Raw genomic sequence first — 115343 nt, 5'->3', positions numbered from 1 at the left:
GAAGCTGGTGTTCGGCACAGTCGAGGCGGTCTCCGGCTTCTCCGTACGGGTGCGCAGGGCCTGGCAGGCCGAGAAGCTCCCGAAGCTGCTGCTGCCCCAGCCGGCGGGCATGTACCCGCTGCGGATCGGCCGCGACCCCGCCAACGGTCTGCGGCTCAACCACGAGACGGTGTCCCGGATACACGCCGAGCTGAGCCGGCAGGGCGGTCTGTGGGTGCTGCGCGACCTCGGCTCGACCAACGGCACGACCGTCAACGGACGGCGCGTCATCGGCGCCGCCGTCGTCAAGGACGGCGACCAGATCGGCTTCGGGCGGATGACGTTCCGGCTGGCCTCGGACTGACCGCCCGGGTGACGTTCCGGCTCGCGTGGAACTGCCCCGCGCGGCCCCCCGCCGACTGAGCTCTGGCCTGGGATTTGCGCTCAGTTTTCGCCGACTCTCCTTACGCTCCACGGTGTTGACGTACCCCAAGAGGCGTGACTGACTGTGCGTACACCATGCACATCAGGTGAACCGACGGCACCACTCAGAGTGGAGGTGTGCCCTGCCGCCGCTCCTCCGCTACCCGACTGTGGACGAGCTGGGAGCCCGTGCGGCCACGCTCGTCGCCCGCCGTCCTCGCGACGCCCGACTGCGCCGCGTGGGCACGTCACGGGCGGGCACGCCGCTGTGGCTCCTGTCCGTCGGGCACGGCAGCCGTCAGGCCCTCGTCGTCGCCGGACCGCACGCCAACGAACCCGTGGGCGGTGCCACGGCCCTGCGTCTTGCCGAACGGGCGCTCGCCGACCCCCGGTTGTGCGAGGGCGCCGACGCCACCTGGAACCTGCTGCTCTGCCTGGACCCCGACGGCGCGCGCCGCAACGAGGCCTGGCTTTCGGGCCCGTACACCCTCGGCAACTACTTCAGGCACTTCTTCCGGCCCGGCTTCCTGGAGCAGCCCGAATGGCTGCCCGAGGGCGCGGAAGGGGCGACCCTGCCCGAGACCCGCACCCTCCTCGACCTCCAGGACGAACTGCGGCCCTTCCTGCAGTGCTCCCTGCACGGCGTCGACGTGGGCGGCGCCTTCGTCGAGCTCACCCGCGAGCTGCCCGGAATCGCCCAGCGCGTCGCGCACACCGCGACCCGCCTCGGCATCCCGCGCGAACTCGGCCCGTACGACACCCTGTACTGGCCGACGCTCGGCCCCGCCGTCTACCGCATCCCGCCGCCGCGCAGGGGAGACCTCGCGGCCGCCATCACGGAGGCCGCGGTCGAGTCCACCTGGTTCCACCCGCACCCGTACGGCACCGTGACAGCGGTCGTCGAGGCCCCCATGTGGGGTGTCGCCGCCGTGGAGGACCCCTCACCGCCCGCCGACGCCGACGCGGCGCTGCGCGCCGTCAGCCACGCCCTGCGCGACGACACCCGGCTCCTGGAGGGGATCCTCGCGCGCGTGCGCCCCGTTCTCGACAACTCCCCGGACGTGGCCTGCCTCCTCGCGCCCGTGGACGACTATTTACTGGTCGGCCCCGGTCTCGCCGATTCGTGGGACCCCGACCTGCACGACGGTGGAGCGCGCCCACTGCCGCCGCTCAACACCGCGCGGCTGACCGCCCTGCGCCTCGCGGGCCGCCGGGTCGCCCTGCGCACCGCGGGACTGCTGCACCAGCTCGTGACCGGCTCCGGACACGACCCGCGCGGAGCGCTGCCGGAGCTCGACCGGCTGATCGACGAGTGGTGCGCCGACTACCGCGACGGCTGCGGGGCGCGCTGGATCCCGGTCGCGCGTCAGGTCGAGTACCAGGCGCGCGTGGTGCTCGCCGCGTTCGAACTCGCCGGACGGCACGCGCGCGTGCACTCCCGTTCGGGTGAGACGGGGTGGGGTTCGCAGGCCGCGGTGCCGATGCATCGGGAATGACGAAAACCACTCAAGCGGTACGGGGCGGTCTGCTCGCGGCGGTCGCCCTCCTCACCGTGGGCGCGGCCCCGGCGATGCCTCAGCAGGCCGTCCAAGGCAACTGGCTGTACCTCACGGTCACCACCGGCGACGCCCGGTCCAGCGACACCCGCGGCACACTGCTGCTCTGCGACCCGCCCCAGGGCCACGCCCACGCGGCACAGGCCTGCGAGGAACTCCGGGCCGCCGAAGGGGACATCACCCGCATCCCGGTCAGGGCCGACGTCCTCTGCCCGATGATCTACGCGCCGGTCACCGCCTCGGCGCGCGGCGAGTGGAACGGCCGACGGACCGAGTACACGCACACCTTCTCGAACACCTGCATGATGGGAGTCGAGACGGGGTCGGTGTTCGCGCTCGGAGGCTGACTCCGTAGAGGCCGATTCAGGACTGCGCGTCACGTGCGTGGCGGGCGGCCGCGATCACCGTACGTGCCTGGTGCTCGACCTGGTGCTCCAAGGGAACCCAGCGGGCACGGAAGCGTTCGGCGAAGGCATCGCTCCAGGTGGCGACGAGCCGTTCGAGACGCGGTACCTCGCGGTCGCCGGCCTCCCGCAGGACCCGCAGCAGCATCGCGGCTGCCCGCAGCGGGATCCGGCGCCCGAACGCGTCGACACTGCCGACGTACGCCATCGTCGTGTTCGTCGGCGGCGTCCGGACCCAGTCGTCGGCCAGGCCCGGCACCAGGTCCAGCGCCCACTTCGAGGCGCGCAGGAGCGGGCCGTCGAGGCCATGGAGCCGCGGCAGCGCAGCCTTGAGCACCCCCTCCACCTGCAGCGCGTCCCACAGCAGCCGGTGCGCCAGCCGTCGCATCGCCGCCGCGGGAGCCGGGTGCGGCGCCGGATCGTCCACCAGGTCACTGGCCCACATCGGCACTTCGACCACCGCGGTGAGACCGCCGTACCGGTGGGCGTGGTACCAGGTGCTGTGCCGTGCGTCGTCGGGCATGCTCGGGTACGCCGCGTCCGAGCCGGGCGCCGGCATCACATGCACCCCGGGCCCGGAGGCGGGCCAGCCGGCGGCGTCCGACGCGGCCGTCTCCACCGGGATGTGCAGCTCCGCCGCGGACTTGGCGAACGGCTCGGCGAGTCCGGGGACGTCCTTGGTCAACTGCACCCAGCTGCCGCCCAGATCGGTCCCGTGCAGGCTGACCTGGAGGTAGGGCCGCACCTCGTCGATGACCCGGGTGAGGGCGCGGGTCTCCGGCGGCAACTGGTCGGGCGGCAGCACGGAGGGGGACCACTCCGGCTGCTCGGGCCCGGCCGGACGGAAGAAGCCGCGGTGGTAGTCGAACAGGGTGCGCGGCGCCGGCGTCACATGGAGGCTCGCCCCGTCCGGGTCCGCGCAGAGCAGGAAGTGCCAGGAGGTGCCGGCCCGCAACTCCCGCTCGTGCAGTACGCGTTCGGCCACCGCCAGCACGGTCGAGCCGCCGGTCGGCTCGTTCGCGTGCGCGCCCGCCACGACAAGGACCGCGCGCGGTGCGTGGCCCATGGACAGCAGGAGGAGAGGTCTGCCCCCGCGCGAGACACCGACTTGTCTGAGCGCGCACAGGCCGGGACGGTGAGCTGCCAACGCCCGGGCGGTCGAGACGATTTCGGTCACAGTGAGGTAGCGCAACTCCGGCAGGAGACTCACCCCCGACTTGTCCGCCCTGCGTCGCTTTCCGCAGTACTCCACGGACTGAGTGAAGTGTCAAGGAAGTGATGGGGCGGCTCCAGGGGGCGCCAAATAGCATTTACCGCTGGCAGGGGGGTGTGCACCGACAGACGGCGGATTCACCGCTGATGCACGCCCCGCCCTCGGAGCGTCCGGAACGTCTCGCCGACCGCCTCGGATGCATGCCTCGGCCTCGCGCGGAGCGGTGCCGCGACCGCCGGTGCCGCGAGGAGGCGTCTGCGTCACCCGTACGGGTGTACGAGGCCTGCGGTCCGGGCGTCGCGGTGGTCGGCTGGGACCAACCGCGCGCGGGTCCAGCGCGCAGACCCGAGGCGGGAGGCCGGCGGTGCTGTGTCCTCACGGTCTTCCCGGCGAAGGCGCACCGGCGTCCATACCGACGGGACCGCCGCGGTTTTCGACTCCGGGTGCCCTCCTGGATGACGGACCCGCATCTGGGAGCCTTCGGCCGGCGGAGGCGTCTCCACTGTTGAGCCCGTGGCCGGGGGATCCCTCCGAGCCGCTGAGTCAGTGGCCGGAGAGCATGGCCGCGCTGCCGAGTCCGCTGCCCCGGACCGGCCCCGGCTCGGCGACACGGACGGGACCGCCGGCGGAGAACCGCCCGTCGCCCCCGAGCCTCCTCGCCCCCGGCACCGAGCGCGACCCCTACCCGCTGTACCGCGTCCTGCGCGAGCGCCATCCCCTCGTGTACGACGAGCCGTTCGGCGCCTGGCTGGTCAGCAGGTACGCCGATGTGCGCGCCGCGCTCGCGGACCCGCGGCTCGTCGCCGTGCCGCCCGGACGCACCCTGGCCCACCTGGAGGGCCCTACGCACAGCGCGCACCGGGCCGTGGTCTCCCCGGCGTTCCGGGGAGCCGCGCTGACCGCCCTGACCGCCGGTGTCGCCCGCACGGCGTACGTCCTCGCCCGCCGTCTCGCCGGCCGCCAGGAGGCCGATCTCGTCGCCGAGTTCTGCGAATGGCTGCCCACCGCGGCGGCCGTCGCCGCGCTCGGGCTGCCGTACGAGGAGACCGCGCGCGTGCACGCCTGGTGCCGCACGGGACTCGACCATCTCGGCGGCCACCACCCCGACCTCGACACCTTCCTGCGGCCGTACATCGCCCGCCGCCGCGCCCACCCGGGCACCGATCTGCTGTCGGCGCTGTGCACGGCGCGGGCCGACGGGCGACCGCTGTCCGACGAGGCCGTCATCGGCCTTTCGGGGTCCCTCCTCGGTGCGGGCGGCGAGGCGACCGCCCGGGGCCTGGCGTCGTTCCTCGCCAACCTCCTCGATCACCCGGGCCAGTTGGGGATCGTCCGCCTCCGTCCCGCGCTGACGGCCGACGCCTGGGCCGAGTCGCTGCGCCGCGATCCGCCGCTGCACATCGTGCTGCGGCGGGCCGTCGAGCCGGTCGGCGCGATACCCGTGGGCGCCACCGTGGCGTGTCTGGTGGGTTCCGCGGGCCGTGACCCCGCACGGTTCGCCGACCCGGACCGCTACGACGCCTTCCGCACCGACCCCGGGCAGCTCGCGTACGGCTCCGGACGGCACTTGTGCCCCGGTGCCCTGCTCGCCCGGCTCACCGCCGAACACGGCCTGCGCGCCCTCCTGACGGTCCTGCCGGACCTCCGGTGGGTCCCGGGCTTCCGGCCCACCCCGGAGGGCCTGATCAGCCGCTCACCGCGGAGCCTTGCGGTGCGCCTTCGCTGACCCGCTCGAGCAGCACCACGGGCAACCGCTCGAAAAGCTCCGCCACGCGCGCGTGCCCCGTGAACTCCCGCCCCGGGGTGAGCACATCGCCCCACCGTCCCTCGGGAAGCGGGAGCAGGGTGTCGCGCCAGCCGCCCGCCTCCGCAAGCCGCAGCGACAGCCGGGTGACTGCCGTGACCACCTCACCGGAGCGTACGAACGCCACACAGTGCGCGGCGCCGGGGCCCTGTGCCGTCAGCGGCCCGTACGTCGCCGGGTCGCCGAAGACGGCGGGGCGCCGCCCGCGCAGCCGCAGGGCCCCCGTGGTCAGCGCGGACTTCGCCGACTCCTGCTCCAGAGGTGCGAACGGCCGCCGGTTGTCCGGGTCCACCAGCGCCAGGTACTCGCCCTCGGTGCCCTGGTAGACGTCCGGTACCCCAGGCATCGTCAGGTGGACCAGAGCGGCCCCCAGGACGTTCGCCCGCACATGCGGCGCCAGGGCGGCCCGGAAGTCGGCCACGCGCCGCCCTGGCGCCCCGCAGGGCCCCGCCGCGACGAACGCCGCCACCGCGTCCTCGTAGGCGGGATCCTGCTCGGTCCAGGCGGTGTGCAGTCCGGCCTCCCGGATGTGCTTCAGCAGGGCCCCCTGGACCCGCTCCGGGTCGGCCGGGCCGAGCCCGAACACCGTCTGCCACGCGGCCCACGCCACCTGCGGGTCGGGCACGCCCGCGCCCTCGCGGGTCACCTCGGCCAGGACGTCGGCCCACTGCCCGGGGCACTCGGTGAGCACGGAGAGGGCGGCACGTACGTCGGCGCTGCGTTTCGTGTCGTGGGTGGACAGGGCGGTTCCGGTGGCGGGCCAGTCGCGCTGCACGCGCGCGCAGTAGGCGTGGAAGTCCTCCGGGGACACGGCCGGGCTCCCGGGGTTCCCGCCCACCTCGTTCGCCGACAGCTGGGGCACATAGCGGTAGAACGCCGTGTCCTCCACGGACTTGGCCCGCAGCGCGGACGAGGTCTGTGCGAACCGGGCTCGGAACTCCGCGTGCCCGGGCCCGTCACCGGCCCGCCCGAGCACCAGGTCCCGTACGACGTCCACGGCGTGCGCCTCCTCGGGCACCGTGAAGACCGCCCGGGCCTCGGCGGCGGCCTCCTCGGTGACCACCAGGGCGGCGTCGGAGGAGGGGTAGGGCCGGTACACCTCAAGGCGTACGAGGAGTTCGCGCAGCGCGGTGCCCAGCGCCCAGGGGGCGTGGTCGCGCAGCGCGGGGTCCGGGGAGGCCGTGCACAGGCGGCTCGCCACGCGCGTGAGGCGGTCGACCTCCGTGGCCAGTTCGTGCGTGACCACCTTGTACGCCGCCCGGCGCACCGTCGCCTCCCAGTGGCCGCCCCGGTCGCTCTGAGGGGCTGCGAAACGCCGGTACTGGCCGAGGAGTTCGCCCGCGCCCGCGGGGTCCGCGAAGAGGCCGTCCACCTGCCGCAGCGCGTCGTAGCCGGTGGTGCCCGCGACGGGCCACGCGGCGGGCAGCGGCTCGCCGTCCGCGAGGATCTTCTCGACCACCGTCCAACGCCCGCCGGTCGCCTCGTGCAGGTGGCGCAGATATGTGTCCGGGTCCGCGAGCCCGTCCGGGTGGTCGATGCGCAGCCCCTCGACCACGCCGTCGTCGAGCAGTTCCAGGATCTTCGCGTGGGTCGCCGCGAACACCTCCGGGTCCTCGACGCGCAGCCCGATCAGCTCCGAAATGCTGAAGAACCGGCGGTAGTTGAGCTCGGTCCTGGCCAGCCGCCACCACGCCGGGCGGTACCACTGCGCGTCGAGCAGCTGCGGCAGCGGCAGCTTCTCGGTGCCCTCGCGCAGCGGGAACACCTGGTCGTAGTAGCGCAGTACGTCGCCGTCCACCTTCAGATGGCCGAGCTCCGCGCCGAGCCTGCCCCCGAGCACCGGCAGCAGCAGTTGTCCTCCCTGGGCGTCCCAGTCGATGTCGAACCACCGCGCGTAGGGCGACTCGGGGCCCTCGCGCAGCACCTCCCACAGGGGGCGGTTGTGCCGCGGGGTCATGGCCATGTGGTTCGGCACGATGTCCACGACCAGCCCAAGACCGTGTTCCCGCGCGGTGCGCGCCAGGGAGCGCAGCCCGTCCTCCCCGCCCAGTTCGCCCCGTACGCGCGCGTGGTCCACCACGTCGTAGCCGTGCGTCGAGCCCGGGACCGCCTCCAGGACGGGGGACAGGTGCAGATGAGAGACGCCGAGCGAGGCCAGATACGGCACGGCCGCCTCGGCCGCCCCGAAGGGGAACTCCGGCTGGAGCTGCAACCGGTACGTGGCGGTCGGCACGGCGGGAACCACGGGCTCGGGAGTCACCGGTTCTGGACGCTCAGGTGTCATGGGAACCTACGTACCCGCCCTGCCGCCTTTCGTGTCATCGACGCCTGCAAACGGGCACGCGCGCGTGGAGCGAGGGACCCTCTACGCGCGCGTGCACCACGGGAAACGGCTGACGCATCGCCTAGGCGGGCCGCTGCAACACCGTCATGCTCCGGTCGACCAGGGACAGCCGGTCCCCGGCCTCGACCTTCGCGCCCGTTCCCGGCGCCACTCCCTCCGGGCGTGCCGTGTCGACGATCACCTGCCACTGGCGTCCGTGATTGACCGGCACCACGAACTCCAGGGGCCCCGGCGAGGCGTTGAACATCAGCAGGAAGGAGTCGTCGGAGATGCGCTCCCCGCGCGGGCCCGGCTCGGAGATCGCGTTGCCGTTGAGGAAGACGGACAGGGCGCGTGCCGTCGCCGAGCCCCAGTCGCGCTGGGTCATCTCCTGGCCCTCCGGGGTGAACCACGCGATGTCGGACAACTCGTCGTGGGTGCCCTGGACGGGACGCCCGTGGAAGAACCTGCGACGCCGGAAGACCGGGTGGTCTCGGCGGAGCCACACCATCGCGCGGGTGAACTCGAGGAGCTCGCCGTCCTCCTCCGGCCACGGCACCCAGGACACCTCGCTGTCCTGGCAGTACCCGTTGTTGTTGCCACCCTGGGTACGCGCGAACTCGTCGCCGTGGCTGAGCATCGGCACGCCCTGGGAGAGCATCAGCGTCGCGATGTAGTTGCGCCTCTGACGCCCGCGCAGGGCCAGGACCGACTCGTCGTCCGTCTCGCCCTCGACACCGCAGTTCCAGGACCGGTTGTGGCTCTCGCCGTCGCGGTTGTCCTCGCCGTTGGCGTCGTTGTGCTTGTTGTTGTACGAGACGAGGTCGTTCAGCGTGAAGCCGTCGTGACACGTCACGAAGTTGATCGAGGCGAGGGGGCGGCGGCCGTCGTCCTGGTAGAGGTCGGAGGAGCCCGTCAGACGGGACGCGAACTCCGCCAGCGTGCGCGGCTCGCCCCGCCACATGTCCCGTACGGTGTCGCGGTACTTGCCGTTCCACTCGGTCCACAGGGGCGGGAAGTTGCCCACCTGGTAGCCGCCCTCGCCGACGTCCCAGGGCTCGGCGATCAGCTTCACCTGGGAGACCACCGGGTCCTGCTGCACCAGGTCGAAGAACGACGACAGCCGGTCCACCTCGTGGAACTGCCTCGCCAGGGTGGCCGCGAGGTCGAAGCGGAATCCGTCGACGTGCATCTCGGTGACCCAGTAGCGCAGCGAGTCCATGATCAGCTGGAGCACGTGCGGGGAGCGCATCAGCAGGGAGTTGCCGGTCCCCGTGGTGTCCGTGTAGTAGCGCTGGTCCTCCGAGAGGCGGTAGTACGAGGCGTTGTCGAGGCCTCTGAAGGACAGCGTCGGACCCAGGTGGTTGCCCTCGGCCGTGTGGTTGTAGACGACGTCCAGGATGACCTCGATCCCGGCCTCGTGCAGGGCCCGGACCGCCGACTTGAACTCCAGGACCTGCTGTCCGCGGTCGCCCCAGGAGGCGTACGCGTTGTGCGGGGCGAAGAAGCCGATCGTGTTGTAGCCCCAGTAGTTGTTCAGGCCCATCTCCACCAGACGGTGGTCGTTCACGAACTGGTGCACGGGCATCAGTTCCAGCGCGGTGACGCCCAGTTTGGTCAGGTGTTCGATGATCGCCGGGTGGGCGAGCGCCGCGTAGGTGCCGCGCAGTTCCTCGGGCAGCTCCGGGTGCTGCATCGTGAGGCCCTTCACATGGGCCTCGTAGAGCACCGTGTGGTGGTACTCGGTGCGTGGCGGCCGGTCGTCGCCCCAGTCGAAGTACGGGTTGACCACGACCGACGTCATGGTGTGCGGCGCCGAGTCCAGGTCGTTGCGCTTGTCGGGCTCACCGAAGTGGTAGCCGTACACCTCCTCGCCCCACTCCACCGCACCGCTGATCGCGCGCGCGTACGGATCGAGCAGCAGCTTCGCGGAGTTGGTGCGCTGGCCGCGGCCGGGCGCGTACGGCCCGTGCGCGCGGAAGCCGTAGCGCTGCCCGGGCATGATTCCGGGCAGATAGGCGTGGCGTACGAACGCGTCGCTCTCCCGCAGTTCCACCGCGGTCTCCGAGCCGTCGTCGTGCAGCAGACACAGCTCTATACGGGCGGCGGCCTCCGAGAAGACCGCGAAATTGGTACCGGCACCGTCGTACGTGGCACCGAGTGGATATGCCTCTCCAGGCCAGACCTGCATGGATACGACTCTTCCAGTTGTGCCGTGCCCCTGGGGGCTGCTCCGGGCCGAGTCTCCCCGAAAGTGAGGGAACCTCCTATGACTTACGTCCCTCTTACCCAATGACCAGGCATACGTCGTATGCCGAACCAGTGGGGCTCGAACACTCCTAGACGGATCCGGGGGAGTAGGGGGAAATGTGCGCAACATAGTGCACCGCCATCTGGGCAAGGTGGTGGCGGGTGCCGCCATCGCGGTTGCCGGGACGGCCGTGATGATCGGTATCACTCTGCCGGGCTCCGCGGGGGCCGACGACTCGGGCGGAGCCAAGGGAAGCGGCGGGACCTCTCAGGAGGCGGGCCAGCAGGGGCAGGCGGCGGCCGAACCCGGCGTGGTCGAGGAGGCGCCGGCCGAAGGCGACAAGGGCAAGGGCCGCGACCCGCTGACCGACGACGAGACCGAGCGGGTCGAACAGATCGCGCTCAACCGGCAGCTGCGCAATTCCGCCGAGGACGTCGAAGGGGACCGCGGCCCGCAGCGGATCGGCGTCGACCTCGCCGAGCCGGACGCGGACGAACTGGACGACCCGAACGCGCCACGCCGCGCCGAGGTCCGGTTCTACGACTACAAGGACGACGCGCTCGTCACCAAGACCGTCAACCTGGACACCGGGAAGGTCGAGCGGACCGACACCCAGCACGGTGTCCAGCCGCCCATCAGCCGCGACGAGATGACCGAAGCCGCGCAGCTGCTCATCGCCGACCCGCTCGGCGCGGGCCTCAGGGCCGACTACAAGGACGCCACGGGGAAGGAACTCACCTCGCCGGATCAGCTGATCCTCAACAGCATGGTCTACCGCGCGGCCTCGGGCGCCCAGCCCGCCACGCTCGCGGACTGCGGCACGCACCGCTGCGTACGGCTCTTCCCCAAGGTGAAGAACGGGCCGTGGATCGACAGCCGTGACGTGGTGATCGACCTGAGCACCCGCAAGGTCGGCAAGCTCGGTTAGCCGGCGCCGCCCGCTCTCGGTTCACTTCTCCAACTCACTCACTTCTCTGCTTTCGCAAGGAGTCTCTTCGTCATGCGCGTGAACAAAAACAGCCGTGCCCGCAGCCGGGCGGCGGTGGGCCTCTCGGTGGCCGCACTGACCGTGGGCGCGGCGACGTCCGCGGGGCCGGCGGTCGCCCAGCCCAAGGCCGCTCCCGCGGCGGCCCCCGCCTGCAGCGCGGACTTCCGGATCGAGCAGAAGCTCTCCACCGGCACCACCTGGCGGATGTGCTGGCACTACGAGAGCGAGGCCGGGCTCGTCCTGGAGGACATCTCGTACCAGCCCAAGGGTGAGGCCACCCCCATCAAGGTCCTCACCAGCGCCAAGCTCGCCCAGATCCACGTCCCCTACGACGACGGCCAGGCCGAGTACGACGACCTCACCGGCGCCGGTTTCGGGCAGGGGCTGATGGATCTGGCCCCGGGCGAGTGTCCCGGCGGCACCATCAAGAAGGTCAAGATCCCCAACGCCTGGAACCCGGACCGCCCCACCGCCAACGGCCTGTGCACCACGACCCGCACGCGCGGCCACGCCTACCGCATGCAGGGCGACACGGCGAACAAGGTCTATCAGACCCAGGGCAAGGACCTGCTGATCTACACCGTCAACCAGGTCGGCTGGTACGAGTACATCACCGAGTGGCGCTTCCAGGACGACGGCACCGTCAACATGAACGTCGGCGCCACCGGCAGCCTCTCGCCCGGTGACTACGACGCGGGCGACGGTCGCGGCTGGCCGATCGGCAAGGGCGCCAAGTCCTACGCCACCAGCCACAGCCACAACGTCTTCTGGAAGCTCAACTTCGGCCTGGACGGCTCCTCCAGGAGCACCGTCGAGCAGTACGACTCCAAGGTCAGCCCGCCCGCCAACGGCAACGAGGGGCCGACCAACAAGACCACCCGCACCAAGATCACCAAGGAGCTCGCGGGCGACGCCAAGAACATGCGCTGGTGGCGCGTCGTCAGCAGGGTCGGAAAGAACAAGGACGAGCACGCGCGTAGTTACGAGATCGTCCCGGGCGCCACCACCAAGTACCCGGGCCGCAGCTTCACCAAGCACGACATCTACTTCACCGAGTACAAGAGGTGCGAACAGTTCGCCAGCAACAACCCGATCAACTGCGGTACCGGAGCCGGTAATTCCGTCGACAAGTGGGTCAACGGGCAGTCGCTCGCCCACCCCGTCGTCTGGGTCAACGTCGGCTTCCACCACATCGCGCGCGACGAGGACCAGCAGCCCATGCCGGTCCACTGGCAGGGCTTCTCCATCGCCCCGCGCGACGTCACGGCTATGAATCCGCTCACTCCGCCCGCGCTCGCCGATCAGAACGGGCAAGCGCAAAACGGTAGTTGAGAAACGACCTGTCCATCGGGCTGCACCGCCGACCGCTCCCGGAGTACCCTTCCTTGATCGTTGAGTGGGGGCTTGCTCCACGCAAGAGCTCGGGGGAGCGGAAGGCGGTGCACGGGTGGGCTCGGGAGGGCTGGAGTTGCCTCCTGGTGACGAGGGTCACGAGGGGAACTCCACAGATGTCCCACCCGGCGCGGTGTCCCTGGCGCGGCCGATGGAAATGGGATCTATTGGACCGGAGTTGGACTGGGGCGCCGACGCCTGGCGCGAGGTGCGTACGCGCGCCCAGCGAGCCGGGCGCGCCTACATCTGGCTGAACCTGGTCGAGCAGCGGCTGCGCGCGGTCGTGGCCGCTGTTCTCCGTCCCATCTACGAACCCGTCCACGGCGACGAATGGGTGGTCGCCGCCGCCGGACCCGCCGGACAGGAGTGGGTGCAGCGCGCGGTCGCCGTACGCGAAGTCAGCCGCCGCAAGGGGTACTTGCTCGACCCCGCCGATGACAACGTGCTCAGTTTCCTGACCCTGCCGCAGCTGCGCGAGCTGATGGTGCAGCACTGGCCGTGCTTCGAGCCCTACTTCGACGAGCGCCGCGACGTCGAACTCGCCCTGGACGAACTGGAAGTCACCCGGAACGTCGTCTCGCGCAACCGGGCGCTGTCCGAGGCGGTCCTCGCGCAGGCCGAGCGTGCCGCGTCGAAACTCCTGGAGATACTCGGCGCCGGCAGCGACGTGCCCTCCGCGCGCAGACTGCCCGTCGACGCCGTCGAGAACCTGGTCGGCGACCGGTACGCGGACGTGGTCGGCGTGCACTCCGACCGGGTGCGGCTGCTGCGGCAGTTCCCCGCCGAGGACCTGTTCGGCGGCGCCCGCCGTCTCGACGCCATCGGCATCGGCCTGAACCTGCTGGTGCAGAACTTCTCCGGGCGGCGGCTCGTGCGGCTCGCCGAGTCGGGCTGCCGGGTGCGGCTGCTGTTCCTGAACCCCGCCTCCAGTGCGGTGAAGCGGCGCGAGCGGGAACTCGGCATAAAGCGCGGCGAGTTGAGCCGCGCCGTGGAGATGAACATCCTGCATATGCGGCGGGTGCGGTCCAAGCTGCGCGACCCGGGCGCCTTCGAGATCCAGGTCTACGACGAGACACCCCGCTTCACCGCGTACCTCGTGGACGGGGACGGCTCGGACGGCATCGCGGTCGTGCAGTCCTATCTGCGCCGGACGCGCGGCATGGAGGCGCCGGTGCTGGTGCTGCGCGGCGGTGGCCGGGTGGTCAAACCGGACGAGGTCGACGAAGAGGGGCTTTTCTCCACATACCGCGAGGAGTTCGAGGTGGCCTGGGCGGATTCACGGCCGGTGTCCTGATGCTCCCGGCACGCTGAGGACCGGGGGAAGCGGAATGCGGCCCTCGGATTGTCAGTGGTGCATGGGATCGTGGAGACCACTGGGGGAAAGCACCACGAGAAAGGGGGGCCGCCCATGGGCTGGCACCGGGAGCTGCTGATCGGCTTCGACCTGGAGACGACCGGGACGGATCCGCGCGAGGCGCGCATCGTCACGGGTGCCGTGATCGAGGTCAAGGATTCAGAGCCCATAGGGCGCCGTGAGTGGCTGGCCGATCCGGGCGTGGAGATTCCGGCGGACGCGGTGGCGGTGCACGGGATCTCGAACGAACGGGCGGCCGCCGAGGGCAAGCCCGCCGATCAGGTGGCCGACGCGATCGCGGGGGTCCTCGTCGCGTACTGGAAGACGGGCGTGCCCGTCGTCGCCTACAACGCGGCCTTCGACCTGACCCTGCTCTCCGCGGAGCTGCGGCGGTACGGTCTGCCGTCGCTGCGCGACCGGCTGGGCGGCGTGGATCCGGCGCCCGTCATCGACCCGTACACGATCGACCGCTCCGTGGACCGCTACCGCCGCGGCAAGCGCAACCTGGAAGCGGTCTGCACGGAGTACGGGGTGTCTCTGGACACCGCCCACGACGCCTCGGCCGACGCGCTCGCCGCGGCCAAGCTGGCCTGTGCGATAGCCGACCGCCACCCGAAGGTCGCGGCCCTCGGCCCGGCGGAGCTGCACCGCCGGCAGATCGAGTGGTACGCCGAGTGGGCCGCCGACTTCCAGAGCTTCCTGCGTCGCAAGGGCGAGACGGACGCGGTGGTGGACGGCACGTGGCCCTTGCGGGAGTTGGCGGACGAGCCGGTTCCGACGGACTGAGCGGCGTCACGCCGGCGCCGGGCTCGCAATGTGCGCGACCCGCGGCCGGGCGAGTTCGGCGTAGGCGGGGCCCGAGATGACCAGGGAGCGGTCCAGGCGGGCGGCGTTGAAGTACAGCCGCGGCTGTGCGACTACGTCCGGGTCGGCAACGAGTTCGAGGTCGGGGTCGAAGCTGAACGGGAGGACGCTGCCGGGGACGGCCCGGGCCAGGCGCTGCGCGGTCTCCGCGTCGCTGAAACCGACATAGCGGGCCGCGAAGAGTGTCCGTACGGCGTCCAGGTCCACCCGCCGGTCTCCGGGGACGACCGCGAGCACATGACGTGTGGTGCGGCGGTCGACCTTGACCCGCAGGACGATGCACTTGGCGGCCTGGGAGACGGGGTGTCCGCGCAGCGCGCTGACGGTGTCGGTGGCGCCCTCGGGTTCGTGGTCGATGAGGCGGTAGTCGACGGAGGAGGTGTCGAGGAGGGAGATCAGCTGCCGGTAAGTGTCGTCGTCGGGCATGGGGTGTCCTTTTCGAGGCGATGAGCTGTGGCGCTTTCAAGGCGTTGAGCTGTAGCGCTGCGAGCCTCGGTGCCCTGCGCCGTCGCGGCGGTGACGGCGGTTTCGCCGGTCCGCATGGGCTCGGCGGCGCTGCGATGGGCCCGTTCCACGGACTGGCCCCAGTAGGTGCCGCCGACCATCAGGGCCGCGCCGAGGCCGGTGAGCCAGGTGAGGTGTTCGCCGCCGAGGGTGATGCCCACCGCGGCGGCCCAGATCGGTTCGGTGCCAAGGAGCAGGCTGGCCCGGCTGGCCGAAGTGCGCTGCACGGCCCACGTCTGGGCGAGGAACGCGAACACGCTGCAGAACAGGGCGAGATAGACGAGCTGCGCCCAGGTCGCGGTGTCGGCGTGGGCCAGCGTCGGCAGGTCGTGCGCGGCCGGTGCCAGGAACAGGGCCGAGCCGACGAGGGTCTGCACCGCCGTCAGGTGCAGCGGGCGTATCGACCGGCGTGCGGTGAGCCGTCCGACGAGCACGACATGCACCGCCCGCACCAGCGCGGCGACGAGCATCAGCAGGTCGCCGAGACGGAGACCGTGGAAGCCGTTGCCGGACATCAGGAGTCCGACCGCCAGGACACACACCCCGGCGGCGGCGAAGAACACGGGAGGCAGCCCGCCGCGCCGGCCGGCGCGGTCGAGGAGCGGGGTGAGCACGATGGTCAGGCTGATGATCAGCCCGGCATTGGCGGCGCTGGTGTGCGCGACACCGTACGTCTCCACGACGAGGACGGCGGCCTGGGTGACCCCCAGCGGCACCCCGGCCCGGATCTCGTCACGGGTCCACCGGCGCGCGCCCCGGGGTCCGCCCCGGCGGGCGGCGACGAGGCCGAGGCAGGCGAGCGCGGAGAACGCGTACCGCACGAACAGGACGACCAGAACGGGCAGGGCGGAAGTGGCCGTCTGGGCGGACAGATAGCTGGAACCCCAGACGAGCGCGACAAGGAGGAGTACCAGATCGGTACGGCGGGTGTCGGACACCTGCCTACGGTGCACCGCGGGCGTCACTGAAGCCCAGAGCCACCTTCTAAAACGATCTTTTAGTTTCCCTACATCGGGCGCCTACACTGGGACGCGTGGACGAAAGGCAGCTGAAGATCCTGCGGGAGCTCGGCGAACTGGGCAGCGTCACCGCGGTCGCCGAGGCGCTGCTGGTGACGCCCTCGGCGATCTCGCAGCAACTGCGGCTGCTGCAGCGGGCGATCCCGGTCCCGCTCACCGAGCGCCAGGGCCGACGGCTGGTGCTCACCGACGCCGGACAGGCGCTGGCGGGCGCGGCGGTCGAGGTGGAGACGGCTCTGGCACGGGCCCGGCACACGGTCGACGAGTTCCTCGACCGGCCCGACGGCGAGGTGTCGGTGGCGGCGTTCCACAGTGCGGGTTCGACGTTCTTCCCGCCGCTGCTGCGCGGCCTCGCCGGACCCGGCAGGCCGGTTCTGGCGCTGGCGGACGAGGACGTGGCGCAGGACGACTTCCCCCGGCTGACCCGGGAGTACGACCTCGTCCTCGCCCATCGCCTCGACCACGCCCCGCCGTGGCCGCGCACGGTGACCGTGACCACACTGCTGCGCGAGCCGCTCGACGTGGCGATGCCCGCCGACCACCCGCTCGCCGCCAAGCGGCGGGTCTCCCCACGGGATGTGGCCGACCAGCCGTGGATCACGGTGCACGACGGCTTCCCGGTCATGGCCACCATCGAGGCCATCGCCGCCGCGGCCGGCCGCCCGCTCCATCTCGCGCACCGCATCAACGAGTTCGCGGTGGTCGCCGAGGCCGTCGCCGCCGGGGGCGGCCTCGCGCTGATGCCCCGCTGGACCACGCGGCCGCACCCCGCGCTGGTCCTGAAGCCGCTCAGCGGCGTACAGGCCAGACGGCACATCGACGCGCTGCACCGCCCCGAGCGCACGGCCCGCAAGGCGGTACGCACGGTCCTGGCGGAGCTGCGCCGGGCCGCCCGCACGATCCAGGCCCGGGACACGGGCGAACCGTGGCCGGCTCTCGAGGCCCGCGGCACATCCGTACCCCCGGACCCGGACCGGTAGCGAGCCCGGCGCTCCTCAGAACGAGTACCAGCGCACGCTCTCGTCGCCGTCCCGCAGCGACGCCACCCTCCGCTCGAACTCCGCCAGCGCCTTCGGGTTGGCCGGCGCGTGCTGGGCGACCCAGGCGCAGCTGGCGGTCTCGCGCGCTCCCCGGAGCACGGAACAGCCCTCCCACGCACGGACGTCCCAGCCGTACGTCTCGGTGAAGGAGTCGTACGCCTCGGCAGGCAGCCCGTAGCGGTCGCGGGACAGGGCCATGACCACCAGGTCGTGCTCGCGGAGGTCGGCGGAGAAGGTCTCCAGGTCGACCAGGACCGGGCCGTCGGGGCCGACATGGACGTTGCGGGGCAGCGCGTCGCCATGGATCGGGCCGGGCGGAAGGTGCGGGGTCAGGGCTGACGCGGCCGTCGCGAAGCCGTCGCGCCGGGCCCGCAGATACGCCGCGTCCGAAGGATTGATTGCGTCGCCTGCCAGACGCAGCCACCGCTCCACACCGCCCAGCAGTTCGCGGGGCGGCAACTCGAAGGCGGGAGAAGGGAGGGCGTGCACCACCCGTAGCAGTTCGGCCAGATCTCGGGGCTCCGTGGGGCGTACGGGATCGGGCAGCCGGTGCCACACCGTCACCGGGTGACCGTCGACCAGCCGCGCTTTGGGTTCCGCCGCCCGCACCGCCGGGACGCCCGCGTCGGCGAGCCAGGCCGCGATGTCTAGCTCCCGCCTTGCGCGGTCGAGGAGTTCGGCGTCGCGCCCCACCTTGACGACCAGGTCACCGGCGGCGAACACCGCGTTCTCGCCCAGGGCGAGGAGCGTCGCCTCCCGCACCGGCTCCGGCAGCACACCCGCCGCGGCCAGTACGTTCCGCGCCTGTGCCTCGTCCATCCGTCGCCTCCCATGGTTCCCGCCGGCTCTCCGCGTGCGGGGTCACGATCACGCCATTTACGACGGCCAGTGTCGCATTCGCACTGGTCGGAGGCCCACGAAGGGCTTGCACGCTGTCTTGACGTCGCGTCAGACAATTAGCACGATGACGGGGCCGCCGGGACGTTGGGCCCGGCCCCCCACGAGCCCGCCCCCCCACGAGCCCGGACCTCCACGAGCCGCGACCCCCACGAGCCGCCGAAGGAGCCGAATCCGTGACATTGGCGACCGCGACGAGGCGGTCAACGAAGCGTGCGCGCGGCGGGGGCGGGGAGCGTCGTCCCGCCGACCACGGCGCCTGGTTCCTGGTGCTGCCCGCGCTGATCCCGATCCTGGTGCTCAGCGTCGGACCGCTGCTGTACGGGATCGCGCTGGCGTTCACCGACTCGCAGTCGGGGCGGACCCGGTCCACGCAGTGGATCGGCGTGCTCAACTTCCAGGACCTGCTGCACGACACACTGTTCTGGGACTCGTTCCGGATCGGGCTGCTGTGGGCGGTCGGGGTGACCGTGCCGCAGTTCCTCCTCGCGCTGGGACTTGCCCTCCTGCTCAACCAGGAGCTCCGCCTGCGCTGGCTCGCGCGCGCCCTCGCGATCGTCCCCTGGGCGATGCCCGAGGTCGTCGTCGGCGTCATGTGGCGGCTGGTCTACAACCCGGACGCCGGCATCCTCAACGAGACCCTGCGCGACCTCGGCCTCGGTGACGGCCGCGACTGGCTCAGCGGTCTGGCGACCGCCCTGCCCGCCGTCATCGTCGTCGGCGTCTGGGCGGGCATGCCCCAGACGACGGTGGCCCTGCTCGCCGGCCTGCAGAACACGCCGCGCGAACTGCACGAGGCCGCCGCGATGGACGGCGCCGGAGCCTGGCGCCGCTTCCGGACGGTCACCTGGCCCGCCCTGAGGCCGGTGGCGCTCGCCATCACCGCGCTCAACCTGATCTGGAACTTCAACTCCTTCGCGCTGGTCTACGTACTCACCAACGGCGGACCCGGCGGCCGGACCCGGCTGCCCATGCTCTTCGCCTACGAAGAGGCCTTCCGCTACGGCCAGTTCGGCTACGCCGCGGCGATGGGCTGCGTGATGGTCGCGCTGATCTCGGTCCTCCTCGCCGTCTTCCTCGTCGGCCGCCTGAGGGGAGGTGAGGACGCATGAGGACCAGCAAGGGCGCCCGCGTCGGCCAGTACCTCGCACTCCTCGGCTATCTCGTCTTCCTCGCCTTCCCCTTCGTCTGGCTGATCTCTACCGCCTTCAAGCCCCCGCGCGAGCTGGCGAGCCTGCACCCCACCTGGATCCCCAGGAATCCCACCCTCGCCAACTTCCGGCAGGCCTTCGACGAACAGCCTTTGCTGCAGGCCGCGTTCAACTCCCTCGTCGCGGCGCTCGGCGCGGCGGTCATCGCCGTACTGGTCGCGACCCCGATGGCGTACGTCATGGCCCGGCACCGAACCCGGCTCGCGAAGGCCGCCACCGGGTGGGTGGTGGTCAGCCAGGCGTTCCCGTTCGTGCTCGTGATCATCCCGCTGTTCCTGGTCCTCAAGAACCTCCGGCTGATCAACTCACTGCCGGGGCTGGTCATGGTGTACGTGGTGTGGGCGCTGCCGTTCGCGCTGTGGATGCTGGTGGGCTATGTACGGGCCGTGCCCACCGAGTTGGAGGAGGCCGCGGCGGTCGACGGGGCGGGGAAACTGCGCACCCTCGTCTCCATCACCGCGCCGCTGCTCGCGCCCGGCATCGTGGCGACGGCGCTGTTCGCGTTCATCAGTGCGTGGAACGAGTTCTTCTTCGCGCTCGTGCTCCTCAAGACCCCGGAGAAACAGACGCTGCCGGTCGTCCTCACCCACTTCATCGGAGCCGAGGGTGTCGCGGACCTCGGCCCGCTCGCGGCAGCGGCGTTCCTCGCGACCCTCCCGTCGCTGGTCGTCTTCGCGATCATCCAGAAGCGGATCACGGGCGGCATGCTCGCCGGGGCGGTGAAGAGCTGATGCGTACGCGATGGATCCTCGCGCTGGTCATGGGGCTGCTGCTCACGGCCTGCTCCTCGGACGACGGCGGCTCCGACGGACGGATCACCCTCCGATTCCAGTCACTCGCCTGGCAGGAGGAGTCCGTCGACGCCAACAAGGAGCTGGTGGAGGAGTGGAACGCCGTACATCCGGACGTCAAGGTCGAGTATGTGCAGGGGAGTTGGGACAGCGTCCACGACCAGCTGCTCACCTCCTTCGAGGGCGGTGAGGCGCCGGACATCATCCATGACGCCTCGGACGACCTCGCGGACTTCGCGTACGGCGGATACCTCGCGGAACTCGGTGAGTTGCTGCCCGAGCGGCTGAAGTCCGACATCCCGCAGCGCAGTTGGGAGACGGCGACCTTCGGGGACGGGATCTACGGAGTGCCGTTCCTCCAGGAGCCGCGTGTCCTCATCGCCAACGCCGAGTGGCTCAAGGAGTCGGGCGTCCGCATTCCGACGCCCGAGAACCCCTGGACGTGGGAGGAGTTCCGCTCGATCGCCAAGGAGCTGAGCGGCGAGGGAAAGTACGGGGTCGCCTGGCCGCTCAAGGAGCCGGTCTCCGCGACGCTCAACCTCTCCCTCTCCACCAGCGGGCAGATGTTCCACCGGGGCGAGGACGGCAAGGTGACGGTCCGTTTCGACTCGGCCGACGAGGTGGTGCCGAGGACGGTTCACGACGAGGTGAACACGGACGGGAGCGCGTCGAGTACGACGCTCGGCATGGGCGGCTCCGACACGCTGCCCGGGTTCTTCGGCGGCAAGTACGCGATGGTCCCGCTCGGCTTCTCCTACCGGCAGCAGATCGTCCAGCAGGCACCCAAGGGCTTCGACTGGCAAGTGCTGCCCGCTCCGGCGGGCGCGGACGGCCTCACCCAGGGCGTCAGCCCGCAGACCCTCTCCATCGCAGAGGACAGCCCGCACAAGAAGGAGGCCGCCGAGTTCATCGACTTCCTGCTCCAGCCGAAGAACATGGTCCGGCTCGCCCTCGGCGACTGGATGCTGCCCACCGGCACCGAGGCACTCAAGGACCCCGCCCTGCACACCACCAAGGACGACTGGGCGACCGGCACCGCGCTCGCCGCCCAGCTGCGCTCGGCGCCCGCCCAGTCCGTGCGCGGCTACCCCGAGTGGAAGGACAAGGTCGCGACGCCCGCGTTCCAGGAGTACTACAGCGGGGCGATCGACCTCGATGAGCTGCGAAAACGGCTGGTGGAGGACGGGAATCTGGTGCTGGCCCGCTATCAGAGGTAGCAATTCAATTGCACGAGACGTCTCGTCTCGCTTAGTGTCCCGCTATGACTTCACGACGAGCCCATATCGCCATGTTCTCGATTGCCGCCCACGGGCACGTGAACCCGAGCATCGAGGTGATCCGGGAGCTCGTCGCGCGCGGGCACCGGGTCACGTACGCGATTCCGCCGGTCTTCGCCGACAAGGTCGCGGCGACCGGCGCCGAACCCGTCCTCTACACCTCGACGCTGCCGTCTCCCGACGACGACCCCGCTGCCTGGGGGAGCACCCTCCTCGACAACGTCGAACCCTTCCTGGCGGACGCGATCCAGGCGCTGCCGCAGCTCGTGAAGGCGTACGAGGGTGACGAGCCGGACCTCGTGCTGCACGACATCACGTCCTACCCGGCCCGTGTCCTCGCGCACCGCTGGGGCGTCCCGGCCGTCTCCCTGTCGCCGAACCTCGTCGCCTGGACCGGCTACGAGGAGGAGGTCGCCGAGCCGATGTGGGCGGAGCCGCTCAAGACCGAGCGCGGACAGGCGTACTACGCACGCTTCGAGGCCTGGCTGGCGGAGAACGGGATCACGCAGCACCCTGACCCGTTCACCGGCCGTCCCGCCCGCTCCCTCGTACTGATCCCGAAGGCGCTCCAGCCGCACGCGGACCGGGTGGACGAGACGGTCCACACCTTCGTCGGCGCCTGCCAGGGCGACCGGGCGGCGCAGGGCGAGTGGCAGCGGCCCGCGGGAGTCGAAAAGGTGCTGCTCGTGTCGCTGGGCTCCAGTTTCACCAAGCAGCCCGACTTCTACCGGGAGTGCGTCAAGGCGTTCGGCGAGCTGCCCGGCTGGCATGTCGTGCTGGGGATCGGGAAGTTCGTCGACCCCGCCGAGCTGGGCGAGGTGCCCGGCAATGTGGAGGTGCACCAGTGGGTGCCGCAGCTCTCGGTCCTCCGTCAGGCCGACGTGTTCATCACCCACGCGGGGGCGGGCGGCAGCCAGGAGGGGCTGGCCACCGGGACGCCGATGGTCGCCGTACCTCAGGCCGTCGACCAGTTCGGGAACGCCGACATGCTCCAGGCGCTCGGCGTCGCCCGTCACCTATCGATGGAGGAGGCGACGGCCGAGAACCTGCGTGAGACCGTCCTCGCACTGGCCGCGGATTCCGGGGTGGCGAGCCGCCTGCACGAGATCCAGGAGCAGATGGCGGGGGAGGGCGGCACAAGGCGGGCAGCCGACCTCATCGAGGCCGAACTGCCCGCCGACGTACAGGTGTAGCCGGTCGTGGGTGGAGCTACACCCCGACCTTCTCGCCCTCCACGGCGGGCGGCTGAGGCGGTGACAAAGCCTCGGCCGACTCGTCGTGCGTGAGGTCGGGCAGGCGGTTCATCCACTTCGGCAGGTACCAGTTGCGCTCGCCGAGCAGGGCCATCACGGCCGGGAGCAGCACCCCGCGGATGACGGTCGCGTCGATGAGTACCGCGGCCGCCAGGCCCACGCCCATCTGCTTCATGGACTGCATGGACAGCGTTCCGAAGATCGCGAAGACGGCGACCATGATGATCGCGGCGCTGGTGACGACGCCCGCCGTGGTGACCACGCCGTGCCGGATCGCGTCCTTGGTCTCGAGCCCCCGCAGCCGTGCCTCACGGATCCGCGAGACCACGAACACGTGGTAGTCCATCGAGAGCCCGAAGAGGATCACGAAGAGGAACAGCGGCAGCCAGGTCACGATGGCGCCCACCCCCTCCGCGCCCACCAGCGACGCGCCCCAGCCGTGCTGGAAGACGGCGACCAGGATGCCGTAAGCGGCAGCGACCGAAAGGAGGTTGAGGGCGATCGAGGTGATCGCGATCGTCAGCGAGCGGAACGAGAGCAGCATCAGCAGGAAGGCGAAGACGACCACGAACGCGAAGACCGGGGTCACCGAGCCGACCAGCTGTTCGTTGAAGTCGTGCGATCCCGCGACCTGCCCGGTGATCGGCGCCTCGACTCCGTCGACCTTGCCGAGCGTGTCCGGCCGTACCGTGTCGCGCAGAAGACCCAGGCTCTCCTCCGCCTTGCCCTGATCGGAACCGCCGACCAGCGGTACGGAGACGAAGGCGACGTTCTGCGCGTCGTGCACCTTGATGTCGACCGGGCCCAGCGAGGCGCCCGAACTGATCGCCTCCGTACGGAACTCGGCGAGCGCGGACCTCACGTCGGCGGCGTTGATGTCGTCCGCCTTGACGACCACCACGGCGGGATCCGAACCGCCGGGGAAGGCGTCGTTGACCCGGTTGTACGTGCCCACGATCGGCACCGAGTCGCCGAACTCCTGGTCCAGGGTGAGGTTCTGCGTCTTCATGCCCAGCGCGGGCGCGGAGATGGCAAGCAGTGCGCCCGCCGCCACGACCAGCGCGAGGCCGGGCTTGGCGAGTACGACGTTCAGCACGGCGCCCCAGAAGCGGCTCTCGCCGTTGCCCTTGCGTCCGTTGCCGTTCTTGCGCCGCTTGGCGCGGTGCAGGAACGGAATCCGACCCTTCTCGACCCGCTCACCGAGCAGCGACAGCAGGGCGGGCAGCACCGTCACCGAACCGACCATGGCGACCGCCACGACCATCAGCGAGGCCAGACCCATCGCCTCGAAGTCGGCGAGCCCGGTGAAGAGCATGCCGGCCATCGCCACGCACACCGTCACACCCGAGACGATGATCGCGCGGCCACTGGTCGCGGCGGCGATCCGCAGAGCGGTCTCGGGGTCGCGACCCGCCGCGCGCTCCTCGCGCTCACGCCGAAGGTAGAACAGGCAGTAGTCGACGCCGACTGCCAGACCGACAAGGAGCATCACGGAGCTGGCCGTGTCGCTCATCGGCATCACATGGCTGACCACGGCCATCAGGCCCATCGTCGCCATGATCGCGGTGATCGCCAGCGCCACCGGTACCAGCGCCGCGACCAGCGCGCCGAACGCGATCAGCAGAATGCCGAACGCCACGGGCACGGCGGAGAATTCGGCCCGCTTGAAGTCCTTGCCGGTCGCGTCGGCGAAGGTCTCGTTCATGCTGGCGCCGCCGATCTCCTCGATCCGCAGCTCGGAGTGGCCCTTCTGCACCCCCTCGACGGCCTTGAGCACCGGCTCGACGCGGTCGCCCGCGGTCTCCGCCTCGCCGCGCATGTCGAACTGCACCAGCGCGCTGCGGCCGTCCTTCGAGATCGTGCCGGCGTCGTACGGCGACGTCACGTCCGTGACCTCCCCGGTGCCCTCGACCGCTGTGACGACCTCCGCGACGGCGCTCCGGAACCCGGCGTCCGTGGCCTTGGTGTTCGCGTCCTTGGCCTGGATCAGGACGCTCTCACTGGCCGGCTCCTCGATCCCCGCGTCCTCGATTATCTTCGCGGCGGTGTGCGTCTCGCCCTTGAGTGCCTCGCTCTCCTTGACCTCGACGCTGCCCACGGCCGAGCCGAGCCCCATCGACAGGACGACGAACAGCACCCAGATTCCTACGGCCGCCCATCGGTGGCGGGCGCTCCAGCCGCCCGCTCGGGCGGCGATCCCCCGCACCCTTGTGTCTCGGTTCCCCATGACGGGCAAGCCCCCTCGTCTGCGGTGACAACCCCCTGTCGCCACCTCGCACTTCGAAGGTATGGGCCGGATAAGAGCGTCTCGTCGTGCTGCCCGGTGAGCCGCCGGGCGCCCGGCTCCTCCGTGCGGACCCCGCCCCCTCCGCACTGCGGAGGATGAGAGCCCCCTACACGTAATGACCCTTCTCGGGGGTCATGATCAGGGTGAAGGCTCGCCTTATGGTGTGCGGATGACGACGAAGACGTACGCGGCGCTGCTCCGCGGGATCAATGTGGGCGGAGCCAAGAAGGTGCCGATGGCCGAGCTGCGCACACTCCTTGAGGGGCTCGGGTACGGCGGCGTCCGCACATATCTGCAGAGCGGCAACGCCGTCTTCACCGTCGGCCACGGCGACGAGGAGTCCCTCGCCGCCGAGCTGGCACAGGCCATCGAGAAGCACTTCGGCTTCACGGTGGGCGTGCTGGTGCGCGACCACGCCTACCTCAGGGCCGTACGGGAGGCGTGCCCGTTCCCGGCCGCCGAACTGGAGGCCAAGCAGCTGCACGCCACATACTTCTCGGCCCCCGTCGACGCCGAGCGCTTCGCCTCCGTCGACCAACTGGCCTTCCTCCCAGAGGAGTTCCGGATCGGCGACCGCGTCCTGTACCTCTACGCCCCCGACGGCCTCGGCCGCTCCAAGCTGGGGGAGGCGCTGTCCAAGCCCAGACTCCTCAAGGGCGTCACCGCCACCACCCGCAACTGGAACACCGTCGTCAAGCTGGAGGAGCTGACCGCTGCCGCAGAGTGACCTTGCGGTCGCCGCGGTAGGTCGTGTACGAGGTGATCTCGTCCGGGACGGTGAGGCGCGGGTCCTGGTAGAGACGCCGTAGCTCCTCGTCGGAGCGGGCGTCGGCGACGGCGTCGATCAGGGCGAGGTCGTCCTCGGTGAGGGACGCGTCGTCGAGGATCTCGGGGCCCCAGCCGTCCCAGGGGAGCGGCTCCACGCCGTGGAGGGCGGCCAGGTCCTGCACGACACGGGCGCGCAGGAACCACATCCCGCCCAGCTCCGGGGCGCCGGAGAAACCGAACGTCCTGAGGTCGCGTTCCCCCGTGCGACACGCCCGCCAGGCCTCGCCCGCCATCAGGAACCGGTCGCGCGGCACGTCCAGCGGATCGAAGGGAACGCCGTACGACCCGTGCAGGACCTGGGCGTCGACCAGCCGCCAACTCCCGTCCGCCACACGGTATTCGGTGACCCAGTGGTCCTCGTGAAAACCGTCGATGAAGTACGTGGCGAAGCCGCCGCGGATCCGTGCGGGTGTCCCCGTGGCCCGCAGCAACGAGCACAGCAGCAGCGAGAAGTCCCGGCAGGTGCCGACGAACCGCTCCTCGGGTGCGCGGGACCTGGTGAGCGGCGCGTCCAGGCGCTCCCGCAGGATCCGCAGCAGCTCGGTCACGTAGCGTGCCTCGGCGTCCGTGTGCAGCCGTTCCTCCGGGATGACGTGGCCGAAGCGCCATCCCTCCAGCCGATGAATGATCAGTTCCCTTACGAGGTGGGCCAGTTGGCCGGGATCGCGCGGCAGGTCACCGGTGTCGAGGTCGCCCGGGTCGCTGTACGCGCTCTGCTTCAGGTAGAGGTCCATGACGGGCACCCTCGGGTCTGCCCCGAGGGCAAGGTCAACCCGGCGCGTCGCGTTTGTTCAAGAGGGGCGCGGGCTGGATGCCTAGCGTGAGGTGCATGAACCGAGACAGCGTGTACCCGTACATGGCCGAATGCGCTGCCGAAGCCGCCCGCGTCGCACGCGGCGTCACGGCCGCCGGCAGCCCACTGACCGGACCCACCCCCTGCGCGGACTGGGACCTGCACACCCTGGTCAACCACTGGGTGCTCTACACCTCGCACGGGATGGAGCACCGGGCGCTGCGCGAGCAGCTCTCCGAGGAGCTGACGGGGCGCGACTTCACGGCCGACCCGGACTGGGCCGAGGCGTACGCGGCCCAGCTGGACCGTGCCGTCGCGGCCTGGAAGGACCCTTCCGTGTGGGAGGGCGAGGTCGACCTCGGAATGGCGAAGATGCCGGCCGCCGAGCTCGCCTCGATGATCGTCAAGGAGACGGCCGTCCACGGCTGGGACGTCGCGACCGCCACCGGGCAGGAGTTCCGCGTCTCGGACGGCGCCGGCCGGCTCGTCCTGGACGTCGTGGAGACGCACGGCGACCTCTACCGTCAGTACGACGGCTTCGCCGACCCGGTGGCCGTTCCCGAGGACGCGCCCGCCTTCGAACGCGCGCTGGCGGCGAGCGGACGGGATCCGCGGCGGGCCACCGTGGGCGACGCGCACCGGTGACGTCGGGCTGTTCAGCCCACCGCCGCCAGGGCCGGCAGCGAAGCCTCGTCGTACCGGTCGAGGAGCACCCGCGCCACCTCCGGCGCCGGACCGAGCACATCGGCGAGTACGTCCGCCTCGGCGGCGCCCCGTGCGATGCGGTCCGGCAGGAAGCCGGGCGCGAGGACGTAGCGCGCGACCGCGACCCGGGCGCAGCCGAGGGCCCGCAGTTCGCGTACGGCTTCCTCTGTGCGGGGCCCCGACGCGGAGGCGAACGCAGGTCGCACGGCGCACCAGCCGGTGTGCCGCCACTCCCGCGCGATTTCAGCGATCACTGCGATCGCCTCCGGGTCCGTGGACCCCGCCGAGGCCAGTACGACCCCGGTCGAGGACTTGTCGGCCGGCGTCAACCCGGCCTCGTACAAACGCCGTTCGAGGGCAGAGAGCAGCAGCGGCGACGGGCCGAGCACCTCCGCCTGGCGGATGCGGAGCTGCCGCGGCGCGCTGTGCAGGACCGCCGGGATGTCCGACTTCGCGTGGAAGGCGCGGGTCAGGAGCAGGGGTAGGGCGACCACGTCCCGTACGCCCTCGGCCGCGAGGGACTCCAACACCCCGTTCACCGACGGGATGTTGAAGTCCAGGAAGCCGGTCTCGACGCGGATGCCGGGGCGCTGTGCCCGTACCCGCCGCACCAGGGCGTGCACCGTCGCGGCGTGCCGCGGATCGCGGCTGCCGTGGGCGATGACCAGAAGGACCGGCTGTTGGCGCATGGTCGGCTCAGCTCTTCACCAGCAGACCGCGGCTGCGCAGGACCCACCGCTCCAGCGGACTGAAGATCAGCAGGTCGATGGCGATGCCGACGAACAGGATGAGCAGGATGGCGAGGAAGACGGTCGCCATGTCGCTGTTGTTGCGGCCGTTCTCCAGGAGCTGGCCGAGGCCCACACCCAGGTCCGGGAAGGAAGCGATGATCTCCGCCGCCATCAGCGAACGCCACGAGAACGCCCAGCCCTGCTTCAGGCCTGCGAGGTAGCCGGGCAGGGCGGCCGGCATGACGACGTGCCAGGTGCCGCGCAGCCCCGTCGCGCCCATCGTGCGTCCCGCGCGCAGGTACAGCGGCGGCACCTGGTCGATGCCGGACACCAGCCCGTTGGCGATCGAGGGGACCGCGCCGAGCAGGATCACCGCGTACATCATCGAGTTGTTCAGGCCCAGCCAGATCACGGCCGGCGGCACCCAGGCCACCGACGGCAGGGACTGCAGGCCCGACAGGATCGGGCCGATCGCCGCACGGATGAACTTCACGCGCGCCACCAGGAGACCCAGCGGGGTACCGATGGCGAGCGCCAATACGAAGCCGGCCAGGCCGCGGGAGACGCTCGTCCAGATGTAGCCGAGCAGCTTGCCCTCCAGCCAGGCCTGCTCGATCTGGTCCCAGACGGCGCCCGGCGAGGGCAGCTTGCTCGGGTCGGTGACGACCTTGAACGAGATCAGCGCCTGCCACACCACAAGCACCAGCGCGATGGCGATGATCGGGGGCAGGATCTTCTGCACGAAGGTCTGCCGGAAGGGAGTGCGGCCCGTCTGGGTCGTCTCCAGGGCGTCGAGGCCCGCCTCCAGACCGGAGAGGTCGTGCGTGTCCCGGGGGACCGCGTCGGTCCTGGTCTCAGTGCTGGCCATGACGGCGGATCTCCCCACGCAGTTCTTCGGTGATCTCGACGGACAGCTCCGCCACGGCGGCGTCCTCGATGCGGCGCGGCTGCGGGATCTCCACCGTCCACTCGCGCGCGATCCGCCCGGGACGGGAGGAGAGGAGTACGACGCGCTCCGCGAGCCGTACCGCCTCGCGCACGTTGTGCGTGACGAACAGCACCGACAGGTTCGTCTCGCGCCAGATGCGGGTCAGCTCGTCGTGCAGTACGTCGCGCGTGATGGCGTCGAGGGCCGCGAACGGCTCGTCCATCAGCAGCAGTTGGCTGTCCTGCGCGAGTGCGCGGGCCAGCGCGACACGCTGCCGCATTCCGCCGGACAGTTCGTGTACGCGCTTGCCGTACGCGCCCTTCAGGCGGACGAGTCCGAGCAGTTCTTCCGCCTTGTCGCGCCGCTCGTCCTTCGCGACACCCCGCAGCCGCAGGGCGAGTTCGATGTTCTTGCCCGCGGTCAGCCACGGGAAGAGCGCGTGCTCCTGGAACATCAGGGCCGGGCGGCCGTTCGTCGAGATGCTGCCGGCGGACGGGGCGTCGAGCCCCGCCACCAGGTTCAGCAGCGTCGACTTGCCACATCCCGAGGCCCCCAGGAGGGTGACGAACTCACCCGGCGCGACATCGAGGGTGATGTCGTCGAGGACCAGCTGCTGCCCGGCGGGCCCGGCGAAGGACTTCGAGACATGCTCGATACGGGCGGCATGCTTCACTGCTTCGGCGCCGTCGGCAGCCTTGGCGAGTGTGGTGGCCATGGTCGTCACCTCCTGGGAACTCATCGGGATCCGGGCTTACTTGGCGCCGAGACCGGCGTCGTCGACCGTGCTCTCGCCCTCGGCCTTGAGGACCTTGTTGAGGAGCGTGAGGTCGTAGATGCCGTCAAGGTCGGGCTTCTCCAGCAGACCCGCCTTCACCGCGTGCTCCGCCTCCGTGTTGAGGGTGGAGGCCAGCGGGTCGTTGATGAACTGGATGGACTTCCACGCCGGGTCGATCACATCCGCCGGAAGCTCCTTGCCGGAGTCGATCTTGAGCTGCGCGTTCGCCGAGGCCTTCGCCTCGTCCGGGTTGGCGTTGATCCACTTGTTGGTCTCGACCGAGCCCTTCAGCACGGCCTCGACGACGTCCGGGTGCTCCTTGAGGAACTTCTGCGACACGATGATGTTCGTGATCACGAACTTCTTGTCCGGCCACAGGTCGGCCTCGTCGAGCAGCACCTTGCCGCCCTCGGCGACCAGCTTGGACGCGGTCGGCTCCGGCACCCAGGCGCCGTCGATGGAGCCGTTCTTGTAGGCGTCCGGGGTGACCTTGTTGTCCGTGCGGACGACGGACACGTCGCCCTTGCCGCTCTCCGCGTCGACCTTCCAGCCCTGGTCCGAGATCCAGTTGAGCAGCGCCACGTCCTGCGTGTTGCCGAGCTGCGGGGTGGCGATCTTCTTGCCCTTGACGTCCTTCAGGGACTTGATCTTGTCCGGGTTGACCACGAGCTTCACGCCGCCGGAGGCTGAGCCGCCGATGATGCGCAGGTTCGTGCCCTTGGACTTGGTGTAGCCGTTGATGGACGGCGAGGGGCCGATCCAGCCGATGTCGATGGAGCCGGAGTTCAGCGCCTCGATCTCGGAGGGTCCGGCGTTGAAGACCGCGTACTCGGCCTTGGTGGCACCGAGCTCCTTCTGGAGGAAGCCCTTCTGGTTGCCCACCAGCGCGGTCGCGTGGGTGAGGTTGCCGAAGTAGCCGATCTTCACGGAGTCGAGACCGTCGATCTTCTCGGCGCCGGCGGCGACCTTCGTGGTGCCCTCGTCCTCGGAGTCGGAACCGTAGCCGCAGGCGGCGAGGGTGAGGAGGGGCAGTGCGGCTATCAGCGCGAGGCCGCGCTTCAGGGCAAGAGAGCGGTTGGCAGGCACGGGAGGTGTTCCTCTCGTTGGCCCGGCGGTCACGGTTTCAGTACGTGGCCGGGAAGGTCGACGGGTCTTCGTCGCGTCCGCGACGGCGGGTGGGGGGACGGGGCGCGCAAGCGGTGCGCGTACGTCATCGCGCACATCGCGCGACTCCGCCCTGCCCGCTGCCGAGGGCGCCGCTGCCTACGCGGCCGCCCTCCTTCGCGAACGTGGAGTAGATGTCGATGAGGTTCACGTCAGAAGTCCCAACCGTCGTCGTCGGTCTCGGACTTGACGGGCTCCGGCGAGGCGAACGACTCGCCGACCATGCCCGCGGTCAGCGTGGTGCCGTCGGCCGGGTCGATCAGGATGAACGCGCCGGTGCGCCGTGAGTCGGCGTACGAGTCGAGCGGCAGCGGCTCGGCGGTACGGATCTTCACGCGGCCGATGTCGTTGGCGACGAGCTGCCCGGGGTGCGGGTGCAGGGACAGGTCGTCGAGGGTCAGCCGGGACGGGATGTCCTTGACGATCGCTTTGACCGTGCGGGTGCCGTGCTTGAGCAGCACCCGGTGGCCGACGGTGAGGGGCTGGTCGGCGACGTGGCAGACGGTCGCCTCGACGTCCTGCGTGATCGGGGGCGCGTCCGTGGTCGGCACGATCAGGTCGCCGCGCGAGATGTCGACGTCGTCGTCAAGCAGGAGGGTCACCGACTGCGGGGTCCAGGCGACGTCGACCGACGTGCCCAGCAGATCGATCCCGGCGATCGTGGACGTACGCCCGGACGGCAGAACCGTGACCGGGGAGCCGACGCGGAAGGTTCCGGCCGCGATCTGACCCGCGTAGCCCCGGTAGTCCGGGTGCTCGGCGGTCTGCGGGCGGATCACGTACTGCACGGGCAGGCGGGCGTGGCAGCTCGTCAGGTCGTGGCTGACCGGGACCGTCTCCAGGTGCTCCAGGACTGTCGGACCGCCGTACCAGTCCATGTTCGCGGAGGGTTCCACCACGTTGTCGCCGGTGAGCGCCGAGATCGGGATCGCGGTGATCTCGGGGACGCCCAGTTCGGAGGCGTACGCCGTGAACTCCTCGGCGATCGCCGCGAAGACGGACTCCTTGTACTCGACGAGGTCCATCTTGTTGACGGCGAGGACGACGTGCGGGACGCGCAGGAGGGCGGCGACGGCGGCGTGCCGGCGGGTCTGCTCGATGACGCCGTTGCGGGCGTCCACCAGGACGACGGCCAGGTCGGCGGTGGAGGCGCCGGTGACCATGTTCCGCGTGTACTGCACATGCCCGGGGGTGTCGGCGAGGATGAACCGGCGGCGCGCGGTTGCGAAGTAGCGGTAGGCGACGTCGATGGTGATGCCCTGCTCGCGTTCGGCGCGCAGGCCGTCGGTGAGGAGGGCGAGGTCGGGGGTGTCCTGGCCGCGGCTCTGGGAGACGCGTTCCACGGCCTCGAGCTGGTCGGTGAGGACCGACTTGGAGTCGTGGAGCAGGCGTCCGACGAGGGTGGACTTGCCGTCGTCGACGGACCCCGCGGTGGCGAAGCGCAGCAGGGTGGTCGCCGACAACTGCTCGACCGACAAGGGCTCGGTGGGTTCGGTGGTGCTGGTCATGGTTAGAAGTACCCCTCGCGCTTGCGGTCTTCCATCGCGGCCTCGGACATCTTGTCGTCGGCGCGGGTGGCGCCGCGTTCGGTGAGGCGGGAGGCGGCGATCTCGGTGATGACGGCTTCCAGCGTGATGGCGTCGGAGTCGACGGCGCCGGTGCAGGACATGTCGCCGACGGTCCGGTAGCGGACCAGACGCTTCTCGACGGTCTCGCCGTCCTTGGGGCCGCCCCACTCACCGGCGGTGAGCCACATGTTGGACCGCTTGAAGACCTCACGCTCGTGCGCGAAGTAGATCTCGGGCAGCTCGATCCCTTCGCGGGCGATGTACTGCCAGACGTCGAGTTCGGTCCAGTTGGAGAGGGGGAAGACGCGGACGTGTTCGCCGGGTGCGTGGCGGCCGTTGTAGAGCTGCCAGAGTTCGGGGCGCTGGCGGCGGGGGTCCCACTGGGAGAACTCGTCGCGGAGGGAGAAGACGCGTTCCTTGGCGCGGGCCTTCTCCTCGTCGCGGCGTCCGCCGCCGAAGACGGCGTCGAACCGCTCGGACTGGATCTTCTCCGTCAGGGGGACGGTCTGCAGCGGATTCCGTGTCCCGTCGGGGCGTTCGCGCAGCTGGCCGCGGTCGATGTAGTCCTGGACGGAGGCCACATGGAGACGCAGTCCGTGTTCGGCGACCACACGGTCGCGGTACTCGAGGACTTCGGGAAAGTTGTGCCCGGTGTCCACATGCAGCAGCGTGAAGGGGATCGCGGCGGGTGCGAAGGCTTTGAGGGCGAGGTGGAGCATGACGATGGAGTCCTTGCCGCCGGAGAAGAGGATCACCGGCCGCTCGAACTCGCCCGCCACCTCGCGGAAGATGTGCACCGCCTCGGACTCCAGAGCGTCCAGGTGGGACAGCGCGTACGGGCTGCCGGTCTCCTGGGAGACAGTCACGACGGTCGTCATGCGAGACCCCTCTCGGTGAGCAGCGCATGCAGCGCGGCCGCGGACTCCTGCACGGACTGGGTGTGCGACTCGATCCGCAGATCGGGCGACTCGGGCGCCTCGTAGGGGTCGTCGACCCCGGTGAGCCCCGAGATCTCGCCCGCCGCCTGCTTGGCGTACAGGCCCTTCACGTCCCGCTCGCTGCACACCTCGACCGGCGTCGCGACATGCACTTCGATGTACGCCGCCCCGCTGACCTGGTGACGCTTGCGGACGGCCTCGCGGCTGTCGGCGTACGGCGCGATCACGGGAACCAGGGCCTTCACGCCGTTGCGGGCGAGCAGGTCGGCGACGTAGCCGATGCGCTGCACGTTCGTGTGCCGGTCCTCGCGGGAGAAGCCGAGGCCCGCCGTCAGGAACGTACGGATCTCGTCGCCGTCGAGCACCTCTACGCGGTGGCCCTCCTCGCGCAGCCGTCCGGCCAGTTCGTACGCGATGGTGGTCTTGCCGGCACTCGGCAGACCTGTGAGCCAGATGGTGGCTCCGGTCGTCACTTGCTTCTCCTGGGAAATCCGGGGGTGCTGACTGGTCTGGGGACTCTTCGTGGGCGCGGTCATCAGTGCAGCCCGCACTCGGTCTTCGAGCGTCCGGCCCAGCGGCCGGCGCGCGCGTCCTCGCCCTCGAGGACCTGGCGGGTGCAGGGCGCGCAGCCCACGGAGGCGTAACCGTCCATCAGCAGCGGGTTGGTGAGCACGCCGTGCTCGGCGACGTACGCCTCCACGTCCTCCTGCGTCCAGCGGGCGATCGGCGAGATCTTGACCTTGCGGCGCTTCTCGTCCCAGCCGACGACCGGGGTGTTCGCCCGGGTCGGGGACTCGTCGCGGCGCAGGCCCGTCGCCCAGGCGCTGTACCTGGTGAGCCCCTCCTCGAGGGGCTTCACCTTGCGCAGCGCGCAGCACAGGTCGGGGTCGCGGTCGTGCAGCTTGGGGCCGTACTCGGCGTCCTGCTCGGCGACCGTCTGACGCGGGGTGAGCGTGATGACGTTGACGTCCATCACCGCCTCGACGGCGTCCCGGGTGCCGATGGTCTCCGGGAAGTGGTAGCCGGTGTCGAGGAAGACGACATCCACGCCGGGGAGGGCGCGGGAGGCGAGGTGGGCGACCACCGCGTCCTCCATGGAGGAGGTCACACAGAACTTCGCACCGAAGGTGCCGACCGCCCACTGGAGGATCTCCAGGGCGGACGCGTCCTCGAGATCGCGCCCCGCCTGCTCGGCGAGACTCTTCAAGTCCTCGTCCGTACGCTCTTCCTGAATCGTCGTCATATCTCTGCCCCTCCACCGTCTTCTCGCTGAAGCCCCCGGGACAGCAACCCGAGGAACTTCAGCTGAAAGGCTCGATTGCACGCCGCGCATTCCCACGCGCCGTGTCCCTCCTCACTCGGACGAAGGTCTTCGTCACCGCAGTAGGGGCAGTAGAAAGGGGCAGCTCGCTCGCTCATGAGAGGGACTCCTCGGAGGCGCGGGTCGCCCAGGTGGCGAATCGCTCGCCGTCCTCGCGCTCCTCCTGGAACCGCTTGAGGACGCGCTCGACATAGTCGGGCAGCTCCTCCGAAGTGACCTTCAGGCCACGGACCTTGCGGCCGAAACCGGCCTCCAGGCCGAGCGCGCCGCCCAGGTGCACCTGGAAGCCCTCGACCTGATTGCCCTCGTCGTCCAGGACCAGCTGGCCCTTGAGACCGATGTCCGCGACCTGGATCCGGGCGCAGGCGTTCGGGCAGCCGTTGATGTTGATGGTGATCGGCTCTTCGAACTCGGGGATGCGGCGCTCGAGTTCGTCGATCAGGGAAGCACCGCGCGCCTTGGTCTCGACGATCGCGAGCTTGCAGTACTCGATGCCGGTGCAGGCCATCGTGCCGCGCCGGAAGGGGGACGGCTTGACGGTGAGGTCGAGCGCCTCAAGTCCCTCCACCAGCGAGTCGACCTGCTCCTGCTCCACGTCGAGGACGATCATCTTCTGCTCGACGGTGGTACGCAGACGGCCCGAGCCGTGCGCGGCGGCCAGCTCGGCGATCTTCGTGAGCGTGGTGCCGTCCACCCGGCCCACACGCGGCGCGAAGCCGACGTAGAAGCGGCCGTCCTTCTGCCGGTGCACACCGACGTGGTCGCGCCAGCGGGCGACCGGCTGGTCGGGCGCCGGTCCGTCGACCAGCTTGCGCTTGAGGTAGTCGTCCTCCAGGATCTGGCGGAACTTCTCGATACCCCAGTCGGCGACCAGGAACTTCAGGCGGGCGCGGGTGCGCAGCCGCCGGTAGCCGTAGTCGCGGAAGATCGAGATGACGCCCTCGTAGACGTCCGGGACCTCGTCCAGCGGGACCCAGGCGCCGAGGCGCTGGCCGAGCTTCGGGTTGGTGGAGAGGCCGCCGCCGACCCAGACGTCGAAGCCGGGGCCGTGCTCCGGGTGGTTCACGCCGACGAAGGAGATGTCGTTGATCTCGTGCGCCACGTCGAGCAGCGGCGAGCCGGAGATCGCGGACTTGAACTTGCGGGGCAGGTTCGAGAAGTCCTTGTTGCCGATGATCCGGCGGTGGATCACGTCGATCGCGGGCGTGCCGTCGATGATCTCGTCCTCGGCGATGCCGGCGACGGGCGAGCCGAGGATGACGCGGGGGGTGTCACCGCAGGCCTCGGTCGTCGAAAGCCCGACGGCTTCGAGCCGGTTCCAGATCTCCGGGACGTCCTCGATGCGGATCCAGTGGTACTGCACGTTCTGCCGGTCGGTGAGGTCGGCGGTGCCGCGCGCGAACTCCTGCGAGATCTCGCCGATGACACGCAGCTGCTCGGTGGTCAGCCGCCCGCCGTCGATGCGCACGCGCAGCATGAAGTACTTGTCGTCCAGCTCCTCGGGCTCCAGGATGGCGGTCTTGCCGCCGTCGATCCCGGGCTTGCGCTGGGTGTACAGGCCCCACCAGCGCATCCGGCCGCGCAGGTCGTTGGGGTCGATCGAGTCGAAGCCGCGCTTGGAGTAGATCGTCTCAATGCGTGTCCGCACGTTGAGACCGTCGTCGTCCTTCTTGAACTGTTCGTTGCCGTTGAGCGGGGTGAAGTGACCCACGGCCCACTGACCCTCACCGCGGTGACGGCTCACCTTGCGGCGGGGCGCTGCGGCGGGATTCTGCGGGGTGGCGGCCATGGTTGATACGTCCTTCGGGACTGCGGGACAGGAAGGAGAGCGGCTCATACCTGCGGAAACGGGCGCACGCGTAAGTGCGTGCGCCTCATCGCGCAGGGGGAGGGAAACAGGGAAATGCCGGCCGTGCCGGGGCTGTCAGCCCGTCGGACAGATGGCGCTGGACATGCGGCCGAGGTCGACGTGCCGCCGACTCACCAAGGCAATCCCAGTTCCAGACATGACGGAAGCGTGTCATGGGGGTCTCGGGACAGTCCACCGTCATCCACCATGTGGACACCCTTGTCCCGGATCGTGAGACAAGGGTGTTGTCGGTCACATGACCGGGCACTTCAGCGGGCCGTGGCGCGACAAGGGCTCACGACGCCGCAGGTCAGCGGCTGGTCCGCCGCTGGTGGGCGTTGGTCGACCGCTGGTCAGACGGCCCGCGCTCCCGGCCAGGGTCCGGGTGCGGCGATCTCGGGCTCCTCCTCCACCTTGGTGTCGAAGAGCTTGAAGCCGCGCCGCAGGTAATTGTCCATCGCATGCTCCCCGTCCTTGCTGCAGGTATGCAGCCAGACCCGCTTCGTCTCCGTCCGCCCGGATCCGCGCTCGGCCAGGTCCCAGGCGCGCGCGACACCGTACGAGAGGAGGTGCCCGCCGATCCGGCGCCCCCGGAAGGCGGGTATCAGGCCGAAGTAGGTGATCTCCACGACACCGTCGTCCTGGGGGTCGAGCTCGATGTACCCGGCGGGCGTCCCCCGGTCGTATGCGACCCAGGTCTCCGCGCCTGGCCGGTCCAGGTACTCCTGCCACCGCTCGTACGACCAGGCGAGCCGGTCGGTCCAGCGGATGTCGCCGCCGACCGAGGCGTACAGGAAGCGGCTGAACTCGGCGGAGGGGATCTCGGCGCGGACGATCCGGACGTCCCCGTCGGGGGCGATCGCGGGGAGCAGGTCGGTCGGCGCCGTCTGCTCCAGGGACCAGGTGGTCACAGTGACGTTGCTCATGCCGGTCAGGGAATCACGGGGGTACCTATTCGAGCGAACCGTCGACCGAGGACAGCGGAACCGCGTAGAGCACGCGCCCGGAGGCGGTGTCGGCGGCCACTGTCCCGGTCAGCGTCCAGAGCTCACCCGTCTCGTACCAGTACGACAGGGACGCGGTGTGCCGGCCCCAGCAGGCGTAGGACTGGTCCGTGGTGCAGGTGGCCGCCTTGGCGCCGCTGTCCGTCTGCCGCCAGAGGGTGCCGTTCCTGCCGTTGTCGGCCGGTGTCTGGGCGACGTACCACTCGGGCTCGTCACCGCCGTCCGGCGTGTGCGAGAGCACCCCCGACACTCCGGCGGCCTTGGTCTCGTAAGCCTCGTCGGCGTCGACACGGCCCTTGGAGTCGGCGGCGAGCAGTCCTGTGCGGAGGATCGAGGTGCTGTAGGGATACCGCCAGACGCGGGCCCGGTCATCGCCGCCGGGGACGGACGACTCGGTCGCCACCAGGCTGTCGGGGCTCGAGGTGCGGTCCAGAGAGAGGGAGCCGAAGCAGGGGACCGCGTGGTCGTCGACGGGGCTGCACGCGCCGCCGGTCAGGTCGTACGAGCCGATGGCCGGCATCACGTACTGGTAGCCGTCCGCCGAGTAGCCGCCGCTCACCTTGCCGATCGCAGCGCTGTTCACATCGGCCTCGAGGATGCGGCGCAGGTCGAAGGCGAGCAGGGCGGTGCCGTTGCGGGCGGTGACGATCAGCTTGTCCTGGTACCAGACCATGCCGCCCAGGCGGGAGCGGACCGCCTCGAAGTCCTTGCCGCCGTCCTGGGGCACGACGAGCAGCGCATAGCGGTACCTGAGGGCGTGCGGGTCGGTCGCGTCGATGAAGGCGATCCGGGCGAGGCCCTCGTCGCTCGTCGGCTCGCCCGCCCGGGAGTCGTCGGCGGCCTGCTGGTCCTCATGGGTCCAGCCGGCCAGGATCACCCGGCGGTCGCCCCACGTGGCGTCCTCGTAGGCGTCCCCGGAGGTCGTGACCGACTGCGGCAGCCACTGCCGGACCTTCGCGTCGGCGCTGTCCCAGCAGTACGCGCGCGTGGCCGTCGGCTCGACGGGCAGCGCGGCGCGCTCCGAGTCGTCGCAGTCGCCCTCGTTGCGCATCGAGTGGTCGGCGCTGTCGAGGATGCCGGCGACACCGACGTTCCCGCCCATCCGCCGGGTGAGCGTGTCGATGGTGCCCTGAGCGACCAGCTTCTCCTGGAGGCCGAGCTTTCCGGCCGTCGACGAGGAGGTGAGCGGGGCCAGCGCGCCCGGGTTTCCGCTGCCCGTGGCCTGGGAGGTGCTGATCAGGGTGGCTGCCGCGGTGAGCGCGAGGGCGGTTCCGGCCAGCGTGGCGCGCAGCGCCTGACCCCTCCTATGACGACGGTGCCTGCCGCGCTGCTTCATGCGTCCTCCCGACGAAGGCCAACTGCCTCTCACACTCCGTGCGTTGACGGAGAGGCGGGTGGGGTGGCCTGTCAAGCGATGCTACGGCAGAGACCCACGGGCCAGGTCAAATACCCCGGAAGACACCTGGGAAAACTGACGAAAACTGACGAAATGCGTAGGTGGTGAGAGTCCGGGGATGCGGGCGGCAGCGCCGAATGGGCGGCTCGGGACACGGGACGTACTGCCTCCGTGCCTCCCGCTCACTGGCCTCCCTCGCGCCGGCCGTCCACGCGCGCCCCCACCACCGCGGGTGCCCTCGACTGCGGCAGCAGGTCGATCGGATCGTCCGGGAGGACGACCTCGACCTCCACCTCCTCGCGGAAGCGGTAGGGGCGGTGGTCGAGGAGGCCGGTGAACCGGCGGCGGAGCCGGGAGAGTTCGGCGCGGACCGTGACCGTACGGGTCGGGTCGCCGAAGAGGTCGAGGGCGAGTTCGGCCGCGCTGCGTCCCTGGCGGTGGAGGGCGAGCACGTACAGCAGCTCGGCGTGGCGCGGGCTCAGGTCCTGCGCCCAACTGCCCGCCGCGCCCGCGACGGTGGCGCACGGCCGCCGGGGTTCGCTCAGGTCGAGGACCACCCGGCTCGCGCACCCCGGGGTGTCGGCCTCGGTGACCCGGAGCAGCCAGCCGCCGGGCAACGGTTCGGCGACGCACGTTCCGAGGGGCGGCAGCCAGTACCGGCCGGCGCCGAAGGAGTTGGGCAGCGGGACCCGGTCGACCGGCGGCATCCCGGTGACGGCCGCGAGCCAGCCGTGCGTGTCCACGACCAGCGCCTTGCCGTCCAGTCGGCACAGGATGGGCGCGGCCACCGAGCGCAGTCGTTCGATCGATGCCAGATGCCGGGTACGCAGCTCACTTTCGGCCAGCCGGGACACCGAGTCGACCAGCGCGAGTGTGGCCGGATGGAAGGTGCAGTCGGGCCCGCTCACGTCGATGATGCCGAGGAGCCGCCCGTCGCGCGGGTCGTGCACCGGCGCCGCGGCGCAGGTCCAGTTGTGCAGGGTGCGTACGAAGTGCTCGGCCGAGTGCACCTGGACGGCGGCCCCGGCGGTGAGCGCGGTGCCGATCGCGTTGGTGCCCGTGGTGTCCTCGCTCCAGGCGGCACCCTCCTCCAGGCAGATGGCGTCGGCCCGGCGCAGCACGCCCGCGTTGCCCTCGCGCCACAGCACCCGGCCCTCCGCGTCCGTGACCACCATGATCTGCAGGGAGGCGTCGGCGACCGAGCCGAGGCCGCCGCTGAGGACCGGCATCACGTCGGCGAGCGCGGTCGAGGTACGGCGGTGCTCGATTTCCTCCGCCTGCAACAGGACGCTGCCCGTGCCCTGTTCGGGCTGCACGCCGAAACGTTTCACTCTTTGCCAGGACTGTCCGATCACGGGACGGGGCGCGATCGGGGAGCGGTCGCCTCTGAGCGTCGCGGCCCAGGTTTCCTGGAGACGCCGGGCCGATTCGGACGCGTCCAGCGGAGCGAAACGGGCAGGGTTGAACGATGTGGTCTTCACTGGGCACTCCTGAAACCAGTACCGCGTACACGCTGTGACGCCGCCGTCATTCCACATCGTGCCTGCTCCCGGCCGCGGACGCCGGTGGTTCGCGCAAGGTGCACCAAGGAATGCAACGGTCTGCAACTCTCGCCAACGGTCATAAGGTTCCTAGAAAATGACAATGACGTCGCCCGTGCGGCGTCGTGCTCCTTGAACGGGGCCTGAGAGCGGGGGTGGTGCCGTGTCGGCGCAGCACCACCCCCGTGTCAGCGCGGCAAACCTCGTATCCGAGGACCGTCCCCGCGAGAGCGCCTCAGGAAACCGGCCGCCGGGCCGTTCAGGAAACCGGCCGGGCCCGCTCCACCACCGTGGCCAGATCCAGACTGTGCGGCAGTGTGCCGAAGGCCGAACCCCAGTCGCCGCCCAGGCGTGAGGCGCAGAACGCGTCGGCGACCTCCGGCGGCGCGTACCGGACGAGCAGCGAACCCTGGAGCACCAGTGCGATCCGCTCGACGAGACGGCGGGCGCGGGCCTCGATGCCCTCCAGGTCGGCGAGTTCGGTCAGCAGGTTCTTGATCGCCCCGTCCAGCCGGTGGTCGGCGCCCCGCGCCTGCCCCACCTCCCGCAGATACGCATCGAGCGCACCCGGCTCCCGCTGGAGCGCCCGCAGTACGTCCAGCGCCTGGACGTTGCCAGCGCCCTCCCACACCGAGTTGAGCGGCGACTCGCGCAGCAGTCTCGGCATGCCGGACTCCTCGACGTACCCGTTGCCGCCCAGGCACTCGAGCGCTTCGACCGCCACCGGCGTACACCGCTTGGTCACCCAGTACTTGGCGGCCGGCACCGCGAGACGCAGGAACGCGAGCTCCTGCTCGCTCCCGTCGTCGTACGCGGCGGCAAGGCGCAGCCCGAGCGTCGTCGCGGCCTCCGACTCCAGGGCCAGGTCCGCCAGTACGTTCCTCATCAGCGGCTTGTCGATGAGCTTGCCGCCGAACGCCTCGCGGTAGGTGCAGTGGTGCACGGCCTGCGCGACGGCCTGCCGCATCAGCGAGGCCGAGCCGAGCACACAGTCGAGCCGGGTCGCCGCGACCATCTCGATGATGGTGCGCACCCCGCGCCCCTCGTCCCCGACCCGGCGCGCCCAGGTCCCGTCGAACTCGACCTCGCTCGACGCGTTGGACCTGTTGCCGAGCTTGTCCTTGAGCCGCTGGATGCGGAACACGTTGCGCGTGCCGTCCGCCAGGACACGCGGCACCAGGAAGCAGGTCAGCCCGTCAGGGGCCTGCGCCAGCACCAGGAATCCGTCCGACATGGGCGCCGAGCAGAACCACTTGTGGCCCGTCAGTTCGTACGTCCCGTCCTCGGCGAGCGGCCGCGCCTCCGTGGTGTTGGCGCGTACGTCGCTGCCGCCCTGCTTCTCCGTCATGCCCATCCCGAAGAGCGCACCGGCCTTCTGGGCGGCGGGACGGAACTCCTGGTCGTAGACGGTGGAGGTCAGCCGCGGCTCCCACTCGGCGGCGAGCGCCGGGTCGGTGCGCAGCGCGGGCACCGCCGCGTGGGTCATCGACAGGGGGCAGCCGTTGCCGGCCTCGACCTGCGTCCAGACCACGAAACCGGCGGCGCGCCGCACATGCCCGCCGGGCCGCGACCAGGCCGCCGTCAGCCCGGCCGACACGCCCTTGCCGAGGAGCCGGTGCCAGGAGGGATGGAACTCGACCTCGTCGATCCGGTTGCCGTAGCGGTCATGGGTGCGGAGCTTGGGCGGGTTCTCGTTGGCCAGCACGCCCCACTCCTGTACCTGGGCGGAACCGGAGGTGTGGCCGAGCGCCGAAAGCTCCTCGCGCGCCTCGTCGAGAAGTGCTGGTTCGAGATGCCGTTCGACCGCCTCCGCAAGGGCCCGGTCGGCGGCAAAGACGTCATATCCGACCAGGGGCGGAGGCTGGTTGGTCACGGTGTGGGTGGTGGCTGCCATACGGATACGGTAAGGACGTGCACCAGGCAAAAGAAACACCTGAACGGCCTCCCTCGGGTCGTCTTCACCGCGCTCGCGCGCTGTACCGGAACGTGTCGAAGCGCAGGACCGCCTGGCTGCTGGTCAAGGACACGGTCAACTCGTGCATGGAGTACCGGATCCTGGGTCTCGCAGCGGAGGCGGCGTTCTTCACGCTGCTCTCCGTGCCGCCGTTGCTGCTGAGCATGATCGGCCTGCTCGGCTATGTGGACGCCTGGACCGGCGCCGACACGATCGCAAGCCTGGAGACCAACATCCTGGAGGCGGCCCGCACGGTCCTCTCCGACAAGGGCGTGCACGACATCGCCGAGCCGATCCTCCACGACGTGACGAAGGGCGGCCGCCCCGACATCATCTCCCTCGGCTTTCTGTTCGCCCTGTGGTCGGGCTCGCGCGCGGTGAACGTCTTCATCGACACCATCACCGTGATGTACGGCCTCGACGGCACCCGCGGCATCGTGAAGACCCGCATCGTGTCGTTCCTGCTCTTCATCGTGGCGCTGCTGATCGGCTCGATCGCGCTGCCGCTGATGGTGGCGGGCCCGGACGCGGTGGTGAACATCGTGCCGTGGTCGGAGACGGTCGTGCAGATCCTGTACTGGCCGGTCGTCATCGTCCTGGGGGTCGTGTTCCTGACGACCCTGTACCACGTGTCAGTGCCGGTGCGGTCCCCGTGGGTGGAGGACGTGCCGGGTGCCCTGGTGGCCCTCGGCATGTGGGTCCTCGGCAGCCTCCTGCTCCGCATCTACCTGACCAACACGGTCGAGGGCCCCACGATCTACGGCTCGCTCGCCGCGCCCGTCGCCGTCCTCCTGTGGATCGGCGTGTCCGCGTTCGCGGTCCTGGTCGGCGCCGCCGTGAACGCCGCCATCGACCGCGTCTGGCCGGCCGCCGCCACGGCAGCGGCGCGTGCCAACAACGAACGCCTGCGCGAGGCCCAGGTCGCCGAGTACGTCGCCCGGGTCGCCGCGTCCCGCTCGTACGACGCCGAGTTCGACGACTCCGACGACCCGGACATGCCCTCCGAGTTCCCGGAGCGCTGGTCCCGCTTCCTCCCGCCGGAGGACGTGACCTCCCGGCTGCGGGCGCATGTGAAGAGCACGCACCACCCGCAGCACAAGAACGGGGATGTGCCGCCTCCCGGGGAGTGACACCGCCGGGTGGGCTCAGGCCTTCCAGACTCCGGCCGCCGCGTTCTCCCGTACGAATTCGGTGAAGTCCCGCGGCTCGCGCCCCAGGACCTGCTGGACGCCGTCCGAGAGGTGCGCGTTGCGGCCGTCGAGGAGGCCCTCGAAGACCTCGACGAGGAGGTCGACCTCGTGCTGCGGCACCCCGAACCCGGCCAGGGTGTCGCCGTACTGGCGCGCGGTCACCGGGATGTACGCCAGCTCGCTGCCGGTCGCCTCCGAGATCTCGGCGACCGCCTCGCGGAAGGACAGCAGCCGGGCCCCGGAGACGGTGACGTCCTTGCCGACGTACCGGTCGCCCGAGGTCAGCGTGGCCACCACGACGTCCGCGATGTCCCGTACGTCGATGAAGGGCTCCTGCACCTCACCGGCCGGGAACACCAGCTCCCCGTGGAGCATCCCCTCCACCAGCGGACCCTCGCTGAAGTTCTGCGCGAACCAGGCCGCTCGTACGATCGTCCAGTCCGCGCCCGAGGTCCTGAGCGCCTCCTCGGTCGCGAGCGCCCGCTCCTCGCCCCGCGCCGACAGCAGCACCAGCCGCCGTACGCCGAGCCCGACCGCCTCCCGGGCGATGGCGCCGACCGCCTCGGTGGCCTCCGGGGAACCGACGTCCGTGGGGTAGGCGAGATACGCCGCGTCGGCGCCCCGCAGGGCGTCCGCCCAGGTCGAGCGGTCCGCCCAGTCGAAGCGCGTGCCCTGGGAGCGGGACCCGGCCCGCACCGTGAGCCCGGCCGCCCGCGCGGCCTCCGCGACCCGGCTGCCCGTGCGTCCCGTGGCTCCGGTGACCAGTACCGTCATGTCATTCGTACGTGCCGTGTTTTCCGTCATGCAGCCAGTCAACTTCCGTGCGCGGCAAGGAACCATCGCTGAACCGCTCATTCCCATATGTGCGCGTCTACGCTGGCCTCATGGACGCTCTCGCAGGCCTGCTGGAGGGCCCACGCGCCCGTGGCGCCTTCATGATCCGTGCGTGCTTCGACCCGCCCTGGGGCATCCGCGTCGAGGACCGCGCCCCTCTCACGATCATGCTTCTTGTCCGCGGTGACGCGTGGGTCACGGCGGACGGGGGACAGCGGCTACGGCTTGCGGCGGGCGACGTCGCCATCGCGCGCGGCCCGGACCCGTACACCGTCGCCGACGCCCCGGGGACGGTCCCGCAGGCGGTGATCCTGCCGGGCGGCGAGTGCAGCTACCCCGACGGGCGCTCCATGAAAGGCCACTGGGACCTCGGCGTACGCAGCTGGGGCGACCGGCTCGACGGCTCGTCGGTGATGCTGATCGGGACGTACATGATGCAGGGCGAGATCAGCGGCAGGCTGCTCGACGCCCTGCCGCCGCTCCTCACGCTCACCGCCGACATGTGGGACTGCGCGCTCACCGACATCCTCGCCGAGGAGATCGTCCGCGACGAACCCGGCCAGGAGGTCGTCCTCGACCGGCTGCTCGACCTGCTGGTCATCGCCGCGCTACGGTCCTGGTTCTCCCGCCCCGAGGCCGAGGCACCCGCCTGGTACCAGGCCCTCGCCGACCCCGTCGTGGGCCGGGTGCTGCGGCTCGTCCAGGACGACCCGGCCCACCCCTGGACGGTCGCGACCCTCGCCGCCAAGGCCGGCGTCTCGCGCGCGGCCCTCGCCCGCCGCTTCAGCGACCTCGTCGGCGAGCCCCCGATGACGTACCTGACCGGCTGGCGCCTCGCCCTCGCCGCCGACCGGCTGCGCGACACCGAGGACACCATCGGCGCGATCGCCCGCCAGGTCGGCTACGGCAGCTCGTTCGCGCTGTCCAGCGCCTTCAAGCGGGTGTACGGGGTCAGTCCGCAGGAGCATCGGACGCGGGCGGCGTAGCGTGTCGTCTGTGACTGCCGAGCGTCTCGCACCGGCTTCGGGTTACGCGGAGAGGGCGTCCCGGCTGGCCGGTGCCGTGGTGTGGACGAACACCCCGGCCGCCTCCGGTGCGCGGCCCGTGCTGCCCGACGGGTGCATGGACCTGCTGTGGAACCAGGGGCGGCTGCTGGTCGCCGGGCCGGACACGCGGGCGTACGTCCCGGAGGGGGCGTCCGGTGGCTGGGCGGGCGTCCGCTTCTTTCCCGGTACGGCTCCCGCGTTCCTCGGCGTGCCGGCCCACGAACTCCGTGATCAGCGCGTGGAGTTGGCGGACCTCTGGCCCGCTTCGGAGGTACGGCGCCTCACCGCGCGGGTCGACTCGGCAGCGGACCCCGTGAGCGTGCTCGAAGAGGTGGCGCTGGAGCGGGCGGCAGGCGCGGAGCCCTCCGACCCGCTGCTGCGGGAGGTCGTGTCGGCCTTGGAAGCGGGCCGCCCCGTCGCCGCCGTCGCGGACGAACTGGGTCTGGGCGCACGTCAGTTGCACCGACGCTCACTGGCCGCGTTCGGATACGGGCCCAAGACGCTCGCCCGTGTACTGCGGCTCCAGCGGGCGCTCGCCCTCGCGCGCGACGGGGTGCCCTTCGCGGAGACGGCGGCCCGGGCCGGGTTCGCGGATCAGGCCCATCTGGCACGGGACGTACGGGAGTTGGCGGGGATGACGCTGGGGGAGCTGCTCGGACGCGGCTAGTGCCGGCGGCCTACTTGGCTTCCGGCAGTCGCGCGAACAGGTCCACGCCGTTGCCGTCCGGGTCCTTCACGACCGCGTACCGCATGCCCCAGAAGGCGTCCCACGGCTTGAGTTCGCCCTCATGACCGGCGCCGACCAGGGTGTCGTACACGGAGTCGACCTCCGCCGGACTGTCGCAGAGGAAGGCGAGCGAGACCCGGCCGCCGCCGGCCGGGGGCCGCCAACCGGTGTGGAATGAACGGATCGTCTCCTCGGTGTCGAGCGCGAGGCGCAGCCCGCCGGGCAGTTCGGCCTCGACGTGCGGCTGATCCTCGGACCCCTCGGGGAAGACGAGCCCGAGGCGACGGTAGAAGGCCAGGGAGGCAGCCATGTCGGAGACGACGAGGCCGATCACATCGAATCGTGGAGTCATACGGCCACGGTAGGCAGGCCGTCGGCGGCTGGTCTTGAAGGAATCGGACACGGTCCGGGCCAGGCACCTTGCGGGGCTCGCCACTCGGCTGTACACGGAAGAAAGGCCCGTATACGGTGAAAGCGGACGGATCTGCTCCGCGTCTGCGGGGGAGAGAGGGAATGGCATGTCCCACGTGACCACCGCGTTGAGCGACTACCCCAAGAGTCCGGTCACCTTGGAGTCGGAGTACGACCCGGCCCTGTCCCGCTGGCTCTGGCTGGTCAAATGGCTGCTCGCGATTCCGCACTACATCGCCCTCGTCCTCCTCTGGATCGCCTTCCTGGTCGTCACCGTGATCGCCTTCTTCGCGATCCTGATCACCGGCGGCTATCCGCGCGCCCTGTTCGACTTCAACGTCGGTGTGCTGCGCTGGACCTGGCGGGTGGCGTACTACGCGTACGGCTCGCTCGGCACGGACCGCTATCCGCCCTTCACGCTCGCGGACGTGCCCGACTATCCCGCCCACCTGGACGTGGTCCGCGCCGAACAGCTCTCCCGCGGCCTCGTGCTCGTCAAGTGGTGGCTCCTGGTGCTGCCGCAGCTCTTCGTGGCCGCCATTCTCGCGGGCGGCTTCCGCTTCGCGGGCGGACTGGCGGGCCTGCTGGCCCTCTACGCGGGCGTCTCACTCCTGTTCACCGGCCGCTATCCGCGCGGCATGTACGACCTCAACATCGGGCTGCACCGCTGGGTGGTCCGCGTCATGGCGTACGCGGCACTGCTGACGGACGTCTATCCGCCGTACCGGCTGGATCAGGGGCCGAGCGAACCGTGACTCGTCCAGGGCCTGTCTGACAATTCCCGAGGCAGACGGGAATTGTCAGACAGGCCCTAAGGTCCGTGTGACTCGCCGTCACTCATGGGTCAGGGCGCCGGTCTCGTCCATCGTCGGGTGGATCTTCGTGGGGCCGTACTCGTCGACGTCCGAGGGGCGCGGGGACTCCGGGCCGTCGGGGCCCGTACGGAGCATGCGTTCGACGCGGCAGATCCGGAAGACGCGGTCGTCGACGCGGAACTCGTCGGCGCGGCCGAGCGCACGGTACTCCTCGGCCGCCTTCGCGTACCTGGCCTGCTTGGCGTCGTCGAACTGGTGGAGCCGTGCCCACATCTCGGCCATGGCGTCGTAGAACATGCGCCGGGCGTCGTGCGGGGTGGCCATCAGGGCCCCGCTCGGGCGCCAGCCGTGTTCGCCGCGTTCGGCCAGGCTGAAGCCGGTGGGCAACAGGATGATGTTCGGATGGGTGGCCGCCGCCCGCCGGGAGTCCGCGCGTACGTCGGCGGGGAAGCGGGAGCCCGTGTACGCGAAGTCCCGCAGCCCCAGTTTCAGCGCACCGGCGGCCGGGCCGTCCGCGTGGTCCGGATCGAGGGCGAAACCGACGTCCGGGGACGGTGTGTCGCGCGCCTGCCGGTCCCACGGCCGCTCCACCGGCTCCGGGTCGGTGGGCCGGGGCGGCTCCAGACCGTCGTCCCCGACGCGCGCGAACTCGTCCCCGCGCACCACCCGGTAGCGCACCCCGCAGGCCTCCACCTCGTCGACCGGATCCCGCTCCAACGCAGCCACCGCCGCCAGCAGTTCCCGCCGTACCGCCGGGTCGTCGGTGTCGTCCTTCGCGGTGAACCACAGATGCGAGTTCAGCCCGTCCCGGGCCACTTGCGGCATCCCGTCCACCACCGGCTTCAGCAGGCGCCACCCCGGCCCCGCCGCCGGGTCACGCACCGCGACCCCGAACACCGGCCCGCGCAGCGCGAGATGGGGATAGCGCCGGGAGGCCTCCATCGCGTCGGCCTCCCGCACCCAGGCGGCGGGGTCGTCGCGGTGGATCAACTCCTCATGGAGGGCCTGGATCTGTCGCTGCCAGTCGTCGGACATGCACGCATTGTTGCGGGGTCGGTGTGCGTGCCGGGGCCGAACCGACCCAACAAACGGTGTTGTTGGCCGCGTTCACACGCGAAGCGCTTGGACTGCCTCTCTCTATGCGAGGCATGTGGAACACCTGTGCGGCAGGATGGGCGCATGATCCGTTCCGTGCCCGCCCGTGCCGTACGCGCGCTGCCGTTGCTGCTCCTGCCCATGCTGCTCGCCGCGTGCGGTGACGAGAAGGCCGGGGCAGCCGCCGACCCGGCCGAACTCAGCGCCCGTGCCCGGGCGTTGGGCGTCGCCCCGGAGCTCGTCTACGTCATCGAGGCGCCCGGCTTCACCGTCGCCCAGCAGTCGGTCGGCGTGTACGGGAACGACGGCTTCTCCAGCGCGTACTGGTCGCAGAAGACCGGTGCCCAGATCCACCTGTACGTGGACCGGGGCACGGTGACCGCCGACAGCTGCCCGAAGCAGCCGGTCGGTGAGGCGTCCGGCGAGACCGTCACCTGCACGCGCGACGGCAAGGCCTGGTACCGCAGTTCCGGCGGGCAGCACGACTACTTGGTGCCGGGCGACGGGCACGTGATCCGCGTCGTCGGCGACACGGCCACGGTGAAGCGCGACATCCTGCACGAGGCCGCCCTCGGAGCCCACCGCCCCGACGCCGCCGAACTCACCGCCCTCCTGCCGTCCGCACCGGCGGCCGCCACCGAACCGGTGGAGCGCGGCGACCTGCCGCCGGTCGGGGACGGGGCGCCCAACAACGAGGTGGGGACCAGCGGTTGAGCGGCGTCCCCGCGCAGGTCAGCCTGCGGTCAGCACCATGCGGAAGCGAGCGGAGCCGTCGAGCATCTTCCGGTAGGCCGCGTCGGTCTCACTCAGCGGCATCGTCTCGACGATGGGACGGATACCGTGCAGGGCGCTGAACGCCATGGTGTCCTGCACGTCCTGAGCGGTACCGGACGGGTGCCCTCGAAGGATCCGGCCCCGCAGGATGAGCTGAAGCGGGCTGATGCCGAGGGTGTCGGGCGAAACCCCGATGACAATGAGTTCACCACGGTGCGTCAGGCCCTCGACGGTTGCCGCGATGGCCTCGGAGCTGCCGGCGGTGGCCAGTACGGTCTTCGCGCCTCCCAGCGACTGCAGGGCCTCCGCGACTGAGGTCACGCCCGTGCTGTCGATGTAGTGATGGGCCCCGAGGTTCTTGGCGGTGTCGGCCTTCTCGGACCCGCGGGCGATCGCCACGGTTTCGAAACCCATGGCCACTGCATACTGCACACCCAGGTGGCCGAGCCCACCGATGCCCAGGACCGCCACCAGATCTCCGGGACGGGCGGAGCTCCGTCGCAGCCCGTTGTAGGTCGTGACTCCCGCGCAGGACATGGGGCCCGCGTCGGTCGCCGAAAGGGCCTCGGGAATCCGCGCCAGGGCGTCAATCGGCGCGATCATGCTTTCCGCGTAGCCCCCGTCGTATGCCCAGCCGGGAATCTTGAGGTTGTCGCAGACTATGAAGTCGCCCTGCCTGCAAGGGATGCAGTGTCCGCAACTTCCTCCGAACCACCCCACGGTCACGCGGTCCCCCACGTTCCAATTGTTGCTCTCGGCTCCTTCGCCGAGTTCTTCGATACGCCCGGCGATCTCATGGCCCGGAACCAGCGGGAACCGCACCCCGGGCAAACCGCCGCTCACGAACACATCGTCGCTGTGGCAGATCCCGCACGCCTCGACGGCCACTCGCACATGCCTTGGACCTGGGTGTTGCACCTCGCGCTCGACTATCTCGAAACGCCCGTTCGGGGTGATGACCTGCGCCGCTCGATAAGTGGTCATACGTGTCTCCGTATTCCGGAGTAGACGATACGAGAGCACATCCATCCCACCACTGCCTGGTCGCCCGGGCAACAGATCCCGGGTGGTGGTGGACAGCCGTGCGAGGTAGGTTCGGAAAGGTTGGAAAAATCGCGTGGAGCATCGCGGACAGAGTGGTCCGCAGCCTTTCGTACGCCCTGCGGGAAAGGTTTCCCATGAAGATCGACGGGTCCGTTGCATTCGTCACGGGCGCCAATCGAGGGCTCGGAGAGCAATTCGTCAAGGCCCTTTTCGAGGCTGGAGCGGCCAAGGTCTACGCGGGAGCCCGCGACCCCGCAAAGGTCACGGTGCCGGGAGCCGTCCCGGTGGCCGTCGACATCACGGACCACGAGTCGGTCCGGGCGGCCAGCAGGGCTTTCGCCCCCGTACTCGGACGCAATGGCGGCGGCGCCCTGGTCAACGTTCTCTCCGTGCTGTCATGGGTGTCGATCCCCGTCAGTGCCGGATATGCCGCAGCCAAGTCCGCCGAATGGTCGGTGACCAACGCCCTGCGGGTCGCCCTCGCGGAACAGGGCACGCAGGTCACCGCACTGCATGTCGGCTACCTGGCGACCGAAATGGCTGCGATGGTGAGCGGTCCGAAGGCAGATCCAGGCGATGTCGCCCGGGCGGCGCTCGCCGGTGTCGAGGCCGGACTCCACGAGGTGCTCGCCGACGAGGTCAGCAAGCAGGTTCAGGCCGCGCTGCCCGGGGGGCCGGGCGAGCTGTATCCACAACTGTACGGTGGGCAATCGCTGGTCTGACTCACCGGGAGGAGGCTCAGAGGTCCCGCGCCGTCGCCTAGAACCTGTCTCTTTGATCGAAGGTGTTGCTGTCTTTCAGTCGAACATGTCCGCGTAGGGGTTTGGTTCGCCGGTCATGGGGTCCAGGCCCGCGTGGAACCGGCGTTCCTGCTCCTCGTGGTGGACGAAGACGCCCACTCGTCCCCACAACGAGAGGTCACTAAGGGGGCACTCGTCGAATTCGGCGGTCATGAGCCGCCGGAGGAACTCGGCCATGCCGCAGTCGAACAGGGCCCAGTGGGGATTGCTGTGCCTCCTCCAGACGATCACAGGCCATTGGTCCGGGTTCGGTCCGGCCATCAGCCAGCCCAGTTCGTTTGCGTTGCATCCGCTGCCCCAGGGCAGGACTTGGTCAGCACCCAGTTGAATCCCAGGTACGCCGCCCTCCACGGCCCACAGTTCGCGGAACTCCGCTGTGTGACCAGTGATCGATGCCTGCCAGCCGCTCTCGGTCGGCAGAGGCGGGAGAACGATCAGGTCATCGATGCTGCCGCCACCGTAGCCAGCCATGAAGTCGCGATAGTCGGCAGGCAGTGAAGTGCTCAGGTGGGCTTCGACTGCCGTCCAGTCCACTTGCTCGTCCGCACCCCATTCGTTGTGCAGGATCCGCTGCAGCGCCTCGACATCGGTTCGGCTCGCCACCTGTCCTCCTGGTTACTCGTTCTGGTGCACGATATCCGGGCGAACGCCAGCAAGTGCGTTCAGCAGCAGTCAGCGCCTTGCGAAATTTAGGATGGTTGCGAGGTGGAATGCGGCCTGGTAGGCAATGGCTAGTTTGTCGGTGCGCAGGGCCAACCCGCGTCACTGCTTGAGCCTGTTGATGCACCGCTCAACCGCGTTGCGCTGCTTGTATGCCTCGGTGTCGAAGGTCGGCGGGCGACCTCCGGCGCGACCTCGCCGCAAACGGTGACTGACCTGGTCGGACGGCTGCGGAGTGACGGCTCGGATCCCGCGCCGACGGGGACGCCCACGGATGGCGTGGGACGAATACGCGCGATCCGCCAGGACGGCCTCCGGCCGGGTCCTTGGTCTTCCCGGCCCGCTTCGCGGAACACGGATGCTTGCCATGACAGCCTCAAAGCCTGGTGCGTCACCCGTCTGACCTGGGGATACGCGGAGGGCCAGGGGTCGCGCTTGGCTGTCGCTGGCAAGATGGACTTTTGTGCTCAGGCCGCCGCGGGAGCGTCCGAGCCCGTGATCGTCTGGTTCGGAACGGCCAGGAGCCCCCTTTTCCGAGCCCCGGCGGCATGCTGGTGGGACCGGCAGACGGTGGAGTCCACTGACACAGTCCAGCCGATGTCGTCGCCGGCGTCAGCCGCTGCCAGGACCGCAGCAAATATCCGATCCCAAGCGCCTCCACGGCCCACCTGATCAGCCGTTTGTGGGCGGTCTAGAACGAGCCGAGCTTGTCCGGCAGGTCCCGCCAGGGCGAACAGGTGCGGGCGGTACTTCCACGCGATGGCTTCCAGAGTGCGCCGGTGGTAAGCCCACCGCCTCCCACGGACCGGATTAGCCGGCATCAACGGCTCGATCCCGTCCCACATCGCATCAGTGATCACCAAACGGACAGGCACATCCGATCAACTGACCGGCCCATCAAAGAGACACGCTCTAGTTGCCGCCGTCGGATCATCGGAGGCAATGATGAGCGGAAGCGAGCTGAGCCAACACCAGCCGGGTGCTCTTCCCTCAGACGTACGTTATCAAGGTCGTTCGCGGCCTGGTCTGGTGACAGAGAACCCGCCGACTACGGAGGACCATCGCCTACGAACGACGTATCCCGTCTCCGGTCCTTGCTGGAGACATTGCGTGCGAACAGGGTTTGTTACAGAGTGTGTTGACAGTGTGCGTCGGGGGCGGGGTATGCAGGCTCAAACTGTGATGCGGTGGCTTGTGACAGTAGCTGGTTCGGTCGTGGCGTTTTTCGTTGTTGCGGTTCCCTGGGCTGTGCTTTCTGACGGGGGCGATGATCCATGGGATGTGATCGGTCCGGTGGCGGGTGTGACCTCGGCGGGTGTCCTCGCCGCGCTGGGCTGGTGGGCATCCCAAGCCGGCACTTCTCCGGCGAGCGGTTCCGTGACACGCCGTCGGGTGCGCCAGGCGGCGCGTGGGCGGGGACGCATCACGCAGACGGGCGGTGACCACGGTGCGGGGGCCCGGTCGAGGCGTGGTCCGGTGTGGGAGGACGTGCGACAGAAGGCGCGCGGTGACGGTAACGGCGATGTCGACCAAGTGGGCGGCAGCCGAGCTTGAGACGAGGACTGGCCATGGTGGAGCGACCTGGACGGCGCCGTACGCAGCAGGGCGTGCGGGCGCAGGGGGACGTCACCCAGGTTGCAGGGGATCTGCATATCCAGATGCCGTCCATGCCAGGGCCTAAGGCTGGGCAGGAGGTGGAGTGGCCGGTGTGGGTGGGAAGGGTCCCGCGGCTGGCCGCGGCCTTCCAGTCACGCGCCGCAACCCGTGAAGCGGTCGACGATGCCCGCGCCGACGGGAGCGGCGTGATCCTTTCTCAGGTTCTGGCGGGTGATGGTGGGGTGGGGAAGAGCCAGCTCGCGGCCTCTCTCGCACGGGAACTTCGCGACCGGGAAGACTCTGGCGGGGACGGTCTGGATCTGCTGGTCTGGGTGAACGCGACCGAACCCGACCAGATCATCGCCGCCTACGCGAAGGCTGCTGAGCAACTGGGACTTCAGAGCGGCGTCTTGGAAGACAACGCGGCCGCGGCGGATGCGTTCCTGGCCTGGCTGGCGGTCACCGAGCGGCGGTGGCTGGTCGTGCTGGACGACATCACAGATCCGGAAGCGGTCGATGCGTGGTGGCCGGACGGCGGTCACCGCAACGGCTGGGTCCTGGCCACCACTAGGCGCCACGACGCCCTACTCAGCGGCCAGGGCCGCAAACTGATCCATCTGGACCTCTATACCCCGGAGGAGGCCCGTGCTTACCTCCGCCGACGCCTCACCGACGCGGGCCACCCTCACCTCTACGACACCGACGATGCCGAGCAGCTCGCCATGGAGCTCGGCTATCTCCCGCTGGCCCTCGGCCACGCCGCTGCCTACACCATCAACAAACGGTGCACGACCGGCGACTACCTGACGCTCTGCCGCGACACTGGAAGCACGTTGAGCGACCTGCTGCCAGAAAACGCCGACACCGAAGGTTACGGCCGCCCGGTCACAACTGCGCTCCTCCTCTCCCTCCCTGCTGTCGAGGACGCCGACAGCACCCGTCTCGCCCGGCCGCTGCTGGAGTTCATCTCCCTCATGGACCCGATCGGTCATCCTGCCGCCCTGTGGACCACAGCCCCCGCACTGCAGCACCTGCGCAACGCACGACCTGGCCGTCGCCGCTGGCTGCGCCGCCATCAGCCAGCGGTCACCGAGGCAGAGGTTCGTGCCGCACTCGAATGCCTCCGCAATTACGCACTCATCGCCCAGGACACTGACACGGCCCCCATCCGGATGCACGCGCTGACTGCCCGTGCCCTACGTGAGACCCCCCAGCCTCAGCCGCTGCCCGCGACCGCCCGCGCCGCGGCAGAGGCGATCATGAGTCTCTGGCCCGCCCTTGACCACCACGACAGGGAATTGTCGGCAGCCCTGCGCGCCAACAGCGTGCAACTCGACATGCACACGCGCCCAGCCTTGTGGCAGCCCACAACCCACGCGTGCATCTACAAGGTCAGCGCCAGCCTGAGAGCAGCTGGCCTCTACAACGAGGCGCTGGAGTACGACCTGACAACCGTTCAGCGCAGCGTCGAAATCCTCGGCCCGGACCACACCGCTACCCTCACGGCCCGCAACAGCCTCGCCACCTCCTACAGCGATGCCGGGCGCAACCAAGAGGCCCTCGAACTCGCCGAGCAGGTCCTGATCGACCGCGAGCGCAGCCTCGGCCCCGACCACCCTGCTGCTCTCTCCGCTCGCAGTAACGTCGCGATGTTCTACCGCGAGGCCGGGCACCCTCAGAAAGCCCTCGAACTCGCCGAGCAGGTCCTAGCCGACTATGAGCGCAGCCTCGGTCCCGACCACTTCGGTACGGTCTCTGCGCGCCACAATCTAGCCGTGGTCTACCGCGCCACCGGGCGCACTCAGGAAGCCTTCGACCTGTGCGAACAGGTTCTAGCCGGCTACGAGCGCAACCTTGGCCCCGACCACCCCGCCGTCCTTACCGCCCGCAACAATCTCACCAACTACTACAACGATGTCGGGCGCACCCAAGAAGCTCTCCAACTCGCCAAGCAGGTCCTGACCGACCATGAGCGCGTCCTTGGCCCCGACCACCCTTTCACCCTCAGAACTCGCAACACCCTTGTCATCCGCTACAACGATGTCGGGCGCACCCAAGAAGCTCTCCAACTCGCCAAGCAAGCCCTGACCGCCTGCGAACGCGTCCTCGGCCCCGATCACCCCTACACCCTCGAAGCCGGCCGGAACCTCGCCACCTCCTACAACAACGCCGGGCGCACCCAAGAAGCTCTCCAACTCGCCAAGCAGGTTCTGACCGCCTGCGAACGCATCCTCGGCACCGACCACCCCGACACCCTCGAAGCCGGCCGGAACCTCGCCACCTCCTACAACGATGTCGGGCGCACCCAAGAAGCTCTCCAACTCGCCAAGCAGGTTCTGACCGCCTGCGAACGCGTCCTCGGCCCCGACCACCCCGACACCCGCAAAGCCCGCAAAGTCCGCAACAACGTCAGCAATCAATCTCAAGACATCCAAGCTGGACAACAGCCTTCGCCATGATCCGATCCGTGTCCAACGCCGTGCGGGCCGGCGGTCAGGTGATGGCCTGTCCGCTGTAGTCGTAAGCGGATCCGCAGTCCTCCACTAGGAGATACGCGATGGTGCTGGCGGTGACGGTCCAATGTGGCCTACGAGGACCCGGACTCCTGCGCGCACCTGCTCGGCGGCGTCATCAGGGCAGCTGCCGTTCAGGCCACCGGCCCGGGACCCGTGCTCGACCGCTCCACCAGCCGCGTCGATAGCTCCGTGCGGGTGCCCTCCGGCTGGTCGCCCGCCATCAGTCGGACCAGGAGGCGCAGTGCCGTCGCGGCCATCTCGGAGAGTGGTTGGCGCACGGTGGTGAGTGCGGGGGTGGCCCAGCGGGACTCGGGGAGGTCGTCGAAGCCGACCACGCTGAAGTCGTCCGGGACGCTCAACTTCCGCTCGGCCAGGGCCTGGTAGGCGCCGAGGGCCATCTTGTCGGAGCAGACGAACGCGGCGGTGGGCGGTTCGGGGAGGTCGAGGAGCTCCAGCATGCGGCAGTGGGCGACGGTTTCGTCGAAGCTGCCGTAACGGATGTATTCGGGGCGGTGGCGGATCCCGGCCGACGCGAGGGCGGAGCGATAGCCGGCGATGCGGTCGCTGCTGCAGATCTTGCGGCGGTAGCCACCGATGACGGCGATGCGCTCATGGCCGAGGGAGAGGAGATGCTCCGTCGCCAGCAGGCCGCCCTGCCAGTTCGCCGCACCCACCGACACGACCCCCGGCGGCGGTTCGTGGACCGGGTCGATCATCACGAAGGGAATGCGGTGCTGGTCGAGCCAGGCGTACTGCGACGGAGTCAGCTCGGCCAGGTTGAACAACACCCCTGAGGAGCCCCGGGTGGTGAGCTTGTCCAGCCAGCCGCGCTCGGGGCGCCCGCCCCTGGTCCGGGTCAGCCCGGCCGAGACCACCACCTCAAGGCCCGCGTCGTGCGCCGCCCCCTCCACGCCGTGCAGCACCGCGCCCGACCAGGAGCTTTCGAGGGAGTGCACCACCAGGTCGACCAGACCCGGTGCCTTCGACGCCTCGAAGCGGGGTCTGCGGACGTAGCCGAGGCGGTCGAGGGCCTCCGTCACCCGGCGGCGTGTCTCCGGCGCCACGTCCTCCCGGCCGTTGACCACCTTCGACGCCGTCGGCACGGACACCCCCGCCTCCCGGGCGACGACCGCCAGCGTCGGCCCGCTCACGCTTCCCGTACGGACCATGGAGTCCACCCCTCCGGCCCGCCCGAGGGCCGCCGCTCCGGCCCCGAGGGGCATCGAAAGTTTCGAATACGGCTGCTCACGCGACCGAAACATTGACCGCGTAGCAACCGCTTTCTACATTAGGCCCGCCTCAACACGGCGTGAAGAAGCGGGGATTCACGGAATTCCCCGAACATTGAAACTTTCGAAATGCCGAACACGCGGGCTGGGCATGCGGGCCGAACGCGCGTGCCCAATCGCGGAATGGCCGAACGCCGAAACAGAGGGGTGAGGGCGTGAAGTACCGAACCAGCCAAGGGACACGGGTGGCTGCCTAATGCTGTTGTCAAGCGATGAGACGGAGCGGTGGCCGGGCCTGGTAGGGGTGGCGGTCGCGCAGGATCGCGTAGAGGACGTTGACCTTGCGGCGGGCCAGGGCGATCAGGGCCTGGTGGTGCCGTTTGCCCTCGGCTCGTTTGCGGTCGTAGAAGGCCCGCGAGGCGGGGTCACGCTGGATGGAGCAGAACGCGGCCTGGTAGAAGACCCGTTTGAGGGCCTTGTCGCCGCCGGTCGCGCTGCGCGAGTAGCGGATTCTGCCGGACTGGGTGAGGACCGGGGCCACGCCGGCCGCGGCGGCGAGTGCGTCGCCGCTGTCGAAGCGGTGTATGTCGCCGACGCAGGCGATCAGTTCGGCGGTCAGGGTGGCCCCCATCCCGGGCAGGCTCTGGATGAGGGCTCCGTCAGGGTGGCCGGCCACCAGGCGCGCGATCTCGGCGTCCAGGGTTTTCAGCCGGTCTTTTCCGGCGAGGAGTTCGGCGGCCAGTTCGCGGATGAGCGTCGCGGTGCGACGCTCGCCGGGCAGGCTGGTGTGCTGGGCGCGGGCAGCGGCATGGGCGGCGTCGGCCAGGCTGGTCAGAGCCGGTTGCCTGACGCCGCGTTTGCGCAGGTAGTCGGCGATGCGGGTGGGCCCGGCCCGGCGGATTTCAGCCGGAGTGACGTAGTGGCCGAGCAGGATCAGCCCGCTGCGGGTGGTGGCATCGATGACGCGTTCCAGGCCGGGGTGGATGCCGGTGAGGAGGTCCCGCATCCGCGCGGTGCGGGCGGTGGCCTCCTTGACCAGGGCGGTGCGGTGGCCGGCCAGCAGCCGCAGTTCCGCCGCCCGGTCGTCGGGCAGCTCGATGCGGCGCAGGTCGGTGCGGAACATGACCTGCTCGGCGATGACTTTGGCGTCGCGGGGGTCGGAATTGTTCTGTCCGCCGCGGGTGGCCTGGCGGGCCCGGTTGACGGCCAGGCCCGGCACGTGGACGCAGGGGAAGCCGTCGATCAGCAGCGTGGCGGTGAGCAGGGCGGCGATGCCGCCGATGATGTCCAGCCCGACCGTGATGTTGTCGTGTTCGGCGGCGAGGGCCCTGAGTTCGCCAAGGGCCTCCTCGATGGCGTCGGGGTCGTTGCCGACCCGGTGGCTGAGCAGCAGATGGCCGCGGTCGTCGATGACGGCGAGCCAGTGGAAGTCCTTGGCGATGTCGAATCCGGCGCTTGCGCTCATGGCGGTGTTCCCCTCGCTGACGGGCGTGCGGCGCGACTCCTTCCGCCCGTCCTCGCCCTACCAAGCGATGGTCCGCAGAGCCTAATCAGCAGTTCGGAAGAAGTGGCGGAGCAGGGGGATCAGCCACCCGAGCCATGGACGGCAGCCAGCATGAAAACCATCCCTGCCCCGCTCGCGCCATCCCAGAGTCGCGAACTCACGGGACGCACTCAAGAAGGTAGGGCCGCATGACCGCGGCCCACATCCGCAACCCCGTGCTGCCGGGCTTCCACCCGGATCCGAGCATCGTGCGCGTCGGCGCGGAGTACTTCCTCGCCACCTCCACCTTCGAATGGTTCCCGGGCGTGCCCGTGCACCGCTCGACCGATCTCGCCCACTGGGAACCGGCCGGTCACATCCTGGACCGCGCCGACCTGCTCGACCTGCGCGGAGTCGCCGACTCGGCCGGAGTGTGGGCGCCCTCGCTGTCGTACCACGACGGCAGGTTCTGGCTGGTCTACAGCATCGTGCGCACGATCGGGCACCCCTACAAGGACGTCGACAACTACCTGATCACCGCCCCCGCGATCGAAGGCCCGTGGTCGGAGCCGGTCTTCCTCAACTCCTCCGGTTTCGACCCGTCCTTCTTCCACGACGAGGACGGCCGCAGCTGGCTGCTCAACATCCAGTGGGACCCGCGCGACGGACATCCCTCCTTCGCCGGGATCCTGCTCCAGGAGTACGACGCCGGGAAGCAGGCCCTGATCGGGCAGCCCCGCACGATCCTTACGCAGGAGGAGCTGATCGAGGGCCCCAACGTCTACCGGCGCGAGGGCTGGTACTACCTGATGCTCGCGGAGGGCGGCACGGGCTGGAACCACGGCATCGTGATGGCGCGCTCGCGCGAGCTGGCAGGGCCGTACGAACTCGACCCGGGCGGCTCGCTGTTGACCACCCGCGACGCCCCCGAGTGGCCGTTGCAGAAAGCGGGGCACGGCGAACTCGTCCAGACCCCGCAGGGGGAGTGGTACCTCGCCCACCTGGCCTCACGCCCCGTACGGACCGACGACGGGCCGCGCTGCGTCCTGGGCCGGGAGGCCTGCCTCCAGCGGGTGGCCTGGACGCAGGAGGGGTGGCTGCGGCTGGCGGACGGGGGGCGGAGGCCGAGTGTGGAGGTTCCGGCGCCCCCAGGGGTGGAGCCGGGGGCCGCCGAGCCGGCCGCCGTACGCGACGAGTTCAACGGGCCCGTACTGGACGGGGGTTGGAGCACGTTGCGAGTGCCCGCCGCCCCGGACTGGCTCACGCTCGCCGAGCGGCCGGGGTACCTGCGGCTGCGCGGCAGACAGAGCCTGCACTCGCGCTTCGACCAGAGTCTGGTCGCACGGCCGCTCACCTCGGTGCGCTGCGAGGCGACGACGGTCGTCGACTTCCGTCCCGCGCACTTCAGCCAACTCGCGGGCCTGGTCTGCTGGTACGACACCTCCACCCACTACTACCTGCGCCTTACGCACGTCGAGGGCGTGGGCCGGACGCTGGGCGTGGTCCTCACCGACGACGGCACCTACCGCGAGCTTCCGGGCAGTGAACTCTCCACGGACGACTGGCCGTTGGTGCATCTCCGGGCCCGCTTCGACGGCGCGGACCTCCGCTTCTCCGCCTCGCCCGACGGGACGGACTGGCAGCAGGTGGGCCCGGCCCTGGACGCGAGCAAGCTCTCCGACGACTACGGGAGCCGGCTGCGTTTCACCGGAGCGTTCGTCGGGGTCTGCGTCCAGGACCTGGGCGGGACCCGGGTCTCCGCGGACTTCGACTGGTTCGAACTGCGCGATCAGCTGTAGCGGTTCCCAGGAGCCCTGGAATTGAGGATGTCCATGTCTCGTCGTACGACCCTTCAGGCCGCCGGTGCCACCGACACGACCGCCCAGGCGGCCGAAGCCGAAGGCACCCCCGGGCTCGTGACCTACCCCGTCCCCGACGGCGCCCCGACCAACGCGAGCTACACGGTCAAGGTCCGTACACCCGGCGGCAGTTGGCAGCGGCTCGGCACCTACCTGGCCACCCTCAACCTCATCAGCACCGCCACCGGCGCCGGGCAGATCCAGAACTCCTCCCTCGCGTTCTTCGACTTCGCGGACACCGTCGAGGTCGAGGTCACCTACGTGAAGGGCGGCGTGCGGAAGGCCCGGATCCGTCCCGACTCCTACGGCATCGAGCCCGAACTGAGCGCCGACACCGTGCGGTTCGAGCTCACCGAGCCGCGCAACCTCGTCGTCCAGGTCAACGACGAGGTCTTCGACGCGCTGCACCTGTTCGCCCGCCCCCTGGAGACCGACCGCCCCGCGCCCGACGACCCGGACGTCCTCTACTTCGGCCCCGGCCTGCACACCACCGAAGGCGGCGTCGTGACCGTCCCCTCGGGCAGGACCGTCTACCTCGACGGCGGCGCGGTGCTCAAGTCCCGCGTGTACTTCAAGGACGTGGAGAACGCGGGGCTCGCCGGGCGCGGAGTGATCTGGGCGTCACCCGGCGGCGGCTGCACCGTCGAGGGCTCGCGGAACATATCCATCGGCACGGTGACGATGCTCAACCCCGACGGCTACGCGGTCACGGTCGCCGAGTCCGAGAGCGTCACCATCACAGGCCTCGGCTCCTTCAGCTCCAAGGCCTGGGGCGACGGCATCGACATCTTCTCCAGCAGCGACGTCACCATCGACGGCGTCTTCATGCGCAATGCCGACGACTGCATCGCCATCTACACCCACCGCTGGGAGTACTACGGCGACACCCGAGACATCACGGTCAGGAACTCCACCCTCTGGGCGGACGTCGCGCACCCCATCAACGTCGGCACCCACGGCAACACCGACGCCCCCGAGGTCCTGGAGAACCTGACCTTCCAGAACATCGACGTCTGCGACCACCGCGAACCGCAGATCCTCTACCAGGGCGTCCTCGCCCTCAACCCCGGTGACGGCAACCTCATCAGGAACGTCCGCGTCGACGGCATGCGCGTGGAGGACTTCCGCGAGGGCCAACTCGTCAACATGCGGATCATGTTCAACGAGAAGTACAACACCTCGGCGGGCCGCGGCATCGACGGCGTCCACATCAAGGACCTCAGCTACACCGGCACCCACGCCGGCACCGCGCTGCTGATCGGCTACGACCAGGACCACCTGATCCAGAACATCACCTTCGAGAACCTCGTCGTCAACGGCACGGTGATCGCCGACTCGATGAGCAAGCCGAGCTGGTTCGTCACCTCGGACTACGTGCCGATGTACGCCAACGAGCACGTGAAGGCCCTCAAGTTCATCACGAGCGCCGAAGCGGCGACTCGGTGAATCCGAGTTCCGACCCCCCTAGGAGACCCATCCCCAAGTAGATCCACCCCACTGGATTGGAGACACACAGCCATGAGCCGCACAGTCCTGAGCCGCACCAACCCCCACGAGCAAGGCCCGTCAAGAGAGTTGAGCCGTCGCGGTCTGCTGAAGACGGCGGGTGGTCTCACGGCCGCCCTCGCCGTCGGCGCCTCGGCAGGCACCGCCGCACAGGCCGCACCCGCGACCTTCACCCACCCCGGAATGCTGCACGCCTCCGGAGAACTCAACCGTGCCAAGGTGCGGGTCGCCGCGGGCGACGACCCGTGGCTCTCCGGCTGGAACCGCCTCACCGCCAACGGCCACTCGGCGAGCACCTGGAACCCCAACCCGCGGGCCACGATCATCCGCGGCGGCACCGGCGAGAACTACGGCATCCTCTACAACGACATCCACGCCGCCTACCAGAACGCCCTGCGCTGGAAGATCGCGGGGACGACCGCGAACGGCGACGCGGCCGTCAGGATCCTCAACGCCTGGTCGGCCACACTCACCACCGTCACAGGCAACGCGGACCGCTTCCTGGCCGCCGGGATCTACGGCTACCAGTTCGCCAACGCCGCCGAACTCATGCGCGGCTACAGCGGATTCGACCTCGCGCGGTTCAAGACGATGATGGTCAACGTCTTCTACCCGCTCAGCAACCAGTTCCTCACCGGGCACAACGACGCCTGCATCACCAACTACTGGGCCAACTGGGACCTGTGCAACATGAACTCGATCCTGGCCATCGGCATCCTCTGCGACGACGCGGCCAAGTACGACCAGGCGGTCAACTACTTCAAGACCGGCGCGGGCAACGGCTCCATCACCCACGCCGTCCCCTTCCTGTACGACAGCCAGGGCCTCGCGCAGTGGCAGGAGTCGGGCCGCGACCAGGGGCACACCATGATGGGCATGGGGCAGATGGGCGCCTTCTGCGAGATGGCCTGGTCCCAGGGCGAGGACCTGTACGGCTACGACAGCAACCGGTTCATGAAGGCCGCCCAGTACGTCGCCAAGTACAACCTCGGACAGGACGTGCCCTTCACGACGTACACCTGGGGCACGGGCCAGAGCTGCGCCCAGCAGTCGCACACCGCGATCTCCTCCGGGAGCCGCGGTCAGGTACGGCCGGTCTGGGACATCCTCTACTACCACTACGCCCGCCGGCGCGGGCTGTCCGTCCCGTACATCCAGGCCATGGCCGAGAGCGTCCGGCCCGAGGGCGGCGGCGGTGACTACGGCACGACCAGCGGAGGCTTCGACCAGCTCGGCTTCGGCACGGTGATGTACGCCAAATAGGGACGTCCGCGGGAATACCGGAAGGTGATGTGATGATCTGAGGTCAATGGTTCGCGGGCGGCGAGGAGCTGGTGGGCGTATGACGGCAGCGGCGGCAGAGTCGACGGATCCCGTGGTCAGGACGCCACACGGGGACGTACGAGGCAGATACGAGCACGGGATCGCCGTCTTCCGCGGCATCCCGTACGCGGCTCCGCCGTTCGGCCCGCTCCGCTTCAGGCCACCGGTGCCGCCCGAGCCCTGGGACGGTGTGCGGGACGCGGGTGCCTTCGGGCCCACGCCGCCCAAGCCGCCGTACTCCGAGGCGTTCGCGCGGCTCCTCGCCGACCCCGTCGTGCCGGGCGACGACTGTCTCAACCTGAACGTGTGGACGCCGGAGCCGGGCCCCGGCGCCAAGCTCCCCGTCATGGTGTGGATCCACGGCGGGGCGCTGACCCGCGGCTCCTCGGCGGTGCCCGTCTACGACGGACGCAACTTCGCCCGCGACGGCGTCGTCCTCGTCTCGGTCAACTACCGCCTGGGAGTGGAGGGTTACGGGCTCTTCCCGGACGCGCCCGCCAACCCGGGGCTCCGCGACCAGCTCGCCGCCCTGGAATGGGTGCGCGAGTCGATTGCGGAGTTCGGCGGCGACCCCGACCGGGTGACCGTCTTCGGCGAGTCGGCCGGAGCCATCAGCATCGGGGCGCTGCTGGCCAGCCCGCGCGCCGAGGGGCTCTTCCACCGGGCCGTCCTGCAGAGCGGGGCGCCCGAGGCGAGCGACCGCGACAAGGTGCGCCGGATGGTGCGCAGGATGGCCGCCCGGCTGAAGATCCCCGCGACGGCGGAGGCGTTCGCCGCCGTCGACCGCGACCTGCTGCTGCGCACCCAGGCCGACGTGGGCAAGCTCAGCAGCCCCGTCGTCGGCGGGCCCGCGTTCGGCATCGTCGTCGACGGCGACCTCGTCCCGCGTGATCCGCTGGAGGCACTGGTCGAGGGCGGCGCCGCGCCCGGCGTCGGCCTGCTCCTCGGCTGGACCAGCGAGGAGTACCGGCTGTGGCTGGTGCCGGGCGGCCTCCTGGAGCGCGTCGACCGGCTGGGCCCGGTCGCCCTGGCCGGCGCGATGGCCCGCTGCCACTGCAGCCACGAGGTGCCCCGCGGCTACCGCGCGATCCATCCGGACGCGGGCACCGCCGACCTGGTCGGCCAGCTGGTCACCGACCATCTCCTGCGCGTACCGCTGCACCGCCTCGCGGACTCCCGGACCTCCGAACTCCCCGCGTACGTATACGAGTTCGCCTGGCCATCGAACGTGCCCGACCTCGGCGCCTGTCACGCCCTGGAGCTCGGCTTCGTCTTCGACACCCCCGACGTACCGGAGTCTGCGCAGCTCGCGGGTCCGGGTGCACCGCAGGAACTCGCCGACCAGATGCACGCGGCGTGGGTGCGGTTCGCGGTCGAAGGCGATCCGGGCTGGGCCGCCTGGGACGCCAAGCACCCGGTCCGGGTCTTCGGCGCCGGAGACCCGCACACCGTCCTCGGGCCGCGCGACCGCGAACTCGCGCTGTGGGACGCCGAGACCGAGTCTCATCCGGCAACGCGCGTACGGGAGTTGACGTCGCGTGCACCCGGCCGGGGCGTCGGACGCGTTCGGACACTCCGCGTGCCCTGGCCGCCCGAGTAGGCTGGCAGCCGATCCGAGCGGGCCGAGTCCCGATGTCGCCGAGGGGGAGTGGCCTCATCGCCGAGCGTTTGAGTCTCGCGGAGTTGCTGCGCCGTCACCGGCGCGCGGGGCGGCTGACCCTGGAGCAGCTCGCCGAAGCCTCAGGCGTCAGTGCCCGAACGCTGTCGGACATGGAGCGGGGCCGAAGCAAAGGGCCCCAGCACCGGACCGTTGCCGCTGTGGCGGACGCGCTCGCGCTGGAGGGCGACGCGCGCAAACAGCTCATCGAGCTGGCCCGGGACGGCCGTCTGCGGGATCACTGGACGCGTCCGTCCGGGCTGTGTGAACTGCCCCGGTCCGTCGACGACTTCATCGGCCGGGCCGCGGAACTGGCCTGGATCGAAGACCTCGTCCACGCCGAACACGCCCCGGGTGCCCCGGTGGTGGGACTCGTCACCGGCTCCGCGGGGCTGGGCAAGACGACCTTCGCGGTCCGCTCCGCCCACGCGTTGCGGCCGGGCTTTCCCGACGGAGTGTTCTTTCTCGATCTGTTCGGCATGTCTCAGCGGCCGCTCGCCGTCGACGACGCCCTGGGGCTGGTCATCGGTGCGCTCGGTGTCGCGGATCAGCAGATACCCGCCGACACCCAGGGGCGGGCCTCCTTGTACCGCTCGCTGCTGCGGGACAGGCGTGTCCTGGTCGTGCTCGACAACGCCGCGTCCGAGGACCAGGTCCGCCCGCTGCTGCCGGGAGAGGGCGCGGGCAGGGTTCTGGTCACCAGCCGGCGGTTGCTCGCCGGCCTCGAGGGTGTACGCCGGCTCGTCCTGGGACCGCTGCCGCCGGCGGAAGCCACGCAGTTGCTGACCGGGATCGTGGGCGAGCGTTCCGCGTCCGACGGGGAGCCGGCGCTCGCCCACCTCGCGCAGTTGTGCGGAGGGCTGCCGCTGGCGGTGCGCATCATCGGAAACCGGCTGGCCAGCCGGCCCGGATGGAGCGCCGTCGAACTCGCCGCCCGGATGTCGGACGAGGAGCGACGTCTCGATCAGTTCAAGGCCGGCGACCTCAAGATCGCCAATGCCTTCGGGATGTCCTACGACCAACTGGCGGAGTCGGCCCGGCGGGTCTTCCGCCGGCTGGCCGTGGTGCCCGGCCGGGACTTCGACGCACTCCTCGCGGCGCTTGTCGGCGGGATATCGATCGAGGACGCCTGGGACGCGCTCGACGAACTCGTCGACCTCGGCCTGTTGATGGACAGCACCTCGGGCCGGTACCGCTTCCACGACCTCGTACGGCTCTTCGCCCGCGACCGGCTGCGGCAGGACGAGCCCGCGGCCGAACGCACGGCGCTCACCGGCAGGGTGACGTCGTGGCTGCTGCGGATGGCCACGACGGCCGGGCGGTGGTTCGAACCCGCCTACGGCCGTCCCGAGCGACCGGATGCCGACCTCGCCGTTCTCGCGGCACCGGAGCAGGCCGAACTCTGGCTGCGCGTGAATGTGGCCAACTGGCTGGGCGCGATGCGGTTCGCGGCGAGCAGGGGTGAGCACGCCGCCGTCCTCGACTGTGCCGAGTCGATGCACTGGTTCTCCGACCGGTGGGTCCATGGCCCGCACTGGCATGAGGTCTTCACCCTCGGCGCTGAGGCCGCAGCCGCCCTTGGCGATCTCGCCCAGCACGCGACCCAGCTGAACTATCTGGCCTGGGTGCAGGGGATCCCGCTGAGGAGTCCGGAAACCATGCTGCGGACCGCGGCCGAGGCGTTGGGTCTCGCCACCCGCAGCGGCGCCACGGTGCAGATCGCCTGGTCGCACCACTACACCGCCATCGCGCTCCGCAAGCTCGGGAGGAGCGGTGAAGCCGTTGTGTCGGCGTCGCGGGCGATGGAGATGTTCAAGTCCCTCGGTGACGCCGATTCGTACTATTCGAGCCTCAGCAACCTCGGCAACGGCCTTCGTGACGACGGACGCCACGAGGAAGCGCTGGAGCGGTACCGCGAAGCGTTCGCCTTGGCCGGCGACGACGAATCCGGGATGACGCCGAGCATCGCGGCGCACCTCCGGCCGTACACCTTGGCTGATATCGGCGGGTGTCTGGGGCTGCTGGGCCGCCGCGCCGAAGCGATCACCGCGCTCACCGAGGCGACAGTGGCGATGGAGTCGTTCGATTCCAATTACATGCGGGCCCTCGCTCTGGAGACCCTCGCGGCCCTGCTGGCCGAGGAAGGCCGGACCGACGAGAGCCGCCGGACCTACGCGCGCACGGCGGAGGTGTTCGAGGCGATCGGCGACGCCGAGGCGCACCGCCGCTGCCGCGACCTGGCGACCGCCGCACCCTGACCCGCCCGGCAGGCCCGAGCCGATGTGCGCGGAAGTTCTGCGTGCTGTTCTGCATGTTCCGCCCGCTTCCTCAGCACTTGACTTGACCGCACCGGACGGGCGCTCAGCCTGTCCCTCCAGGTCAGGAGTGACCATGACTGCGATCAGGAACATCGTGCTGGTGCACGGTGGATTCGTGGACGGATCGGGCTGGCAGGGCGTCCACGAGCAGCTGACCGCCGACGGCTACCGGGTGGCCGTCGTGCAGAACCCGACGCTGTCGCTGGCCGGTGACGTCGCCGCCACCCACCAGGTCCTCGACGGCCTCGACGGCCCGGCCGTTCTGGTCGGCCACTCCTACGGCGGCGTCGTCATCACCGAGGCCGGCAACCACCCGAACGTCGCCGCCCTCGCCTATATCGCCGCGTTCGCCCCCGACAAGGGCGAGTCGGTCAGCTCCCTGATCGCCGACCCGCCGCCCGGCGCGCCGGTCCCGCCGATCCTGCCGCCGAAGGACGGGTTCCTGTTCCTCGACCGGGAGAAGTTCGCGGCCTCGTTCGCCGCCGACGTGCCCGAGAAGCTGGCGGCGTTCATGGCCGACTCCCAGGTCCCGTGGGGCGTCGCCGCGCTCGAAGGGGCGGTCTCCGAACCGGCCTGGGGGACCAAGCCCGCCTGGTACCTGGTCGCCGCCGACGACCGGATGATCCCGCCGCCCGCCCAGCGCGCCATGGCCGAGCGGACCGGAGCGACCACCACCGAGACCCCGGGCAGCCACGCCGTCTACGTCTCCCGCCCGGCCACGGTCGCCGCCGTGATCGCCCAGGCAGCCGAAGGCCTCAACGGCAACTCCTAGAAGCCGCGGGTGCCGCCGCCTCGCGGAGGCGGCACCCCGCCCGCACGTGACATTCCCGTCCCAGTCCGCTGCCCAGGGAGTTCCCGCATGTCCGATCGCCCCTCGTTCACCCGCCGCAGAGTGATCGCCACCGGAGCGGCCGCAGCGACGGCCACGTTCCTCACCTCGGCCGGCTCCGCCGCCGCGGTCGCCGACGACAGCACGCCCAAGGCCAAGCCGACGATCGTGCTGGTGCACGGCGGCTTCGCCGACGCCTCCGGCTGGAACGGAGTCATCAGCAGACTCCAGCACAACGGCTACGAGACCATCGCTCCCGCCAACCCGCTGCGCGGCCTGCCCACGGACGCCCCCTACATCGCCAGTGTCCTCGCCTCGGTCAGCGGCCCGATCGTCCTGGTCGGGCACTCCTACGGCGGCGCCGTCATCACCAACGCCGCCGCCGGCAACCCCAACGTCAAGGCGCTGGTCTACATCGCCGCGTTCGCCCCCGACAAGGGCGAGCAACTCGGCGTCCTGCTCGGCAAATACCCCGGCTCCCTGATCGCCGACTCCGTCCAGGGAGTCCCCTTCCCCAACCCCGACGGCAGCACCGGAACCGACCTGTACCTGCGGGCGGACGCGTTCCGGTCCGCGTTCGCCGCCGACCTGCCCCTCGCCACCACCCGGCTCATGCAGGCCACCCAGCGGCCCTTCAGCGCCTCCTCCCTCACGGACGTCACCCAGGCCGCCGCCTGGCGCACCATCCCCTCCTGGGGCATGGTCGCCACCGAGGACAAGGCCATCCCCCCCGCCCTGGAGCGCTTCTTCTACGAGCGGGCGGGCGCCCACGTCGTCGAGGTGCCGGGTGCGTCCCACGTCCCCATGATCAGCCACCCGAAGGCCACCACCCGTCTCATCGAACAGGCGGTCAGGGCCACCAGCTGACCGCCGCCGCCCCGGCCCGCCCCGTTCAACGCCTTCCCTCCGCCGGCGCCGCAACGGAGTCACGCACCACGACGTGCGTGCCCAGGAGAAGGTGTTCGTTCGGGGCGTCCGGAGTGCGTCCGAGGGCGGTGCGGACGGCGAGGCGGCCCAGTTCCTCGTAGGGGACGTGGACCGTCGTGAGGGGTGGGTGGAGGTCCCGGGCGAAGGGGATGTCGTCGTAGCCGGCGAGGGAGACGTCGGCCGGGACGCGCAGGCCCGCTTCGTGGAGGGCGGTCAGCGCGCCGGCGGCGACCATGTCGGTGGAGGCGATCACGGCGGTGAAGTCCAGGCCCTGTTCCAGCGCGGAGCGCATCAGACGGTGGCCCGAGTCGCGGGTGAAGTCGCCGTACAGGCGCAGCGCCGGGTCGGGATCGAGGCCGCGGTCGTGATGGGCGGCGAGGTAACCGCGTTCGCGGCCACGGGCCGTGGTGTTGTCCGCCTTGCCGCCGAGGAACAGCACCCGCCGGTGACCCTGGGCGAGGACGTGCGCGCACAGGGCGTAGGCGCCGCCCTCGTTGTCGTACTCGATGACCGTGACCGGCGTCCCGGGTGCGAGCGGCGGGCGTCCGCACAGGACGAGCCGCGACCCGGCCGACGCGAGGGAGTCGGCGATGCGGGCCATCCGCTCGCGGTGCTCGGGGGTGTCGGCCGCTCCGCCGACGAGGATCACCGCGGCGGCCCGCTGGGCGCGCATCATGTCGATGAACTCCAGTTGGTGTGCGGCGTCGCCGTCCGTGCTGCACACCAGGCACAGATGGCCGAGCCGCGTCGCCTCGCGCTCCACGCCGTGCGCCATGTGCGTGAACGACGGCCCGGTGATGTCGTCGAGGACGAACGCCAGCGTCGGCGTGCCGGCCCCCGCGATCGCCTTGGCGCGGGCGTCGGCGACATAGTCCAGCTCGTGGACCGCCCGCATCACCCGGGTACGCGTCGTCGTGCTCACCGGGTACTCACCGCCGAGCACCCGCGACACCGTCGACGCGGACACCCCCGCGCGCGCCGCCACGTCCCGGATCGTGCGCCGGTTCCCGGTGTCCGTGGTGCTCTTCCTCGTCATCGCCGACCCCATTCCTCCGCCCCGGACGGCGATTTCACCGCCGCCGGGGCCGCCCCTCGGGAAGTGCGGCAACGCTGATGGCAACCGGTTCCCGAGCCGGAGGCTAGCAGCGGGAGTTGCGCGCGACGAGAGGAAGGGAAGGGTCAGGCGGAGGCCGCGGCAGCCTCCTCGGCCGACAGCTGGGGCCGGGCGGTCGCGGCTCTCATGAGGGTGGCGGCGGAGGCGGGGTCGGCAGGTCGCCGAGTGTGCCAGTCGGTGACCGCCTGATACGCGGCGGCGACCTCCAACAGCCGGTCCTCCTCGTACGGTTGACCGCCGAGGATCGCCCCGACGGGTACGCCGCCGCTGTCGAAGCCGATGGGGAAGCCGATCTCTGGCAGCCCCAGGATGTCGAACGGCACCGGCCCCGTCTGCAGGATCACGTCGCAGCGGTCCATGACCCCGTCGAGGACCTCCCGCAGCAGATGGTTCTTGGCCCGCTGGGCAGTGATCCACTCGTCGCCGGAGAGCATCAGCCCCTGGAGCCAAGTCAGCAGCGAGACACCGAACTTGGCGGGGTCGGCGCGCAGCCAGTGCCGGAACGGCTCGGTGCGTTCGGCGAGCCGGGCCGCGTTGAAGGTGCCGGTCAGCAGGGTCCAGTCGGCGGGATACGCGACCTCGACGAGCGTGGCGCCGGGGATCGAGTCGAGCGTGTCGAGGAAGGTGCCGCGCAACTGCTTCTGCGCGCTCAGGAAATCGGCCGGGACCCCGATCTTCGTCGCCCGGCGCATCCGTACACCCTTTGCCACGACGGGAGTTGCCGCCTTGACGAGATCCGGCACGGCCGGCAGTCCCAGCGTGCGCGGGTCCTGGGAATCGGGGCCCGCCATCACCTGGAGCATGAGCGCCGCGTCCATGGCGTCGCGCGCGAGCGGGCCCGCGTGGTCGCGGGTGAAGGAGAGCGGGATGATGCCGTGGATGGACACCCGGCCCATGGTGGGCTTGAGCCCTGTCAGGTTCTGCTGGTTGGACGGCAGCACGATGGAACCGCCGGTCTGGGTGCCGATCGAGGAGGACGCCATGCGTCCGGCCACCGAGCAGGCGGGTCCCGTCGAGGAGCCGCCCGGGTCGGTGCTCGGGTCCTCGGGTGTCCAGGCGTTGACCGTGGTCACCGTCCCGTTCGGCTGCGTCGCCCGCGTCGTGGCGAGCGGCCCCATCTGCCCCTTGCCCAGGACGATGCCGCCCGCCGCCTTCAGCCGGGCCACGGCCGTGGCGTCCTCGTCCGGCACGAAGTCCTCGAAGATGTACGAGTTGCAGCGCGTCGGCACGCCCTTGGTGAAGTAGTTGTCCTTGATGCAGAGGGGGATTCCGCGCAGCACACCGCCAGCTCCCTGTCCCCGGTCCGCCTTCCGTGCCGCCGCGAGCGCCGCCTCGCCGGTGACCTCCGCGTACGCCTGATACGTGGTGTCGTACTGCTGGATCCGGTCGAGGTACGCCTCGGTCAGCGTCGCGGAGGTCAGCTTTCCGCGCCGCATGAGGACCACGGCTTCGGTGAGGGTGGCTTCGGAGGGGTCCTGCCGGGCGGCCTTGCGTACGTCGATGTCGGGCACGCGGATGGTGTTGGAGGCGGCGCTCGCGGGCGCGGCGCTCTGCAGGGCGAGCCCACTCGCCACCGCAGCCGAACTCGCCAGGAAAACCCGCCTGTTGAGGGCCCGGCTCATCGGTCGCCCGCCTTGCCGGTCCAGGCCTCGGTGATGGACGGGTAGATGAGGGGCGGCGAGGCCTGTTGCGCGTAGGCGGGACTGTCCGCGGGCGGGGCCCACCCGGATATCGCGCCGGGTGTGGACGCCACGAACGACTTCAGGGAGGTGAGTACTTGGGCCTGCGTCGGCACCCCGGTGTCGGCGTCGAAGACCTCGGGCAGCAGGGAGAGGTCGAAACCCGCCAGCGTGAGGCGGGTCCGTACATAGGTGTCCAGTTGCTCGGCGGTGGGCTCGCTCAAGGGTGCCTCCGTGATCGCTGACGGGTACGGGGACTTCATCACCCGCCCGTGAAGTCCTCATTGAGCCCGTGCTTCACGGGAGTTACGCCAGCGTCGGCGCAAGTCGGCTCAGGTGAGCACCGGTCCGCGAACCCAAGCGGACCTCGGCGCACCTCGCGGACCTCAGCGAGACTCGCCGCACCCTCGGCGCACCTCTGCGGGCCTCTTCACACCTCGACGGACGTCAGCCAACTCGCCCCACCCGCATCGAACCCTCAGCCCCTGAGCGACTCGGCGATCCCGGCGATCGCCACCGGCCCCACCCGGCAGCACCCCCCGATCAACCGTGCGCCGCCCCTCTCCCACCCGGTGACCTGCTCGGCGGTGAAGGAGGACCGTCCACTCCACGCCCGCGCCTGCGCGTCCCACGCCTCGCCGCTGTTCGGGTAGACCACGACCGGCTTCCCGGTCACCCGTGCGGCGGTCTCGACCGCCCCGTCCACATCCTCCGGGGCGCAGCAGTTCACGCCGACCGCGATGACCTCGTCGGCGTCGGCGGCCAGGGCGAAGGCCTCCTCCAGGGGCTGGCCGGCCCGTGTACGGTCGCCGGCCACGCTGTACGACAGCCACGCCGGTACGCCGAGCCCGCGCACCGCCCGCAGCAGTGCCTGGGCCTCATCGGTGTCGGGCACGGTCTCCAGGGCGAGCACGTCGGGCGCGGCGGCGGCCAGCACCTCCAGGCGCGGCCGGTGGAACCGCTCGAGCTCCGCGATGCTCAGCCCGTACCGCCCCCGGTACTCGGAGCCGTCCGCGAGCATCGCCCCGTACGGTCCGACCGACGCGGCCACCCACAGCGGCCGCGTGACGCCCTTCGCGTGCGCGCGTTGGGCGGCCTCACGCGCCAACTCGACACTGAGGACGAGGAGTTCGGCCGCCCGTTCCCGCGGGATGCCGCGCTTGGCGAACCCCTCGAAGGTCGCCTGGTAGCTGGACGTGATCGCCACATCCGCACCCGCCTCGAAGTAGCCGAGATGCGCCTCGACGATCGCCTCCGGCCGCTCCGCGAGCAGCCGCGCCGACCACAGCTCGTCGCTCAGGTCGTGCCCGGCCGATTCGAGCTGGTTGGACATGCCGCCGTCGAGGACGACCGTGCCGGTGGTGAGGGCGTCGGCGAGGGTGCGGGAGGTATCGCTGGTCATGTCACGACGCTAGTCGATGCGGGAGGAGACGCCCGTTCACGTCCACCAAGTGAAAATATCGCCCACGATGTGGGATACCGGCGGAAAGGGCGGCAGCCTAGCCTTGGACCATGCTGCGTGAAGTGTTCGACGAGGATGCCGAGCTCTACGACCGTGCCCGCCCCGGTTACCCGCCCCCGCTGGTCGAGGCGCTGATCGACAGGGCCGGGCTGTCCCCGGAAAGCCGAGTCCTCGAGGTGGGCCCGGGAACGGGACAGCTGACCGTTCCCCTGGCACGGCTGGGCTGCCGTGTCACGGCCGTCGAACTGGGTCCCGCGCTCGCGGCGGTGGCCCGGCGCAACCTGCGCCTGTTCCCCGACGCCCGCGTCGAGGTCTCGGCCTTCGAGGAGTGGCCCCTGCCCGAGGAGCCGTTCGACCTGGTGGTCAGCGCCACCGCCTTCCACTGGGTCGACCCCAAGGTCCGGGTGCCCAAGGCGACAGCCGCCCTGGCCCCCGGCGGCACGCTCGCCCTCATCACCACCGAGCACGTCGCCGGCGGACACTGGGACCAGGACTTCTTCGACCAGGTCCAACGCTGCTACGAACGCTGGGACCCGGCCACTCCGCCCGGCCTCCGCCTGCCGGACGAAGCCACCCTGACCCCCGATACCGACGAACTGGACCACTCCGAGCAACTCGACGCCGTGCAGATCCAGCGCTTCACCCAGGAGATCACGTACTCGGCCCCCGAATACCTCGACCTCCTGCGCACCTTCTCCGGACACCGAGCCCTGGACCCCACCGCGCTGACCGGCCTGCTCGACTCCATCAGAGACCTGATCGACAACCAATACGGAGGCAGCGTCACGAAGCGGACGCTGCACGAACTCATCACGGCGAGGCGCAGGACCACCGGGGCTCTCCGAGAGCCCGTCGTACACACAGGAGGCGGGTCGGACACCGCGCCGTAGATCCGGTGCCCCGTCTGTCACCGTGTCGCGGCGTGCCGCCGCTCGCCCCCGCGCCGCGACCGCTTGCGTCGGACCGATGGCACGACCAGCAGGCCCAGAAGCAGCGGGATGAAGAGGAGGGGCCACCAAGGGCGGGTGGAGTCGGCGTTGGACTGTGCGGCTGTCGTCGTGGCGGGTGGCGTCCCGGGGGTGGAGGGGGTCGTCGAGGCGGCGGGCTTCTTCGTGATCGCCTTCAGGGTCACGTCGTTGCCGTCGCCCCCGCGGTAGCTGATCCGGTATGTCGTGTCGGCGAGCTTGAGCTTGGCGCCCTCGCGGAGGCCGGTGAAGGTGCCGGTTGTCTTCGCGTCGCCCGTGTGGTCGAGCACCGTGATCTCGGGGGCGGGGTCGGTCCCGGCGGCCGAGAGGTCCACGTCTCCGGCCAGGCGGACCGCGCCGGTCACCTTCAGGGGCTTCTCGCGGAGGACCAGTACGCCCTTCGCGTCCTGGGTGTAGTCACCGGTGACCGTCAGCCCGGCCGTGACCTCGCCCGCGTTCGTCACCGAACCCGTCACCGTGCCCTTGCCGGTCAGCGAGGTCGCCACCCGCAGCCCCGTCGCCCGCGCGTCCAGCCGTGCCCCGGTCGAGGTCAGCCGGATCGCCTTGCTGCGCGTCAGCGAGGCTCCTCCGGTCAGGGCGAGCGTCCCCTTCGAGACGGTCGTCGTCCCCGTGTACGTCACCTCGCCGCCCGTCAGCGTTGTCGTCGCGGCGCCCGCCTGGGTGAGCGAGCCGCTGCCGCTGATCCGCGAAAGGGTGAGCGCCTTGCTCGTGTTGCGCAGCACCAGCGAGCCGTTGTCGACGACCTTGTAGAGGTCGCCCTTGGTGTAGAGCCCGCCGTCACCGCCGGACTTCCCGCTGCCGAGCCTCAGCACCGCGCCCTTCTCGACGGTCGTCGAGCCGTTGTAGTACTGGACGGCGGCGAAGGTGACGTCGTTGCCCTTCGTCCCCTTGATGACGATGTCCCCGGCGCCGGGTGCGGACAGCGTGTCGTGGAACCGGCCGCCGCCGATGGGGGCGCCCAGTGTCACCGGGCCGTTGTAGTCGAAGGTGAGCAGCGAACGGGACCTGGCCGCCAGCAGGTTGATGTACACGGTCTCGGCGGTCCCCGGCATGAAGATCTTGTTCGTCGTCCCGTCGCCCCACTGGACGTCGGCGCCCTTGATGTTGGTGCCGCGCTTGTTGACGTTCTTCCGCGCGGGCGTCCAGTTCAGGGCGGGGTCGCTGAGTGAGGGATTGGTGTCGCCGCCCTGGTCCGACCAGCTGTACTGGCCGGTGAGCACCACCTTGCTGCCGGGCCGCGACTGGACGTTGATGTCGCTGCCGTACTCCCGTTGGTAGAAGTCCATCCCCATGGTGACGGTCTGGCCGAGCGGCGTGTCCACGGTCCAGGTGCCCTGGTTCAGGACCTTGCGGACCTTCGGCAGCGAGGTCGCGAACTCCGGCCGTCCGGCGTTCGCCTGCGTGCCGTTGTCGATCACCCCGGAGAAGGTGTGGGTCCCCGACAGGTCCCAGGTCCCCCAGAGGAACCGGGGCTGGCTGATCAGCCCGGAGCCGCTGATGGTGCCCAGGTTGTAGGCGCTCGTCAGGGAGAGCCGCAGTGTGCCGTCGACCCGGATGTTGTCCCGGTTGAGCCGGAACGCGGGGGTGTTGTACGGGAAGCTGCCGATCAGCCCGGTCGTACCGCCGGTGCCGTACTGGAGGGTGGCGCCCCTTTCCACGGTCACGGCGGGCGGATCGGGGTTGGCCACGGTGACGTACGGGTGGTTGCCGCCGGGGATGCTCACCTGCTGCCGCTGCCGCGCCTTGGGCAGCGTGAAGTCGCTGTCCTTGGTCAGGATCAGCGTCCCGTTACCGCGCACGGTGAGCGTTCCCTCGCCCCGGAACACCCCGTCGTACGTGGTCGTCCCGGCCGGCACGGTCACCACCGAGTCACCGGTGAGCGTCACGTCCCGCCCCGCGATCACGTCCGCGGTGATGTCACCGCCCGCGGCGGCCGCGGGCGGTGCGGCGAGCATGAGGGCGACCCCCGCGAGGCAGGCGGCGGCCGAGGCTGTCTTGTAGATCTGGATGCGCACATACGGGGAGACGGACCGGGCACCCTGGAATAACAGAAACCCCAAGGTGACCCACATCACACCAAAGGCGGGGCCTGGCATGGACGCCCCTTAAGGGGCGCGGGGAACTGCGCGCCCAGCCCCCACGCACCCGCGGACAAATGTCCAGCCCCCACGCACCCGCGGACAAATACCCGACCCCCGCGTCAGCGGCTACGCCCCGAAGGCAGTGTCGCGCGCCACCTTCTCCCACGCGGAGATCTCATCCCGCAGCGAGTCCAGGTGGCCAACCACCGCATCCACCCCATCGCTCCCGAGCGGCAACCGCAGCGGCGTGTCCTCCGAGGCGAGGGCGCTCAGGACAGCCGCCGCGGCCTTGGCGGGATCACCCGGCTGGGAGCCGTCGGAGCCGGCGACCACCCGACGCGTGGCACCGACCGTGTCCGCGTAGTCGGCGATCTCCTCGCTGGTGCTCGCGTTGCCGAACAGGCCCGTGCGGAACGCGCCCGGCTCCACGATCAGGACCTTGACACCGAGCGGGCCGACCTCGTCCGCCAGTGCCTCGGAGAAGCCCTCGAGTGCGAACTTCGTGGCGCTGTACGCCGAGAACCCCGCGAACGACATCTGCCCGCCCATGCTGCTCAGCTGAACGATCGCCCCGGAACGCCGCTCCCGCATGTGCGGAAGCACCGCACGCACCAGCGCGGCCGGGCCGAAGAAGTGCACCTCGAACAGATCGCGCAGCTCGGCGTCGGTGGTCTCCTCGGCGGCCCCGACGTGGGTGCGGCCCGCGTTGTTGACCAGCACGTCGATCCTGCCGTGCCGCTCCACCACATCGGCCACGACGGAGGTGATCCCCGCCGGATCCGTGACGTCGAGGGCGAGCGCCTCGACCTGGTCGGGGTGAGCCGCCACCAGGTCGACAAGCGCCTCGGGCCTGCGAGCCGTGGCCACCACCACATCTCCGGCACCGACGGCCGCCTCGGTGAACGCCCGCCCGAAACCACTGTTGGCACCGGTGACCAGCCATACCTTGCTCATGTCCGACTCCCTCGTGGAATCCGTGCTTTCGACGCGTCGAGCCTCGCCGGAAACCCACTCGCCCGTCCAAGACCCGTCGTGATAGCCAATGGTTATGGCCATGGACGTCCACGGGCGGGACCTGCGCTACTTCGTCGCGGTCGCCGAAGACCTGCACTTCACACGCGCCGCCGAGCGCCTCTTCGTCTCCCAGCCCGCGCTGAGCAAGCAAATCCGCATGCTGGAGCGTCAGTTGGGGGCAGAGCTCTTCGAGCGGGACCGGCAGGGCGTGCGCCTGACCGCGGTGGGCACGGCCCTGCTGCCGTACGCGCGCCGGGTCCTCGCCGACTGGGACGCGGCAGCCGACGCCGTCGAGCGCGCCAAGGCCGAGCAACAGGCCACCCTTGTCGTCGGGATGAGCACGAGCCCGGGGCGCGGCGGCCTGCTGCCGGCCATCAGGTCCCGGTTCAGCGAGGCGCACCCGCAGGCCAAAGTCCAGCTGAGACAGGTGAGTTGGGAGGACTCCAGCGCCGGGCTCGCGGACGGCTCGGTGGACGCGGCGTTCGTGTGGCTGCCGGTTCCGGACGCGGAGCGGTACGAGTGGGTGGTGGTGGCCGAGGAGTCGCGCCATGTCGCGCTGCCGGACACGCATCGCCTCGCGCCGCGGGAGGAGATCGACTTCGCGGACCTCCTCGACGAACCCTTCATCGCCATCCCCAAGTCCGCCGGGGTGCTGCGCGACTACTGGCTGGCCCTGGACGTCCGCGCCGGGCGCCCGGCACGGATCGGCGCGGAGTGCGCGAGCGCGGACGAGACGTACGAGGCGCTGGTGGACGGCCGCGGCGTCTGCCTGCTCGCCGCGGGCAACGCGCCCCTGCTCACCCGGGGCGGCGTCATCACCCGCCCCGTTCGCGACCTCCCGCCGAGCCGGTTCGCCCTCGCCTGGCGGGCGGGCGACGGGCGCCCACTGGTACGGGCCTACGCGGAGGCGGGCCGCCTGGCCTCGGGCGTCCGCGGCACACCCTGAAGCCAGCGGCACAGCATGAGCCCGGCGCCACAGCCTGAACCCAGCGCCACAGCCTGAACTCAGGGGAGCAGTTCCGAACACCCGCGTGCGGGAATCCCGGTGCCCTTGCGCTGCCGCCACGGTGCCGGGTCGTGGCGGATGTACCACTCGGTGGAGAGCAGCCGTGCCCGGTCGGACGCGGGAGGCCGGCGATCAGCCCCGGCGCGGCTCCCCGCTCCACCTCGGTGCGGTGGGCCAGTACCGCCGCGACCTTCTGATCCAGCCAGGGGCCGACATCGACGGTCGCGGTGACCCACTCGTCCGGAACGCTGTGCATCGACTTGCCCGCAGGGGCCAGGTGTCCGCCCCACACCCGCAGGGCCGAGTGCGGGTGCGTGGCCAGGTACAGGGCGCTCGGCTGCCAGGGCTCACCGGCGTCCGGGTAGACCCGCTCAAGTCCGGCCGCCTGCACGGCGAGCATGGTCACCCGGTGCGTGTGCACATGGTCCGAGTGACCGGTCAGCCCACCGTAGGCGTCATGGGTGACCACGATCTCCGGGCGGAACTCCCGTATATACGCGACCAGTTCGCGCACGCTTTCGTCGAGCGGCGCATCGCGGAACCGCGTCCTGCCGGGGGCCGACCGCGGTACGCGTGCGTCGGCGTAGCCGAGCAACCGCGGCTCGCCGGCCCGAAGGATCCGCAGCGCCTCGGCCAGCTCCGCGGCGCGTGGGGTGTCCGCGGCCCAGGTCGCCGTGACGACCGCGGTGCGAGCGCCCGCGGCGGCGTGACGGGCGAGCACTCCGCCCGCCGACAGCGACTCGTCGTCCGGGTGGGCGAAAACCGCGAGCAGGCTCGGCGCAGCCATGGACGTCACCCTTCCGGATTCCGGAGCGGGAAGCTCGGCCGCTCCACTTCCGGAGCGGGAAGCTCGGCCGCTGCGCCCGTCAGGCGTCGAAGCGGCGGCGGGATGCCTCGATGTGGCCGAGGTACTGGTGGGTCCAGCCGCACATTGCGTCGACCGTCGCTCGCAGGCCCCGGCCCGGCTCGGTGAGGGTGTACTCGACCCGCGGCGGCACGGTGGGGTGCACGCACCGGTCGACCAGGCCGTAGCGCTCCAGCATGCGCAGGTTCTGGGTGAGCATCTTGTGGCTGATGCCCTCCACCTCGTTCCGCAGCTCGCTGAAGCGCAGGGTGCGCTCGCCCAGCGCCTCGATGATCAGCAACGCCCACTTGTTGGCGACATCGGAGAAGATCTCCCGCGCCAGAGAGTCCGCTCGCCTCAGGTCCGCCTCGTCGCGCGAGCCGCTGAGCTGCTTGGTCACCATGAGGTTCCCCAGTCACTGAAAAGTGCGTTCTTCCATGTCAGAGCACACTCTCCTACGGTTCCTGAGTATCCACAAGAGAGCACGAGTCCTGGCACGACCGGGCTCACGCAATGAGGAGGCAGGCGATATGGCCATCACCCTGGTGAACCCCGACGGACTTCCGGTAGTCGATGTCATGAGTCAGGTGTCGATCGCGACCGGGACAAAGATGATCTTCATTGCCGGGCAGGTCTCATGGGACGCCGACGGGGTCACGATCGGCGAAGGCGACCTCGCCGCACAGGTCGAACGGAGTTACCTCAACGCCGGCACCGCCCTGGCCGCGGTCGGCGCCTCCTTCGACGATGTGGTGAAACTGACCGTCTACGTCGTCGACTGGACCGCCGACAAGATGCCCCTCTTCCTGGAGGGCGTCTCGCGCGCGGCCGCGAAGCTGGGGGTCACACCGAAGTCGCCGGGCTCGCTCATCGGCGTGGCGACACTGGACATCCCTGACCACCTGGTCGAGATCGAGGTCACCGCGATCCTCGACTGAACATCCGCCCGCCCCGCCGCCGGGTCGAGAGCGGCGGATCAGCCGCCCCGTACATGGCTCAGCAGTTCCTGAACGTGCCGTGCCGCGGGGTGCTCGGGCCCGAGGTGAAGTTGGCCGGCGCTCAGCGCCTGCGCGAACAACTCCGCGCTCCGCTCCCGGTCTTGGGCCCGGTGGTGGGCGTAGGCGAGATTGCTGAGGGAGAGCAGGGTGTCGGGATGGCCGGGGCCCAGGGCACGTTCGCGGTCGGTGAGGGTGCGCTCGTGGAGGGGGACCGCGCGGGCCGGGTTCCCCGTCAGCTCGTGGGCGCGGGCGAGATTGTCCCGGCACACCAGGGTGCGCAGGTCCTCGGGTCCGAGGACCCGCTCGCGGCCGGCCAGGGCGCGCAGGTAGATCGGGATCGCGCGGGCCGGGTCGCCTGCCGCCTCGTACGCGCCCGCGAGGTTGTTGTGACCGGCGAGGGTGTCGGGATGGTCGGGTCCCAGGACGCGTTCGGTGTCGGCGAGGTTCCGCTCGAACAACGGCACGGCCCGGTCGAGGAGTCCCGCCTGCTGACAGGCGCCCCCGAGATTGTTGCGGGAGCCCAGGGTGTCGGGGTGCTCGGGCCCGAGCTCGCGTTCACGCTCGGCGACCTGCTGCTCGAAGAAGGCCACCTGGTCCGTCAGTTCGTCCGCGTCCCCGGGCGATCCATCCGCGGACCGCGCGCCGTCCGTCCGCGACAGACCGATCCCCGCCATGGATCGGTCTTCCGCGGCTTGCTGTAACTGCTGCCGTAGCGCCCGCATCGTCCCGGCGCATCCCGCGCACGATTCTCCGGTCATATGGCATCCGCCCCTCGTCCGCCACCTGCTGACAGCGTAGGTATGTCACCCCCGACGAGGGCATCCCGGAACAGGCCACGCCGCCGACGCTCCGGACGAGGATCGCTCACGGGCGCGCGGACCCGTCCCGTCAGACCCGTTGACCCCGCCATGGCAACCGCTTACCTTTTCGGCGGCCGCACGTTCGTAATCACAGATTCCGTTCGATACTTCGAACGATCGGGCGAGCGGTCATCGCATGAGCCGCCCGCCCCCCTCAAGGAGTGTGTGTGAAATGAGACGTGTGTACGCGGTCCTCGTCGCCCTCTGTCTCGCGGTCGCCGCGGCCCTCGCGACCGCCGGACCGGCCGCAGCGGCACCCCAGACCATCACCAACGGCACCCAGTTCACGGACACTTCGGGCAACGCCCTGCACGCCCACGGCGGCGGAGTCATCAAGGTCGGCAGCTACTACTACTGGTTCGGCGAGCACCGCAACGCCGACAACACCTTCCAGTACGTGGACGCCTACCGCTCCACCGACCTGAAGAACTGGGAGTTCCGCAACCACGTCCTGACCCAGTCCAGCGCAAGCGAGCTGACGAGCGCCAACATCGAACGTCCGAAGGTCATGTACAACGCGTCCACCGGCAAGTTCGTGATGTGGATGCACAAGGAGAACGGCACGGACTACAGCGAGGCGCGCGCCGCCGTCGCCGTGTCGGACACCGTGGACGGCAACTACACCTGGCAGGGCAGCTTCCGCCCGCTCGACACCCACATGTCCCGCGACATCACGGTCTTCGTCGACACGGACGGCACCGGCTACATGATCTCCGCCGCCCGCGAGAACTACGACCTCCAGATCTACCGGCTCACCGCCGACTACACCGGCATCGCCGCCCTGGTCGCCGACCCCTGGCACAACGGCCACCGCGAGGCCCCGGCCCTCTTCAAGCGCAACGGCGTCTACTTCATGCTGACTTCGGGCGCCACGGGCTGGAGCCCCAACCAGCAGCAGTACGCGACGGCCACGAGCATCACAGGCCCGTGGACCGCCATGACGAACGTCGGCGACTCGACGACATACGGCTCGCAGACCGCGTACGTCCTTCCCGTGCAGGGCACTTCGGGCACCTCGTACCTCTACATGGGCGACCGCTGGGGCAACGCCTTCGGCGGCACCGTCAACGACTCCCGTTACGTATGGCTGCCGTTGACCTTCCCGACGTCCACCACGATGTCCATGACCTGGTCGCCCGAGGTCACCGTCGACACGACCGCCGGGACGGTCAGCGGGACGAGCGCCACGTACGAGACGCTGATCGCCCGGCACTCCGCCAAGTGCGCCGACGTGACAAGCCAGTCGCTGTGGCAGGGCGCCCAGATCAAGCAGTACGACTGCAACGGCGGCAACAACCAGAAGTTCTGGTTCAAGTCCCTCGGCAGCGGCTACTACCAGCTGATGGGCCGGGGCAGCTCCCTGTGCCTGACCGAGGGCGCCACCAACGTCACCCAGGAGAACTGCACCGGCGCCACCACCCAGCAGTGGACGGTCACCGCCTCGGGCGGCTACTCCACCCTCAAGTCCCGCGCGAGCGGCGAGTGCCTGGACGTGAACGGCGCGTCCACCGCCAACTCCGCCGCGCTGATCACGTACACCTGCACCGGAGGAACCAACCAGCAGTGGACGCGCGGAACCTGACTGAGAATCAGGTCAACAGGTCGAGGGCGTCGAAGGAGGTCCCCGCGCTGAGATAGGCCGTCGTTCCCGAACCGCTCACCACGTCGATCTTCAGCACGTTGTACTGGCTGGTGTCCGTGAGCCACGCACTGGCCGGAACGCTGTAGGTGAACGTGTAGTTGTTGCCCCGGTACGAACCGACCGTCAGGGAACGGGTGCTCGGCTGGGTGGGCGGTGAGGGGATGGCCGACACCCAGCTGTTGACCGTGACGCGCGGTCGCCCGTTCGCGTAAGCCGTCGTCACCCCGATCCGCAGCGTGTGGGCGGCGGCGGCCTGCGCGGCGGTCAGCTTGAAGTACACCAGCAGACCGCTGTTGACGCCCTGCCAGATGTACGCCGGGAAGGACGCGGTCTCGCTGCCGCTGCCGATCACCACGTTGCCGGTCCAGGCGGCGGCCCGGGGGTCGGACGGATGCGCGTACGTCATCAGCGCCGCGTTCTTGAACCCGCTCGGTGTGCCGTCCCAGGTGCCGATCCGCCAGATCGCGCTCGCGTTGGCGGGGTCGTTCGAGGAGGGGATCGCGATCGTGTTGAGGGTGGTCGTCGCGCCCGCCGTCACCGTCACCGAGGTGGTGTAGACGGCGAGTTCACCTTTGAAGACGGTCAGTGTGTACGTCCCCGGCAGGACCCCGGAGACCGAGAAGTATCCGTCGGACGTCCGCGCCGAACCCCAGTACTGGGCAACGGAGTTGGCGAGTCCGACCGTATACGCGTACGCCGTGTCGCGCCCCGAGATACCGACGCCCGCCACCCGGCCCCGGCCGCCGGCGGCGACGTACCCGGCGATGCCGAGCGAGTCCGCCCAGGAGGTGGTGAGGGTTCCCGGGAACAGTGCCGACGAGGGCGTACCGCCGTCCGTGAAGGCGATGACGTACGGGCCCTGGAGGCCGAAGCGCTGCGCCTCTGTCTGGTTCTCGCCGTAGTACAGGATCTCGTACAGACCGCCGCCGGCCGCGCTCTGGTGCCGCAGCAGGGAGCGGTAGAACGGGCCGCCGGAGGCCTTCTCATGGTTGGAGCGGACGACGTACAGGCCGACGCTTCCCGTCGTCCAGCCGACGTAGTTGTAGTCGATGACGCGGAGCTTCGAGTAGTGCTTCGAGCGGGTCTGGCCGTCGGACTTGGCGAACACGTCCGCCGCCTCGATGGTGGTGGGCGCGTAAGTGTAGGAATCGGGCTCGTCGTTGAGGAACAGGCCCGCCTTGACCCGCACGATGTAGCGGGTCGCCGAGACCGAGGTGTCGGCCTTGTTGGTCCACACGTAGACGTTGTTCTCGCCGCTGCGGGCCGCGTAGTAGTGCTTCAGCGTGCCGTACGTGACGGAGACGAGGATCGTCGAACCGGACTGCGTGATCGTCACGGTGGAGGTGCCGAGGCCCGACTCGACGTGCGAGTTCTTGCCGTCGTACCCCTGGTACTCGGTGCCGCGGTAGACCAGCGAGGTCAGGTCGCCGTTGGTCTTGCTGACCTTGAAGACGAGGTTGGCGCCGGTGTCGATGACGTAGTTCGAGCCGTCGTCCGTGTAGCCGAAGCTCGCGGCCTGCGCGGTGCCGGTGAGGGCCACGCCGGCAGCGGTGGCCGCGCTGCCGAGAACGAAGGTGCGGCGGCGGACCGGTCTGCGAGCGGATCCGGACATGGGGGTGCCTCCTTCGGGAGGTGTGGGGGTGCGGGTGCCTGGCAGAGTGCCAGTTGAATCGATTTCGCGAAAGGGCTTTCGCTGGCACGGAGTTGGCAGTCATGTGAAATCGAGCCGCGCACTAGAAAGCGCTTGCCCGGCGCGGTACGGTCCAGCCGCCAGGTCTTGTCGTCCTGTTGGAGGAGCCGCAATGAGACGTTTCAACATCGCCGTACTGGCGGCGGTGACGGCCGCCACCGCGCTGTCGGTGGTCACGCCGGCGCAGGCGCGTGAGGGAGGACCCTCCCTCGGCCTGGACAACTGCACCGTGACCGCCTGCCACTTCGACGTCGAGCCCGGCACGTACGACGTCCGCGTGGTCCTCGGCGGGGAGGCCGCCGCCAGTACGAGCGTCAGCGGTGAGACGCGCCGCTCCCTGCTCCCGGAGACCGCCACCGAGGCCGGCCGGCCCGTGGCCCGCAGCTTCACCGTGAACGTCCGCACCCCCGAGGGCGAGCCGACGGGCCCCGAGGGCACCCCCGGCCTCGACCTGGTGCTCGGCGGTTCGGCGCCCGCCCTGGCCGACATCCGCGTGACCCCCGCCCGACCCCACACCCGGCAGATCTTCCTGGTCGGCGACTCGACGGTCTGCGACCAGCCCGGCGACCCCTACTCGGGCTGGGGACAGCAGCTGCCGCAGTACCTCCGCAAGGGCGTCTCGGTCGCCAACTACGCTGATTCCGGGGAGAGTACGGTCACCTACCTCGCCACCCCGGCGCTCTTCCCGACCGTCCAGCCGCTGATCCACCGGCACGACCTGGTCCTCATCCAGCTGGCCCACAACGACAAGACGACCGACGAGGCGACGTACCGCGCGAACCTCGAAACCCTCGTCGCGGGCGTCCGCGCTCGCGGCGGCGAACCGGTCCTCGTCACCCCGATCGTCCGCCGCTGGTTCAACTCGGACGGCACCCTCAACAACGGCACCGCGCTGCTGGTGAACGGCCTCGGCGTCGACCACCCCGCCGTCACCCGCTCCGTCGCCGCCGCCGAGAACGTCCCGCTCATCGACCTCACGGCCAAGACCAAGGCCCTCGTCGAATCCCTGGGTGTCGAGGGCTCCAAGGCGCTCTACCTCTACAACGAGAAGCGCGACAACACGCACACCTCCGCGCACGGCGCGACGGTCTACGCGGGCCTGGTCCGCGACGAACTCGTCACCCAACGACTAGTACCGGAAGGCCTCGTGAGGGTGGGATGAGCTCCTGGGGCGTCCCGTCCGGAACCGGGGCGTCCCAGGTATCCCGCTTTCCCGCGACCGGCCCGTCTCGTGAGGGAGTCCCGCCCGATGCCAGCCCACCTGCAACCTCAGGTGCCTGAGGTTTCTGAGGTTCCTGAGGACCGCATCCTCAGCCCGTACACCGGCTACACGCGCGCCCACTGGGAGGCGGCAGCCGATTCCCTCCTCGCCGCGGTCGAGCCGTACGCCACCGAGGGCGGCGCCCTGTACCACCTCCCCGGAGAGCACACGAGCGCCTCGGGCCGGCTCTCCGACGGCCTGGAGGGCTACGCGCGCACACTCCTCCTCGCCGCCTTCCGTCAGGACGAGAAGGCCCTGGAGCGGTACGCGGACGGCCTCGCCGCCGGAACCTCCGGAATCTGGCCCCGAATTGAGGACCGCGGTCAGCCCCTCGTCGAGGCCGCGTCGATCGCCCTCGCACTGCGCCTGACCCGGCCGCTGTTGTGGGACCGCCTCGACGACGGCGTACGGCAGCGGGCCGCAGCCTGGCTCGGCGACGCCCTGACGGCCGAACCCTGGCCCTGCAACTGGGAGTTGTTCCCGGTCACGGTCGGCGGCTTCCTCCAGGAGATCGGCTACGAGCCGGACGCCTTGCGCGCCGCGATCGACCGCGGCCTGGACCGTATCGAGCAGTGGTACGTCGGCAACGGCTGGTACACCGACGGCGACGGCCGCAAGTTCGACTACTACAACGGCTGGGCGATGCACCTCTATCCGGTGCTGCACGCGTGGCTGGGCGACGACTCCCGCCTCCTTGACCTGTACGGCGGCAGGCTGTCCCGCCATCTGGAGGACTACGCCCGCCTGTTCGGGGCCGACGGTGCCCCGATGCACCAGGGCCGCTCCCTCACCTACCGCTTCGCGACCACCGCACCCCTGTGGCTCGGCGCCCTCACGGGCCGTACGCCGCTCTCCTCGGGCGAGACCCGACGCCTGGCCTCCGGCGCCCTGCGCCACTTCCTCGACCGCGGCGCCGTGGACGACCGGGGCCTCCTCACCCTCGGCTGGCACGGCCCCAACGAGGCACTCCTGCAAGCCTATTCGGGCCCCGCCTCCCCGTACTGGGCGAGCAAGGGCTTCCTCGGTCTTCTCCTCCCGCCGGACCACGAGGTATGGACGGCGCGGGAGGAACCCGGCCCCACCGACCGCGCCGACGCCGTCACCCCGGTCGCCCCGCCCAACTGGCTCCTCCAGTCGACCACTTCGGACGGCCTGGTCCGCCTCCACAACCACGGCAGCGAGGACGTCCGCTACGACCCGTACTACACCCGGCTCGCCTACTCGACGGCGACGGAGCCCTCGCCGTCGTACGACAACAGCGTGATCGTCGGCGGCGACGCGAGCCGTACGGACATCGAGCCGCTGGGCACGGGGGAGGGCTGGGCGGCGTCCCGCCACACGGTGACGGAGGGGATCCGGGTCACCAGCCTTGTGGTCGCCCGGGGCGCGGTGGAGGTGCGGGCCTATCTGGTGGTGGGGGCGGCGCCCGGGACGCCGGTACGCATCACAGGATGGGCGCCCGGCGACGGCCTGCACGCCGAAATCACCTCCGTGCACGGCCCCTTGTCCACGACCGACTCCGTGGCCACCTTGCTCGTCTCCCTCGCCCGCCTCACCGGCGAACCGGACCCCCCGCCCCTCACGGAGCTGGTGTCCGTAGAGGTGGAGGGGGCGTACGAGGTGTGCGTGACCTGGGCCTCGGGGCCGCCCGCGCGGTTCCGGTTCAGGGCTTCAGACGGGCGATCCGCAGAGTCGTCGTGGTCGGTGACGCCCCTGTGAGCGCGGTCGCGTACGACGGGGTGACCGGGGCGTAGGCCCAGGCCAGGGAGCCGTCCTTCTGGACCGCGATGTCGCCCGTGATGCGCGCGGTGACCACCTTGTCCGCGCTCTGGAACTTGCCGTTCCAGTCGATGAGGCGGAGGTGGGTGCCGGTGAACGTGCCGGTGCAGGTACCGCTTGCGCACTTGGCGTTCTTCAGGGTCTCCCAGGAGACGAGGAGGCGGTCCTTGCCGTACGGGGCTATGTGGACGTTGACGTGTTCGGTGCCGGGGGTGTTGGTGAGGTAAATGGGCTTGCCCGCGGGGGTGTTGCGGGTCTTGAGGAAGGCGACGGCCACCTGGTGGGTCGTCGTCTTCGGCTTGACCGTCCAGCCCCGGCCGCTCGCGTCTTCCGGGTTCTTGGCGGCGGAGGCGGCGCCGCGGGAGCCGAACGCGGTGGCGTACCGGCCGGTCGAGGACTTCACCAGCTCGCCGGTGCGGCCCGCGAAGGTGCCGCCGCAGTAGCCCGCCCAGCACTGCTCGCGCTGCACGGCCGGCGCGGTGTCGGGTGCGCCGATGCCCGTCGAGACGAAGAGGCCCGAGCGCCAGTCGTCGAAGCAGAGCGAGGTGAACGCCCCGGTCGGCTCGGCGTGCAGTGCGATGCCCTCGTTGTGGCTGCAGCCCCAGCCCCAACCGCCGCTCAGCTTGGCGCCCTTGGCGCTGACGTACGCGAGCTTGTCGCCGAAGTGGCCGTCGGCGAAGCCGCCCGCGCCGTGCACGACGAAGTACGTGCCGTACTTCGTGCCGTTCCAGGTGAGCTGACCGTCGAGGAGGGGCGCGGTGTCGTGCGAGGCGGTGCCCGTGAGCTTGGTGGCGAAGGTCTGCTTGCCGTTCGTGTAGCGGACGAGCGCCGCCGCCGTCTCCTTCCATTTGTTCGTGTCGGCGACACGGGTGAGGAGGGCGAAGCCGTCGTTGTGGGCGACCAGTCCGCCGACCTCCTTGGCCCCCTTGACGACCGTGTCGGCCGCGGACCGCTTGCCCGCCGCGGTGAGCGGCGTGACGTGGATGCCGTCGGAGGCGGGCCAGGCGACGCGCAGGGTGCCGTTGGGGGCGACGGCGGTCGTGGTGCGGGTCCACTCGCGGGTGTTGTTGTAACCCGCTGACAGATAAGGGAACTTGGCGCTCAGGGTCACGGCCGTGCTCGTGACGGCGAGGGTGCCTGTCGCGGCCTTGGCGGCTGCCGGGGCCTTCGCTGTCGCCGTGGGAGTGGCGGTGGCCGTGGGCGTGGGCGATGGTGACGCTGAGGCAGTGCCCGTCGCGGTGGCGGAGGCGGATGCCTCGGTGGAGCCGGTGGCGGATGCCTCGGCAGCCGTAGTGGTGCCGTCCCCGGCGCCCTCGCCGCCCAGGTCCAGGGTCGCCGCCGTCGCGTACCACGCCCCGGCCAGCAGGGTCACGGCCGCGAGCGAGGCCACGACGGGCTTGCGGGCGGAGCGGCGGCGCCGGTGCGTGGTCGTACGCCTGTCGGATGCTGCGCGTCTTGCGTTGGTCATGCGGGGTAGTTGTCACCGGCGGGCGGGAGGTTGCCGCGCTTGCTGTGCGTAAGGGTCGGCGGGCGCCGAGTGGGCGCTTGTTGTGCGCACGGTTCGGCTGCTGTGCGCACGGTTCGGCGGGCGCCGAAGTGTTCCGCCTCTAGCGTTGCCGCCATGAACGATTCCGCGCAGGAACCGCTGGAGAGTCCGGCCGAAGCCGTCGTCGCCATGGTCGACCACGTCCTCGGCCTGGCGGCCACCTGGACCGCCTGGGACGGCGAGCCCACCCATGTCGACGACCGCGTCTACACCCCGCACAAGGCGATCCGTCGCGTCGCCGACCATCTGGTGGACCACCTGGCCGAGTTGGAGGCCCGTCTCGTCGGCGAGCGGCCGCAGCCCGATCACTGGCACGCGTCCGCGAGCACGACGGTGGCGGACCTCGCGCCGTTCACGCCGGAGGACCTCGACGAGGCCCGCAGCCGTCTCACCCGCCTCGCCCGGATGTGGGCGAACCGGCTCGGCGCGCTGACCGAGGAGCAACTCGACAACTCACCGGGGGAGGGCTGGAGCTTCCGCGAACTGGCCCTGCACCTCAAGGGATCCACGTACTACGCCGATGCCGTCGGGAAGCTCGCATGACCCCTTTCTCCCCTTTCTCCCCTTTCTCCCCTTTCTCCCCTTTCTCCGCTTTCTCCGCACTCCACCACACCGACGCCCCCCTCCTGCTGCCCAACGCCTGGGACCACGCCTCCGCGACCGCCCTCGCCGCCCAGGGCTTCGCGGCGATCGGTACCACGAGCCTCGGTGTCGCCGCTGCCGCCGGTCTGCCGGACGGCTCGGCGGCAACCAGGGACGTGACGCTGCTGCTCGCACGGCAGCTCGGCCGGGGCACCTTCCTGCTGTCGGTCGACGCCGAGGACGGGTTCCACCAAGACCCTGACGAGGTGGCCGAGTTGGCGTGCGAACTGGCCGAAGCGGGCGCGGTCGGCATCAACTTGGAGGACAGGCTCGGCTCCCCGCAGCTGCACGCGGCGAAGATCTCGGCGGTCAAGGCCGCCGCGCCGGACCTGTTCGTCAACGCCCGCACCGACACGTACTGGCTCGGTGACGGCGGCCACACCGAGACGTGCCGCCGCCTGGACGCCTACCAACAGGCGGGTGCCGACGGCGTGTTCGTCCCCGGCGTGAGCGACGCGGCCCGGATCACCGACCTGGTGAAGACCCTCGACGTGCCGCTGAACATCCTCTACTCACCGCTCGGCCCCACAGTCGCCCAACTCGGCGACCTCGGCGTACGCAGGGTCAGCCTCGGCTCCCTCCTCTACCGGCGGGCGCTCGGCGCGGCCCTCGACGCCGCCGCGGACATCCGGGCCGGACGACCGCCGCGGGGCGTCACCCCGACGTACGTCGAGGTGCAGGCGCTCAGTGACGCGGATCCCCAGCCCTAGCGTCGGGCCAGTGCTCCAGCGCCACGTGCAGGACGTCCAACACCCGCTCCCAGGAGGCCTGTACGTCCCTGGGGTCGCCGAAGCCCCCGATGGCCTCCAGGTTGCAGAAACCGTGGAAGGTGCTGCGCAACAGGCGGACGGCATCGGTGAGATCGGGCTCCGGGAGGCCGTACCCGCGGAGCATGCCGTACGTGACCTCGGCGGTGCGGCGATACAGGTCGGCCTCGGCTACGGCGGACGCGGGGTCGAGCTGCGTGTGTGTGGCGCGGTACCGTCCGGGCCGCTCCAAGGCGTACTCCCGGTAGGCCCCCGCGAACGCGACCAGCGCGTCCTTGCCCGCCCGCCCGGCCACGGCGCTCGCGATCCGGTCGATCATCTCGCCGCCCGCGAGCACCGCGATCCGTTCCCGCAGGTCCTGCACGTTCCTGATGTGCGAGTACAGACTCGCGTCCTTCACCCCGAACTGCCGCGCCAGCGCGGACACGGTGACGTTCTCGAACCCGACCTCGTCGGCGAGATCGGCAGCGGCCTCCACGAGCCGGGAGACCGTGAGCCCGACACGCGCCATGGGTGACCGCCTCCGCCTGCTGTGCCTAGGCACTCCAGCTGTTGTTCCTAGACGCTCTAGGCAAAAGGCCAGTGTATGCGGCCGTCACCGGCCGATCAGTGGCAGCGCCGGGAACACGTGGTCCTGCCACAGCAAGCGGGACTCCTCCTCCGGGTAGGTGGTGACGGTCGAGGGTGTGTCGAAGAGCTGTACGAGGCGTTGGGCGGGGTCGTACGCGGGCCAGCCGGGGTCGCCGTGGGTGGCGAACGCCGTCAATGCGCTGCGGATGTGGGCGGACAGGGCCTCTGCTTCCGGGGTGGGGGTCTCGCCGATCAGCATGGCGGCATGGCTGTCGCTCAGGTTGCCGAAGACGAGTGGTACGTCCAGGCCGTGGCAGGCGCCGAAGACGCCGCCCATGCCAGGGGCGGGCCAGGTCAGTTCGTAGAGGTGCGCACGGCCGCCGGCCGCGGTCTGCGCCTGGGCGAGGTGGAGGGACGGCATGCGGAACAGCCAGTCGGAGTTGACCAGCTCGTACAGCTCGTCGGGGCCCGCGAGCGGGAAGGCGTCACGGTAGCGGCGGGCGCCGTCCGGGCCGGGGGCGAAGGCCCGCAGCGCGGTCGTCGCCTGTTCTTCCGTCACCTCGCCGAGCATGCCTTCGATCGCGGTGAACAGCCGCTGCTCCTCGCGGGTGTGACCGACGAGGAGTTCGATGTCGCGGCCTGCGCCGTCGGCCAGCGCCTGCCAAGGAGTGACCGGCAGGACGTCGCCGTCGACGACCGGGGAGAACAGGATGGATCGCTGCGCGGCCCGGCCCCAACGGTCCGCCCACTGGGCTGCTTTGGCGGTGACCGCGTCACCGGCGGCGGGAAGCTCGGACGGGGTCACGCCGGACAGGTCGGCCACCGTGGGCCGCAGCCCCAGCTCGGCGGCGCAGGCGGCGGCGATGTCGGCGGCGAGCTCCGGCGAGAAGAACGTGCCCGGCACGCTCAGCGCGACCGCCCGGCGGAACAGCCCAGCCGCACGCGGCATCGCCAGCAGCGCGGCGACCGATCCGCCGCCCGCGGACTCGCCGAAGACCGTGACCCGGTCCGGATCGCCGCCGAACGCACCGATGTTGTCGCGCACCCACCGCAACGCGGCGACCTGGTCCAGCAGGCCCCGGTTGGCGGGCGCACCTTCGATCTGTGCGAAACCCTCAACACCCAGACGGTAGTTGAAGGTCACGACGACGACGCCGCCCTCCCGGGACAGCCGGGAACCGTCGTACTCCGGGAGGCCGGAGGTGCCGATCACGTAGGCGCCGCCCTGGATCCACACCAGCACCGGAAGTCCGGCGTCCGGGGCCGGTTCCGGCGACCAGACGTTGACCGTCAGCCAGTCACCGTCGTCCGCGGCGTGCTGCGACAGGGCGTCCATGCCGAACGCACCGGCCTGCGGGGGCGGAGGTCCGTACGACACGGCATCGCGTACGCCGTCCCAGCCCCGTAACGGCTGCGGTGCGGCGAAGCGGTGCGCGCCGACCGGCGGCTCGGCGAACGGGATGCCGCGGAAGACCGCGAGCCCCGCTTCACGGCTGCCGCGCAGTACCCCGGCCGCCGTGCGCACTTCGAGCGAGGGCGAGGTCGAAGGCTCGGGCTTAGACTCGAATTCGGGCGTTTTAGACATGTGCCGGATCATCCCGTTCAACCAAGAAGCGGGCCAATCATTTACGGACGGTCATGATCGACGTTGGCGGTGAGCAGGCGGAGAAGCTGCTTGGCCATGGCGTCCTGCTCGGGGGAGAGTCCCATGGCGTCGCCGATGGCGAGGGGGACCGTACCTGCCCGTTCCCGGAGTCGGATGCCGGCTTCCGTGAGGTGCAGGGCGACGGAACGCTCGTCCTCGGCGCGACGCTCGCGGCGGATCAGACCGTTCGCCTCCAGGCGCTTGAGCAGGGGGGAAAGGGTGCTGGACTCCAACTGGAGGGCGGTGCCCAGGGCGCGTACGGAGATCGAGTCCTGCTCCCACAGCACCAGCATTACCAGGTACTGGGGATAGGTGAGGCCCAGCTCGTCCAGCAGTGGCCGGTAGCGGGCGGTGACCGCGCGTGAGGCCGCGTAGAGGGCGAAGCAGAGCTGGTCGTCCAGGAGTAGCGAACCCTCCTGCGTCGGTTCGGCTCCGGTCGTGTTCACGGTGTGGCTCCTGGTGCCCGTCCTGTACATGTCGACCCTCATTCTACCGTTCACGTCCTCTCGACTGTATCGATCCCAACTAAGTTGTGCACGACTTAATCGAGCGCTACTATCAAATGGTGCCGCGGCTCCACGGCAAGACCTCCGACGGAGCCTGTCCGCGGCACCCGATCCGAGGAGATCGTCATGACCGAGTCCACCGCCCCCCGCGCCGTCCTGGAGCCCGCCGCCGCCGCATTCGCCGAGGCGACCGCGAACCCGCCGTACCTGTTCGACCTGGCCCCGGCAGAGGGCCGCAAGGCCGTCGACGAGGTGCAGTCCGGCGACATAGCCAAGCCCGCTGTCGACGAAGAGTGGGTCACCGTGCCCGGCGGACCCACCGGCCAGGTGCGGGCGCGGATCGTCCGCCCGGCCGGCGCCTCCGGCACTCTCCCGGTGATCATCTACATCCACGGCGCGGGCTGGGTCTTCGGCAACGCCCACACCCACGACCGCCTGGTGCGCGAACTGGCGGTCGGCGCACAGGCCGCGGTCGTCTTCCCCGAGTACGACCTCTCGCCCGAGGCCCGCTACCCCGTCGCCATCGAGCAGAACTACACCGTGGCCCAGTGGATCGTCACCGAGGGCGCGTCCCACGGCCTGGACGCCTCCCGTATCGCGGTGGCCGGCGACTCCGTCGGCGGCAACATGTCCGCGGCGCTGACCCTGATGGCGAAGGACCGCGGCGACGTCCCCCTCGTACAGCAGGTGCTCTTCTACCCGGTCACCGACGCCACCTTCGACACGGCTTCCTACCACCAGTTCGCCACTGGCTACTTCCTGCGCCGCGACGGAATGCAGTGGTTCTGGGACCAGTACACGACCGACGAGAAGCAGCGCGCCGAGATCACCGCGTCCCCGCTGCGCGCCACCACCGAGCAGCTCACCGGGCTCCCCCCGGCCCTCGTCATCACCGGCGAGGCCGACGTCCTGCGCGACGAGGGCGAGGCCTACGCGGCCAAGCTCCGCGAGGCCGGCGTAGCCGTCACCGCCGTCCGGTACCAGGGCATCATCCACGACTTCGTGATGCTCAACGCCCTGCGCGAGACCCACGCCGCGGAGGCCGCGATCGCCCAGGCGATCAGCACCCTGCGCACGGCCCTCGGTACCGTCTGACCGGACGGTATGTGGGCAAGGGAAGCTGAGGTTGCGGTGCGCGAACTACCCGAGGGACTGGTCACACCGGTGCTCGTCGTCGACGTCGATGTGCTGGACCGGAACATCGCACGCATGGCTCAGGCGGCGGGTTCCGGGGGGTTCGCGCTCCGTCCGCACGCCAAGAGCCACAAGTGTGCGGAGATCGCCGAACGCCAACTCCGACTCGGAGCAGGCGGGTTGTCGGTTGCGACCCTGAGCGAGGCGGAGGCGCTCGCCCGGGCGGGGGCCGACGATCTGTTCATCGCGTATCCGCTCTGGCTCGACAAGGCGAAGGCCGGGCGTGCGCGCGCCCTGGCCGATGAGGTCGCGCTGCGCGTCGGTGTCGACTCGGTCGAGGGGGCGCGGCGGCTGGGGGAAGCGGTGCGGGGGAGCGACCGCCCGGTCCAGGCGCTGATCGAGGTGGACTGTGGAACGCGCCGGACGGGGGTGCCGCCCGCCGACGCGGGGCGGGTCGCCGGGGCCGCCGTGGACGCCGGTCTCGACGTGGTGGGTGTCTTCACCTTCCCCGGGCACGGGTACGGCCATGACGCCGGGGCCGCCGAGCGGGCGGCCCGCGACGAGGAGCACGCGCTTGCCGAAGCGGCGACGTCCCTGGGCGAACTCGGCCTGGAGGCCCGCGTGTTGAGCGGCGGCTCGACTCCGACGGCGGGCCACTGGCGGCCCGGCCCGGTCAACGAGGTCCGCCCCGGCGTCTACGTCTTCAACGACGCCCAGCAGCTCGCCATCGGCACCTGCACCGTCGACGACCTGGCCCTGTCCGCCGCCTCGACCGTCATCAGCGTCCCCGCCCCGAACCGCTTCGTCCTGGACGCCGGCAGCAAGGTACTCGGCCCCGACCGCTCCCCGTGGGTCACCGGCCACGGCTACCTCCCCGCCTACCCGGACGCCACGATCACCGGACTCTGGGAACACCACGCGGTCGTCCAACTCCCGGAGGGCGTACGCGGTCCGCACCTGGGGGAGGTCGTGTCCGTGGTGCCCAACCACGTCTGTACGCCGGTGAACCTCGCGGACGAGTTGCTGATCGCCCGCGAGGGGGCGGAGGTCGACCGGTGGAAGGTGGTGGCGCGCGGTACCAACTCCTGAGCGCGGACCGCGACTTCAGCTACTTCGCGAACTCCACGAAGTCCGTCCACGCGGTGAGGGAGAGGGCGAGTTGGGGGCCGCGGGGGTTCTTGGAGTCGCGGATGTGGATGGTGGTGGGGCAGGTGGCTACCTCGACGCAGTCGCCCTGGCTGCCGCTGCTGTAGCTGGACTTGCGCCAGGGGAGTTCGGTTGTGGTGGTGCTCATAGCGCTCCTCGCATCTCCCGGAGCAGGCTCACTGAGTCTTCGGGCGTGAGAGCCTGTGAGCGCATCTTGGCATACCGCTGCTGGATCAAACTGATCTCTTTCCGGTCGGAGATCAGGACGCCGGTCTGCTGGCCCTCCGAGTACGCGAACCACTCGTTCTCCGGGGTCTCCAGCAACTGAATCGGGCCGTCGAGGCCCGCATGCCGAGTCTGCCGGAGGGGCATCAACTGCAACTCGATGTTCCAGTGGCGGTCGTTCACCGCCAGCAGGTGGTCGATCAGCTCCCGTGTGACGTCCTCGCCGCCCGTGTGCCTTTCCAGTACGGCCTGCTCGATGATGAAGCTGAACGCCGTCGGCCGCTCTCTGTGCGCGCTGAGCAGCTCCTGACGGGCGAGCCGGGCTGCCACACGCTGTTCGACCTGCTCCTCGGTCGGCAGCGGCGGCACGCTCCAGATCACTGCTCGGGCGTACCCGTCGGTCTGCAACAGGCCTGGCACGACCCTGCATTCGTACGTGTGCAGAGTGATCGCCTGCTCCTCCAGATCCGCCCACTCGCGGAACCAGGAAGCCAGGCCCGGCTGCCGAGTCGCGTACTTGACCGCTGCCCACAGTGCACCGAACGCATCCAGCACCTCCTCGGCCCGCTCGATGTAAACCCGCGGTGGCAGCCGCCTGCCCTGCTCGATCGACGCCACCGTCGACGGCTGGTACCGCACCAGCGGTGCGAACTCCTCCTGTGTCAGGCCCGCCCGTTTACGGAAGGCCTTGTGGACCGCCCCGAAGGTCTTCAAACTGTCGGACGGCTCCGGCTCGTTGGTGATGCTGTTGGTCATGCCGGGTACTCCCGAGTGCAGTGGTGCCAACCCCGCCAAGTCACCTATGGTCACGGACGGTTACCCGTACTGTCCACAGCGTGAACTCGTACGCCCCGCAGCGTACGAGTGGCGGACCTGGTCGACCCGTGTGTCCCCAGGGACCGTTGAGCCATGCAAGGACACCCCCGGGCCCAAGTCCCCGTCACCCTCGGTACGTTCACGCAGCTCTACAGCTGCACCCCACGCGGTGCCCGGCTCGCCCGTCGGCTGGTCGCGAACCGGATGCACGTCTGGGGATTCGCGTACGACAGCGACGTCAGCGAGACCGTGACCCTCGTCGTCGCCGAGCTCGCCGCGAACGCCGTGCGGCACGGGCGGGTGCGGGGGCGCGACATCCGCGTACGGCTGGTGCTGCGCGAGGACGTCGTACGGGTGGAGGTGGCGGACGGGCGGGCCGACCGGCTGCCCGTGGTCCGGGAGCCCTCGGAAGGGGAGGGCGGGCGCGGGCTGCTGATCGTCGTGGCGCTGGCCGAGCGGTGGGGTGTGGAGCCGCGGGAGGACGGGACGTACAAGACGGTGTGGGCGGAGATTTCCGTACCGGAGAGGCTCGGAGGCAGGGGAGACGAGGGCGTCCCGCATCACCTCCCGCCTGGGAATTAGCTGGGGAACTCCACGAAAGCAACAAGGTGTGGACCAAATGTTCGGTATCTCGCACAACCGTTGTGTCTCGTTCACCTTCCGTTCCGAAGCGCAGGGAACTGTGTGCTGCGCCCGCCGTAAGGGCACCCCCCGGTTCGTGCCACTCAGGAGATCAACGTGCCTTCCACCACCCGTAGAGACTTCGCCAAAACCTCAGCCGGCGCGGGAATCGCCCTCATCGGCACCGCCGGCGTGCTGTCCACCGCCAGCTCGTACGCGTACGCCGCCGAGACGGCCGAGGACGCCAAGAGCCGGGGTCAGGAGATCGACGCCACCGAGCAGGTCTCGCAGGCGCACCAGAGCAAGACCGGGTACGGTCCGCTGATCGACGACCCCAAGGGGCTGCTCGCGCTCCCCAAGGGGTTCTCCTACAAGGTGGTCACGCACGCCGGTGTCACCAAGATGGAGTCGGGCGAGTTCACGCCGAACAAGCACGACGGCACGGCCGCCTTCAAGGGCACCCGCGGCTCCACTCTGCTGGTGGTCAACCACGAGATCCGCGACAACCGTGCGAACACCGCGTTCCCCGTGCCGCTCACCCCGGGACTCGTCTACGACCCCAGCGCCCCCGGCGGCTGCACGGTCGTGGAGATCTCCAAGGACGGCGAGTGCGTGGCCGAGTGGGTCGGCATCGCGGGCACCCAGCAGAACTGCGCGGGCGGCCGCAGCCCCTGGGGTACCTGGCTGACCTGCGAGGAGAACTCCGCCAAGGTCGGCGATGCCGGTATGACCAAGGCGCACGGCTACGTCTTCGAGGTCGACCCGTACGACCGCCGTGCCAACCAGAACCCCAAGCCGATCAAGGCGCTCGGCCGTTACGACCACGAGGCCGTCGTGGTGGACACCAAGCGCGGTCACCTGTACCTCACCGAGGACGCGGCGGGCCCCAACGGCCTGTTCTACCGCTGGACTCCGCCGAAGGGCTTCAAGCACGGCCGGGGCAAGCTGCGGACGCTCTCCGACACGGCCGGCGTCCTTGAAGCCTTCAAGTGCTTCGACTCCAAGGGCCAGTTCGTCGACGACCTGTCCCGCGCCACCAAGGCCGGCACCAGCTACAGCGTCAAGTGGGTGGCGGTTCCGGACCGTGACGCCAAGACCGTCCCGACGCGTCAGCAGTTCACCGGCACGCAGGTCACCCGCGCCCGCAAGCTCGAAGGCATGTGGTGGGCCGACGGCGGCACCTACGTCGTCTCGTCCTTCGCCCGCGAGGAGAGCCCGGTCCAGCACGACGGGCAGGTGTGGTTCTACGACCCCGCCCGCGGCACGCTGACCCTCAAGCTGATCCTGGGCGTCAACCCCGACCCCGACGCGAACGACGGCGTCCTCGACGGTCCGGACAACATCACGGTCTCCCCGTACGGCGGTGTGATCCTCGCGGAGGACGGCGAGGGCATCCAGCACCTCTTCGGCGCCACGGAGTCGGGCAAGACCTACCCGATCGCCCGCAACCAGCTGAACGACGGCACCGCCGAGGACCCGTCGTACAGCGAGTTCGCCGGTGTCGTCTTCTCGCCCGACGGCAAGACGCTGTACGCGAGCATCCAGAACCCCGGCATCCTGCTGGCCATCACGGGCCCCTGGCGCTACCAGCGCTGACACCACCCGTAGCGGAGAGACCTCAACTGTCGTGACATTCAGGGCAGTTGGGGTACCCGTACGTGGCTGGTTCAGACCGCCGCACCTGAGTCGCCGAGCGGCCACCCCACGGCTGTTCAACGTTCATGTTTCACATCGAGTCTCCATCTCGCGAGCCCGCACATGCGGCGTCGAACTCAGGAGGCAGACATGGGGCACGGACACGCTCACGGTCATCACCACCACGACCACACCCACGATCACTCTGACGCTCACGAAGGCTCGGCTCTGCCCGCGGCCTTCGACACCTCCGTGCCCGACGAGGCCCTGAGCCCCGAACAGCAGTCGCGCCGCACGATGCTGCGCCGCGCGGGTCTGCTGGGCGCCGGCCTGGCCGCGAGCGGCGTCCTCGCCCAGGGCGCGGCGGCGGCCCCCGCGTACGCCTCCGAGAGCCGCCGGAGATCGAACGGCTTCCTCTGGCTGGCCGGCGACCACCACATCCACACCCAGTACAGCAGCGACGGCAAGTACCGCGTCTCCGACCAGGTCCGCCAGGGCGCCCGGCACGGCATGGACTGGCTGGTCATCACCGACCACGGCAGCGAGACGCACGCCAAGATCGGTGTCGACAAGGTCAACCCGGACATCAAGGAGGCCCGGGAGACGTACGAGGACACCCTCGTCTTCCAGGGCCTTGAGTGGAACATCCCGGGCGCCGAGCACGGCACCGTCTTCGTCCACCCCGGCAAGAACGAGGTCAGCGTCCTCAAGGCGTTCGAGACCGACTACGACGGCAGCGTGAAGGGCGCGAGCGGCTCCTCGCCCGCCAACGAGGCGCTCGCCGTCGCCGGTCTCGCCTTCCTCTCCGAGCAGGTGCAGCGGCGCAAGATCAAGGACGCGCTGATGCTCGCCAACCACCCGGCGCGGCGCGGTGTCGACTCCCCGCACGAGATCCGCGGCTGGCGCGACGCGACGCCCGGCGGCAAGCAGATAGCCATCGGCTTCGAGGGTGCTCCCGGCCACCAGGCGGCCGGTATCGCCGCGCCGACCGGCATGGGCCGTGCCCGCGGCATCTACGACAACAACCCGAGCGCCGACTCCTTCGCCGGTTACCCGCTGGAGAGCTACCGCACCTGGGGCGGCTTCGACTGGATGACGGCCACCGTCGGCGGCCTGTGGGACAGCCTCCTCGCCGAGGGCAAGCCCTGGTGGATCACCGCCAACTCCGACTCCCACCAGGTGTATACGGACACCGCCAAGCGCGGCGGCCCGGACACCGACTTCAACCTCAACGGCAAGCACACCGACCCCGTGTACAGCGGCAAGGTCGACCTCACCCAGGGCGACTACTGGCCCGGCCAGTACAGCCGCACGCACGTCGGCTCCGACGGCTTCTCCTACGCCGCCGTCATGGACGGCATCCGGGCCGGCCGTGTCTGGGTCGACCACGGGCAGCTCATCGGCGGCCTCGACGCGCGGCTCTCGGGCAGCGGCAAGTGGGCGACGCTCGGCGGCGCACTGCACGTCAAGAAGGGCACGAAGGTCACCCTGACGGTCGACATCGCGCTCGCCGACACCCCCAACTGGGCCGGATTCGTACCGAAGTTGGCCCGCGTGGACGTCATCCAGGGCGATGTCACGGGCACTCCCGCGGACAAGGACACCTTCAGCGCGCCGACGGCGAAGGTCGTCCAGTCGTACGAGGTGAACAAGACGACCGGAACGGTCCGGATCACGTACTCCCTCGGCCAGGTCGACCGCCCGCTGTACGTCCGCCTGCGCGGCTCGGACGGCAACCGCTCCGCGGTGGGCATCAACGGCGCGGCGGTCGACCCCAAGGGCCCCGCCCTCGACGTCGTCGGCGACGCCGACCCGTGGGTCGACCTGTGGTTCTACTCCAACCCGGTGTGGGTCCTGCCGTCGTGAACCAGCCGTACGTCATCGGGGTCGACACCCATCTGTCGGCCCTGCCCGAAGCCGATCACCTGCTCCGGGCGCTGGCCGCCGAACTCGCCCTCCCCGAGGGCTCGTTCGGCTGCACGCACCTGGTGCGCGGTGATCGGCCCCGGGTCGCGCTGTCCTTCGCGGTCCCCTCGGGGGCGGTGCTGGACGCCGTCCGCGAGTGGCTGACCGCCAAGGGGTACGAGGTGATGCCCGAGGCACCGGACGCGGTGGGCCGCGCGGTGCTGTACCCCGGCGTCGCGGAACTCACCGGCACGCTCACGGTCGCGGACCTGCTCGCCGCCTCCGCGATCGACCGCGTCGCCGTACTCGGCACGTCCGGCGAACCCGCCCCGGACCAGCCGCTGGTCACCCGCGATCACGTACGCCCGGAGTGGCGTGACGGAGAGCTGGTCCTGACGGCGATGCCGGCGGCGGGCGGCACGCTCGTGCCGTTCGAGGTACCGGATCCGACACCGTGCTGCGCGGATCACTGAACCCGGCGGATCACTGAACGGGTGGTCTACGCGGCCGGGTTGAGACCGTTCGACAGGCCCGTGTACGACGGCTTCGGCGCGTAACTCTCGTTGTACGGGAGGGCCGCGCCGAAGCCGCTGAAGGTGCCCGGGATCCAGGAGTACTTGTCCGTGACGCCCCAGACGGTGACACCCGCGCACCGGGCGACACCGAGACAGTTCTCGCTCGCCAGCTTGTAGTCGGCGGACTGCTGGGCGAGTTCGGCGGCGGAGGCGGGCAGCGGGATGCGGATGTCGAGTTCGGTGACGGAGACTTCGAGGCCCAGGTCGGAGAAGCGCTTGAGGTTGGCCTTCATGGTGGACGGCACCTGCCCGACCACGAAGTGCGACTGGAAGCCGATCCCGTTCAACGGCACGCCCTCCGCGAGGAGTTGCTTCGCCAGCGCGTACAGGGCGTCGCTCTTCGCGTTGTCCGCCTCGATGTTGTAGTCGTTGATGTACAGCTTGGCGGCCGGGTCGGCGGCATGCGCCCACCGCAGCGCGTTCGCGATGTACCCCGTCCCGAGCTTGTCCTGCCACAGCGAACTGCGCATCGAACCGTCCTCGTTGAACGTCTCGTTGACGACGTCCCAGGCGTACACCTTGCCCTTGTAGCGGCCCAGCGTCGTGTCGATGTGCTTCTTGAGGATCGTGTTCAGCTCGGCGGCCGAGAAGTTCCCGTTCTTCAGCCAGGACGGCAACTGGCTGTACCAGGCGAGCGTGTGCCCCCGTACACCCTGGTTGTGCGCGGCCGCGTGCGCGACCAGCCGGTCGGCCGCGGCCCAGTTGTAGCCGCCCCGGCTCGGCTCCAGCGCGTCCCACTTCATCGCGTTCTCCGCCGTCACCGAGTTGAACTCCCGGTCCAGGACGGTGGTGTACGCCGAGTCGGAGGTGAGCGGGCCGTCACCGACGGCCGCGCCGATCCGTACGCCGCGCGCGTCGGCGTACCCCCGCAGCGTCGTCGCGGCCGAGGCTTCCGGGGTGAGTTGGGGGAGCGTGACGGCCGCGGTGGCGAGCAGCGCGCCCGCGGCGACGAGCGGCAGCGGGCGCGGGACACGGCGGCGGCGGTGGTGGTGGTGGGGTCGGGAGGCGTGGGGCACGGCTGCTCCTCGGAGGGGATGCGGGTGCGGACGGGAGGGGATGCGGGTGCGGATTATTTGTCTGCAGGTCGCCGCAGGGGCGCCATAAGGTTGCCGGGGATCAGGACCAGGACAAGGACAAGGGGAAGGGGCCGCGTGGCGTACGAGGCGCAGCACGAGGACGGACCGGGCAATCGGATACCGCGCGCGGACGAACCGGCCGACCCGCCGCCGCACAGGCCACGCACCGACCCACCGCCCGCGAAGGGCCGTCCGCTGTGGCGGCAGCGGAACTTCGGGATCTTCTGGGCCGCGCAGACCCTCTCCGTCCTCGGTGACTCCTTCGCGCTGATCGCCCTGCCCCTGCTGGTGCTCCAGGCGACCGGCTCCCTCGCGCGGATGGGACTGCTCACGGCGGTCGGCGGAGCCGCCTCGGTGCTGGCGGCCGTCTTCGCCGGGGCCCTGGTGGACCGGGTCGACCGCCGACGGCTGCTCATCGCCTGCGACCTGGTGCGCATGGTGCTGTACGGCGTGATCCCGCTGGTGTGGCTGTTCGGACCGCAGGTCTGGCTGCTGTACGTCGTCCTGCCGCTCTGCGAGGCCGTCGGCATGCTGTTCGCCGTCGGCTATGTCACCGTCGTCCGCAGCCTGGTCGGCACCGGGCAGCTCACCGAGGCCAATGGCCGGCTCAACGCGACCGCCGCCGCGGCGGGCGTACTCGGCCCGCTGTGCGCGGGTCTGGTCGCCGCCTGGACCGGCCCGGCCGCCGCGGTGTGGGTCAACTCGGGCAGCTTCGCCGTGTCGGCCGCCTGCATGCTCTTCGTACGGTTCGCCCCGCGCTCCGGGGACGACGGCGTCCCGGCGAAGGGGGCCGGGGCGGCGGGCCTGTGGCGGGATCTGCGGGCGGGGGTGTCCTTCCTGTATGGCCATCCGGTGCTGCGCTCGCTGACCGCCCTGCTGTTCGTCTTCAGCTTCCTCACCCTCGGCATGACCGACCTGGTCATCTACCACGTCAAGCACGACCTCGGCCACGACGACGGCACGGTCGGCACCGTCATGGCCGTCGGCGCCCTCGGCACGATCACCGGCGCCCTGCTGGTGGCCCGGATCCGTCGGGGACTCGGCTTCGGGCGGACCTGGACCGGTGCGGTCGCGGTGTGCGGGCTCGCGTTCGCCGGGCTTGGCTGGGCACGGGACGTCTCCGCCGTCGCGGTACTGAGTGCCGCGTTCCTCGCCTGCGCCGGTGTCGCGGGCACCTGCTCGATGTCACTGCGTCAGGAAGTGACCCCGGAACCGCTCCTCGGCAGAGTCACCTCCGCCTTCTGGACCCTCCAGTACTCCGCGGCCCCGATCGGCGCGGCCGTCCTGACCTGGGCCGCGGAACGCCGGGGCACCGCACCGGTCGGCCTGGTCGCCGGCGCCTGCTGCGTACTGATCGCGGTGGCCGCGCTGTTCACGCCGATACGGCGGTCCCGCGCCGCCTGATCGGCAGCCCAAGCCTCGTCAGCGCCTGGATCACCCCGGCGAGTGGAACTCTGCGGCCCATGGGCGCAGTGGTCGGCCAGCCGCGTGAAGATAATGTGTTCGGCTGCGGAAGCTGGGCGCATGCCCACCCTTCTTTCCCTACGGGGAACTCTGCGCGCCGCCTCGGTGTTCGTCGCCGCGCTGGCGCTCGTCGTGGCGGTGCCGCACGGCGCTTTCGCCGCACCCGGTGACCTGGACACCACGTTCGGCACCGGCGGAAAGGTCACCGTCGACGGCGCCTTCTCGGACGGCCAGGATCTGGCCGTCCAAGCCGACGGCAGGATCGTCACGGTCGGCGCCCGCCAGGACCCCGACACCTTCTACGCCGACTTCTCCGTGATGCGGCACAACGCCGACGGCAGCGTCGACACCACCTTCGGCGGCGGTGACGGCGAGGTGCTGACCGACTTCGAGCAGGGCGAGGACCGGGCGCAGGGCGTGACGCTGCAGCCCGACGGAAAGATCGTGGTCGTCGGCCGCACCCAGCGGACCGCGGACGAGTTCGCGGGCTGCTGCTGGCTCACGGTCGCCCGCTACAACTCCGACGGCAGCCTCGACACCACCTTCGGGGGTACCGGCTGGGTCGTCCCCGAGCTGGCCGGCGGTGCCGAGGAGGGCTGGGCGGTCGCGGTGCAGCCCGACGGGAAGATCCTTGCGGCGGGCTCGGCAGGCGGCACGTTCACGGCGGTGCGCTTCAATACCAACGGCACCCTGGACCCCACCTTCGACGGCGACGGCAAGGTCCTCACCTCGTTCCAGGACGTGGGCGGCGCGCAGGGGTTCGACATGGCCCTGCAGCCCAACGGGAAGTTCGTCATCGTCGGCTACTCGGGCGAGACGTCCTTCGACTTCGCGCTGGCCCGCTACAACTCCAACGGCAGCCTCGACACGTCCTTCGGCGGCGACGGCAGGGTCACCACGGACCTCGGCGGCTACAACTGGGGCCGGACCGTGGCCGTCCAGTCGACCGGCAAGATCGTCGCCTCCGGGTCGTCCGGCGGCAACTTCACCCTCGTCCGCTACAACGTCGACGGCACTCTCGACAGCGGCTTCGGCACCGGAGGCGTCGTCACCACCGCCTTCGGCACCACCTCCGCTGTGGAGGCACTCCTGATCCAGCCCGACGACCGGATCGTCGCCGCGGGCACCGCCGCCGGGGGTGACTTCGCGCTGGCGCGCTACCAGGTCGACGGCGCCCTGGACACCGGCTTCGGCACGGGCGGGAAGACCACCACCGACTTCGGCATCGGCGACGTCGCGCACAACCTCGCCCTCCAGTCCGACGGCAAGATCCTCGCCTTCGGCAGCAACAGCGACGGCGACCGCGCCCTGGCCCGCTACCTCGGCGGCGCCGGCAGCCCGCCCCCGCCCACCGGCGTCGACCTCTCCGTCACCAAGACCGGCACCGGCACCGTCAGCATCGGCGACCGCGCCACGTACACCGTGACGGTCACCAACAACAGCGCCAGCACCTCGGCCACCGGCGTCTCCCTCACCGACACGCTCACCGGCCCCGCCGCCACGCTGATCTCGGCCACCCCCGGCCAGGGCACCTGCACGACCTCCGCCACCGGCGCGACCTGCGCCCTCGGCACTCTCCCGGCCGGGGCGCAAAGGACCGTCACCATCGTCGTCGAGCCCCGCGCCACCGGCACCCTCACCGACCGGGCCACGGTCACCGCCACCCAGACCGACCCGGCCACCGCCAACAACACCGCCACCGCGACCACCACCGTCAACAACTCCCGCGGCTGCACACTCACCGGCACGAGCGGCAACGACACCCTCAACGGCGGCTACGGCAACGACGTGATCTGCGGCCTCGGAGGCAACGACACGATCAACGCCAGCTATGGCAACGACACCGCGTACGGCAACTTCGGCGACGACCGCGTCGACGGCGGCTTCAGCGACGACACCCTCAACGGAGGCCCCGGCAACGACAACCTGATCGGCAACTACGGCAACGACCGGCTCAACACCGTCGACAGCGTCTCCGGCAACGACACCGCCAACGGCGGCTTCAGCACGGACACCTGCACGACGGACACCGGCGACATCCGGATCAGCTGTCCCTGAGCGACCGCGACGCGGAAGAGGGGCCCGGACCGGTTGTCGGTCCGGGCCCCTCTTCTCTTCTTTCTCTTCGCGTCAGCCGTTCACCCCCGTGTAGTGCCGCAGGCTCCACCGCCACAGCAGGCGGGAGCCCAGGTAGGCCGCCGCCCCCAGGAGCGGGGAGGCGGCCGCCAGCCAGTACGGGACGCCTGTGCCGGAGGTGTGGCCGGTCAGTACCGCGGCCGGGAAGTAGGCGACGAAGGCCAGCGGCAGACCGAAGGTGAGGAGGCTGCCGACCGCTCGCGGGAGGACGTTGAGCGGGTAGCTGCCGAAGGTGCCGAGGAGTTCCTCCAGCCAGCGGCCCCAGTAGTCGGCGGCCGGGAAGCGCAGGGAGGCGCAGGCCACGGCCGTGAACAGGGCCGCTTCCAGGAGCATCCCGCCGAGGACTGCGACCACGAGGTACGTGATGCGGGTCGCCGTCCAGTCGAGGTCGCTGCGGCTCAGCGCGCCCGCCATCAGGCCCGCCGCCACCGTCAGGTCGCCGATCGCGTTGGTGGGGAAGAACGACAGCTGGAGCTGCCGGTACACCGGCATCGGGCGTACGAGATACGTGTCGATCACGCCTTCCTGGATGTGCCGGCCAAGGCCGTGCACCCGGCCCAGGAACAGCACGAACAGGCCGTGCGCCAGCATCCGTGTCGCCGGGATCAGCAGGACGTCCGAGCTGTCCCAGCCGCCCATCCCGGCGAACCGGGTGAGCAGCACCGTGGCGAAAACGATCACCGACACCTGCCAGACCGCGCCGATCGCGATCATCATCAGGAACTCGGAGCGGTACTCCAGCTGTGCGCGGAAGTTGAGCCGGGTGATGCGCCACACGATCCGGAGGCCGTTGAACGAAGAGGTCTTCGACAGATTCTTCGGCAGATTTCTCGAGAGGTTCTCCGACGACATGTTCAGCCTCCCTGGGAGATCACGCGGAGGGCCGCGCGCCGCCACAGCAGGCGGGTGAGCAGGGCGAGTGCCACCACCCAGGCGGCCTGTACGGCGAGTTGGGGGCCCGCGTCCGACAGCGGGATCCGGCCGACGTACAGCGACAGCGGCACGCTCAGCGTCGCCTGGAAGGGGAGGAAGCCGCTCATCGTCACGAACCAGTCGGGGAAGAACCACAGCGGCGCGTACACCCCGGCCAGCAGGTTCTGCGCGAAGATCAGGATCATCATCGCGGCGCCGTTGCGGAGCGTCCAGAAGCACAGCTGGTCGAGGGTGAGCATGATGTAGTAGAGGACCCACTGGCCGAGCAGTGCGCTCAGCATGAACACCCCTGTAGCAGCGGGGGACTTGGTCGGTTCGATCACCCCGGCGGCCAGGCAGACCAGGTATCCGGCGAGCACCCAGACGAGCCCGTAGAGCTGCTCGCCGAGGGCCCTGCGGGCGTAGTAGCGCCCGGGCGACAGCGGACGCAGGTACCAGTAGACGATCGTGCCGAAGTGCATGTGCTGGAGAACCGTGTCCCGGCCCGCGTACTGGTCCAACTCCCTGATACGGGTGGCCAGTACGGCGAGCACGGCGTACGTGACGGCCTGGTCGCGGGTGAGTCCGGCGGTCGTGCCGGTCTGTGCGTACAGGCCGTTCCACAGCGAGGCCACCAGCACCACCTGCACGGTGAGCCGGAGCAGGGCCGCGGTGATCCGGGGAGGTGTGTGCAGCTCGCCGAGCGGGGTGACCCGGGTGACGCGCCAGGCGCGCGGGGCGGAGGGCAGAGCCATGGGGTCAGCCTCCCTGCGCCTGTACGGGCACCTCGCGCAGGTAGGCCGCCCGCATCACGTCCTCCAAGTCGGCCTCGTCCAGGGCGACATCGTTGACCTCGTACCGTTCGATGACCTGCTTCAGTGCCTGGTGGACGGTGGGTGAAGCGGCGCCCTCCGCCGGTCCGAACACGAGCTGCGGACCCTCGCGCCGCAGCAGCGTGATCCCCAGTGGCAGTGGATCCACGGGCGCGTGCGGATCGGCGAGCGTGGCCCGCACCTGCCAGGTCGAGCCGAACTTCCGGCGGATCTCGTCGAGGGTGCCGTCCAGGACGAGCCGACCGTGGTTGATCAGGACGACGCGTTCGGCGAGCCTCGCGACCTCCGTCATGTCGTGCGTGGTCAGCAGGACGGTCCGGCCGCGCTCCTCCACCTGGTACCGGAGGAACTCGCGCACCTGTTCCTTGACCACCACGTCCATGCCGATCGTCGGCTCGTCGAGGAAGACGACCGGCGGATCGTGCAGCAGCGCGGCGGCCAGGTCGCAGCGCACCCGCTGGCCGAGGGAGAGGTGCCGTACGCGGGTGTCCCAGAAGGAGGAGAGATCGAGGAGCTCGTCGAACTCCCCGAGCCGGGCCGCGTGTTCGGCCTTCGGCACCTCGTAGATGTCCCGCAGGATCGAGAACGACTCGCGCACCGGCAGGTCCCACCACAGCTGGGTGCGCTGCCCGAACACCGCGCCGATGTTGCGGGCGTTGCGCTCCCGCTCCTGGTACGGGACCACTCCCGCGACGCGCGCCTCACCGGACGTGGGAGTGAGGATGCCCGTCAGCATCTTGATGGTGGTGGACTTGCCGGCGCCGTTAGGGCCGAGCAGGGCGAGGAGTTCGCCTGGGGCGACATCGAAGGTGATGTCGGAGACGGCGTCCTTGGCCACGCGCTCCGGGTTGACCAGCGATCTGAGCGCGCCCGCGAAACCTGGGCGGCGGACGGTGGTGTGAAAGGTCCGGGAGAGTCCGCGGACCTGGATGCTTTCGTTCACAGCGTTCACGCTGGTTGACCCCTTCACGTCGATCGCCCTGTGCGCGGCGTGCATGCTGTTGGCGCGCCGCTCACGTCTCACCTGCTGTTGACCCTGTTCACACCCCCTTTGCCGGGGACGTCGGGGACCTTCTCGTCAGCCGCACCAGCCACACCGTCGCCACCAGCGATCCGCCCGACAACACGGTCAACAGCCATGGCACCGCGTGAATCCCGGACGCCTCGATGCCCACGCCAAGCAGCGGCGGGGCCGCCACCCCGCCGATCATCGACGCGGCGATAACCCAGGCGCCCGCCCGCTTGGCCCCCGGAAGGGCCTGGTTCAGCCAGGGCAGCCCGGTCGGGAACACCGGCGCGATGAACAGGCCCACACCGGCGTATGCCACCGGTGCCGCCCCCGGTATCAGCGCGAGCAGCAGGCACGCCGTCATCCCGGCCGCGCAGACGGCGAGGATGCGCTCGGGCGCGTACCGCAGGGTGATCGGCACCACCAGGAAGCGGCCCACCGTCATCATCAGCCAGTAGACCGAGGTGGCGGAGGCGGCGAAGGTCGCGCTGTATCCGACGGTCTCCAGGTGGGTGGGCTCCCAGCCGCCGACGCCCGCCTCGACCGCCACGTTGAGGATGTAGAGGACGAGGAAGCCGACGAGTACGCGCGAAAGCAGGCCGCTGGAATCCCGTGCCTTCTCGGCGGGAGGCGACGGCGCCTGGCTCCCGACGCCACCCGTGCACAGGATCAGCGCCCCCGCCAGCACGGCACACGCCCCGAAGGCGTACGGGTAGCCGTCGGGCCCGGTCCAGGCGATGAGCACCGGACCCAGCACCGCACCGATCCCGAAGTGCGCGTTCAGTACGTTGAGCATTGCCGTCGAACGGTCGCCGAAGCCGACCGCGAACAACTGGTTGAGGCCGTAGTCGATGCCGCCGAAACCGAGGCCGCCGAGGAAGGCGGCGGCCAGCGCGAGCGGCCAGTTCGGGGCGAGCGCGAAGCCCGCGCCGCCCGCCGCCATCAGGACGTAACTCGCCGCCAGCAGGGCCCTGTTGCTGATTCGGGAGTGGATCGCGTTGAAGGCCAGGACGCCCGCGACGCCGCCGGTGAAGTGCAGGCTGAGACCGAGCCCGGCGGCGGACGGGGAAAGGCCGTACTCCTCGCGCAGCCCAGGAACCGCAGGCCCGTAGAGCGCCTGGAGCATGCCGATGAGGACGAATCCGACGCAGGACGCGACCGCGGCCGGTCGGGTGAAGAGCCGACCGGCCGCGGGCTGTATGACGGTGTCAGTCATGAATCTCCGAGAAGAGATACGAGAACTCCACGGGAGTGGCCCGCAGTTGGTACTGAGGCAGCGCGCCGGGCCCGCACGACTGCGAGCCGATGCCCTGCTGTCCGTGGTCGAGGTTGACCCAGACCGTGTCGCCCGGTTCCAGATCGGTCAGATGGTCGGCGGCGTCGAGCTGCTCCGTCGTCCAGCGGCGGGCCGTGAACCAGAAGGATGGATCACCTTCCATGTGCAGTCCACCGATTTCCGCCCAGCGGACGTCGGCCCGCGCGCCGTTCTCCTGGGGACGGACATAAGGCGTCTGCAACTCGTCCACCGACGACTCCCAACGCCCCACCATCGACGCCGACTTCGTGTCCGGATATCCCTCACCGGGCCCGCCGCCGAACCACTTCACCCGGTCCGCCGACGAAGGCAGCCCGAGCCGGATCCCGAGCCGCGGCAACGGCAGCGTCCAGTCGCCCTCGGGCGCCACGGACACGGTCAGCCGCAGCCGCGTCCCGTCCGACGTCCACCGGTACACCGTGCGCAGGCCCACCTCACGGGCAGCGGGCGCCACCCGGGACCGTACGGTCAAGGCGTCGTCGCTCAACTCCACCACGTCCAGCCGGTGTTGCATGCGGTGCAGCCCCAGCTCGCGCCAGAGCGGGCCGTAACGGATGTCGGGCTGCCAGGACGCGCCGTTGTCGTTGTCGGTCGGGGCGCGCCACACGTCGAGGCGCAGCCCGGTGACGTCGACCCCGCTGATCGTCTTCAGCGCGCCGGTACCGGCGTCGAAGGTGGCCGGGCCCAGGGTGATCTGCCGCACGCCGAGCGCCGGCCCGTCGGACTGCGCCACCGGACCCAACGCCTTCTCGGTGACGGGCAGTTGGGCCCAAGCGACCTGATGGCCCTGCGGACCCCAGGGTGTCTCCGCCGCGAGCACCGCCCGTACCGTCCACCCCGTCTCGGCCCCGCGACCGTCCGCGGGCGAGGCCGGCAGCTTCACATCGGCCGACTCGCCCGGCAGGAGCGGGGGTACGGACAGCGCGCCCGCCTCCACCGTCTCCCCGTCGACCTGGTAGGACCACTCGAAGGCGAGCGCCGAGAGGTCCGCGAAGTCGTACGCGTTCGTGACGCGGACGCTGCCGTCCGCCCCGTCGCCCTCGATACGGACCGGCTCGAGCACTTTCTTGTAGTCGACAAGACCGGGTGACGGAGTCCGGTCCGGGAACAGCAGCCCGTCGCAGACGAAGTTCCCGTCGTGCAGCTCCTCCCCGAAGTCGCCGCCGTACGCGAACCCGTAGCGCTCGTCCTTGATGCCGTGGTCGATCCACTCCCAGATGAACCCGCCCTGGATACGGTCGTGCGACTCGAACAGCCGCTGGTAGTCGGCGAGTCCGCCGGGGCCGTTGCCCATGGCGTGTCCGTACTCGCAGAGGATGAAGGGGAGTTGGCGTCGGACGTGCGAGCCGCCGTCCAGGCCCCGGCCGATCCGCTCGACTTCCGCGTGCTCGGCGTACATCCGTGAATACACGTCCGTGTCACGGCAGTTGATGTCGCCCTCGTAGTGGATGAGCCGTGAGCGGTCCCGGCCGCGGATCCATTCGGCCATGGCGGTGAGCCCGCGCCCGGTGCCGGCCTCGTTGCCGAGGGACCAGATGACGACGGACGGGTGGTTCTTGTCGCGCTCGACCATCCGGGACGCACGGTCGAGGAGCGCCGGGGTCCAGCGCTCGTCGTCCACCGGGTTGTCGCGCCAGGCCTGCTCGGTGAAGCCGTGGGTCTCCAGGTCGCATTCGTCGATGACCCAGAGGCCGTACTCGTCGCACAGGTCGAGGAAGGCAGGGTGCGGCGGGTAGTGCGAGGTGCGGACGGCGTTGATGTTGTGCCGCTTCATCAGCAGCACGTCCTGCCTCATGGTCTCCAGGTCGAGGGCGCGGCCCCGCTCCGGATGCCACTCGTGCCGGTTGACGCCCTTGAAGAGGAGCGCCCTGCCGTTGACCTTGATCAGGCCGTCTTCGAGCACGACCGTGCGGAAACCGATCCGCAGGGGGACGCGCTCGCCCTCCGTCGTCAGCACCCCGTCGTAGAGGCGGGGCGTCTCGGCCGTCCACGCCTGGACCGGCACGGTCACCGACTCGCCGGTGGCGACATCGATGTCCAGGGCGGGCACGCTGACCCGCCCGTCGACATCGGAGTCGACGCGCAGGGTCCCCTCACCGCGGACATGGTCGTACGAGGCGTGCACGAAGTGGTCGAGCACGCCGCCCGCCGGACGGTGCAGCAGCGTGACGTCCCGGAAGATGCCCGGCAGCCACCACTGGTCCTGGTCCTCCAGGTACGAGCCCGCCGACCACTGGTGAACCCGCACCGCCAGCACATTGCCGCCCGGCTTCAGCAGATGGCCGACCGCGAACTCGTGCGGCAGCCGCGAGCCCTTGAACTCGCCGATGTCCGTGCCGTTCAGCCAGACCCGGGCACAGGACTCCACGCCGTCGAAGCGGAGCACGGAGCCACCGTCCCCGGGCCACTCCTCGGGCAGATCGAAGACCCGCAGATGGTCACCGGTCGGATTCCCGGTCGGCACCCGCGGCGGGTCGACCGGGAAGGGGTAGAGGTGGTTGGTGTAGATCGGCGCGCCGAAGGCCCCGTCGCCCTGGAGGACCCAGTGGCCGGGGACCGACACCTGGGCCCAGTCCCCGGCGTCGTACCCCTCCGCCGCGAAGGAGTCGTCCTCGGCGTCGGCGGTGGGGGAGAGCCGGAAGCGCCAACTGCCGTTCAGTGACAAGGACCGGGCATCCGAGGACGCGTACCAGGCCCGTGGCGGAAGCGCCCCGCTGCCGGGTGAGACGTCCTCGACATAGTCAATGGCGGTAGTGGTGCGGAAAGACATGGGTCTCCAGGTCCTGAGAGATGGGTCTTGGGAGATGGGTCTTGAGAGAGGTGTCAGCCCTTGATGCCGGTCTGTGCGATCCCCTGAACCAGCCAGCGCTGGAGGAAGAGGAAGACGAACACCAGGGGCAGGATGGAAATTGCGGTCGCCATGAAGATCAGATGGAAGTTGACGGTCTGGTTGGTCATGTACGAGGAGAGGGCGACCTGCACGGTCCAGGCTTCCTGGTCCTGGCCGATGACGAGGGGCCACAGGAAGGCGTTCCAGCCGCTGATGAAGGTGATGGTGGCGATCGCGGCGAAGAAGTTCAGCGAATTGGGTACGACGATGCGCCAGTACGCGCCCCAGTAGCTGAGCCCGTCCACGCGCGCCGCCTCCTCCAGCTCCTTCGGGAACCCCAGGAAGTACTGCCGGAACAGGAAGCAGGTGAAACCACTGAAGAGCCCCGGGACGATGAGACCTTGCAGACTCGACACCCAGCCGAGTGACGAGACCAGCACGAAGCTCGGCACGAAAGTGACGGCGGTCGGAACCATCAGGGTGACCAGGACGACGTAGAAGATCTTGTTGGAGTGCTTGTAGGGGATGCGGGCCAGGCCGTACCCGGCCAGCGAGCACACCAGCAGGGTGCCGACGGTGTGCAGGACGCCGACGACCGTCGAGTTCCACAGGGATTGTGCGAAGGGGACCGTGGGGTCGTCGAACAGCTCGGTGAGGTTGCCCCACTGGATGTCGGTGGGGAACCACTTCCAGTTCTCGCCGGTGATCTCCGCGTCCGTGGACAGGGCGTTGCGCACGATCAGATAGAAGGGGACGAGGAACAGCGCGGCGCCGATGCCGGCCGCGAAGTAGAGACCGGCGCTGCTCATGACGCCGCCGCGCCGCCGCACGGAACGCGGCTTGCCGGCGACCCGAGGTGTTGTGGTGGTCACTTGGCCTCCTCACCCTTTCCGAAGCCCATGAACCTGCCCTGTGCGAGGGTCACGACGCAGATCAGCAGGGTCAGGATCATGGCGCCCGCGCTGCCCGCGCCGTAGTCCTGGCTCTCGCCCAGCGCCGTGTAGTACAGCTCGACCAACGGCGGGCGGCCCCAGGTGGTTTTGGCGAGGAGGTTGAAGAACTCGTCGAAGGCCTGGAAGGCGGCGACGAGCAGCAGCAGGATCACCGCGGTCGAGGTCGCGCGCAGCTGCGGGAGCGTGATGTGCCGGAAGGTCTGCCAGCCCCGCTTGGCACCGTCGATCGCGGCGGCCTCGTACAGCTCCGGCGGGATGTTCTGCAGGGCCGCCAGGAACAGGATCATGTAGAAGCCGGCCTGCAGCCACAGGCGCACGGTGACGATGACCAGCCAGTACCAGGGCGGGTTGGGGTTGGCGAGCCAGGCGATGTTCTCGACACCGAACCAGCCGATGACGGTGTTCATCAGGCCGAAGCGGACCCCGCTGAAGATGGACATCTTCCAGATCAGCGAGGCGGCCACGAAACTGACCGCGGTCGGCAGGAAGAACACCGACCGGAAGAACGCCCGCATGAAACGCAGCCGGTTCACCAACAGCGCGAGGCCCAGCGAGAACGCCCAGGTGACGGGCACGATGAAGGCGGCGAAGACGGTGAAGGTGACAAGGGACTCGGTGAACTTGTCGTTCGTCAGCATGTACGAGTAGTTGTCGAAGCCGACGAACGTGCTGGGAGTGACCGTGTAGCGCGCCTCGAAGAAGGAGAGGTACGCGCTCCAGCCGATCGGGATGTAGACGAAGACGGCGAGCCCGATCAGGAACGGGCCGGTGAAGAGCCAGAAGCTGAGGGTGCGGCCGCGGACGCCGCGCCGCTTGCGGACCTTGGTGGGGGTCCCGGCAGCGGCGGGGCTCTGGGCGACACCGCTCGTGGTGGTGGTCGACATGTCGTCGTGGTCCGTCCGCCGGCCTATCCGAACAGCTTCTTGAGCTCGCGCTCGACCGTCTTGTCGGCCTTGTCGAGCGCGGCCTGCGGGTCTCCGCCCTTGCGGACGGTGTCGGCGACGACCCCCTCAAGGGCGACGATCATGGCCTGCGTCCAGGCCGGGTTGTCGAAGTGCCCGTACTCGTCGAAGAGCTTCACGCCCTCGGCGGGCAGGCCCGACTTGAGCTTGGTGGCGGAGGCGGCGAGGGAGGCGCGCGGCGGGATGTGGAAGCCGTAGGAGAGGGCCCAGTCCTCCTGGTACTCCTTCTGGTCGATCCAGAGCCACTTCACGTACTCCTTCGCCGCGTCGATGTTCTTCGACTTGGCGTTCACGAACATCGACCAGCCGCCGTTGGTGACGGCGGGCTTGCCCGCGTCGGCCGACTGCGGGAACGGGAAGATGCCGACGTCGTCGCCGAGCGCCTGCTGGATCACCGGCATCGCCCACATGCCGCACCACTGGATCGCCACCAGGCCCTGGGTGAGGGCGGAGGGGTCCCACCAGTCGGCGGGCGCGTCGAGCAGCAGATGGCCGTCCTTGAACATCGTGCGGAGCTGCTTCAGGCCCGCCGCGACCTCGTCCGTGTGGTACGCGATCTTGTTGTCGTCCGTGAGGGTGTTGGCGCCCGTCGACCAGATCAGCGGGTTCATGACGGGCGTGATCGAGTTGCCGAGGAAGACGCCCTTGACCTTGTCGGTGGTGAGCTTGGCCGCGGCCTCGACCAACTCGTCGAGCGTGGCGGGCGGTTCGATGCCCGCGTCCGCCAGGAGCGACTTGCG

At 70.2% G+C, this 115343-nt stretch carries 99 protein-coding genes and 2 pseudogenes (2 of these 101 only partly in view); 45 read left to right on the top strand and 56 right to left on the bottom strand.

The window, feature by feature from the left end; translation table 11 throughout:
- From OG266_RS10070 to OG266_RS10060, 3 genes are all read left to right on the top strand, one after another.
- On the top strand, nt 1-343 hold the 3' portion of the coding sequence (locus OG266_RS10070) for a DUF1707 and FHA domain-containing protein (protein ID WP_266474034.1). The gene continues 209 nt to the left of window position 1, outside the view; the window shows 343 of its 552 coding nt (coding positions 210-552); its start codon lies off the left edge, out of view; its stop codon occupies nt 341-343.
- 229 nt (nt 344-572) lie between these two features.
- Nucleotides 573-1898 (top strand): M14 family zinc carboxypeptidase, encoded by a 1326-nt coding sequence (locus OG266_RS10065; protein WP_371544751.1) that lies wholly within the window; start codon nt 573-575, stop codon nt 1896-1898.
- Complete coding sequence (locus tag OG266_RS10060; RefSeq protein ID WP_266474031.1) at nt 1895-2305, top strand: SSI family serine proteinase inhibitor; 411 nt, start codon at nt 1895-1897, stop codon at nt 2303-2305. The genes OG266_RS10065 and OG266_RS10060 overlap by 4 nt, the downstream gene beginning before the upstream one ends.
- A 16-nt stretch (nt 2306-2321) precedes the next feature.
- Here the strand turns inward: OG266_RS10060 and OG266_RS10055 are convergent, their stop codons facing one another.
- Nucleotides 2322-3572: a M14 family zinc carboxypeptidase gene (locus OG266_RS10055; RefSeq protein ID WP_266475029.1), complete on the bottom strand. Its 1251-nt coding sequence runs from the start codon at nt 3570-3572 to the stop codon at nt 2322-2324.
- A gap of 562 nt (nt 3573-4134) precedes the next feature.
- On the opposite strand from OG266_RS10055, the gene OG266_RS10050 reads away from it, so the two are divergent.
- Complete coding sequence (locus OG266_RS10050; RefSeq protein WP_371544748.1) at nt 4135-5301, top strand: cytochrome P450; 1167 nt, start codon at nt 4135-4137, stop codon at nt 5299-5301.
- On the opposite strand, the gene treY is transcribed toward OG266_RS10050, so the two are convergent.
- Entirely contained in the window at nt 5261-7663 is a 2403-nt protein-coding gene (gene treY / locus OG266_RS10045) for a malto-oligosyltrehalose synthase (protein WP_371544746.1), read from the bottom strand. The two genes, OG266_RS10050 and treY, sit on opposite strands and share 41 nt — an antisense overlap.
- A 121-nt stretch (nt 7664-7784) precedes the next feature.
- Nucleotides 7785-9893, bottom strand: a complete 2109-nt coding sequence (gene glgX / locus OG266_RS10040) for a glycogen debranching protein GlgX (RefSeq protein ID WP_266474024.1) — start codon at nt 9891-9893, stop codon at nt 7785-7787.
- A gap of 178 nt (nt 9894-10071) precedes the next feature.
- On the opposite strand from glgX, the gene OG266_RS10035 reads away from it, so the two are divergent.
- From OG266_RS10035 to OG266_RS10020, 4 genes are all read left to right on the top strand, one after another.
- Nucleotides 10072-10881, top strand: coding sequence for a Tat pathway signal sequence domain protein (locus OG266_RS10035; protein WP_371544743.1), 810 nt, complete (start codon nt 10072-10074; stop codon nt 10879-10881).
- 72 nt (nt 10882-10953) lie between these two features.
- Nucleotides 10954-12273 (top strand): copper amine oxidase, encoded by a 1320-nt coding sequence (locus OG266_RS10030; RefSeq protein WP_371544740.1) that lies wholly within the window; start codon nt 10954-10956, stop codon nt 12271-12273.
- A gap of 115 nt (nt 12274-12388) precedes the next feature.
- Nucleotides 12389-13627: an SAV2148 family HEPN domain-containing protein gene (locus OG266_RS10025; RefSeq protein WP_266474019.1), complete on the top strand. Its 1239-nt coding sequence runs from the start codon at nt 12389-12391 to the stop codon at nt 13625-13627.
- Between the two features lie 114 nt (nt 13628-13741).
- A complete protein-coding gene (locus OG266_RS10020) occupies nt 13742-14473 on the top strand; it encodes a 3'-5' exonuclease (protein WP_371544739.1) in 732 nt (243 codons plus the stop codon).
- A 6-nt stretch (nt 14474-14479) separates the two neighbouring features.
- Here the strand turns inward: OG266_RS10020 and OG266_RS10015 are convergent, their stop codons facing one another.
- Together OG266_RS10015 and OG266_RS10010 are read right to left on the bottom strand one after the other, a co-directional pair.
- Nucleotides 14480-14977: a YbaK/EbsC family protein gene (locus OG266_RS10015; RefSeq protein ID WP_266474014.1), complete on the bottom strand. Its 498-nt coding sequence runs from the start codon at nt 14975-14977 to the stop codon at nt 14480-14482.
- Nucleotides 14947-15993, bottom strand: coding sequence for a DMT family transporter (locus OG266_RS10010; protein ID WP_266474013.1), 1047 nt, complete (start codon nt 15991-15993; stop codon nt 14947-14949). Before OG266_RS10010 ends, OG266_RS10015 begins: the two co-directional genes overlap by 31 nt.
- A gap of 95 nt (nt 15994-16088) precedes the next feature.
- Here OG266_RS10010 and OG266_RS10005 point away from each other — a divergent pair, with 95 nt between their 5' ends.
- On the top strand, nt 16089-17054 hold the full coding sequence (locus tag OG266_RS10005) for a LysR family transcriptional regulator (protein ID WP_371544736.1): 966 nt from the start codon (nt 16089-16091) through the stop codon (nt 17052-17054).
- Nucleotides 17055-17069: 15 nt separating this feature from the next.
- Here OG266_RS10005 and OG266_RS10000 read toward each other — a convergent pair whose 3' ends face one another.
- Nucleotides 17070-17933: a phosphotransferase enzyme family protein gene (locus OG266_RS10000; RefSeq protein ID WP_371544735.1), complete on the bottom strand. Its 864-nt coding sequence runs from the start codon at nt 17931-17933 to the stop codon at nt 17070-17072.
- A gap of 254 nt (nt 17934-18187) precedes the next feature.
- On the opposite strand from OG266_RS10000, the gene OG266_RS09995 reads away from it, so the two are divergent.
- Genes OG266_RS09995 through mgt form a run of 4 tightly spaced genes read left to right on the top strand, consistent with a single transcriptional unit; the run spans nt 18188 to nt 22483 of the window.
- A complete protein-coding gene (locus OG266_RS09995; protein ID WP_326720067.1) occupies nt 18188-19123 on the top strand; it encodes a sugar ABC transporter permease in 936 nt (311 codons plus the stop codon).
- Nucleotides 19120-19953: a carbohydrate ABC transporter permease gene (locus OG266_RS09990; protein ID WP_266474008.1), complete on the top strand. Its 834-nt coding sequence runs from the start codon at nt 19120-19122 to the stop codon at nt 19951-19953. Before OG266_RS09995 ends, OG266_RS09990 begins: the two co-directional genes overlap by 4 nt.
- Entirely contained in the window at nt 19953-21230 is a 1278-nt protein-coding gene (locus OG266_RS09985; RefSeq protein ID WP_371544731.1) for an ABC transporter substrate-binding protein, read from the top strand. Before OG266_RS09990 ends, OG266_RS09985 begins: the two co-directional genes overlap by 1 nt.
- Nucleotides 21231-21274: 44 nt before the next feature.
- Nucleotides 21275-22483, top strand: a complete 1209-nt coding sequence (gene mgt / locus OG266_RS09980) for a macrolide-inactivating glycosyltransferase (RefSeq protein WP_371544728.1) — start codon at nt 21275-21277, stop codon at nt 22481-22483.
- A 16-nt stretch (nt 22484-22499) separates the two neighbouring features.
- Here the strand turns inward: mgt and OG266_RS09975 are convergent, their stop codons facing one another.
- Entirely contained in the window at nt 22500-24770 is a 2271-nt protein-coding gene (locus OG266_RS09975; protein WP_371544726.1) for an MMPL family transporter, read from the bottom strand.
- A gap of 229 nt (nt 24771-24999) precedes the next feature.
- Between OG266_RS09975 and OG266_RS09970 the strand changes: the two genes are divergently transcribed.
- Nucleotides 25000-25557: a DUF1697 domain-containing protein gene (locus OG266_RS09970; protein ID WP_371544724.1), complete on the top strand. Its 558-nt coding sequence runs from the start codon at nt 25000-25002 to the stop codon at nt 25555-25557.
- Here the strand turns inward: OG266_RS09970 and OG266_RS09965 are convergent.
- Nucleotides 25523-26392, bottom strand: coding sequence for a transglutaminase-like domain-containing protein (locus tag OG266_RS09965; protein ID WP_371544721.1), 870 nt, complete (start codon nt 26390-26392; stop codon nt 25523-25525). The genes OG266_RS09970 and OG266_RS09965 overlap by 35 nt on opposite strands.
- 95 nt (nt 26393-26487) lie before the next feature.
- On the opposite strand from OG266_RS09965, the gene OG266_RS09960 reads away from it, so the two are divergent.
- A complete protein-coding gene (locus OG266_RS09960; protein WP_371544718.1) occupies nt 26488-27096 on the top strand; it encodes a TIGR03086 family metal-binding protein in 609 nt (202 codons plus the stop codon).
- 11 nt (nt 27097-27107) lie between these two features.
- Here the strand turns inward: OG266_RS09960 and OG266_RS09955 are convergent, their stop codons facing one another.
- From OG266_RS09955 to OG266_RS09885, 15 genes are all read right to left on the bottom strand, one after another.
- Entirely contained in the window at nt 27108-27845 is a 738-nt protein-coding gene (locus tag OG266_RS09955; protein ID WP_371544715.1) for a sirohydrochlorin chelatase, read from the bottom strand.
- A gap of 7 nt (nt 27846-27852) precedes the next feature.
- Entirely contained in the window at nt 27853-28755 is a 903-nt protein-coding gene (locus tag OG266_RS09950) for an ABC transporter permease (protein ID WP_266473991.1), read from the bottom strand.
- Nucleotides 28742-29530 carry an ABC transporter ATP-binding protein gene (locus tag OG266_RS09945; RefSeq protein WP_266473989.1) on the bottom strand — a complete coding sequence of 263 codons (789 nt, stop codon included), beginning with the start codon at nt 29528-29530 and terminating at the stop codon, nt 28742-28744. Before OG266_RS09945 ends, OG266_RS09950 begins: the two co-directional genes overlap by 14 nt.
- Before the next feature lie 36 nt (nt 29531-29566).
- Nucleotides 29567-30676, bottom strand: a complete 1110-nt coding sequence (locus OG266_RS09940) for an aliphatic sulfonate ABC transporter substrate-binding protein (protein WP_371544712.1) — start codon at nt 30674-30676, stop codon at nt 29567-29569.
- A gap of 230 nt (nt 30677-30906) precedes the next feature.
- Nucleotides 30907-32262 carry a sulfate adenylyltransferase subunit 1 gene (locus OG266_RS09935; RefSeq protein ID WP_266473984.1) on the bottom strand — a complete coding sequence of 452 codons (1356 nt, stop codon included), beginning with the start codon at nt 32260-32262 and terminating at the stop codon, nt 30907-30909.
- A 2-nt stretch (nt 32263-32264) separates the two neighbouring features.
- Nucleotides 32265-33200 carry a sulfate adenylyltransferase subunit CysD gene (gene cysD / locus OG266_RS09930; protein WP_371544709.1) on the bottom strand — a complete coding sequence of 312 codons (936 nt, stop codon included), beginning with the start codon at nt 33198-33200 and terminating at the stop codon, nt 32265-32267.
- Nucleotides 33197-33733 carry an adenylyl-sulfate kinase gene (gene cysC / locus OG266_RS09925; RefSeq protein WP_266473980.1) on the bottom strand — a complete coding sequence of 179 codons (537 nt, stop codon included), beginning with the start codon at nt 33731-33733 and terminating at the stop codon, nt 33197-33199. Before cysC ends, cysD begins: the two co-directional genes overlap by 4 nt.
- Nucleotides 33734-33795: 62 nt before the next feature.
- Nucleotides 33796-34503 carry a phosphoadenylyl-sulfate reductase gene (locus OG266_RS09920; protein WP_266473979.1) on the bottom strand — a complete coding sequence of 236 codons (708 nt, stop codon included), beginning with the start codon at nt 34501-34503 and terminating at the stop codon, nt 33796-33798.
- On the bottom strand, nt 34500-34679 hold the full coding sequence (locus tag OG266_RS09915; RefSeq protein ID WP_266473977.1) for a hypothetical protein: 180 nt from the start codon (nt 34677-34679) through the stop codon (nt 34500-34502). Before OG266_RS09915 ends, OG266_RS09920 begins: the two co-directional genes overlap by 4 nt.
- The gene (locus OG266_RS09910) at nt 34676-36370 is read right to left on the bottom strand and encodes a nitrite/sulfite reductase (protein WP_371544707.1); all 1695 of its coding nucleotides are present in this window, start codon (nt 36368-36370) and stop codon (nt 34676-34678) included. Before OG266_RS09910 ends, OG266_RS09915 begins: the two co-directional genes overlap by 4 nt.
- Nucleotides 36371-36505: 135 nt before the next feature.
- Nucleotides 36506-36589, bottom strand: coding sequence for a putative leader peptide (locus OG266_RS09905; protein WP_353962415.1), 84 nt, complete (start codon nt 36587-36589; stop codon nt 36506-36508).
- A gap of 194 nt (nt 36590-36783) precedes the next feature.
- Nucleotides 36784-37356, bottom strand: coding sequence for a GNAT family N-acetyltransferase (locus OG266_RS09900; protein WP_371544706.1), 573 nt, complete (start codon nt 37354-37356; stop codon nt 36784-36786).
- A 25-nt stretch (nt 37357-37381) separates the two neighbouring features.
- On the bottom strand, nt 37382-38770 hold the full coding sequence (locus OG266_RS09895; protein WP_371544703.1) for a hypothetical protein: 1389 nt from the start codon (nt 38768-38770) through the stop codon (nt 37382-37384).
- Nucleotides 38771-39012: 242 nt separating this feature from the next.
- Entirely contained in the window at nt 39013-40311 is a 1299-nt protein-coding gene (locus tag OG266_RS09890; RefSeq protein ID WP_371544702.1) for a GAF domain-containing protein, read from the bottom strand.
- Nucleotides 40312-40630: 319 nt separating this feature from the next.
- A complete protein-coding gene (locus OG266_RS09885; RefSeq protein WP_371544699.1) occupies nt 40631-42265 on the bottom strand; it encodes an acyl-CoA dehydrogenase family protein in 1635 nt (544 codons plus the stop codon).
- A 17-nt stretch (nt 42266-42282) separates the two neighbouring features.
- Between OG266_RS09885 and OG266_RS09880 the strand changes: the two genes are divergently transcribed.
- Nucleotides 42283-43455 carry a YihY/virulence factor BrkB family protein gene (locus OG266_RS09880; protein WP_266473968.1) on the top strand — a complete coding sequence of 391 codons (1173 nt, stop codon included), beginning with the start codon at nt 42283-42285 and terminating at the stop codon, nt 43453-43455.
- Between the two features lie 15 nt (nt 43456-43470).
- Here the strand turns inward: OG266_RS09880 and OG266_RS09875 are convergent, their stop codons facing one another.
- Nucleotides 43471-44319 carry an NAD(P)H-binding protein gene (locus tag OG266_RS09875; protein ID WP_266473966.1) on the bottom strand — a complete coding sequence of 283 codons (849 nt, stop codon included), beginning with the start codon at nt 44317-44319 and terminating at the stop codon, nt 43471-43473.
- Between the two features lie 80 nt (nt 44320-44399).
- Between OG266_RS09875 and OG266_RS09870 the strand changes: the two genes are divergently transcribed.
- Entirely contained in the window at nt 44400-45335 is a 936-nt protein-coding gene (locus OG266_RS09870; protein ID WP_371544696.1) for an AraC family transcriptional regulator, read from the top strand.
- Between the two features lie 10 nt (nt 45336-45345).
- Nucleotides 45346-46062, top strand: a complete 717-nt coding sequence (locus OG266_RS09865; RefSeq protein WP_371544695.1) for a helix-turn-helix domain-containing protein — start codon at nt 45346-45348, stop codon at nt 46060-46062.
- Nucleotides 46063-46072: 10 nt separating this feature from the next.
- Here the strand turns inward: OG266_RS09865 and OG266_RS09860 are convergent, their stop codons facing one another.
- Entirely contained in the window at nt 46073-46474 is a 402-nt protein-coding gene (locus tag OG266_RS09860) for a VOC family protein (protein WP_266473963.1), read from the bottom strand.
- A 166-nt stretch (nt 46475-46640) separates the two neighbouring features.
- Here OG266_RS09860 and OG266_RS09855 point away from each other — a divergent pair, with 166 nt between their 5' ends.
- Nucleotides 46641-47288 (top strand): DUF4389 domain-containing protein, encoded by a 648-nt coding sequence (locus OG266_RS09855; protein WP_266473962.1) that lies wholly within the window; start codon nt 46641-46643, stop codon nt 47286-47288.
- Between the two features lie 78 nt (nt 47289-47366).
- Here OG266_RS09855 and OG266_RS09850 read toward each other — a convergent pair whose 3' ends face one another.
- Entirely contained in the window at nt 47367-48383 is a 1017-nt protein-coding gene (locus OG266_RS09850) for a DUF5954 family protein (RefSeq protein WP_371544691.1), read from the bottom strand.
- A 144-nt stretch (nt 48384-48527) separates the two neighbouring features.
- Here OG266_RS09850 and OG266_RS09845 point away from each other — a divergent pair, with 144 nt between their 5' ends.
- Nucleotides 48528-49157 carry a hypothetical protein gene (locus OG266_RS09845; protein WP_371544689.1) on the top strand — a complete coding sequence of 210 codons (630 nt, stop codon included), beginning with the start codon at nt 48528-48530 and terminating at the stop codon, nt 49155-49157.
- Between the two features lie 18 nt (nt 49158-49175).
- Here the strand turns inward: OG266_RS09845 and OG266_RS09840 are convergent, their stop codons facing one another.
- A complete protein-coding gene (locus OG266_RS09840) occupies nt 49176-50201 on the bottom strand; it encodes an alcohol dehydrogenase (protein WP_371544686.1) in 1026 nt (341 codons plus the stop codon).
- 194 nt (nt 50202-50395) lie between these two features.
- On the opposite strand from OG266_RS09840, the gene OG266_RS09835 reads away from it, so the two are divergent.
- Nucleotides 50396-50983 (top strand): SDR family NAD(P)-dependent oxidoreductase, encoded by a 588-nt coding sequence (locus OG266_RS09835; protein ID WP_371544684.1) that lies wholly within the window; start codon nt 50396-50398, stop codon nt 50981-50983.
- A gap of 75 nt (nt 50984-51058) precedes the next feature.
- Here the strand turns inward: OG266_RS09835 and OG266_RS09830 are convergent, their stop codons facing one another.
- A complete protein-coding gene (locus OG266_RS09830; RefSeq protein WP_371544681.1) occupies nt 51059-51664 on the bottom strand; it encodes an SMI1/KNR4 family protein in 606 nt (201 codons plus the stop codon).
- A 69-nt stretch (nt 51665-51733) separates the two neighbouring features.
- Nucleotides 51734-52596: pseudogene (locus tag OG266_RS09825) on the bottom strand (IS5 family transposase).
- A 693-nt stretch (nt 52597-53289) separates the two neighbouring features.
- Here OG266_RS09825 and OG266_RS09820 point away from each other — a divergent pair.
- Nucleotides 53290-55776 (top strand): tetratricopeptide repeat protein, encoded by a 2487-nt coding sequence (locus OG266_RS09820; protein WP_371544678.1) that lies wholly within the window; start codon nt 53290-53292, stop codon nt 55774-55776.
- Between the two features lie 188 nt (nt 55777-55964).
- On the opposite strand, the gene OG266_RS09815 is transcribed toward OG266_RS09820, so the two are convergent.
- Nucleotides 55965-57002: a LacI family DNA-binding transcriptional regulator gene (locus tag OG266_RS09815; protein WP_266475027.1), complete on the bottom strand. Its 1038-nt coding sequence runs from the start codon at nt 57000-57002 to the stop codon at nt 55965-55967.
- A 325-nt stretch (nt 57003-57327) separates the two neighbouring features.
- Nucleotides 57328-58527: an IS110 family transposase gene (locus OG266_RS09810; RefSeq protein ID WP_371544676.1), complete on the bottom strand. Its 1200-nt coding sequence runs from the start codon at nt 58525-58527 to the stop codon at nt 57328-57330.
- A gap of 227 nt (nt 58528-58754) precedes the next feature.
- Between OG266_RS09810 and OG266_RS09805 the strand changes: the two genes are divergently transcribed.
- The 7 genes from OG266_RS09805 (at nt 58755) to OG266_RS09775 (ending at nt 68904) form a co-directional block, all read left to right on the top strand.
- Complete coding sequence (locus OG266_RS09805; protein ID WP_371544673.1) at nt 58755-60344, top strand: glycoside hydrolase family 43 protein; 1590 nt, start codon at nt 58755-58757, stop codon at nt 60342-60344.
- 33 nt (nt 60345-60377) lie between these two features.
- Nucleotides 60378-61850, top strand: coding sequence for a glycosyl hydrolase family 28 protein (locus tag OG266_RS09800; protein ID WP_371544670.1), 1473 nt, complete (start codon nt 60378-60380; stop codon nt 61848-61850).
- Between the two features lie 72 nt (nt 61851-61922).
- Nucleotides 61923-63173, top strand: a complete 1251-nt coding sequence (locus OG266_RS09795) for an alginate lyase family protein (protein WP_371544668.1) — start codon at nt 61923-61925, stop codon at nt 63171-63173.
- A gap of 79 nt (nt 63174-63252) precedes the next feature.
- Nucleotides 63253-64833 carry a carboxylesterase/lipase family protein gene (locus OG266_RS09790; RefSeq protein ID WP_371544665.1) on the top strand — a complete coding sequence of 527 codons (1581 nt, stop codon included), beginning with the start codon at nt 63253-63255 and terminating at the stop codon, nt 64831-64833.
- A 32-nt stretch (nt 64834-64865) separates the two neighbouring features.
- Nucleotides 64866-67148, top strand: coding sequence for a helix-turn-helix domain-containing protein (locus OG266_RS09785; protein WP_371544663.1), 2283 nt, complete (start codon nt 64866-64868; stop codon nt 67146-67148).
- A 133-nt stretch (nt 67149-67281) separates the two neighbouring features.
- Nucleotides 67282-67980 (top strand): alpha/beta fold hydrolase, encoded by a 699-nt coding sequence (locus OG266_RS09780; protein ID WP_371544660.1) that lies wholly within the window; start codon nt 67282-67284, stop codon nt 67978-67980.
- 87 nt (nt 67981-68067) lie between these two features.
- Entirely contained in the window at nt 68068-68904 is an 837-nt protein-coding gene (locus tag OG266_RS09775) for an alpha/beta fold hydrolase (RefSeq protein WP_371544658.1), read from the top strand.
- A gap of 25 nt (nt 68905-68929) precedes the next feature.
- Here OG266_RS09775 and OG266_RS09770 read toward each other — a convergent pair whose 3' ends face one another.
- The 4 genes from OG266_RS09770 to mmuM all read right to left on the bottom strand — a co-directional run bounded on the left by OG266_RS09770 (nt 68930) and on the right by mmuM (nt 73159).
- Nucleotides 68930-70000, bottom strand: coding sequence for a LacI family DNA-binding transcriptional regulator (locus OG266_RS09770; RefSeq protein WP_371544656.1), 1071 nt, complete (start codon nt 69998-70000; stop codon nt 68930-68932).
- A gap of 143 nt (nt 70001-70143) precedes the next feature.
- Entirely contained in the window at nt 70144-71700 is a 1557-nt protein-coding gene (locus tag OG266_RS09765) for an amidase (RefSeq protein WP_371544653.1), read from the bottom strand.
- A complete protein-coding gene (locus OG266_RS09760) occupies nt 71697-71981 on the bottom strand; it encodes a hypothetical protein (protein ID WP_326720031.1) in 285 nt (94 codons plus the stop codon). The genes OG266_RS09765 and OG266_RS09760 overlap by 4 nt, the downstream gene beginning before the upstream one ends.
- Nucleotides 71982-72235: 254 nt before the next feature.
- A complete protein-coding gene (gene mmuM, locus OG266_RS09755) occupies nt 72236-73159 on the bottom strand; it encodes a homocysteine S-methyltransferase (RefSeq protein WP_371544650.1) in 924 nt (307 codons plus the stop codon).
- 110 nt (nt 73160-73269) lie between these two features.
- On the opposite strand from mmuM, the gene OG266_RS09750 reads away from it, so the two are divergent.
- On the top strand, nt 73270-74109 hold the full coding sequence (locus OG266_RS09750; protein WP_371544647.1) for a class I SAM-dependent methyltransferase: 840 nt from the start codon (nt 73270-73272) through the stop codon (nt 74107-74109).
- 17 nt (nt 74110-74126) lie between these two features.
- On the opposite strand, the gene OG266_RS09745 is transcribed toward OG266_RS09750, so the two are convergent.
- Together OG266_RS09745 and OG266_RS09740 are read right to left on the bottom strand one after the other, a co-directional pair.
- Nucleotides 74127-76160, bottom strand: coding sequence for an autotransporter (locus OG266_RS09745; RefSeq protein ID WP_371552726.1), 2034 nt, complete (start codon nt 76158-76160; stop codon nt 74127-74129).
- Nucleotides 76161-76412: 252 nt separating this feature from the next.
- Nucleotides 76413-77240: an oxidoreductase gene (locus tag OG266_RS09740; RefSeq protein WP_371544644.1), complete on the bottom strand. Its 828-nt coding sequence runs from the start codon at nt 77238-77240 to the stop codon at nt 76413-76415.
- Between the two features lie 94 nt (nt 77241-77334).
- Between OG266_RS09740 and OG266_RS09735 the strand changes: the two genes are divergently transcribed.
- The gene (locus OG266_RS09735) at nt 77335-78246 is read left to right on the top strand and encodes a LysR family transcriptional regulator (protein ID WP_371544642.1); all 912 of its coding nucleotides are present in this window, start codon (nt 77335-77337) and stop codon (nt 78244-78246) included.
- 59 nt (nt 78247-78305) lie between these two features.
- Here the strand turns inward: OG266_RS09735 and OG266_RS09730 are convergent.
- A pseudogene (locus tag OG266_RS09730) lies at nt 78306-79093 on the bottom strand (PIG-L deacetylase family protein).
- A gap of 79 nt (nt 79094-79172) precedes the next feature.
- The gene (locus OG266_RS09725) at nt 79173-79553 is read right to left on the bottom strand and encodes a helix-turn-helix domain-containing protein (protein ID WP_266473924.1); all 381 of its coding nucleotides are present in this window, start codon (nt 79551-79553) and stop codon (nt 79173-79175) included.
- 127 nt (nt 79554-79680) lie between these two features.
- Here OG266_RS09725 and OG266_RS09720 point away from each other — a divergent pair, with 127 nt between their 5' ends.
- On the top strand, nt 79681-80088 hold the full coding sequence (locus OG266_RS09720) for a RidA family protein (protein WP_371544639.1): 408 nt from the start codon (nt 79681-79683) through the stop codon (nt 80086-80088).
- A 38-nt stretch (nt 80089-80126) separates the two neighbouring features.
- On the opposite strand, the gene OG266_RS09715 is transcribed toward OG266_RS09720, so the two are convergent.
- On the bottom strand, nt 80127-80822 hold the full coding sequence (locus OG266_RS09715) for a tetratricopeptide repeat protein (RefSeq protein WP_371544636.1): 696 nt from the start codon (nt 80820-80822) through the stop codon (nt 80127-80129).
- Nucleotides 80823-81180: 358 nt separating this feature from the next.
- Here OG266_RS09715 and OG266_RS09710 point away from each other — a divergent pair, with 358 nt between their 5' ends.
- The gene (locus tag OG266_RS09710; protein ID WP_266473920.1) at nt 81181-82590 is read left to right on the top strand and encodes an RICIN domain-containing protein; all 1410 of its coding nucleotides are present in this window, start codon (nt 81181-81183) and stop codon (nt 82588-82590) included.
- 7 nt (nt 82591-82597) lie between these two features.
- On the opposite strand, the gene OG266_RS09705 is transcribed toward OG266_RS09710, so the two are convergent.
- Nucleotides 82598-84262, bottom strand: a complete 1665-nt coding sequence (locus OG266_RS09705) for a rhamnogalacturonan lyase B N-terminal domain-containing protein (RefSeq protein ID WP_371544633.1) — start codon at nt 84260-84262, stop codon at nt 82598-82600.
- Between the two features lie 190 nt (nt 84263-84452).
- Here OG266_RS09705 and OG266_RS09700 point away from each other — a divergent pair, with 190 nt between their 5' ends.
- Both OG266_RS09700 and OG266_RS09695 read left to right on the top strand, forming a co-directional pair.
- Nucleotides 84453-85502 carry a rhamnogalacturonan acetylesterase gene (locus OG266_RS09700; RefSeq protein WP_371544630.1) on the top strand — a complete coding sequence of 350 codons (1050 nt, stop codon included), beginning with the start codon at nt 84453-84455 and terminating at the stop codon, nt 85500-85502.
- Between the two features lie 87 nt (nt 85503-85589).
- A complete protein-coding gene (locus tag OG266_RS09695; protein ID WP_371544628.1) occupies nt 85590-87320 on the top strand; it encodes a DUF2264 domain-containing protein in 1731 nt (576 codons plus the stop codon).
- Here OG266_RS09695 and OG266_RS09690 read toward each other — a convergent pair.
- Nucleotides 87265-88848: a hypothetical protein gene (locus OG266_RS09690; protein ID WP_371544626.1), complete on the bottom strand. Its 1584-nt coding sequence runs from the start codon at nt 88846-88848 to the stop codon at nt 87265-87267. The genes OG266_RS09695 and OG266_RS09690 overlap by 56 nt on opposite strands.
- Nucleotides 88849-89001: 153 nt before the next feature.
- Here OG266_RS09690 and OG266_RS09685 point away from each other — a divergent pair, with 153 nt between their 5' ends.
- Nucleotides 89002-89469 carry a hypothetical protein gene (locus OG266_RS09685; RefSeq protein WP_371544623.1) on the top strand — a complete coding sequence of 156 codons (468 nt, stop codon included), beginning with the start codon at nt 89002-89004 and terminating at the stop codon, nt 89467-89469.
- Nucleotides 89466-90278 carry an isocitrate lyase/phosphoenolpyruvate mutase family protein gene (locus OG266_RS09680; protein WP_371544620.1) on the top strand — a complete coding sequence of 271 codons (813 nt, stop codon included), beginning with the start codon at nt 89466-89468 and terminating at the stop codon, nt 90276-90278. The genes OG266_RS09685 and OG266_RS09680 overlap by 4 nt, the downstream gene beginning before the upstream one ends.
- On the opposite strand, the gene OG266_RS09675 is transcribed toward OG266_RS09680, so the two are convergent.
- The 3 genes from OG266_RS09675 to OG266_RS09665 form a co-directional block, all read right to left on the bottom strand.
- Nucleotides 90253-90846, bottom strand: coding sequence for a TetR/AcrR family transcriptional regulator (locus OG266_RS09675; RefSeq protein WP_371544617.1), 594 nt, complete (start codon nt 90844-90846; stop codon nt 90253-90255). The two genes, OG266_RS09680 and OG266_RS09675, sit on opposite strands and share 26 nt — an antisense overlap.
- A gap of 84 nt (nt 90847-90930) precedes the next feature.
- Nucleotides 90931-92490 (bottom strand): carboxylesterase/lipase family protein, encoded by a 1560-nt coding sequence (locus OG266_RS09670; protein ID WP_371544616.1) that lies wholly within the window; start codon nt 92488-92490, stop codon nt 90931-90933.
- 41 nt (nt 92491-92531) lie between these two features.
- Nucleotides 92532-93026, bottom strand: coding sequence for a MarR family winged helix-turn-helix transcriptional regulator (locus OG266_RS09665; protein ID WP_371544614.1), 495 nt, complete (start codon nt 93024-93026; stop codon nt 92532-92534).
- A 156-nt stretch (nt 93027-93182) separates the two neighbouring features.
- On the opposite strand from OG266_RS09665, the gene OG266_RS09660 reads away from it, so the two are divergent.
- Both OG266_RS09660 and OG266_RS09655 read left to right on the top strand, forming a co-directional pair.
- On the top strand, nt 93183-94151 hold the full coding sequence (locus OG266_RS09660; protein ID WP_371544612.1) for an alpha/beta hydrolase: 969 nt from the start codon (nt 93183-93185) through the stop codon (nt 94149-94151).
- Nucleotides 94152-94187: 36 nt separating this feature from the next.
- Entirely contained in the window at nt 94188-95279 is a 1092-nt protein-coding gene (locus tag OG266_RS09655; RefSeq protein WP_371544610.1) for an alanine racemase, read from the top strand.
- Nucleotides 95280-95298: 19 nt separating this feature from the next.
- Here the strand turns inward: OG266_RS09655 and OG266_RS09650 are convergent, their stop codons facing one another.
- Together OG266_RS09650 and OG266_RS09645 are read right to left on the bottom strand one after the other, a co-directional pair.
- Nucleotides 95299-95484, bottom strand: coding sequence for a DUF397 domain-containing protein (locus OG266_RS09650; RefSeq protein WP_371544606.1), 186 nt, complete (start codon nt 95482-95484; stop codon nt 95299-95301).
- Nucleotides 95481-96317, bottom strand: a complete 837-nt coding sequence (locus OG266_RS09645) for a Scr1 family TA system antitoxin-like transcriptional regulator (RefSeq protein WP_371544603.1) — start codon at nt 96315-96317, stop codon at nt 95481-95483. Before OG266_RS09645 ends, OG266_RS09650 begins: the two co-directional genes overlap by 4 nt.
- A gap of 153 nt (nt 96318-96470) precedes the next feature.
- Between OG266_RS09645 and OG266_RS09640 the strand changes: the two genes are divergently transcribed.
- The 4 genes from OG266_RS09640 (at nt 96471) to OG266_RS09625 (ending at nt 101011) form a co-directional block, all read left to right on the top strand.
- Nucleotides 96471-96959 (top strand): ATP-binding protein, encoded by a 489-nt coding sequence (locus tag OG266_RS09640; protein ID WP_371544602.1) that lies wholly within the window; start codon nt 96471-96473, stop codon nt 96957-96959.
- Between the two features lie 156 nt (nt 96960-97115).
- A complete protein-coding gene (locus tag OG266_RS09635; RefSeq protein WP_371544601.1) occupies nt 97116-98594 on the top strand; it encodes an alkaline phosphatase PhoX in 1479 nt (492 codons plus the stop codon).
- A 189-nt stretch (nt 98595-98783) separates the two neighbouring features.
- On the top strand, nt 98784-100499 hold the full coding sequence (locus OG266_RS09630; RefSeq protein ID WP_371544600.1) for a PHP domain-containing protein: 1716 nt from the start codon (nt 98784-98786) through the stop codon (nt 100497-100499).
- Nucleotides 100496-101011 carry a hypothetical protein gene (locus tag OG266_RS09625; RefSeq protein ID WP_371544598.1) on the top strand — a complete coding sequence of 172 codons (516 nt, stop codon included), beginning with the start codon at nt 100496-100498 and terminating at the stop codon, nt 101009-101011. Before OG266_RS09630 ends, OG266_RS09625 begins: the two co-directional genes overlap by 4 nt.
- Before the next feature lie 26 nt (nt 101012-101037).
- Here OG266_RS09625 and OG266_RS09620 read toward each other — a convergent pair whose 3' ends face one another.
- Entirely contained in the window at nt 101038-102129 is a 1092-nt protein-coding gene (locus OG266_RS09620; protein WP_371544596.1) for an endo-1,4-beta-xylanase, read from the bottom strand.
- 255 nt (nt 102130-102384) lie between these two features.
- Between OG266_RS09620 and OG266_RS09615 the strand changes: the two genes are divergently transcribed.
- Together OG266_RS09615 and OG266_RS09610 are read left to right on the top strand one after the other, a co-directional pair.
- Nucleotides 102385-103593: an MFS transporter gene (locus OG266_RS09615; RefSeq protein WP_371552724.1), complete on the top strand. Its 1209-nt coding sequence runs from the start codon at nt 102385-102387 to the stop codon at nt 103591-103593.
- Nucleotides 103594-103713: 120 nt separating this feature from the next.
- Complete coding sequence (locus OG266_RS09610; protein ID WP_371544594.1) at nt 103714-105711, top strand: calcium-binding protein; 1998 nt, start codon at nt 103714-103716, stop codon at nt 105709-105711.
- 72 nt (nt 105712-105783) lie between these two features.
- Here the strand turns inward: OG266_RS09610 and OG266_RS09605 are convergent, their stop codons facing one another.
- The 8 genes from OG266_RS09605 to OG266_RS09570 all read right to left on the bottom strand — a co-directional run.
- Nucleotides 105784-106641, bottom strand: a complete 858-nt coding sequence (locus OG266_RS09605; RefSeq protein ID WP_266473876.1) for an ABC transporter permease — start codon at nt 106639-106641, stop codon at nt 105784-105786.
- Nucleotides 106642-106643: 2 nt separating this feature from the next.
- Nucleotides 106644-107456 (bottom strand): ABC-2 family transporter protein, encoded by an 813-nt coding sequence (locus OG266_RS09600; RefSeq protein ID WP_329544863.1) that lies wholly within the window; start codon nt 107454-107456, stop codon nt 106644-106646.
- A gap of 4 nt (nt 107457-107460) precedes the next feature.
- Entirely contained in the window at nt 107461-108477 is a 1017-nt protein-coding gene (locus tag OG266_RS09595) for an ATP-binding cassette domain-containing protein (RefSeq protein WP_371544590.1), read from the bottom strand.
- Nucleotides 108478-108574: 97 nt separating this feature from the next.
- Nucleotides 108575-109759, bottom strand: coding sequence for a sugar MFS transporter (locus OG266_RS09590; RefSeq protein WP_371544588.1), 1185 nt, complete (start codon nt 109757-109759; stop codon nt 108575-108577).
- Nucleotides 109752-112628 (bottom strand): glycoside hydrolase family 2 TIM barrel-domain containing protein, encoded by a 2877-nt coding sequence (locus OG266_RS09585; RefSeq protein WP_371544586.1) that lies wholly within the window; start codon nt 112626-112628, stop codon nt 109752-109754. Before OG266_RS09585 ends, OG266_RS09590 begins: the two co-directional genes overlap by 8 nt.
- A 53-nt stretch (nt 112629-112681) precedes the next feature.
- Entirely contained in the window at nt 112682-113560 is an 879-nt protein-coding gene (locus tag OG266_RS09580; RefSeq protein WP_371544583.1) for a carbohydrate ABC transporter permease, read from the bottom strand.
- Complete coding sequence (locus tag OG266_RS09575) at nt 113557-114525, bottom strand: carbohydrate ABC transporter permease (RefSeq protein ID WP_371544581.1); 969 nt, start codon at nt 114523-114525, stop codon at nt 113557-113559. The genes OG266_RS09580 and OG266_RS09575 overlap by 4 nt, the downstream gene beginning before the upstream one ends.
- Before the next feature lie 23 nt (nt 114526-114548).
- Nucleotides 114549-115343, bottom strand: the 3' portion of a protein-coding gene (locus OG266_RS09570) for a sugar ABC transporter substrate-binding protein (protein WP_326719991.1). 471 nt of this gene lie beyond the right edge of the window; only the last 795 of its 1266 coding nucleotides appear in the window; the start codon falls outside the window, past its right edge; the stop codon is at nt 114549-114551.

This window comes from Streptomyces sp. NBC_00554 (assembly GCF_041431135.1).
GTDB lineage: Bacteria > Actinomycetota > Actinomycetes > Streptomycetales > Streptomycetaceae > Streptomyces.
This window is presented reverse-complemented; position numbering and strand designations above follow the sequence as displayed.

Bases quoted from the DNA above. Each gene is read 5' to 3' on its own strand.
- OG266_RS10060 (WP_266474031.1), top strand. From the start codon at position 1,895: ATGACGAAAACCACTCAAGCGGTACGGGGCGGTCTGCTCGCGGCGGTC.
- OG266_RS10050 (WP_371544748.1), top strand. From the start codon at position 4,135: ATGGCCGCGCTGCCGAGTCCGCTGCCCCGGACCGGCCCCGGCTCGGCG.
- treY (WP_371544746.1), bottom strand. From the start codon at position 7,663: ATGACACCTGAGCGTCCAGAACCGGTGACTCCCGAGCCCGTGGTTCCC.
- glgX (WP_266474024.1), bottom strand. From the start codon at position 9,893: ATGCAGGTCTGGCCTGGAGAGGCATATCCACTCGGTGCCACGTACGAC.
- OG266_RS10030 (WP_371544740.1), top strand. From the start codon at position 10,954: ATGCGCGTGAACAAAAACAGCCGTGCCCGCAGCCGGGCGGCGGTGGGC.
- OG266_RS10020 (WP_371544739.1), top strand. From the start codon at position 13,742: ATGGGCTGGCACCGGGAGCTGCTGATCGGCTTCGACCTGGAGACGACC.
- OG266_RS10015 (WP_266474014.1), bottom strand. From the start codon at position 14,977: ATGCCCGACGACGACACTTACCGGCAGCTGATCTCCCTCCTCGACACC.
- OG266_RS10000 (WP_371544735.1), bottom strand. From the start codon at position 17,933: ATGGACGAGGCACAGGCGCGGAACGTACTGGCCGCGGCGGGTGTGCTG.
- OG266_RS09990 (WP_266474008.1), top strand. From the start codon at position 19,120: ATGAGGACCAGCAAGGGCGCCCGCGTCGGCCAGTACCTCGCACTCCTC.
- OG266_RS09985 (WP_371544731.1), top strand. From the start codon at position 19,953: ATGCGTACGCGATGGATCCTCGCGCTGGTCATGGGGCTGCTGCTCACG.
- mgt (WP_371544728.1), top strand. From the start codon at position 21,275: ATGACTTCACGACGAGCCCATATCGCCATGTTCTCGATTGCCGCCCAC.
- OG266_RS09975 (WP_371544726.1), bottom strand. From the start codon at position 24,770: ATGGGGAACCGAGACACAAGGGTGCGGGGGATCGCCGCCCGAGCGGGC.
- OG266_RS09970 (WP_371544724.1), top strand. From the start codon at position 25,000: ATGACGACGAAGACGTACGCGGCGCTGCTCCGCGGGATCAATGTGGGC.
- OG266_RS09965 (WP_371544721.1), bottom strand. From the start codon at position 26,392: ATGGACCTCTACCTGAAGCAGAGCGCGTACAGCGACCCGGGCGACCTC.
- OG266_RS09960 (WP_371544718.1), top strand. From the start codon at position 26,488: ATGAACCGAGACAGCGTGTACCCGTACATGGCCGAATGCGCTGCCGAA.
- OG266_RS09955 (WP_371544715.1), bottom strand. From the start codon at position 27,845: ATGCGCCAACAGCCGGTCCTTCTGGTCATCGCCCACGGCAGCCGCGAT.
- OG266_RS09950 (WP_266473991.1), bottom strand. From the start codon at position 28,755: ATGGCCAGCACTGAGACCAGGACCGACGCGGTCCCCCGGGACACGCAC.
- OG266_RS09945 (WP_266473989.1), bottom strand. From the start codon at position 29,530: ATGGCCACCACACTCGCCAAGGCTGCCGACGGCGCCGAAGCAGTGAAG.
- OG266_RS09935 (WP_266473984.1), bottom strand. From the start codon at position 32,262: ATGACCAGCACCACCGAACCCACCGAGCCCTTGTCGGTCGAGCAGTTG.
- cysD (WP_371544709.1), bottom strand. From the start codon at position 33,200: ATGACGACCGTCGTGACTGTCTCCCAGGAGACCGGCAGCCCGTACGCG.
- OG266_RS09920 (WP_266473979.1), bottom strand. From the start codon at position 34,503: ATGACGACGATTCAGGAAGAGCGTACGGACGAGGACTTGAAGAGTCTC.
- OG266_RS09915 (WP_266473977.1), bottom strand. From the start codon at position 34,679: ATGAGCGAGCGAGCTGCCCCTTTCTACTGCCCCTACTGCGGTGACGAA.
- OG266_RS09910 (WP_371544707.1), bottom strand. From the start codon at position 36,370: ATGGCCGCCACCCCGCAGAATCCCGCCGCAGCGCCCCGCCGCAAGGTG.
- OG266_RS09905 (WP_353962415.1), bottom strand. From the start codon at position 36,589: ATGTCTGGAACTGGGATTGCCTTGGTGAGTCGGCGGCACGTCGACCTC.
- OG266_RS09900 (WP_371544706.1), bottom strand. From the start codon at position 37,356: ATGAGCAACGTCACTGTGACCACCTGGTCCCTGGAGCAGACGGCGCCG.
- OG266_RS09895 (WP_371544703.1), bottom strand. From the start codon at position 38,770: ATGAAGCAGCGCGGCAGGCACCGTCGTCATAGGAGGGGTCAGGCGCTG.
- OG266_RS09885 (WP_371544699.1), bottom strand. From the start codon at position 42,265: ATGGCAGCCACCACCCACACCGTGACCAACCAGCCTCCGCCCCTGGTC.
- OG266_RS09875 (WP_266473966.1), bottom strand. From the start codon at position 44,319: ATGACGGAAAACACGGCACGTACGAATGACATGACGGTACTGGTCACC.
- OG266_RS09870 (WP_371544696.1), top strand. From the start codon at position 44,400: ATGGACGCTCTCGCAGGCCTGCTGGAGGGCCCACGCGCCCGTGGCGCC.
- OG266_RS09860 (WP_266473963.1), bottom strand. From the start codon at position 46,474: ATGACTCCACGATTCGATGTGATCGGCCTCGTCGTCTCCGACATGGCT.
- OG266_RS09855 (WP_266473962.1), top strand. From the start codon at position 46,641: ATGTCCCACGTGACCACCGCGTTGAGCGACTACCCCAAGAGTCCGGTC.
- OG266_RS09850 (WP_371544691.1), bottom strand. From the start codon at position 48,383: ATGTCCGACGACTGGCAGCGACAGATCCAGGCCCTCCATGAGGAGTTG.
- OG266_RS09845 (WP_371544689.1), top strand. From the start codon at position 48,528: ATGATCCGTTCCGTGCCCGCCCGTGCCGTACGCGCGCTGCCGTTGCTG.
- OG266_RS09840 (WP_371544686.1), bottom strand. From the start codon at position 50,201: ATGACCACTTATCGAGCGGCGCAGGTCATCACCCCGAACGGGCGTTTC.
- OG266_RS09835 (WP_371544684.1), top strand. From the start codon at position 50,396: ATGAAGATCGACGGGTCCGTTGCATTCGTCACGGGCGCCAATCGAGGG.
- OG266_RS09820 (WP_371544678.1), top strand. From the start codon at position 53,290: ATGGTGGAGCGACCTGGACGGCGCCGTACGCAGCAGGGCGTGCGGGCG.
- OG266_RS09815 (WP_266475027.1), bottom strand. From the start codon at position 57,002: ATGGTCCGTACGGGAAGCGTGAGCGGGCCGACGCTGGCGGTCGTCGCC.
- OG266_RS09810 (WP_371544676.1), bottom strand. From the start codon at position 58,527: ATGAGCGCAAGCGCCGGATTCGACATCGCCAAGGACTTCCACTGGCTC.
- OG266_RS09805 (WP_371544673.1), top strand. From the start codon at position 58,755: ATGACCGCGGCCCACATCCGCAACCCCGTGCTGCCGGGCTTCCACCCG.
- OG266_RS09800 (WP_371544670.1), top strand. From the start codon at position 60,378: ATGTCTCGTCGTACGACCCTTCAGGCCGCCGGTGCCACCGACACGACC.
- OG266_RS09795 (WP_371544668.1), top strand. From the start codon at position 61,923: ATGAGCCGCACAGTCCTGAGCCGCACCAACCCCCACGAGCAAGGCCCG.
- OG266_RS09790 (WP_371544665.1), top strand. From the start codon at position 63,253: ATGACGGCAGCGGCGGCAGAGTCGACGGATCCCGTGGTCAGGACGCCA.
- OG266_RS09785 (WP_371544663.1), top strand. From the start codon at position 64,866: ATGTCGCCGAGGGGGAGTGGCCTCATCGCCGAGCGTTTGAGTCTCGCG.
- OG266_RS09780 (WP_371544660.1), top strand. From the start codon at position 67,282: ATGACTGCGATCAGGAACATCGTGCTGGTGCACGGTGGATTCGTGGAC.
- OG266_RS09775 (WP_371544658.1), top strand. From the start codon at position 68,068: ATGTCCGATCGCCCCTCGTTCACCCGCCGCAGAGTGATCGCCACCGGA.
- OG266_RS09770 (WP_371544656.1), bottom strand. From the start codon at position 70,000: ATGACGAGGAAGAGCACCACGGACACCGGGAACCGGCGCACGATCCGG.
- OG266_RS09765 (WP_371544653.1), bottom strand. From the start codon at position 71,700: ATGAGCCGGGCCCTCAACAGGCGGGTTTTCCTGGCGAGTTCGGCTGCG.
- mmuM (WP_371544650.1), bottom strand. From the start codon at position 73,159: ATGACCAGCGATACCTCCCGCACCCTCGCCGACGCCCTCACCACCGGC.
- OG266_RS09750 (WP_371544647.1), top strand. From the start codon at position 73,270: ATGCTGCGTGAAGTGTTCGACGAGGATGCCGAGCTCTACGACCGTGCC.
- OG266_RS09745 (WP_371552726.1), bottom strand. From the start codon at position 76,160: ATGCTCGCCGCACCGCCCGCGGCCGCCGCGGGCGGTGACATCACCGCG.
- OG266_RS09740 (WP_371544644.1), bottom strand. From the start codon at position 77,240: ATGAGCAAGGTATGGCTGGTCACCGGTGCCAACAGTGGTTTCGGGCGG.
- OG266_RS09735 (WP_371544642.1), top strand. From the start codon at position 77,335: ATGGCCATGGACGTCCACGGGCGGGACCTGCGCTACTTCGTCGCGGTC.
- OG266_RS09725 (WP_266473924.1), bottom strand. From the start codon at position 79,553: ATGGTGACCAAGCAGCTCAGCGGCTCGCGCGACGAGGCGGACCTGAGG.
- OG266_RS09720 (WP_371544639.1), top strand. From the start codon at position 79,681: ATGGCCATCACCCTGGTGAACCCCGACGGACTTCCGGTAGTCGATGTC.
- OG266_RS09715 (WP_371544636.1), bottom strand. From the start codon at position 80,822: ATGGCGGGGATCGGTCTGTCGCGGACGGACGGCGCGCGGTCCGCGGAT.
- OG266_RS09710 (WP_266473920.1), top strand. From the start codon at position 81,181: ATGAGACGTGTGTACGCGGTCCTCGTCGCCCTCTGTCTCGCGGTCGCC.
- OG266_RS09705 (WP_371544633.1), bottom strand. From the start codon at position 84,262: ATGTCCGGATCCGCTCGCAGACCGGTCCGCCGCCGCACCTTCGTTCTC.
- OG266_RS09700 (WP_371544630.1), top strand. From the start codon at position 84,453: ATGAGACGTTTCAACATCGCCGTACTGGCGGCGGTGACGGCCGCCACC.
- OG266_RS09695 (WP_371544628.1), top strand. From the start codon at position 85,590: ATGCCAGCCCACCTGCAACCTCAGGTGCCTGAGGTTTCTGAGGTTCCT.
- OG266_RS09690 (WP_371544626.1), bottom strand. From the start codon at position 88,848: ATGACCAACGCAAGACGCGCAGCATCCGACAGGCGTACGACCACGCAC.
- OG266_RS09685 (WP_371544623.1), top strand. From the start codon at position 89,002: ATGAACGATTCCGCGCAGGAACCGCTGGAGAGTCCGGCCGAAGCCGTC.
- OG266_RS09680 (WP_371544620.1), top strand. From the start codon at position 89,466: ATGACCCCTTTCTCCCCTTTCTCCCCTTTCTCCCCTTTCTCCCCTTTC.
- OG266_RS09675 (WP_371544617.1), bottom strand. From the start codon at position 90,846: ATGGCGCGTGTCGGGCTCACGGTCTCCCGGCTCGTGGAGGCCGCTGCC.
- OG266_RS09670 (WP_371544616.1), bottom strand. From the start codon at position 92,490: ATGTCTAAAACGCCCGAATTCGAGTCTAAGCCCGAGCCTTCGACCTCG.
- OG266_RS09665 (WP_371544614.1), bottom strand. From the start codon at position 93,026: ATGTACAGGACGGGCACCAGGAGCCACACCGTGAACACGACCGGAGCC.
- OG266_RS09660 (WP_371544612.1), top strand. From the start codon at position 93,183: ATGACCGAGTCCACCGCCCCCCGCGCCGTCCTGGAGCCCGCCGCCGCC.
- OG266_RS09650 (WP_371544606.1), bottom strand. From the start codon at position 95,484: ATGAGCACCACCACAACCGAACTCCCCTGGCGCAAGTCCAGCTACAGC.
- OG266_RS09645 (WP_371544603.1), bottom strand. From the start codon at position 96,317: ATGACCAACAGCATCACCAACGAGCCGGAGCCGTCCGACAGTTTGAAG.
- OG266_RS09640 (WP_371544602.1), top strand. From the start codon at position 96,471: ATGCAAGGACACCCCCGGGCCCAAGTCCCCGTCACCCTCGGTACGTTC.
- OG266_RS09630 (WP_371544600.1), top strand. From the start codon at position 98,784: ATGGGGCACGGACACGCTCACGGTCATCACCACCACGACCACACCCAC.
- OG266_RS09610 (WP_371544594.1), top strand. From the start codon at position 103,714: ATGCCCACCCTTCTTTCCCTACGGGGAACTCTGCGCGCCGCCTCGGTG.
- OG266_RS09605 (WP_266473876.1), bottom strand. From the start codon at position 106,641: ATGTCGTCGGAGAACCTCTCGAGAAATCTGCCGAAGAATCTGTCGAAG.
- OG266_RS09600 (WP_329544863.1), bottom strand. From the start codon at position 107,456: ATGGCTCTGCCCTCCGCCCCGCGCGCCTGGCGCGTCACCCGGGTCACC.
- OG266_RS09590 (WP_371544588.1), bottom strand. From the start codon at position 109,759: ATGACTGACACCGTCATACAGCCCGCGGCCGGTCGGCTCTTCACCCGA.
- OG266_RS09585 (WP_371544586.1), bottom strand. From the start codon at position 112,628: ATGTCTTTCCGCACCACTACCGCCATTGACTATGTCGAGGACGTCTCA.
- OG266_RS09575 (WP_371544581.1), bottom strand. From the start codon at position 114,525: ATGTCGACCACCACCACGAGCGGTGTCGCCCAGAGCCCCGCCGCTGCC.